The sequence below is a fragment of the Prosthecobacter sp. GW821-HT29F12 genome (genome assembly GCF_058803405.1).
In genome coordinates this window covers 2816013-2929934 of the sequence record NZ_CM179517.1, presented here as the reverse complement: position 1 = coordinate 2929934, position 113922 = coordinate 2816013, and the positions used below count along the sequence as shown (strand labels likewise).

General features: G+C 60.3%; 103 protein-coding genes. 53 read left to right on the top strand and 50 right to left on the bottom strand.

The features are described 5' to 3' along the window. Positions 1–120 precede the first annotated feature (120 nt). The 3 genes from nspC to AC3RLQ_RS12105 all read left to right on the top strand — a co-directional run bounded on the left by nspC (position 121) and on the right by AC3RLQ_RS12105 (position 6140). Positions 121–1317: a carboxynorspermidine decarboxylase gene (gene nspC / locus AC3RLQ_RS12115; protein ID WP_493037393.1), complete on the top strand. Its 1197-nt coding sequence runs from the start codon at positions 121–123 to the stop codon at positions 1315–1317. Positions 1318–1825: 508 nt separating this feature from the next. Continuing rightward, a complete protein-coding gene (locus AC3RLQ_RS12110) occupies positions 1826–2644 on the top strand; it encodes a 3-keto-disaccharide hydrolase (protein WP_493037391.1) in 819 nt (272 codons plus the stop codon). A 145-nt stretch (positions 2645–2789) separates the two neighbouring features. Next, complete coding sequence (locus AC3RLQ_RS12105; protein WP_493037389.1) at positions 2790–6140, top strand: PVC-type heme-binding CxxCH protein; 3351 nt, start codon at positions 2790–2792, stop codon at positions 6138–6140. A 608-nt stretch (positions 6141–6748) separates the two neighbouring features. On the opposite strand, the gene AC3RLQ_RS12100 is transcribed toward AC3RLQ_RS12105, so the two are convergent. Together AC3RLQ_RS12100 and AC3RLQ_RS12095 are read right to left on the bottom strand one after the other, a co-directional pair. Next, positions 6749–7225: a glycine cleavage system H family protein gene (locus tag AC3RLQ_RS12100; RefSeq protein WP_493037387.1), complete on the bottom strand. Its 477-nt coding sequence runs from the start codon at positions 7223–7225 to the stop codon at positions 6749–6751. Positions 7226–7761: 536 nt separating this feature from the next. Further along, complete coding sequence (locus AC3RLQ_RS12095) at positions 7762–9537, bottom strand: ATP-binding cassette domain-containing protein (RefSeq protein ID WP_493037385.1); 1776 nt, start codon at positions 9535–9537, stop codon at positions 7762–7764. 88 nt (positions 9538–9625) lie between these two features. On the opposite strand from AC3RLQ_RS12095, the gene AC3RLQ_RS12090 reads away from it, so the two are divergent. Continuing rightward, positions 9626–11275 (top strand): UxaA family hydrolase, encoded by a 1650-nt coding sequence (locus tag AC3RLQ_RS12090; protein ID WP_493037383.1) that lies wholly within the window; start codon positions 9626–9628, stop codon positions 11273–11275. Between the two features lie 9 nt (positions 11276–11284). On the opposite strand, the gene AC3RLQ_RS12085 is transcribed toward AC3RLQ_RS12090, so the two are convergent. The 3 genes from AC3RLQ_RS12085 to AC3RLQ_RS12075 all read right to left on the bottom strand — a co-directional run bounded on the left by AC3RLQ_RS12085 (position 11285) and on the right by AC3RLQ_RS12075 (position 13050). Further along, the gene (locus AC3RLQ_RS12085) at positions 11285–11800 is read right to left on the bottom strand and encodes a hypothetical protein (protein ID WP_493037381.1); all 516 of its coding nucleotides are present in this window, start codon (positions 11798–11800) and stop codon (positions 11285–11287) included. A gap of 177 nt (positions 11801–11977) precedes the next feature. After that, positions 11978–12349: a VOC family protein gene (locus tag AC3RLQ_RS12080; protein WP_493037379.1), complete on the bottom strand. Its 372-nt coding sequence runs from the start codon at positions 12347–12349 to the stop codon at positions 11978–11980. Between the two features lie 26 nt (positions 12350–12375). Next, positions 12376–13050: a hypothetical protein gene (locus AC3RLQ_RS12075; protein ID WP_493037377.1), complete on the bottom strand. Its 675-nt coding sequence runs from the start codon at positions 13048–13050 to the stop codon at positions 12376–12378. Positions 13051–13252: 202 nt separating this feature from the next. On the opposite strand from AC3RLQ_RS12075, the gene AC3RLQ_RS12070 reads away from it, so the two are divergent. Continuing rightward, the gene (locus AC3RLQ_RS12070; RefSeq protein ID WP_493037375.1) at positions 13253–14476 is read left to right on the top strand and encodes a polysaccharide lyase 6 family protein; all 1224 of its coding nucleotides are present in this window, start codon (positions 13253–13255) and stop codon (positions 14474–14476) included. Between the two features lie 47 nt (positions 14477–14523). Here AC3RLQ_RS12070 and AC3RLQ_RS12065 read toward each other — a convergent pair whose 3' ends face one another. Beyond that, positions 14524–14976: a hypothetical protein gene (locus AC3RLQ_RS12065; RefSeq protein WP_493037373.1), complete on the bottom strand. Its 453-nt coding sequence runs from the start codon at positions 14974–14976 to the stop codon at positions 14524–14526. 120 nt (positions 14977–15096) lie between these two features. Between AC3RLQ_RS12065 and AC3RLQ_RS12060 the strand changes: the two genes are divergently transcribed. Continuing rightward, the gene (locus tag AC3RLQ_RS12060; RefSeq protein ID WP_493037371.1) at positions 15097–15477 is read left to right on the top strand and encodes a DUF2237 family protein; all 381 of its coding nucleotides are present in this window, start codon (positions 15097–15099) and stop codon (positions 15475–15477) included. Positions 15478–15741: 264 nt separating this feature from the next. Here AC3RLQ_RS12060 and AC3RLQ_RS12055 read toward each other — a convergent pair whose 3' ends face one another. Next, positions 15742–15927 (bottom strand): hypothetical protein, encoded by a 186-nt coding sequence (locus tag AC3RLQ_RS12055; protein ID WP_493037369.1) that lies wholly within the window; start codon positions 15925–15927, stop codon positions 15742–15744. A 91-nt stretch (positions 15928–16018) separates the two neighbouring features. On the opposite strand from AC3RLQ_RS12055, the gene AC3RLQ_RS12050 reads away from it, so the two are divergent. After that, positions 16019–16759, top strand: a complete 741-nt coding sequence (locus tag AC3RLQ_RS12050) for an IS5 family transposase (RefSeq protein WP_493037367.1) — start codon at positions 16019–16021, stop codon at positions 16757–16759. Between the two features lie 6 nt (positions 16760–16765). On the opposite strand, the gene AC3RLQ_RS12045 is transcribed toward AC3RLQ_RS12050, so the two are convergent. The 5 genes from AC3RLQ_RS12045 to AC3RLQ_RS12025 all read right to left on the bottom strand — a co-directional run bounded on the left by AC3RLQ_RS12045 (position 16766) and on the right by AC3RLQ_RS12025 (position 22511). Next, positions 16766–17164 (bottom strand): hypothetical protein, encoded by a 399-nt coding sequence (locus tag AC3RLQ_RS12045; protein ID WP_493037365.1) that lies wholly within the window; start codon positions 17162–17164, stop codon positions 16766–16768. Positions 17165–17168: 4 nt separating this feature from the next. Further along, the gene (locus tag AC3RLQ_RS12040) at positions 17169–17810 is read right to left on the bottom strand and encodes a DUF4126 domain-containing protein (RefSeq protein ID WP_493037363.1); all 642 of its coding nucleotides are present in this window, start codon (positions 17808–17810) and stop codon (positions 17169–17171) included. Positions 17811–18016: 206 nt separating this feature from the next. Continuing rightward, the gene (locus tag AC3RLQ_RS12035) at positions 18017–19588 is read right to left on the bottom strand and encodes an excinuclease ABC subunit UvrC (protein WP_493037361.1); all 1572 of its coding nucleotides are present in this window, start codon (positions 19586–19588) and stop codon (positions 18017–18019) included. Between the two features lie 449 nt (positions 19589–20037). After that, positions 20038–21999: an adenylate/guanylate cyclase domain-containing protein gene (locus AC3RLQ_RS12030; RefSeq protein ID WP_493037359.1), complete on the bottom strand. Its 1962-nt coding sequence runs from the start codon at positions 21997–21999 to the stop codon at positions 20038–20040. 56 nt (positions 22000–22055) lie between these two features. Beyond that, on the bottom strand, positions 22056–22511 hold the full coding sequence (locus AC3RLQ_RS12025; RefSeq protein ID WP_493037357.1) for a hypothetical protein: 456 nt from the start codon (positions 22509–22511) through the stop codon (positions 22056–22058). Positions 22512–22764: 253 nt separating this feature from the next. Here AC3RLQ_RS12025 and AC3RLQ_RS12020 point away from each other — a divergent pair, with 253 nt between their 5' ends. The 10 genes from AC3RLQ_RS12020 (at position 22765) to AC3RLQ_RS11975 (ending at position 32728) form a co-directional block, all read left to right on the top strand. Continuing rightward, complete coding sequence (locus AC3RLQ_RS12020) at positions 22765–23379, top strand: superoxide dismutase (protein ID WP_493037355.1); 615 nt, start codon at positions 22765–22767, stop codon at positions 23377–23379. A 265-nt stretch (positions 23380–23644) separates the two neighbouring features. Then, on the top strand, positions 23645–23956 hold the full coding sequence (locus tag AC3RLQ_RS12015) for a hypothetical protein (protein WP_493037353.1): 312 nt from the start codon (positions 23645–23647) through the stop codon (positions 23954–23956). A gap of 517 nt (positions 23957–24473) precedes the next feature. Beyond that, entirely contained in the window at positions 24474–25379 is a 906-nt protein-coding gene (locus tag AC3RLQ_RS12010; RefSeq protein WP_493037351.1) for a thiamine-phosphate kinase, read from the top strand. 4 nt (positions 25380–25383) lie between these two features. Continuing rightward, complete coding sequence (locus AC3RLQ_RS12005) at positions 25384–25677, top strand: hypothetical protein (protein ID WP_493037349.1); 294 nt, start codon at positions 25384–25386, stop codon at positions 25675–25677. Continuing rightward, complete coding sequence (tsaE, locus tag AC3RLQ_RS12000) at positions 25674–26087, top strand: tRNA (adenosine(37)-N6)-threonylcarbamoyltransferase complex ATPase subunit type 1 TsaE (RefSeq protein WP_493037347.1); 414 nt, start codon at positions 25674–25676, stop codon at positions 26085–26087. Before AC3RLQ_RS12005 ends, tsaE begins: the two co-directional genes overlap by 4 nt. A 133-nt stretch (positions 26088–26220) precedes the next feature. After that, positions 26221–26853 (top strand): tRNA (adenosine(37)-N6)-threonylcarbamoyltransferase complex dimerization subunit type 1 TsaB, encoded by a 633-nt coding sequence (gene tsaB / locus AC3RLQ_RS11995; RefSeq protein ID WP_493037345.1) that lies wholly within the window; start codon positions 26221–26223, stop codon positions 26851–26853. Next, positions 26850–27698: an SMP-30/gluconolactonase/LRE family protein gene (locus AC3RLQ_RS11990; protein ID WP_493037343.1), complete on the top strand. Its 849-nt coding sequence runs from the start codon at positions 26850–26852 to the stop codon at positions 27696–27698. Before tsaB ends, AC3RLQ_RS11990 begins: the two co-directional genes overlap by 4 nt. A gap of 147 nt (positions 27699–27845) precedes the next feature. Continuing rightward, the gene (locus AC3RLQ_RS11985; protein ID WP_493037341.1) at positions 27846–30686 is read left to right on the top strand and encodes a beta strand repeat-containing protein; all 2841 of its coding nucleotides are present in this window, start codon (positions 27846–27848) and stop codon (positions 30684–30686) included. A gap of 11 nt (positions 30687–30697) precedes the next feature. Next, positions 30698–30859, top strand: a complete 162-nt coding sequence (locus AC3RLQ_RS11980; RefSeq protein WP_493037339.1) for a hypothetical protein — start codon at positions 30698–30700, stop codon at positions 30857–30859. Between the two features lie 42 nt (positions 30860–30901). Beyond that, entirely contained in the window at positions 30902–32728 is a 1827-nt protein-coding gene (locus AC3RLQ_RS11975; protein WP_493037337.1) for an FAD-dependent oxidoreductase, read from the top strand. On the opposite strand, the gene AC3RLQ_RS11970 is transcribed toward AC3RLQ_RS11975, so the two are convergent. Beyond that, positions 32706–33728, bottom strand: a complete 1023-nt coding sequence (locus AC3RLQ_RS11970; protein ID WP_493037335.1) for a phosphodiester glycosidase family protein — start codon at positions 33726–33728, stop codon at positions 32706–32708. The genes AC3RLQ_RS11975 and AC3RLQ_RS11970 overlap by 23 nt on opposite strands. 103 nt (positions 33729–33831) lie before the next feature. On the opposite strand from AC3RLQ_RS11970, the gene AC3RLQ_RS11965 reads away from it, so the two are divergent. The 3 genes from AC3RLQ_RS11965 to AC3RLQ_RS11955 all read left to right on the top strand — a co-directional run bounded on the left by AC3RLQ_RS11965 (position 33832) and on the right by AC3RLQ_RS11955 (position 38159). After that, on the top strand, positions 33832–35127 hold the full coding sequence (locus tag AC3RLQ_RS11965) for an acetylxylan esterase (RefSeq protein WP_493037333.1): 1296 nt from the start codon (positions 33832–33834) through the stop codon (positions 35125–35127). Between the two features lie 119 nt (positions 35128–35246). After that, a complete protein-coding gene (locus AC3RLQ_RS11960) occupies positions 35247–36548 on the top strand; it encodes a hypothetical protein (RefSeq protein ID WP_493037331.1) in 1302 nt (433 codons plus the stop codon). A gap of 381 nt (positions 36549–36929) precedes the next feature. After that, positions 36930–38159 carry an IS481 family transposase gene (locus AC3RLQ_RS11955; RefSeq protein WP_493035225.1) on the top strand — a complete coding sequence of 410 codons (1230 nt, stop codon included), beginning with the start codon at positions 36930–36932 and terminating at the stop codon, positions 38157–38159. A gap of 252 nt (positions 38160–38411) precedes the next feature. On the opposite strand, the gene ygfZ is transcribed toward AC3RLQ_RS11955, so the two are convergent. After that, positions 38412–39281 carry a CAF17-like 4Fe-4S cluster assembly/insertion protein YgfZ gene (ygfZ, locus tag AC3RLQ_RS11950; protein ID WP_493037330.1) on the bottom strand — a complete coding sequence of 290 codons (870 nt, stop codon included), beginning with the start codon at positions 39279–39281 and terminating at the stop codon, positions 38412–38414. Positions 39282–39379: 98 nt separating this feature from the next. On the opposite strand from ygfZ, the gene AC3RLQ_RS11945 reads away from it, so the two are divergent. After that, positions 39380–40480 (top strand): transporter substrate-binding domain-containing protein, encoded by a 1101-nt coding sequence (locus AC3RLQ_RS11945; protein WP_493037328.1) that lies wholly within the window; start codon positions 39380–39382, stop codon positions 40478–40480. Positions 40481–40613: 133 nt separating this feature from the next. Next, complete coding sequence (locus AC3RLQ_RS11940; protein ID WP_493037327.1) at positions 40614–41315, top strand: hypothetical protein; 702 nt, start codon at positions 40614–40616, stop codon at positions 41313–41315. 352 nt (positions 41316–41667) lie between these two features. On the opposite strand, the gene AC3RLQ_RS11935 is transcribed toward AC3RLQ_RS11940, so the two are convergent. The 3 genes from AC3RLQ_RS11935 to AC3RLQ_RS11925 are packed head-to-tail and all read right to left on the bottom strand — an operon-like array spanning position 41668 to position 42973. Next, the gene (locus tag AC3RLQ_RS11935; RefSeq protein ID WP_493037325.1) at positions 41668–42354 is read right to left on the bottom strand and encodes an HPP family protein; all 687 of its coding nucleotides are present in this window, start codon (positions 42352–42354) and stop codon (positions 41668–41670) included. Between the two features lie 14 nt (positions 42355–42368). After that, the gene (locus AC3RLQ_RS11930) at positions 42369–42566 is read right to left on the bottom strand and encodes a hypothetical protein (RefSeq protein WP_493037323.1); all 198 of its coding nucleotides are present in this window, start codon (positions 42564–42566) and stop codon (positions 42369–42371) included. Continuing rightward, positions 42563–42973, bottom strand: coding sequence for a hypothetical protein (locus AC3RLQ_RS11925; protein ID WP_493037321.1), 411 nt, complete (start codon positions 42971–42973; stop codon positions 42563–42565). The genes AC3RLQ_RS11930 and AC3RLQ_RS11925 overlap by 4 nt, the downstream gene beginning before the upstream one ends. Between AC3RLQ_RS11925 and AC3RLQ_RS11920 the strand changes: the two genes are divergently transcribed. Then, entirely contained in the window at positions 42972–43094 is a 123-nt protein-coding gene (locus tag AC3RLQ_RS11920) for a hypothetical protein (RefSeq protein ID WP_493037319.1), read from the top strand. The genes AC3RLQ_RS11925 and AC3RLQ_RS11920 overlap by 2 nt on opposite strands. On the opposite strand, the gene AC3RLQ_RS11915 is transcribed toward AC3RLQ_RS11920, so the two are convergent. Further along, entirely contained in the window at positions 43079–44872 is a 1794-nt protein-coding gene (locus AC3RLQ_RS11915) for a chloride channel protein (protein ID WP_493037317.1), read from the bottom strand. The genes AC3RLQ_RS11920 and AC3RLQ_RS11915 overlap by 16 nt on opposite strands. Before the next feature lie 70 nt (positions 44873–44942). Between AC3RLQ_RS11915 and AC3RLQ_RS11910 the strand changes: the two genes are divergently transcribed. From AC3RLQ_RS11910 to AC3RLQ_RS11880, 7 genes are all read left to right on the top strand, one after another. Then, complete coding sequence (locus tag AC3RLQ_RS11910) at positions 44943–45374, top strand: MarR family winged helix-turn-helix transcriptional regulator (protein ID WP_493037315.1); 432 nt, start codon at positions 44943–44945, stop codon at positions 45372–45374. 73 nt (positions 45375–45447) lie between these two features. After that, positions 45448–45840, top strand: coding sequence for a hypothetical protein (locus tag AC3RLQ_RS11905; protein ID WP_493037313.1), 393 nt, complete (start codon positions 45448–45450; stop codon positions 45838–45840). 394 nt (positions 45841–46234) lie between these two features. Beyond that, a complete protein-coding gene (locus AC3RLQ_RS11900) occupies positions 46235–46822 on the top strand; it encodes a hypothetical protein (protein ID WP_493037311.1) in 588 nt (195 codons plus the stop codon). A gap of 39 nt (positions 46823–46861) precedes the next feature. Continuing rightward, positions 46862–47203, top strand: a complete 342-nt coding sequence (locus AC3RLQ_RS11895; protein WP_493037309.1) for a helix-turn-helix transcriptional regulator — start codon at positions 46862–46864, stop codon at positions 47201–47203. Between the two features lie 51 nt (positions 47204–47254). After that, positions 47255–47839, top strand: a complete 585-nt coding sequence (locus tag AC3RLQ_RS11890) for a DUF417 family protein (protein WP_493037307.1) — start codon at positions 47255–47257, stop codon at positions 47837–47839. A 429-nt stretch (positions 47840–48268) separates the two neighbouring features. Next, positions 48269–48490, top strand: a complete 222-nt coding sequence (locus AC3RLQ_RS11885) for a hypothetical protein (RefSeq protein ID WP_493037305.1) — start codon at positions 48269–48271, stop codon at positions 48488–48490. Positions 48491–48524: 34 nt separating this feature from the next. Beyond that, positions 48525–48695 (top strand): HNH endonuclease, encoded by a 171-nt coding sequence (locus AC3RLQ_RS11880; protein ID WP_493037303.1) that lies wholly within the window; start codon positions 48525–48527, stop codon positions 48693–48695. A gap of 237 nt (positions 48696–48932) precedes the next feature. Here AC3RLQ_RS11880 and cobA read toward each other — a convergent pair whose 3' ends face one another. Continuing rightward, the gene (gene cobA / locus AC3RLQ_RS11875; protein WP_493037301.1) at positions 48933–50459 is read right to left on the bottom strand and encodes a uroporphyrinogen-III C-methyltransferase; all 1527 of its coding nucleotides are present in this window, start codon (positions 50457–50459) and stop codon (positions 48933–48935) included. Positions 50460–50560: 101 nt separating this feature from the next. Here cobA and tilS point away from each other — a divergent pair, with 101 nt between their 5' ends. Next, entirely contained in the window at positions 50561–51532 is a 972-nt protein-coding gene (gene tilS, locus AC3RLQ_RS11870; RefSeq protein ID WP_493037299.1) for a tRNA lysidine(34) synthetase TilS, read from the top strand. Positions 51533–51733: 201 nt separating this feature from the next. Here tilS and AC3RLQ_RS11865 read toward each other — a convergent pair whose 3' ends face one another. Next, entirely contained in the window at positions 51734–52969 is a 1236-nt protein-coding gene (locus AC3RLQ_RS11865; protein ID WP_493037297.1) for a DUF1015 domain-containing protein, read from the bottom strand. Positions 52970–53092: 123 nt separating this feature from the next. Here AC3RLQ_RS11865 and AC3RLQ_RS11860 point away from each other — a divergent pair, with 123 nt between their 5' ends. After that, on the top strand, positions 53093–53440 hold the full coding sequence (locus tag AC3RLQ_RS11860) for a hypothetical protein (RefSeq protein WP_493037295.1): 348 nt from the start codon (positions 53093–53095) through the stop codon (positions 53438–53440). 27 nt (positions 53441–53467) lie between these two features. Here the strand turns inward: AC3RLQ_RS11860 and AC3RLQ_RS11855 are convergent, their stop codons facing one another. Next, a complete protein-coding gene (locus AC3RLQ_RS11855; protein WP_493037293.1) occupies positions 53468–54943 on the bottom strand; it encodes a CbiX/SirB N-terminal domain-containing protein in 1476 nt (491 codons plus the stop codon). Positions 54944–55186: 243 nt separating this feature from the next. Beyond that, positions 55187–55564 (bottom strand): DciA family protein, encoded by a 378-nt coding sequence (locus tag AC3RLQ_RS11850; protein WP_493037291.1) that lies wholly within the window; start codon positions 55562–55564, stop codon positions 55187–55189. A gap of 105 nt (positions 55565–55669) precedes the next feature. Between AC3RLQ_RS11850 and AC3RLQ_RS11845 the strand changes: the two genes are divergently transcribed. After that, complete coding sequence (locus AC3RLQ_RS11845) at positions 55670–56797, top strand: Lrp/AsnC family transcriptional regulator (protein ID WP_493037289.1); 1128 nt, start codon at positions 55670–55672, stop codon at positions 56795–56797. Between the two features lie 451 nt (positions 56798–57248). Here AC3RLQ_RS11845 and AC3RLQ_RS11840 read toward each other — a convergent pair whose 3' ends face one another. The 9 genes from AC3RLQ_RS11840 to AC3RLQ_RS11800 all read right to left on the bottom strand — a co-directional run bounded on the left by AC3RLQ_RS11840 (position 57249) and on the right by AC3RLQ_RS11800 (position 63721). Beyond that, positions 57249–57809: a GrpB family protein gene (locus AC3RLQ_RS11840; RefSeq protein ID WP_493037287.1), complete on the bottom strand. Its 561-nt coding sequence runs from the start codon at positions 57807–57809 to the stop codon at positions 57249–57251. Positions 57810–57831: 22 nt separating this feature from the next. Continuing rightward, positions 57832–58143 carry a hypothetical protein gene (locus AC3RLQ_RS11835; protein WP_493037285.1) on the bottom strand — a complete coding sequence of 104 codons (312 nt, stop codon included), beginning with the start codon at positions 58141–58143 and terminating at the stop codon, positions 57832–57834. A 20-nt stretch (positions 58144–58163) separates the two neighbouring features. After that, complete coding sequence (locus AC3RLQ_RS11830) at positions 58164–58853, bottom strand: hypothetical protein (protein WP_493037283.1); 690 nt, start codon at positions 58851–58853, stop codon at positions 58164–58166. An 18-nt stretch (positions 58854–58871) separates the two neighbouring features. Continuing rightward, positions 58872–59354 carry a hypothetical protein gene (locus AC3RLQ_RS11825; protein ID WP_493037281.1) on the bottom strand — a complete coding sequence of 161 codons (483 nt, stop codon included), beginning with the start codon at positions 59352–59354 and terminating at the stop codon, positions 58872–58874. A gap of 83 nt (positions 59355–59437) precedes the next feature. Then, complete coding sequence (locus AC3RLQ_RS11820; protein ID WP_493037279.1) at positions 59438–59860, bottom strand: hypothetical protein; 423 nt, start codon at positions 59858–59860, stop codon at positions 59438–59440. Between the two features lie 183 nt (positions 59861–60043). Next, a complete protein-coding gene (locus tag AC3RLQ_RS11815) occupies positions 60044–60802 on the bottom strand; it encodes a COG4705 family protein (protein ID WP_493037277.1) in 759 nt (252 codons plus the stop codon). A 706-nt stretch (positions 60803–61508) separates the two neighbouring features. Then, positions 61509–61886 (bottom strand): hypothetical protein, encoded by a 378-nt coding sequence (locus AC3RLQ_RS11810; RefSeq protein WP_493037275.1) that lies wholly within the window; start codon positions 61884–61886, stop codon positions 61509–61511. A gap of 123 nt (positions 61887–62009) precedes the next feature. Further along, a complete protein-coding gene (locus AC3RLQ_RS11805; RefSeq protein ID WP_422321318.1) occupies positions 62010–62873 on the bottom strand; it encodes a sugar phosphate isomerase/epimerase family protein in 864 nt (287 codons plus the stop codon). Between the two features lie 224 nt (positions 62874–63097). After that, entirely contained in the window at positions 63098–63721 is a 624-nt protein-coding gene (locus tag AC3RLQ_RS11800; protein ID WP_493037273.1) for a hypothetical protein, read from the bottom strand. Positions 63722–63846: 125 nt separating this feature from the next. Between AC3RLQ_RS11800 and AC3RLQ_RS11795 the strand changes: the two genes are divergently transcribed. The 5 genes from AC3RLQ_RS11795 (at position 63847) to AC3RLQ_RS11775 (ending at position 67878) form a co-directional block, all read left to right on the top strand. Continuing rightward, positions 63847–64476, top strand: a complete 630-nt coding sequence (locus AC3RLQ_RS11795) for a PEP-CTERM sorting domain-containing protein (protein ID WP_493037271.1) — start codon at positions 63847–63849, stop codon at positions 64474–64476. A 43-nt stretch (positions 64477–64519) separates the two neighbouring features. Then, a complete protein-coding gene (locus AC3RLQ_RS11790; RefSeq protein ID WP_493037269.1) occupies positions 64520–66016 on the top strand; it encodes an NUDIX domain-containing protein in 1497 nt (498 codons plus the stop codon). A gap of 96 nt (positions 66017–66112) precedes the next feature. Then, positions 66113–66367 carry a hypothetical protein gene (locus AC3RLQ_RS11785; RefSeq protein WP_493037267.1) on the top strand — a complete coding sequence of 85 codons (255 nt, stop codon included), beginning with the start codon at positions 66113–66115 and terminating at the stop codon, positions 66365–66367. Between the two features lie 208 nt (positions 66368–66575). Continuing rightward, positions 66576–66887, top strand: a complete 312-nt coding sequence (locus AC3RLQ_RS11780) for a hypothetical protein (RefSeq protein ID WP_493037265.1) — start codon at positions 66576–66578, stop codon at positions 66885–66887. A 46-nt stretch (positions 66888–66933) separates the two neighbouring features. Beyond that, on the top strand, positions 66934–67878 hold the full coding sequence (locus AC3RLQ_RS11775; protein WP_493037263.1) for a peptidylprolyl isomerase: 945 nt from the start codon (positions 66934–66936) through the stop codon (positions 67876–67878). A 370-nt stretch (positions 67879–68248) separates the two neighbouring features. Here the strand turns inward: AC3RLQ_RS11775 and AC3RLQ_RS11770 are convergent, their stop codons facing one another. Beyond that, positions 68249–69778 carry a PQQ-binding-like beta-propeller repeat protein gene (locus tag AC3RLQ_RS11770; RefSeq protein ID WP_493037261.1) on the bottom strand — a complete coding sequence of 510 codons (1530 nt, stop codon included), beginning with the start codon at positions 69776–69778 and terminating at the stop codon, positions 68249–68251. A 101-nt stretch (positions 69779–69879) separates the two neighbouring features. Between AC3RLQ_RS11770 and AC3RLQ_RS11765 the strand changes: the two genes are divergently transcribed. Continuing rightward, positions 69880–70878: a hypothetical protein gene (locus AC3RLQ_RS11765; RefSeq protein WP_493037259.1), complete on the top strand. Its 999-nt coding sequence runs from the start codon at positions 69880–69882 to the stop codon at positions 70876–70878. A gap of 85 nt (positions 70879–70963) precedes the next feature. Here the strand turns inward: AC3RLQ_RS11765 and AC3RLQ_RS11760 are convergent, their stop codons facing one another. The 6 genes from AC3RLQ_RS11760 to AC3RLQ_RS11735 form a co-directional block, all read right to left on the bottom strand. Further along, positions 70964–71740, bottom strand: coding sequence for a transporter substrate-binding domain-containing protein (locus tag AC3RLQ_RS11760; protein WP_493037257.1), 777 nt, complete (start codon positions 71738–71740; stop codon positions 70964–70966). Positions 71741–71748: 8 nt separating this feature from the next. Beyond that, positions 71749–73701 carry an NAD(+) synthase gene (locus AC3RLQ_RS11755; protein WP_493037255.1) on the bottom strand — a complete coding sequence of 651 codons (1953 nt, stop codon included), beginning with the start codon at positions 73699–73701 and terminating at the stop codon, positions 71749–71751. A gap of 214 nt (positions 73702–73915) precedes the next feature. Further along, on the bottom strand, positions 73916–74332 hold the full coding sequence (locus AC3RLQ_RS11750) for a thiol-disulfide oxidoreductase DCC family protein (RefSeq protein WP_493037253.1): 417 nt from the start codon (positions 74330–74332) through the stop codon (positions 73916–73918). A 2-nt stretch (positions 74333–74334) separates the two neighbouring features. Beyond that, on the bottom strand, positions 74335–75009 hold the full coding sequence (locus AC3RLQ_RS11745) for a DUF1361 domain-containing protein (protein ID WP_493037251.1): 675 nt from the start codon (positions 75007–75009) through the stop codon (positions 74335–74337). Between the two features lie 84 nt (positions 75010–75093). Continuing rightward, complete coding sequence (gene rlmN, locus AC3RLQ_RS11740; protein WP_493037249.1) at positions 75094–76167, bottom strand: dual-specificity RNA methyltransferase RlmN; 1074 nt, start codon at positions 76165–76167, stop codon at positions 75094–75096. After that, positions 76167–76784 (bottom strand): MBL fold metallo-hydrolase, encoded by a 618-nt coding sequence (locus tag AC3RLQ_RS11735; RefSeq protein WP_493037247.1) that lies wholly within the window; start codon positions 76782–76784, stop codon positions 76167–76169. The genes rlmN and AC3RLQ_RS11735 overlap by 1 nt, the downstream gene beginning before the upstream one ends. Before the next feature lie 107 nt (positions 76785–76891). Between AC3RLQ_RS11735 and AC3RLQ_RS11730 the strand changes: the two genes are divergently transcribed. The 3 genes from AC3RLQ_RS11730 (at position 76892) to AC3RLQ_RS11720 (ending at position 81435) form a co-directional block, all read left to right on the top strand. Continuing rightward, on the top strand, positions 76892–79264 hold the full coding sequence (locus tag AC3RLQ_RS11730) for a carboxy terminal-processing peptidase (RefSeq protein ID WP_493037245.1): 2373 nt from the start codon (positions 76892–76894) through the stop codon (positions 79262–79264). Positions 79265–79318: 54 nt separating this feature from the next. Continuing rightward, positions 79319–79795 (top strand): MogA/MoaB family molybdenum cofactor biosynthesis protein, encoded by a 477-nt coding sequence (locus AC3RLQ_RS11725; RefSeq protein WP_493037243.1) that lies wholly within the window; start codon positions 79319–79321, stop codon positions 79793–79795. A gap of 260 nt (positions 79796–80055) precedes the next feature. Further along, positions 80056–81435 carry a Gfo/Idh/MocA family protein gene (locus AC3RLQ_RS11720; protein WP_493037241.1) on the top strand — a complete coding sequence of 460 codons (1380 nt, stop codon included), beginning with the start codon at positions 80056–80058 and terminating at the stop codon, positions 81433–81435. A gap of 159 nt (positions 81436–81594) precedes the next feature. On the opposite strand, the gene AC3RLQ_RS11715 is transcribed toward AC3RLQ_RS11720, so the two are convergent. From AC3RLQ_RS11715 to AC3RLQ_RS11695, 5 genes are read right to left on the bottom strand one after another with little or no spacing between them, the layout of a single operon-like run. Beyond that, positions 81595–82998 (bottom strand): DUF1501 domain-containing protein, encoded by a 1404-nt coding sequence (locus tag AC3RLQ_RS11715; protein WP_493037239.1) that lies wholly within the window; start codon positions 82996–82998, stop codon positions 81595–81597. After that, complete coding sequence (locus AC3RLQ_RS11710) at positions 82998–84416, bottom strand: DUF1501 domain-containing protein (RefSeq protein ID WP_493037237.1); 1419 nt, start codon at positions 84414–84416, stop codon at positions 82998–83000. Before AC3RLQ_RS11710 ends, AC3RLQ_RS11715 begins: the two co-directional genes overlap by 1 nt. Further along, positions 84413–84979 (bottom strand): hypothetical protein, encoded by a 567-nt coding sequence (locus AC3RLQ_RS11705; protein WP_422320968.1) that lies wholly within the window; start codon positions 84977–84979, stop codon positions 84413–84415. The genes AC3RLQ_RS11710 and AC3RLQ_RS11705 overlap by 4 nt, the downstream gene beginning before the upstream one ends. A 3-nt stretch (positions 84980–84982) precedes the next feature. After that, positions 84983–88687, bottom strand: coding sequence for a DUF1553 domain-containing protein (locus tag AC3RLQ_RS11700; protein WP_493037235.1), 3705 nt, complete (start codon positions 88685–88687; stop codon positions 84983–84985). Continuing rightward, the gene (locus AC3RLQ_RS11695; RefSeq protein WP_493037233.1) at positions 88684–89469 is read right to left on the bottom strand and encodes an IclR family transcriptional regulator; all 786 of its coding nucleotides are present in this window, start codon (positions 89467–89469) and stop codon (positions 88684–88686) included. The genes AC3RLQ_RS11700 and AC3RLQ_RS11695 overlap by 4 nt, the downstream gene beginning before the upstream one ends. 103 nt (positions 89470–89572) lie before the next feature. Here AC3RLQ_RS11695 and queF point away from each other — a divergent pair, with 103 nt between their 5' ends. Both queF and queC read left to right on the top strand, forming a co-directional pair. Then, positions 89573–90004 (top strand): preQ(1) synthase, encoded by a 432-nt coding sequence (gene queF, locus AC3RLQ_RS11690; RefSeq protein ID WP_395733107.1) that lies wholly within the window; start codon positions 89573–89575, stop codon positions 90002–90004. Further along, a complete protein-coding gene (queC, locus tag AC3RLQ_RS11685; RefSeq protein WP_493037231.1) occupies positions 90001–90663 on the top strand; it encodes a 7-cyano-7-deazaguanine synthase QueC in 663 nt (220 codons plus the stop codon). Before queF ends, queC begins: the two co-directional genes overlap by 4 nt. Here queC and AC3RLQ_RS11680 read toward each other — a convergent pair. Then, entirely contained in the window at positions 90645–92117 is a 1473-nt protein-coding gene (locus AC3RLQ_RS11680; RefSeq protein ID WP_493037229.1) for a sigma-54-dependent transcriptional regulator, read from the bottom strand. The genes queC and AC3RLQ_RS11680 overlap by 19 nt on opposite strands. A gap of 118 nt (positions 92118–92235) precedes the next feature. Between AC3RLQ_RS11680 and AC3RLQ_RS11675 the strand changes: the two genes are divergently transcribed. From AC3RLQ_RS11675 to AC3RLQ_RS11660, 4 genes are all read left to right on the top strand, one after another. Beyond that, complete coding sequence (locus tag AC3RLQ_RS11675) at positions 92236–92832, top strand: TetR/AcrR family transcriptional regulator (RefSeq protein ID WP_493037227.1); 597 nt, start codon at positions 92236–92238, stop codon at positions 92830–92832. 69 nt (positions 92833–92901) lie between these two features. Next, complete coding sequence (locus AC3RLQ_RS11670; protein ID WP_487689428.1) at positions 92902–94056, top strand: efflux RND transporter periplasmic adaptor subunit; 1155 nt, start codon at positions 92902–92904, stop codon at positions 94054–94056. Positions 94057–94087: 31 nt separating this feature from the next. Then, positions 94088–97273, top strand: coding sequence for an efflux RND transporter permease subunit (locus tag AC3RLQ_RS11665; RefSeq protein WP_493037225.1), 3186 nt, complete (start codon positions 94088–94090; stop codon positions 97271–97273). Positions 97274–97281: 8 nt separating this feature from the next. Then, positions 97282–98793 carry an efflux transporter outer membrane subunit gene (locus AC3RLQ_RS11660; protein ID WP_493037223.1) on the top strand — a complete coding sequence of 504 codons (1512 nt, stop codon included), beginning with the start codon at positions 97282–97284 and terminating at the stop codon, positions 98791–98793. An 85-nt stretch (positions 98794–98878) separates the two neighbouring features. Here the strand turns inward: AC3RLQ_RS11660 and AC3RLQ_RS11655 are convergent, their stop codons facing one another. From AC3RLQ_RS11655 to AC3RLQ_RS11635, 5 genes are all read right to left on the bottom strand, one after another. Then, on the bottom strand, positions 98879–100714 hold the full coding sequence (locus AC3RLQ_RS11655; protein WP_493037221.1) for a DUF4340 domain-containing protein: 1836 nt from the start codon (positions 100712–100714) through the stop codon (positions 98879–98881). A 16-nt stretch (positions 100715–100730) separates the two neighbouring features. Further along, a complete protein-coding gene (locus tag AC3RLQ_RS11650; protein ID WP_493037219.1) occupies positions 100731–102227 on the bottom strand; it encodes a DUF7088 domain-containing protein in 1497 nt (498 codons plus the stop codon). Positions 102228–102245: 18 nt separating this feature from the next. Beyond that, positions 102246–103004, bottom strand: a complete 759-nt coding sequence (locus AC3RLQ_RS11645; protein WP_422320979.1) for an ABC transporter permease — start codon at positions 103002–103004, stop codon at positions 102246–102248. Next, a complete protein-coding gene (locus AC3RLQ_RS11640) occupies positions 103001–103966 on the bottom strand; it encodes an ABC transporter ATP-binding protein (protein WP_493037216.1) in 966 nt (321 codons plus the stop codon). Before AC3RLQ_RS11640 ends, AC3RLQ_RS11645 begins: the two co-directional genes overlap by 4 nt. Before the next feature lie 153 nt (positions 103967–104119). After that, positions 104120–105547, bottom strand: a complete 1428-nt coding sequence (locus tag AC3RLQ_RS11635) for a sulfatase family protein (protein ID WP_493037214.1) — start codon at positions 105545–105547, stop codon at positions 104120–104122. Between the two features lie 208 nt (positions 105548–105755). On the opposite strand from AC3RLQ_RS11635, the gene nusA reads away from it, so the two are divergent. From nusA to rbfA, 3 genes are all read left to right on the top strand, one after another. After that, a complete protein-coding gene (gene nusA, locus AC3RLQ_RS11630) occupies positions 105756–107021 on the top strand; it encodes a transcription termination factor NusA (protein WP_493037212.1) in 1266 nt (421 codons plus the stop codon). Between the two features lie 92 nt (positions 107022–107113). Beyond that, positions 107114–109360, top strand: coding sequence for a translation initiation factor IF-2 (infB, locus tag AC3RLQ_RS11625; RefSeq protein WP_493037210.1), 2247 nt, complete (start codon positions 107114–107116; stop codon positions 109358–109360). Positions 109361–109449: 89 nt separating this feature from the next. After that, complete coding sequence (gene rbfA, locus AC3RLQ_RS11620; RefSeq protein WP_461527710.1) at positions 109450–109857, top strand: 30S ribosome-binding factor RbfA; 408 nt, start codon at positions 109450–109452, stop codon at positions 109855–109857. A gap of 901 nt (positions 109858–110758) precedes the next feature. Here rbfA and AC3RLQ_RS11615 read toward each other — a convergent pair. Then, entirely contained in the window at positions 110759–111724 is a 966-nt protein-coding gene (locus AC3RLQ_RS11615; protein WP_493037208.1) for a hypothetical protein, read from the bottom strand. A 210-nt stretch (positions 111725–111934) separates the two neighbouring features. Between AC3RLQ_RS11615 and AC3RLQ_RS11610 the strand changes: the two genes are divergently transcribed. Beyond that, the gene (locus AC3RLQ_RS11610; RefSeq protein ID WP_493037206.1) at positions 111935–112375 is read left to right on the top strand and encodes a hypothetical protein; all 441 of its coding nucleotides are present in this window, start codon (positions 111935–111937) and stop codon (positions 112373–112375) included. A 188-nt stretch (positions 112376–112563) separates the two neighbouring features. Further along, positions 112564–113676: a hypothetical protein gene (locus tag AC3RLQ_RS11605; protein ID WP_493037204.1), complete on the top strand. Its 1113-nt coding sequence runs from the start codon at positions 112564–112566 to the stop codon at positions 113674–113676. Positions 113677–113922: the final 246 nt, after the last annotated feature.

Below are 113922 nucleotides of genomic sequence, written 5' to 3'. Positions count from 1 at the left end.
CAGCTAGGCCCCCTCCTTGACCAAGTCCCAGTCATTCATTCGTCATTCGTCATTCGTCATTTTCGTCCCTTGCTACCTCCTTCCATCGTTCCCTATTCCTCGCCCCAGCTCCTTCCCTGAATGGCCTCCACTTCCTTCACTCCTCCCCACGTTTACGAGCAGCCTTTTCCGGCCTTCGATATCAACGCCATCGAAACACCCGCCTACGTGGTGGACGTCGCGCTGCTGCGGAAGAACATGGAAAAGCTCGCCCATGTGCAGAGTGAATCCGGTGCTCGCGTGCTCCTCGCGCTGAAGGGGTTTTCCATGTTCAGCGTGTTCCCCATCATGCGGGAATACCTCAGCGGCTGCTGCGCCAGCGGCTTGAATGAAGCGCTGCTCGCCCAGGAATTCGGCAAGGAAGTCCACGTCTATTCCCCCGCCTTCAAACCGCAGGAGATGCAGCAGATCATTCCCATCTCGCATCACCTCAGCTTCAATTCCCTCGCACAGTTTCGGAAGTTCAAGCCCATGCTGGATGCCGCCAAAGCCGCCACCGGCCACGCGCCCAGCCCCGGCATCCGTGTGAACCCCGAGCACTCCGAAGTCGAAGTCTCCCTCTACGATCCCTGCTCCCCCGGCTGCCGCCTCGGCATCCGTTCCGACCTCCTCGAAGACGAAGATCTCACCGGCATCGAAGGCCTCCACTTCCACGCCCTCTGCGAACAGGACAGCGATGTCCTCGAGCGCACCGTCGCCGCCGTCGAACAACGCTTCCCTAAACTGCTCAAACAGGTGCAGTGGGTCAACATGGGCGGCGGCCACCACATCACTCGCAAAGACTACGATGTGGACCTCCTCATCCGCGTGCTCCGCACCTTCCGGGAGAAATGGGGCAAGGACGTTTACATCGAGCCCGGCGAAGCCGCAGGCCTCAACACCGGCTACCTCATCGCCGAAGTGCAGGACATCATCGAAGCCCCCACACCCACCGCCATCCTCGACATCTCCGCCACCGCCCACATGCCGGACACGCTCGAGATGCCCTACCGCCCCCACATCTTCGGCGCCGGCCTCCCCGGAGAGCACCCCTACGAGTACAAAATGGGCGGCACCTCCTGCCTCGCCGGAGACGTCCTCAGCGGCTTCTCCTTCCCCGAGCCCCTCCGTATCGGCCAGCGCCTCGTCTTTGCAGACATGGCACATTATACCATGGTGAAAACCACCACCTTCAACGGCGTCCCCCATCCCGACATCGCCATCTACGATCCCGCCACTCAAGAGTACCGCGTCGTCCGCAAATTCGGCTACCCCGACTTCCGCAACAAGCTCTCGTAGAGCTGGATAAAAGTACTGCCGAGCCTTTAGCTCGCTCTGGAAACGCCGCACCTCCATCGCTCCGCAATCCACAGCACACGTATTGTAGTTCCGGCTTTAGCCGGTCTGGTCGCGTTACCCAGCGCCTGCTGAAGCAGGTGCTGTAAATTCTTCCGAAACTCATTCTCGGAAAGCGCGCGAGGAGATGCTCTCCAGCATGTCGTTTGGAAGGCAATGTAACATTCCATTGGCCGCAGAGGAGCAGGGTGACAAAGGGAGTAGAAAGTAAATTCCGTCTCTGCCACCTTTGCCCCTCTGCGGCAAACCGAATGTCCCCAGGCTCGACCATGCCGGAATGAGTTTGGCGATGCGCTATGATAACGCCCGCTGGGCAGCGAACCAAATTCAACCAAGAACAAAGAACTAGGAACTCCTTCCCGTCACAAAAGCACCAAGTTTGGCCTCAATCGTGTCTGCATAACACTGCATCACGCCGTAATGATACGCTCACCCCCGCCGTACTCACTTCATGCGCCTCCTTTCACTCCTCTCCGTGCTTTCGATCTGTTCCGCCGGCCTTCTGCCTGCCATCGAACCCGTCAAAGCAAAGATCAACCTGCTCGACGTCATCAAATCCGGCAACGTCGAGTACCACGTCAATCCCAAGGCCGATTTCCACGACGCCCCCAAGGACATCTGGACCTTCGACAAAGACGGCACCTTCCACATCAGCGGCCGCGGCTACGGCTACGTCGCCACTAAGGAAAACTTCCGCGACTACCACCTCGTCCTCGAATTCAAATGGGGCACCAAAACCTGGGGCAAGCGCGAGAAAGCCGCCAAGGACAACGGTATCCTCCTCCACGCCTACGGCCCTCACGGCGCTTACTCCGACACTTGGATGGCCAGCATCGAGGCCCAGATCATCGAAGGCGGCGTCGGCGACATCCTCGTCCTCTCCCCCAAACTCGCCGACGGCACCCAGCTCACCACCTCCCTCTCCGCCGAGTACGCGCTCGATCGCGACAAGGAAAAAATCTGGAAGAAAGGCGAGCCTCGTCAAACCGTCACCGCAGGCCGCATCAATTGGAAACACCGCGATGTGGACTGGGCGGACAAAGTCGGCTTCCGCGGCCGCGAAGATGTCGAGTCCCCCTCCGGCGAATGGAACCGCCTCGAAGTCATCGCCAAAGGCGACACCCTCCAGTACTTCGTCAACGGCACAATGGTCAACGAAGCCTTCGACTGCAAACCCGCCGAAGGTAAAATCCTCCTGCAGACCGAAGGCGCGGAAATGCTCGTGCGCCGCTACGAACTCTACCCTCTCGGCGAGTTCAAAGGAAAGTAACTATTCGGGAGCTTCAGCTCCCTCTGGAACGCCCTGAGCCTCCGCTTCGCCTCGCATCACAAAAGCACCAAGTTTCCCCTCAATCATGTCTGCATCATGTGGCCTCCGGCCGTAATGATACTCTCACCCTCGTCGTAATCACCTCATGCGCATCTTCTCACTCCTCCCTGTGTTTTTCGTGTGTTCCGCCGGCTTTCTATCTGCCATCGAACCCGTCAAAGCGAAGATCAACCTCCTCGACGTCATCAAATCCGGCAACGTTGACTACCACGTCAATCCCAAGGCCGATTTCCACGACGCCCCCAAGGACATCTGGACCTTCGACAAGGATGGCACCTTCCACATCAGCGGCCGCGGCTATGGCTACGTCGCCACCAAGGAAAACTTCCGCGACTACCACCTCGTCCTCGAATTCAAGTGGGGCACCAAAACCTGGGGCAAGCGCGAGAAAGCCGCCAAGGACAACGGTATCCTCCTCCATAGCTACGGTCCCCACGGCACCGTCGGCGACACCTGGATGGCCAGCATCGAAGCCCAGATCATCGAGGGCGGCGTCGGCGATATCCTCGTCCTCTCCCCCAAACTCGCCGACGGCACCCAGCTGACGACCTCCCTTTCCGCCGAGTACACGCTCGATCGCGACAAGGAAAAAATCTGGAAGAAAGGCGAGCCCCGCCAGACCGTCACCGCAGGCCGCATCAATTGGAAACACCGCGATGTGGACTGGGCCGATAAAGTCGGCTTCCGCGGCCGCGAAGATGTCGAGTCCCCCTCCGGCGAATGGAACCGCCTCGAAGTCATCGCCAAAGGCGACACGCTGCAATACTTCGTCAACGGCGCGATGGTGAATGAAGCCTTCGACTGCAAGCCCGCCGAAGGCAAAATCCTCCTGCAAACCGAAGGCGCAGAAATGCTCGTGCGCCGTTACGAACTCTACCCTCTCGGCGAGTTCAAAGAAAAGTGGAGCGCCATCCAGGCCAGCGGCGGCAGCGACATCGGCGCCGTGCGCGATGGCCAGTCCAAAGCCCTCTCCCCCGAAGAATCCCTCAAGCGCATCCAGCTCGATGGCGACTACGAAGTGCAGCTCGTCGCCGCCGAACCCCTCGTCCTCGATCCCGTCGAATGCACATGGGACTCCAAAGGCCGCATGTATGTCGCAGACATGCGCGACTACCCCCTCGGCCCGCCAAACCCCGGTGATCCCTGGCTCTCCCGCATCCAGCTCCTCACCGATGAAGATGGCGACGGCCGCATGGACAAGGCCGTCACCTTTGCCGATCACATGGACAACGTGCAGGGCCTCCTCCCCTACAACGGCGGCCTCATCGCCACCACGCGCTCGCAGATTCTTTTCCTCAAAGACACCGATGGCGATGGCAAGGCCGACGAGATCAAATCCCTCATCAAAGGCTTCAATCCCAAGCACGCCCAGCTTCAGGTCAGCGCACCCCGCTGGGGCCTCGACGGCTGCATTCATTTCAACAACGGCCTCGATGCCCGCGAGATCTATCCCGCCGACAATCCCACCGATGTCGTGAACATCCCCGGCAGCAATTTCAAGTGGGACCCTCGCACCGACAAGATCACCCCCACCGGCGGCAAAGGCCAGTACGGCGGCGCCTTCGATGACTACGGCCACCACTTCTACTGCTCCAATCGCAATCCCCTCATGTTCACCGTCATGCCTTACGAGGCCATGCTGCACAATCCCCACGCAGGCATCACGCAGAACTTCGAGGACATCGCCCCCTTCGGCGCGGACACCCGCGTCTTCCCGCTGCAGATCACCCACACCACTGCAGACGCGCATGCTGGCACAAACACCGCTTGTTCCGGTCTGGGAGTCTATCGTGGCCAGCTCATGCCCGAGCTCAAAAACAACGTCTTCGTCCCAGATCCCACCGGCCAGCTCGTCACCCGTTACAAGATCACCCCCAACGGCGCTTCCCTCAAAGCCACCCGTGTTGGCGACCGCACGGAATTCTTCCGCAGCAGCGATGAGTGGTCCCGCCCCGTGAACTTCACCACCGGCCCCGATGGCGCCATCTACATCTGCGACATCTACCGCCGCTGGATCGACCACGCCCGCTTCTTCCCTGAGGAGTTCGTCAAAACCCACGACATGCGCCAGGGCGAAAACGAAGGCCGCATCTGGCGCGTCGTTCCAAAGGGCACGAAAAAACTCGTCACCAAAACTCCCGGCAAATACCACGCCATTCCCGAAGTCGGCTGGGGCGATGTCCCGCCTGAACACGCCGAGCGCGTGGCCTTCCTCAAAGCTCAGACCATCACCGATGCCAAGGAACTCAGCGCTCTCATCGCGAAGTATCCCGAAGACCCATGGATGGCCAGGATGGTCGCCTCCTCCGCCAGCAAGCAGATGGGCCGCATCCTCAGTTCCCTTGGCGATGACTTCTTCAAAACCTTCTCCGAAATCCGCAGCACCACCATCCGCACCTTTACCTTGGGTGCCATCGCCGATGCTGAAGCCGAAGACATCACCGCTCTCCTCTCCCTCCTCCAAAAAGAGCCCGGCAAACTCCTCTGGTGGAAACCCGCCTTGCTGCAAGGCCTCGCCAAGCTTCCCAAAGGCCACGAAGACGCCGCCAAAGAAATCGCCACCCTGCAGTCCGAGATCGACGCAATCATCGCCGACAACAAATCCCCTCTCGACCAGCGCCTCGCCGTCATGCCGCTGCTCGGCCAGCGCAAATGGGATGCCGTCCAGCCCGTCGTGAAGACCCTCCTCACCACCAGCCAGCCGCCGGAGCTCTCTCTCTCCGCGCTCGCCTTGCTGCGGAAATACCCCGCCACCACCACCGCTCCGCTCATCTATGAACTCCTGCCCAAAGCCGGACCCGCATTGAAGCGCGACCTCGTCCCTGTCCTCACCGCCAACGCCACCACCGCGCTCGATTTGTTCAAGCGCATGGAGAAGGGCGAATTCCCCACCGCCTGGGTCGATGTCGAAACCCGCTGGCGCTACCAGCGCGGCACCGGCGAGATGCCCGAGCTTGCCAAGAAACTCTTCGGCGAAGCCAGCAGCGATCGCGCGAAAGTGGTCCAGGACTACATGGTTGCCACCACCATGAAAGGGAACGCCAAAAAAGGTCAGCAGGTCTTCGCCACCATCTGCATCACCTGCCACAAGCACGGCTCCCTCGGCGTCGATGTCGGCCCTCCTCTCTCCGACGTCAAAGTGAAGCCCCCCGAAGGCCTCCTCTCAGACATCCTCGATCCCAATCGCATGTTCGAAGCCCGCTGGAGTGCCTACACCGTCGAAACCAAAGACGGCCGCACCCTCTCCGGCCTCATCCAAAGCGAAACCGGCGATGGCATCGTCCTCGCCATGATGGGCGGTGCCAAAGAAACCATCGCCCGCACCGCCATCAAGGAAATGAAATCCCTCGACCACACCCTCATGCCCGTCGGCCTCGAAGCCGCCATCACCAAAGAGCAAATGGCCGACCTTCTCGCCTTCTTGCTGGGGAAGTAACACAGCACAAACAGTCAGCCTTCCAAGCCACTCGGCGTGAAGTGGTCCGCACTCTCCGAGTGCGGTCTGGAGCCGGCGATCAGATCTAGCGCATCAAACGCATCCAGAGCGGCGTGGTCCGCACATTCCATGTGCGATTTGGACGGGTTCAGCATCAAGCCTTGGATCGCCCCATGGCGTATTGCCAATCTCATTTCCTGAACATGCACCGGCTCTCAAGCCCGTAGGGCTGGCATAATGGTAGCCGTGGGCGCCAGCCCACGGAATCGCATCGTCCCTTCATGTGTCATCCGGCGGAACCGCGTAGCGGTGACACAAACCGTGGTCTGCATTCAACGCTGACGATAACTCCACCCGCGCCCGGCCAGACCATTTTTTCATTCTTAGTTCTGCCATTTGCAGTTCTTCCATCCCGCATCAGCGACAACACAGTTTTTCAAACACGTCTGATAATGGTCGGAGCCGAGCGCACCCCTGGATCACGCCCCCACCGCTCTCTCACGCGCGCATGCCGGAGGCATGCCCGCACCATCCGTGTCACCGCAAACCTGCGCGAACGACAAATCCCGGGTCTCATTGTCTCCCCATCTGATTGTCCCACTTCTTCCTCAGGCTTCTTCCGCCCCTTCTTCCCCATGCCCCTCCTCCGCCATCCTCTGAATTGTCCCGCTTAGCAGCTCAATATACCCATTCACATCCATGCTCTCCGCCTCCGGTTCGCCACGCACGCTGTAAAGCCACCCCTGCTCATACGGATCACTGCGCACAATGCACGCATCCACCTTCAGCTCCGGATTCCCACCCGCAAACGCGCCGTTCATCACGCAATAAACATCCGAAGCCGCCTTGAAGCCCTCCACCCAGCCAATGTTGTCGCCAGGGGCCACAGGACCGCCTTCAGCAGGCTTCCACTCACAGTCCACCAGCTCACCCAGCATCCGCGTCGCAAACTTCGTGAACCCCACCCGCCACAGATTCGTCTCTCCCTCCACCGGCGCCATCCAGTAGTGCGAGCGCGAGTATCGAAAAGTATCAGGGAAACGGGCGGAAAACCGGGCGTGCTTGAAGCGAACAAAATTAAGCATGAAGAAAAGGGGAGGGGAGTAAGAATCGGAGGTCAGGATGGCCGCGCCGTCAAGCTTGCTGCGCAATCAAGCGGTCAAAGCACGTCGCCGAAGTGAAATCGTCCTCGTCCTCCTACTCGAACTCGTCCTCGATTCTTGCACCTCGCCACACCCAGGACACGCACGTCAAGTCAGTCATGTATTGGAGTCCCGCCTCTAGGCAGTCCGGTCGACACCACCAGAATTCGGCTGCTGCATAGCCGCGAAGCGAAATTGGTATTACCGAAAGGACTGACCGACTCGGAAACCTTGTCCTTTCGCAGTCAAGCCAGAGCGTTTTCAATAATTACGTGTCCGCTAAATCAAGGGCCGCCAAAGCGGGACTCCCTCTCCCCGCCCCTGTCTCACGACGACACCGAACTCTTTTCTTCGGGGAGAGGGTTGGGGTGAGGGGGCTTTGTGTCAGCACGATGGTTGGAGTCGAGAGGGCTATGAAATAATTTAGACTGCTTTGCGAGGTATCAATCACCCTTGACGATGAAGCACCTTAGTTCCCCTCACGCCCTCCGCTTCAGCCCCACATACGCCAGCACCACGCCCACGAGGAAATGCACCCCGAGCATGCTCATCGCAATGTCCGGTGTCGCAAACCAGGTCTTCACCAGTTTGTCGATGGGCTCAAAGTAGGCCGTCTTCTCCAGCGAATCGACGATGCCCGACCACCCGTAATGCGCCGTGATAAACGGATGCACCACATGCCCCAGAATTTTCGGGAAGCCCAGCAGCGCACCGCAGAGCAGGACGTTCGCGCAGAGCAGCGTGAGCGAGACACTGTGCGCACGCTCCTTGCTGCCGGAGTTGGCGGAGATACCCAGACAAAGGGCGGCAAATGCAGCACCCGAGAGGACGGGCAGCATCAGCTTGGCCATCCCCGTGCCCGGCAGCACGCCGGAGCCGGAAACGATGTCCAGAAACATCTCCATCCAGATGCTTTGCACCAGAATGATGGGCAGCATGAAGAGCAGGGAACCGATCAGCCATGCGGAAGGTGCCACACCGCCGATGCGCTCGCGTTCATAAATCGCACGTCGTCCGGCGATCTCGCGTGCGCCGAGGCGCAACGCCATGAACATCACCAGCAGGATCTGAATAAGGACAATCATCGACACCGCATGCGCCGCCGGCCAGACCACTTCAATCGAGGTGCTGCCAGCACGCATTTCCTTGAGACCTTTCAAATTGGGCAGCAGCAGCAGGGCTGCAATCGCCGGCGCACCCACCAGCAGCGAGGCGTGCACGATCCACTCGCGTGGGCTGCGACGCAGCAGCGACCAGCGGCGTTTCACCAAATGCTGCGCCTGGCTGAGAATGCCCGGCAGCGGAATGATCGGCCTCACCTCGGCTTCGGCGGGCTTTTTGACCTCGTCCTCGTCTTCGTCCCTGCCGCCCTTCTGCTTCATGATGATCGTGCGGTCCTCATCGCCCGGATCTTCCTCGGCTGCGGAAAGTTTGTCCGCCACGCCTCCACCCAGCTTGAAGGCCGCATAGTACGCATCGCGGTGCTTCATCCAGGAGTCACCCCAGCGCTGCGCGGGGCGCTTCGCCAGACGTGCATAAACTTCATCATAGGTCGGCACCGTGAAGTAGTGCGGCACGGCGCGTGCAGGACCGTGGAAAGCCACATAGCCCTCATGCATCACCACCACCGTGTCATACGCCCCCAGATTCGCCAGCGAGTCCGTCGCGTGAATCACGATGCGGTCAGGCCGGTCCGTGGCCACCAGTCTCAGCAGCGCCTCAAACTCACGCTCGCTGCGCACATCCATCCCCACCGTGAAATCATCACACAGCACGATCACCGGGTCCGCCACCAGCGCCAGCCCCAGTTTCAGCCGCCGCCGCTGCGGCAGCGCCAGCGCCGAGGTGCGCTCCGTCGCGATGTTCTCCAGCCCCACCGTCACCAGCACATGCGAGACTCGGGAGAGCACCTCATCCCGATTCCGTCCCGCCCCGCGCAGCATCGCCGCGCTGATCAGATTTTCACGCACCGTCAGGTGCTCGATCAAGTTGTCGTCTCCCGCTGGCACCCAGCCCAGCTGATTCGCATACAGCGGCTGCTTGATGAGATCACGCTTACCGAAGGTGATCGTCCCTGCCTCAGGCTCCGTCAGTCCCGCGAGAATTCGCAGCAGCGTCGTCTTCCCACTGCCCGATGGCCCGATCAGCGCCAGCACATGCCCGCCCGGAGCCATGAAACTGACCTGTTCCAGCACGCGGAGAGGGTCTTTGCCTTTTCCGGGAACAACATGGGAGAGATTGTTGATTTCGAGCATAATCCCGATCTAACCCGGTCTGGCAGAAAGAGCAAAGTTCAAAATTCTGCCTTCCCTTCGTCCGCCAACGCTTTATTCCTCCGCAACCATGGCCTCCATCCTCCAAGTCCACCCTGCCGACGATGCCATCGTCGCCCTTTCTGATCTCTCCGCCGGCACCGCCCTCTCCCTCAACGGCCGCTCCTGGACCCTCCGCGAAAACATCCCCGCCAAGCAGAAATTCGCCGCCCATGATTTCGCCGTCGGCGACATCGTCACCATGTACGGCGTCACCGTCGGCAAAGCCACCCAGCCCATCGCCACCGGCGCCCTCATCCACACCCACAACGTGGTCCACGCCACCTCCGCCTTCAGCGGCAAGCAGCGCGACTACACCTGGACGCCCCCGGACGTCTCCAAATGGAAGACCCGCACCTTCAACGGCTTCAAGCGCTCCGTTGGCCCCGCCGGCACCGCCAACTACTGGCTCGTCATCCCCCTCGTCTTCTGTGAAAACCGCAACCTCGCCTTCATGCGCGAGGCCCTCACCCGCAGCCTCGGCTACGGCAAAACCTCCCCCTACGAGCGCTTCGCCCAGCGCCTCGTCGATCTCCATCGCTCCGGTGCCTCACGCGCTCAAATCGAAGCCGCCACCCTCGAAGCCGAAACCTCCGCCACCGCCGCCCGCGTCTTCAAAAACATCGACGGCGTCAAGTTCCTCGAGCACGGCCTCGGCTGCGGCGGCACCCGCCAGGATGCCCAGGCCCTCTGCCGCCTCCTCGCCGGTTACATCCACAGCTCCAACGTCGCCGGTGCCACCATCCTCAGCCTCGGCTGCCAGCACGCCCAGGTCAGCCTCTTGGAAAGCGAGATGGCCGCCCTCTACCCCAAACTCGAAAAACCGCTCCTCATCTACGAACAGCAGAAGAGCAAATCCGAGCGCGACATGATGGCCGGCGCCATCCGCGACACCTTCCTCCACCTCGCCACCGCCAACGAACAAACCCGCGAGCCCTGCTCCCTCAGCAATCTCATCATGGCCGTCGAATGCGGTGGCAGTGATGGCTTCTCCGGCATCTCCGCCAATCCCGCCATCGGCCACACCGCCGATCTCCTCGCCGCCCTCGGCGGCGCACCCGTCCTCAGCGAATTCCCCGAACTCTGCGGCGTCGAGCAAAGCCTCAGCGACCGCTGCGTCACCTCCGCCCTTGCCGACAAATTCGTCGGCCTCATGCGCGCCTACGAAGCCACCGCCCAGGCCTGCGGCTCCGGCTTCGACGCCAACCCCAGCCCCGGAAACATCCGCGACGGCCTTGTTACCGACGGCATTAAATCCGCCGGCGCCGCCAAGAAAGGTGGCACCAGCCCCATCGTCGATGTCCTCGACTACGCCGAGCCCATCCGCCAGCACGGCGGCCTCACCCTCTACTGCACCCCCGGCAACGACGTCGAAAGCACCACCGCCCTCGCCGGCGGCGGCTGCAACATGATGCTCTTCACCACCGGCCTCGGCACCCCCACCGGCAACCCCGTCTGCCCCACCCTCAAAATCTCCACCAACAGCGACCTCGCCCGTCGCATGCCCGACCTCATCGACTTCGACACCGGCCCCATCATCTCCGGCCAAAAAACCGTCGAACAAATGGGCGAAGACATGCTCGAACTCGTCATCGCCACCGCCAGCGGCACCTACACCCCCAAAGCCGTCTCCCTCGGCCAGGACGACTTCCTCCCCTGGAAACGCGGCGTGTCGCTGTGATATTTACAGCTAGTTTTCATGGTAGTATTTCCGTCGAACGTCAGCCTGCCATTTCAGGAAAACATCTTTAACTGGTTGGAGAAAGGAGCCGGCAGGGCTTGGGGTTGGCATGGGGTGAATAAAAACATCGGACACCCCATTATCAAAGATCCCTCCTGAAACACCATCTTCTCGAAAAACCAATAGTGGAAGTCCGAGTGAAAACAGAATACCTCCTTCAAGGTTATTCCATGGCGAAGGGTAACTTACATTCTCCGCTTTTACACTGCCATTGGGAGGAGGAAGACCACGGCGGATCTGTATTTCTGAAGCAAACTGTTGTTCGAATCCTAAAATCATACCTCCTGCGCAGTGCTTCGCTATCGTAACAATCTCACGCAGTGGTAATCGCGTTGGGTAATCAGACTGACCCAAAGCACGTGGTTCTAAGCCATACTCGTCCAATGTTGCAAAAATCTTAACCCTAATCAGTTCTTGAGCATCATTCAATTTCGTTGGGCTCGAGACAAATACCGGTATCTTCATAACGTTTTGGGTTTGGGCTATCTATTGGATGGGCGACACGTTTTGAAAACGCGCTTTAAAGTTAGGAAAAGCAAGCTGACTAAATCATAATCGGTTTACGCTTCATTACATTATTTGATCCATTCGGGACAATTAAAACATTTATAGAGGTGCATCAATGACTATCAAATGGATGCCTCACCCCTCCGTCTCCGCATGCAGCGCAATGCAGTTCCCCTCCGAATCCAGCACCTCCGCACGAAATCCATACTCACCAATCGAGTGCACATCCTGCTGCACCGTGCCTCCATTCGCTCTCACCGCTGCCACCGCCTCCTTCAGCCGCCCATTCACATCAAAGTAAATCATGATCCCATCCGCTGAAGGTTTGAAATCCTTCACCACCACCACGCACCCCTGCTGCCCCCCATCCGCCGTCGGCAGCATCGCCGTGGGCACCCCACCAAAGTTTTCCTCCTTCATCTCCCGCCCGAGCACCGCCGAATAAAAACGAATGGCGCGGTCAAGATCGACCGCCGGAATGTCAAACCACACAAGGTTGGGTTTCATGGATATGGGAATTGCTTGTGTTGGTTTTATTGCGCCCGAGTTGTCTTGGATATGTATCTTTGTATGCCATACCAAAGAGAGGACGAAATTCTTATTTCCTCACGACATTTGGTTTCGAGCTGATCTATCGCAATTGCGACTTCCTTATCAATCGCATCGTTATCATCGTATCCCTTGTATAGGACTCCATCATGACGCTCTCGTCTCTTGAAGTCTGAGGGAGATTGTTTGTCGGCATCAGGACCGTAATACTCGCGATCCTCACTTTCTCTCGCTTTAAAGCCTGCTGTTATCATGATGCGATTGACTACGCCGACAAAGGTCTGAAATGGTGTGCTCCATTCAGTTCCGTAAATAGCCATGAATCGATATCTGAGCCCATTCAACGCTGTAAATGGTTCGCGTCTCTTGTCGAATCGTTCGTAATACACATGAGCCTCTTCGGCGCGCTTGCGTTGCTTTTCTGTTTCGCCTTCAACTTTTGGGCGGGATGAACCCTCACCACCAAACACAAGAGGATCTCTGATCGCATCAATGGCATCTCGAATTTCATAGATGCGGGTAAGGACGTCTTCACAGAGTTCTATACGCCTCTTAGCAAAAAGCTCAGCTCGCCATTTCCAGAATCCAAATATTGCAACACCGATACCGACAATCACAGACATGCTGTTTAGCAGTTTTAAAATATCGTCGAAAGACATTGGATTTTTTGGGGCCTAATGGAGGATGATGGGCGCAATATGGAGATGTCGGCGGGTTTATGTCAATGCTGCGGAAGAAGTTCCTGCATGCGCGCGGGACTTCCTGGCTCGCGCTGAAGCCGATGCGTGCCAGTCGCGCCACAGCCGCATGCAGGAAAACCACCTTGCCGTCAAGCCCCCTACCGTCTCTCATAGGCCACCCATGCGCCTCACCCTCTTCGCCTTAGCCCTCGCCATTCCCGCTCTGGCCAAAGACATCCCCATCGCAGATCCTGCAGCATTCGCCGCCGCCGCTCAAACCATAAACGCAGGCGACACCCTGATCCTCAACGACGGCACCTGGGCCGATGCCCAGCTCAAACTCCACGCCGAAGGCACCGAAGCAAAACCCGTCACCATCAAAGCCCAAACCCCCGGCAAAGTCATCTTCACCGGCACCTCACGCATCTCCGTCGGTGGCTCTCACATCATCGTCGACGGCCTCTGGTTTCAAAACCCTACCGCCGAGCAAGTCATCGAACTCCGCAAAGATTCCAAGCAGCTCGCCAGCGACTCCCGCATCACCAACTGCGCCGTCACCAACGACACCCAGCTCACCTCCACAGCCTCCTCCCAGTTCGTCTCCATCTACGGCGCACGCAATCGCGTGGACCACTGCTACATCGCCGGCAAGACCACCCAGGGCACCACCCTCGTCGTCTGGCTCTCCAACGAATCCACAGACCAGGGCAAACACCAGATCGACCACAATCACTTCGGCCCCCGCCAGAAGCTCGGCAAGAACGGCGGCGAAACCATCCGCCTTGGCGACAGCAAGACCTCCATGCAAACCGCCTCCTGCATCGTCGAGCACAACCTCTTCGAGAAATGCGATGGCGAAGCCGAGTGCATCTCCAACAAATCCTGCGGCAACCTCTACCGCCACAACACCTTCAAAGGCGTCTCCGGCACCCTCACCCTCCGCCACGGCAACGGCTGCACCGTGGAGCACAACACCTTCATCGGCGACGGAGCCAAAGGCGCCGGCGGCGTCCGCATCATCGGCGAAGACCACGTCGTCACCGGCAACCGCTTTGAAAACCTCACCGGAGACAACGAACGCAGCGCCATGTGCTTCATGCTCGGCATCCCCGATTCCGTGCCCAATGGCTACTTCCAGGTCAAGCGCGCCAAAGTCACAGGCAACACCTTCATCAACTGCAAGCACAACATCCTCATCGGCATGAGCGGCGACAAAAAAGCCATTCTCCCACCACTCGAAACCGAGATCATCGGCAATCACATCCAGACCAGCAAAGCCGAAGCCTTTGAAATCAAATGCGCAGCAGAAGGCGTGACCATGAAGGACAACAAGACTGGCGCAGAGGCTGTTAACTCTCTTGCTCCAGCTTCGGCGGCAGAGGTGGGGCCGGGGTGGAGGAAGTAGCAGGCATGTTTCGTCGTGCGCGGGCTGGCTAATCGGAGACGAACACCTTAAACGTCCTGCTTTTTGGCCTTCCATTGCCACCACGTATAATGGTAGTCCAGTTCCTCCACTTCATAGGCGGTATTGCATTCATTGCAGGACACCTGATAGGTCCTCCTCTCAAGCTGGAACTCGTTGATGGTGACGTGCCCTCTCTCCTGCAAGCGCTCTGGATTATCAAACATGTCGCACACGCGGCAAAAGCATCCGTCATTGCTCCTGGCGTATTCCATCCGTTTAATCGCATCATGGAGATGCACGGCGTTGTTGATGAGCATTCCTCCCCACTCAATGCCTTCGGTGGTGGCCTTGATCTCCGGAATGTGAACGGCAAGCTTCGAGAGCGCCTCTCGGTCCCAGGAAGCACGAACTTCCGCACAGGCACCGCGTATTCGTGATACATCCCGCGAGGAAAAGTCGGCCAGCATGAGGGGAATGTCCATTGTGAGGAGTGCTGCCATTTCCTTCCGCTGACTGCAAGCACAACGTCCTCATTGGCATGAGGCTGTCGGTGTTGCGCAGAAGCAAGACTGCTTCGATCAGACTTTGCTTTGGCATGGGTATTGGGTATGGCTTGAACGATGCGTACCAACGTCCTCCGCAAACCACTCACCTGCTGCTGCCGCACACCCATGACTGGCTTCTACCGCGACGGCTACTGCCGCACCGGCCCCGGAGACGTCGGCCTGCACACCGTCTGCATTGAGGCCACCGAGGAGTTTCTGAACTTCTCCTATCTCAGTGGCAACGACCTCTCCACCCCTGCTCCCCAGTGGGACTTCCCCGGCCTCAAGCCCGGCGATCGCTGGTGCCTCTGCGTCACCCGCTGGAAAGAAGCCCTCGATGCCGGCTGCGCTCCGCCCGTCTCCCTCTCCGCCACCCACGAATCCGCCCTCGAATGGGTCGACCTCGAAGACCTCAAAGCCCACGCCCTCGACGATCCCGGCGAAGAGTTCGAATGATTGAGTTTCGTCCTCCTACTCCTACTCCTACTCGTCCTCGTCCTCGTCCTCGTCCTCGTCCTCGATCCTTCCGCTCCGCTCTCGCACTGAGTTCCGAATGCCGAGCACGGCACCGATAATCTCTGCTCCTCGCTTCACACCCGCATAGCGCTCCGCAGTCCCGAGACGATGTATTGTAGTCCCGCCTTCAGGCGGTTCCGGTCTCGCACCATCACCGCCCAGCATCTCGCGATCAAACAACCGCGAGATCTCAGCGCGCCGCCTTCACTTCACAGCCACCGTCGCCGGCACCTGGCATCCCTTGCCTTTGCTCCGCTCCAGCCGCAGCAGTTGCGTATAGGATCGGTACTGGTGCCACGCCAGCAAAGCCCCCGCCATCGGCAGCGCCGCAGCACCCAGGGACCATCGGGCAGGAATGAACTTCAGACCACTCATGAGGTGATGCTCCATTCCCAGCACTAGGCGGTGTTTGAAAACCCTCAATTGCCCGAGGAGAGCGTTTGTGGCATGAGAGAAAACCGATGAGAACACAACGCTTTGCATGGTGGGAGCCGATCAAAAAGCGGCTCAAAAAAATGGTGCCTTGAACATTGGCGGCAGGCCGCGAGCGTCGCTGGATCTTGTCCTTGAGGGCTTGTTTTACCGGCTGCGCAACGCAGGTCCCTGGCGTGACCTGCCCGAATGCTTTGGTCCCTGGCGCACCATCTATGGCTGGCATCGGCAGTGGGCACGTGAAGGTCTCTGGAAGCGCATGCTCACCATGGTCTCCCGCAAAACCAGAAACCGCATCAGGCTTGTGGATGGCACGCACGTGGTGGTTCATCAGTGTGCCGCCAATCCTGCAGGTGGCGCAGACAAGCAGGCCATGGGCAAAACGCGCGGAGGCCGCAACACCAAGATCATGGCTCTTACCGATGGGAGGGGGCTTGCAGTGAACCTGCTGCTCATCGCAGGACAGGCCTATGAAGGACACCATGTTCTGCCACTGCTTGGAAATCCTACGGGGCTCTGCGTGGTTGGCGACAAAGGCTTCGACAGTGACAAGCTGCGCCAGCAGCTTCAACTGCTCGGAGCAACCCATTGCATTCCACGCAGAGCCAGATGTGGAATCCAGCGCAAGGTCAGCCGTAAGCTTTACCGGCAGCGCTATCGCATTGAGAACTACTTCTGCCGTCTGAAGCGCTGGGCTTGTGCCAGCACTCGGCGAGATAAGCTCGCCGCACATTTCCTCTCACTTATCCAGTTTGCTGCCGTCATCGACTGGCTCCAATACGGCCGTTGAGGGTTTTCAAACACCGCCTAGAAAAAAGAACAAGGCGGCCGCCGTTTGCAGCAGGATCGCGCCCGCCAGCATCCAGATTCTTTGCGCAGTGATCTGCCACAAGGCCGCCGCCACCATGGAAGAAGCTGCCACCCCCAGCGTCAGCCAGTTGAAAAATCTGGATACCTCGGCGGACTGGAGAAGTGAAAACACCGCTTGCGCCACCAGCATCAGCAGCGCCGTTCCTTCCATCGTGACGGCAGACTGTTTGCGCAGCCGACCGAGCGCCTCCCGGGCCCTGCGCTCGTGCTCCTGAAGTTGTGCATGCGTCAGCAGGGGGCCTCGGCATAGCGGGCAGCGCCTGAGGTTGATCAGTTCCCCTTCAGCAAAGTCTTTGTGGCATGGACGACAGCGATACGTGGTCACAGGCTCAAGGACAAAGGGGTTGCTCCATGGGTTTCCTCTGCATCACCGCCCGCCACTTCCCCCGCACAATCTCAAACGATCTCCGGATCACCCGAAACATCCGCGGCAGCACCAGCCACAGCACGATGATCACCGCGGTAAAAACACACAGCGCCAGCACCGGCTTCAGCAGCATGATGAGCGTCCCCGCCACCACCGTGATGTCTTCCGCGATGCTCAGCACCACATTGGAAACCGGCTCCGGCGAATGATTCGCCAGCAGCCTCGTGCCCGCCTTCGCGCTGTGCGTCGTCAGCGCCGCACCACCCGCCAGCAGCGCGCCGATCACCTCCACATGCGGCGGCAAGTCTCCCAGCGCCTGCATCGCCAGGATCGTTCCACCCACCGGGCGGATCAGCGTATGCACACTGTCCCACAGCGAATCCAGCCACGGCACCTTGTCCGCCACAAACTCAATCGCATACAGCACTCCTGCGGCAATCAGCACCCATTCATGCCCCAGCACTTCCAGGGATTGATACTTCGCCGCCAGATGCAGCGCATCAAACCTCACCAGCATTCCCGTGAGAAACACCGTCAGGTAAAGATTCAGCCCCGCCAGCGAAGCCAGACCCAGCGCGAGCCCCAATTGTTCGAGGATGTGCATGCGTCCTCCTATACCACATTTCATCCATCCCGCGACAAACAAGATTCCCCCCATTTTGGAATCCTGCCTCCGGCAGTTTGAAGTACGACAGACCCTCCTGTCTGTCGGCCAGCGCCCACTCAAACTCCCTCACCCTCAAACCACCCGAAACATCCGATCATCAAACTCACAAACCACTCAAAAAATCCCCCCAGCATCCAGCCCCCTCACCGGCTCTCCAAAAACTCCTTCACCCCCTGCGCCAGCACCTTGCTGATCCCCGGCACCTCCGCCATCTCCTCCACCGTCGCCTTCCGCAGTCGCGTCACCGAGCCAAACGCCTTCAGCAGCGCCGCCTTGCGCGCCTCGCTGATCCCCGGGCAGTCATCCAGCAGACTCTCCGCCACACGCTTCCCCAGCAGCAGCTGATGATACCCATTCGCCCACCGATGCGCCTCATCACGAATGCGTTGCAGCAGCTTCAAAGCCCCGCGTTCATGCGGAATGATCACCGGATGGCTTTCTCCCGGCCGGTACACCTCCTCATGCTCCTTCGCCAGGCCAATGATCGGCAGCGTATGCAGCCCAAGTTTTTGAAGCTCCGCCACCGCCACCCCCAGCTGTCCTTTGCCACCATCCACGATCACCAGATCCGGCAGCGTCACAAATTTCGTGTTCGTTGCCGCCACGCGCTCCAGCGCCTCAGCGGGCTCTTCTTGTGAAAACTCCGCCACATCAGCCGCCACCTTTCGGCCCTCCAGCAGGATGCGCGAAAAGCGTCGGCGGATCACCTCCGCCATGCTGATGAAATCATTCTGCCCCGTCACCGATTTGATCCGGTACCGTCGGTAGTTCGAATTGTCCGGCACCCCGTTTTTAAAGCGCACCATGCTCGCCACGCAGTGTGCCGTGCCAATGTTCGCGATGTCAAAGCACTCCATCACCAGCGGCGCCTTTTCCAGATGCAGCAGTTCCTTCAGCTCCTGCACATCCGCCATCGGGTCGATGCTCCGGATCACCCGCGCCCGCGCCCCGCGCTCAAACGTCCGCGTGGGGATCAGCGTCTTCTTAAAATCCTCCACCATGTCCCGCAGCTCCGCCGCCTTTTCAAAGTCCATCCGCGCCGCCGCATGCAGCATCTCCTCTTCCAGCGCCGTCACCAGATCCTTCGACTTCCCATCCAGAAACTCACAGGCCTGCTCCACCCGCTTCTTGTAGTCCTCCAGCGAAATGCGCAGGATGCACGGTGCTGAGCAGTTCTTGATGATGTCGTTGGAGCAGTGCTTGTAGTCCGCCTCACCCGGCTTCAGCGGGCGGCACACCCGCAGGCCGAATTTCTTGTTCAGCCAGTTCAGCGTCGTGCGCAGCGCCATCCCATGCGGAAAGGGGCCAAAGTAGCGCGCCCCGTCCTCCTTCCGCAGCCGCGTGGTGGAAAGCCGCGGGATCGCATCACCAAAGTGCACCCGCACCAGGTAGTAGCGTTTGTCATCGCGAAAACTCACGTTGTAGCGTGGGCGGAATTCCTTGATCAGCTTGCCCTCCAGCACCAGCGCCTCCGTTTCATTGCGCACCTCATGCAGGTCAAAATCCCAGATGCTCGCGATTAGCGCCCGCGTCTTCCGGTCCGCCAGTTTTGAGCGCGCCGGCGTGAAGTAATTCGCCAGCCGTTTGCGCAGATCCCGCGCCTTGCCCACATAGATCACATTATTGATCCGGTCCCGCATGATGTACACCCCCGGCACATGCGGCACATCACGCAGCTTGGCGACGAGATCAGGTTTCTGGCGGGCGTTGGACATGAAAGCGGTGGGAGAAAGAAGCAGGAAAGGAGGAGGTCAAAGCCGCGCCGTCAAGAGCTCAGGAAAGCGTCAAGGTGGGTCAGGGGCCCAACACTCAGCCACCCCGACCCACCCCGATCACTGAACCGCAACAACCGCTATCAACCACACACCTATTCATACGCTTTCATCCGCTCCCGAAGCCGAAAAAAGTTGCCCCGCCGCGCATCCATATCCCCCAAATTTCCCACGACATCGAAAGCCCCAGCACGCCGTGCTCCGCACTCTACGAGTGCAGTTTGGAAACCCCGTGCCCACCATCACCCCATCATTAATTCGCTGCGCTCATCCTCCGGGCTCACTTCGTTTGTCTACCTCGCTTCGCTAGGAGCCACCACTCCACTAATCCTGAAATTCTGAGATCCTGTTAATCCTGTCCATCTAAACCGCCTCGCACACCATCACTCGATCTACCCCACCACCCGCCACGGATGCACCGCCTCCGAAATCCCCTTCAGCTGCATCGGCGGCATCGGCGCCGCCTTGATAAACGACTTCGCATCCGCATACGTCTCATCATCCATGATGATCTCCCCCGCCTGCGCGATGCTGCACAGCCTTGACGCCAGGTTCACCCGGTGGCCCAGCACCGTGTAGCTCAGCCGCTGGTCCGAGCCCATGCACCCCGCCACCACCGACCCCGTCGCCAGGCCGATCCCCACCTCCAGCGAGTGCTTGGAGACCTCGTTCAGCTCACGCCGCACCCGCAGCATCTCCAGCGCGCACTGCACCGCACGTACCGCGTCCTCACCCGTGCTCTGCGGCGCACCAAACAGCACCATGATCAAATCCCCCACAAATTTATCCACAATGCCCCCGTGCTGGTAGGCCACCTCCGTCAGCGCCGTCATGTGCTCATTCAGCAGGTCGATCACATCCGCTGGCGGCATGTTCTCCGTGATCGCCGTGAATCCACGGATGTCGCAGAAAAGCATCGTCACATGCCGCAGTTCACCACCCAGTGTTCCGCTTTGCGTGATCAGCTGCTCCGCCACGGATCGGTCCGCCACAGCATTCAGCACGCTGCGGTACTTCTCCTGCAGCGCCAGTCCCGCCGCCATCTCGTTGAAGGACGCCGCCAGCTTGCCCAGCTCGTTGTCACCCCGCACCGGCACCCGCACATCAAAGTTCCCATGCTCAATCTGGTGCGTCCCGCTGACAATCTCACTGATCGGCCCCGAGAGCCCGCGTGAAATGTACAGCACCGCCACCAGGGCGATCAGCAAAGACACCACCCCCAGCACACCCACATCCCGCCGCAGTTCCGCCAGTTCATGGTCCATCGCCGCCAGCGGGTACAGATTCACCTGCGCCGCCAGCGGGAAAGGGGAGCCCGGATTCAGCACCCGGTAGTAGATCTGATGACGCACCCCGTGGATCAGCACCGCCATGCCGCGCTGCGTCTTGTGCGTGTGGCGGATCGAGTCCGCAATGTGCGCCGCCACGATCTCCCGCTCCTCCTTGGGAATCGTCGTGCTCACCAGCCCCTCCTCCACCCACACACCGCTCATGATCTCGCCCAGGTCCGAATGCTTCGTCTGCTCATACAGCACCTTCTCCGCCAGCACCTGCAGCGGCAGGCCGAAAAGAATGGCTCCAAGAAACTGGCCGGACTGCGGCTCACGCAGCGGGGTGATGAACACCTCACGCACCTGCTCATTTCGGCTGTCATCGCCATACTCCACCCGCAGGTAGCCCACCTCCTGCTCTTTGAGAATGTCCTCCAGCTTGCGGCCTCCCAGCCACTGCATTTTGCCGGACTTGCGCCGAAACTCCGCGCTGTTGGGGCTCTCCTTCGGCCGCAGCGGTGGCAAAAGATCCCGCACGCCCGAGACGCTTTTCTTCGGTGACACCATGAAGTTCCCTTCAGGGTCGATGAGGGCGATGTACGGCATCTGCGAGAGCGGCAGTCGCGCACCCGGGCGCTCCTTGTCATTATCGCGGTCCTTGTCTTTGCCCTTCTCTTTGTCACCGCCGTTCATGCGTCCCGCTGGCACCAGAGGTATTATCGGTGGCAGTCCTCCTGCGGGCCGCAGTGCGCCCGGCAGATCACTCAGGATCCGGTCATTGGTCAGCATCTCCAGCTGCGAACGCAGGAGCTGCCCGGCCTCACCAAAATCCTTCTTGCCGATCGCCGCCAGCAGCTCCGGCTGCTTGGCGATTCTGTCCAGCACCTTGGACAGCGCCTCGCTGCGCTTTTTCTTCGCCGAGGAGTAGTTGCCGATCTGCGAGTCAAACTGCTCCTCAAACAGCTTGCGGTAGGACTCCATGAACTTCCATTCCGCCAGCACCAGCGTGGCGATCGTGATCCCCGCCACGACGGGAAACACAGTCAGGATGAGTTTGGCGCGAAAGCTGTGAAACCACTTCATGGAGGAATGTCACGAAAGTGACGTGGGTGGAACCCCGCGTACGGTCGCTTGGTTGCTCAGCGCACGCGTTTCATCGTGTAAGTTCCCTTGTCCATCGAGCACTGGTAGCACGCCTTGAACTCATCCCTCTTGATCGTCCCCTCATAATGGTATAGGCCGCCAGCCCAGTTGGGCATCTTGTGCTCGCCTTTGAAGGTGTAAGTGCCGTCCTTCTGCTTCTTCACCATGTGTTCGGCCTTGTAGCTGCCGCTGAGGATCTTCTTCCACGTGGCATGGTAAAAGAATTCGTGGGACGTGGTTTTCGTGGTTTGGGGATTGGGTGCTGAGATAACGCAGCGCAGGGTGCCTGTGTGTCCTGTGGCATCACTGAGCCAGGTGCCTTCCCATTTGCCCTCCACTCCGGAAGTGACCGGTGCCTTTTTCCATGCCGATCGAAACGCAAACCCGCAGGAAGGCAGGACGGATGTCAAAATCAGGCCAAGAGCAAGGCGGAGGAGCAGGGCACGTTTCATGGGGAGGTTGGTGGCATAGGAACGTCTGTCCATCCCCGCCTATTTCGTCCTTCCTCGAAGTGCCGGCCAATTTGCAATTCTCAGTTTTCAGTTCCCAGTTTACAATCCCCACCGCTTGCCCTTCGTAGCACTGCATGATGAATGGTTCCCGTTCTCCCTGGCTCGCAGTGCGAACTAGGCACAACCTTCCTCTTGCCCGCGCCCGTATTCACGATACTAACCCGCTAGAACCATCAACCCCACCCACCCTACCATGGCCCACACCCTCCCCCCCCTGCCGTATCCCACCAACGCGCTCGAACCCCACATCGACCAGCAGACGATGGAGATCCATCACGGCAAGCATCACAACGCTTACGTCACCAATCTGAACAACGCTCTTGCCGGCAAGGCCGACCTCGAAGCGCTGTCCATCGAAGACCTCTGCAAAAACATCTCCAAGATTCCAGCAGACATCCAGGCCCCCATCCGCAACAACGGCGGCGGTCACTTCAACCACACCCTCTTCTGGAACATCATGGGCCCGAACGCCGGTGGCGCTCCTACCGGTGCCCTCGGTGACGCCATCACCTCCACCTTCGGCAGCTTTGACGCGTTCAAGGAAGCCTTCGGCAAGGCTGGTGTCACCCGCTTCGGCTCCGGCTGGGCCTGGCTCATCGTGAAGGACGGCAAGCTCGCCATCACCTCCACCCCAAATCAGGACAACCCCCTCATGGACGGCAGCGGCACCCCCATCCTCGGCTGCGATGTCTGGGAGCACGCCTACTACCTCAAGTATCAGAACAAGCGCCCCGATTACATCGCCGCCTGGTGGAACACCGTGAACTGGAGCGCCGTCGCTGCCAACTACACCGCCGCCCTCGGCTGATTCCCGCTTCCTGACTCCCCCAGTCTTCCCACAAAGCGCGGAACGGCCCAGCCCGTCCCGCGCTTTGTCGCTTTAAACTCGGGATTAAAACGCGAATTCAGAAAAGATGACCGCGAATGGGCGCGAATCAGACTCAAGGGCCGTTCGTGGGCCTTCTCAGTCCTTCGCATTGAACCCAGCGCCGTTCGCCCCTTAGTCTTCCTCACAGCAGGCACTTCCGACATTCGTCATTCCGCATTCGACATTCGTCATTCCCCCCATGTCCATGGTCCTCCATCGCCTCCGCTCCGGCCTGATCTACTCGCAGGCTTTCGCTGAGTTTCTGGAGTCCAAGCACAATATCGAGAGCATCGGCCACCCGGGGGATGTGCTGCATCTCGACTACGTGCGCTGCTCTCAGGGAGACCTCAGCGGCCAGGAATGGTGCCAGCTCACCTGGATCAGCGGCGCACAGGCCCCCACCGATCACCGCCATCAAATCGGCGGCACCGAGGTTTACATCCACAAGCAGGCCATCCGCGGCCTCAAAAACCGTCTCCTTCATTTTGACGGCACCAATGTCGTGGTAAAACAATGACGAATGACGAATGCAAAATGACGAATGAAGCCCGAATGACCAAAGTGCCATTCGCAGCCTCTCGCGTTCACTTCCATCCATTCGTCATTCATCATTCTCCCCTGCTGCCGACACTTGCCGACATCGGAGAAAGCAGCCTCATCCGCAAACTTCGGCAGTCTCCTGGCCAGGCCCCGGCAGCTCCCTGCCAAAACACCCCTCACATTCGCCATATCGTGCCGCCGCACACCAGCCCCAACGGGGCTGCGGAATATAGCCCAGGGGTGCCGAGCCTTGGCGAGTGCTCCCCTGGGTACAGCCGCCACAACCGGGAAGCAAACCCAGCACTCCGCCACACCCCACGCCCACCAGCAGCGTCCTCCACACGCCCCGCCACACCTCTGCCGCGCCCGATAACACTCCAACCGACCAATCCACGCTCAGCCCGCTTCACCGCGCACCACTCCTGCGCCCCTGTCGTTTCGCGCCCTCGGATGTCATTCGCCATTCGTCATTCCTCATTCGTCATTCCCCGCTGATGCCCACCCTAGCCGACATCGGAGAAGACAACCTCATCCGCAAACTCATGCGCGGTGTGAAGCTCGACAGCGATGTCATCGCCGGGGCAGGGGATGACTGCGCCGTCGTCCGCAGTACCAAGGACGAACACACCCTGCTCAAAACCGACGCCCTTGTGCAGGACGTCCACTTCACTCTCGAAACTCCGCCCAAGCTCATCGGCCGCAAGGCCATTGCCCGCGTCGTCAGCGACTTCGCTGCCATGGGTGGCACGCCGCGTCATGCCATGATCACCCTCGTGGCTCCGCCCAGCATGCAGGTTGAGTTCCTCTCCGAGATCTATCGCGGCATGCGCGCCATCGCCAAGGAGTACGGCATCAACATCGTCGGCGGCGAAACCTCGCGCGGCCTCGTGCTCATGCTCTCCATCTCCATGAGCGGCACCGTCCCCTCCAAACGCTGGCTCTCCCGCAGCGAAGGCAAGGCTGGCGATGTCATCCTCGTCACCGGCCGCCTCGGCGGCTCCATCAACGGCAAGCACCTCAAATTCCAGCCCCGCCTCGAAGAAGGCCGTTGGCTCTCCGAAAACGCCCATCCGCACGCCATGATGGACATCAGCGACGGCCTCGCCAAAGACCTCCCCCGTCTCGCCCTCGCCAGCGGCACCCATTATCAGGTCAATGTCGCCTCTCTCCCCTGCAATCCCGGCTGCACCTTCGATCAGGCCTGGGGCGATGGCGAAGACTACGAGCTCCTCCTCGCCGTCAATCCACGTTCAGTGCGGTCACTCCAGGCCAAATGGAGTGCCGCCTTCCCCAAACTCCCCCTCACCATCATCGGCAAACTCGTCCCCCCCGGCGAAGGCCGCCCCCCCGACTTCGAAAGCACCGGCTGGGATCACTTCGCCCTGAGTGCTGACGCATGATGCAATGAAGCAAGAGAATCATGCATCGCAGCTATCGGTCAGTTTGATTCTTCAAGTCTTCGTTTTGGTAATGGGGGCTGCGTCTTTTGGTGTCAGAGATTACTACTCCCTCCAACAAAACCTTCTTGTTGCCCTATTGCTTGGTTTAAGCCTATTGCCAGTCATCGCAGCATTCCGCCGTGGTCCTATGGCTGCGAAAGCATGTGGATTATTGCTGGCCCTCCTGCCCATAGTTTATGCTTATGGATTGATCTCGTTTAACTGGCCAATCATTGTTCATGAATGGTTGAAATTATGACCACCCTACACACCGCCGACGACGCCCTCGCCTGGGGCACCCAGCTCGCGCCGACACTCGTTGCAGGCGATGTCATCGCTCTCTGCGGCACCCTCGGCGCAGGCAAAACACAGATCACCCGCGGCATCGTCGCCGGCATGAACTCCCACGCCGCCGTCACCAGCCCCACCTTCACCCTCGTTCACGAGTACCTCGACGGCCGCCTGCCCATTTTCCATTTCGACTTCTACCGCATGGACTCCGCCGCCGAAGTCATCGGCATCGGCTGGGACGAGTTCCTCACCGAGCCCGGCGTCATCATCGTCGAATGGGCCGACATGTTCCCCGACCTCCTCCCACCCCACACCCGCTGGTTCCAAATCGAACCCCAGCCAGATAGCTCACGCATCGTGACTGAGCGTGCCTTGTGAACATGAGGCTGATTCTGACAGGATTTGGTCGTCGTGATTTGAAATCTCGGCATTGAATGAATGTGAGTGAATCCCTTTGAGAAAATCCTGTGAATTCTGCCATCCTGTTAATCCTGTCCAAATCGGACCTTTGATGCCCACCACACTCCTAGCCCTCGACCTCTCCACCGCCCACGGCAGCATCGCCGTCGTGCGGGGCGATGACGTGCTCTTTCGCTCCACCTTCCAGTCCGAACGTTCCCACAACGCCCAGGTCTTCGCCCCGCTCCGCGAAGCCCTCGCTGCTGCTGGCGATCAACTCACCGGCATCGTGATCGGCAACGGCCCCGGTTCCTACACCGGCGTCCGCATCGCCATCGCCGCCGCTCAGGGCATTGCCCTATCCCGCAATGTCTGGTGCGTCGGCTGGTCCTCCCTCACCGCGCCGGACCTGGATGCTCCCGCCAGTTACAACATCATCGGCGATGCCCGCCGCCAGAGCTTCTACCTCGCCCGCGTCGAAAACGGCCGCCTGCTGCCCGATCTCGAAATCGTCTCCGCCGAAATCGCCCGAGAAAAAACCGCCGATTGCGAAATAGTGTACACGTTCGACGCAAAGTGTCCGCTCGGCCTGTCCCTCCGTTCCGCCAAGCCAGACGCCGCCAAGCTCGCCAAAATCGTCCAATCCTTGCCCGCCGACGAACTCGCCGCCCTCATCGCCCAGCCTCTCATCCCCCATTACCTCGCCGAAGCTTTCATCACCCTTCCCAAGCGCCCCACACCATGACTCCCGAACTCATCTCCAACCACGTTTCCGAATGGGGCGAAGGCCCGATCTGGCACGGCGACCGCCTGTTGTACGTTGATATTGAAACTTATAAGATAATTGCCCTCACCCCATCGACAGGTGAAGAAAAGATCTGGGACGTCGGCCAGCGCGTCGGCACCGTCGTTCCACGCGCTAGCGGCGGACTCGTCTGGGCAGGGGACAACGGCTTCTTCTTCCTCGATGAAGCCACCGGCATCAGCACCCCCATCGCCGATCCCGAGCCCAACCTCCCTGACAACCGCTTCAACGACGGCAAGTGCGACCCCGCCGGCCGCCTCTGGGCTGGCACCATTTGCCTCCAGAAGCGCCCTGATGCATCGCTTTACTGCCTGCATACCGATCTGCGCGTCGAAAAGAAATTCGGCCCGGTCACCAATTCCAACGGCATCATTTGGAACCGTGCTGCAAACACGATGTACTACATCGACACGCCCAGCAAAAAAGTGCGCGCCTTCGACTACGACAACGCCACCAGCGCCATCACCAACGAGCGCGTCGTCTGGGACACCAGCGCCGATCCCTCCTCACCCGATGGCATGACCATCGACAGCGAAGACCGTCTCTGGATCGCCTTCTGCCACGGTGCCAAGGTGGTCTGCTTCAATCCCGCCACCCAGAAGGAGGAGATGCAGATCGACTTCCCTTGCGTCGAAACGACCGCCTGTGCCTTTGGTGGCCCTGATTTGCGCGATCTCTACATCACCACCGGCAAGAAGCCCGGCTTCGTCGAGCCCCTCGCTGGTCGTCTCTTCGTCTGCCGACCCGGTGCACAGGGAGTGCCGTCCAGCGCGTTTGGCGGGTGAACCGACAGGTGAGGAAGCCTTGCTCTATTCTCTGAGGTTTACGGTTGGTAGGTGTTCAGCCTATTGATGTGCTCATTCTCAGTTATTGCAAATCAGTGGACAAGGTGCAGAATGAGCCACCCTTTGTGCGTCAACAGAGCACTTATTATGAAACGAACTTATTGGTGTGTTTCAAGGACGATCCCAAAATTCGTCGTTTTTTCTTTGGCTGCCTGCCTGCTATCTCACTCACAACTGTTCGGTGCGCTGACGGTTTCTCCCACCACCATTGACAACAGCTATGTGGGGCCCTGTGATCTCACCATCACTGGCTTGGACAGCGCAGGGCAGACGGTGCTGGTGCAGGAATACATCGACAAGGACAACAGCGGCACCGTCACCAGCGGAGATACGCTGGTCCGCCAGTTTAAAGTGACCGATGGTGCAGTGACCACCATTGGTGGACAGCGCAACCGTAATGTGCCGGGAGATGAGGACGGAGCCGCCAACGGTCAGGCTCTGGCCCGCGTGGTGTTCCGCGGTACGATTGACACGGGTCTGATTGATGGAGTGCATATCTTTCAAGTTTCTCCGGTTGGCGGAGGGTTCACACCCTTTGCCGCCAACCTGACAGTGAACCAAAAAGACTATGGCGGCAGCGGCATATCGGGAACGGCCAGCCAGCCACACGCGTTTGTGGCTTTTCTGGCCGGTGGATTTCAGGGGGACTTTGCAGGCGTGACCCGTTGCGACGCAGCAGGCAACTACAGCATGAAACTGCCTCCAGGCAGTTACCTGCCGCTGGCGACCAAGCAGGGCTATGTCTTCAACGCCGGAGCTCTTTCGCAAGTGGTGGTGTCTGCAGGGGCGTTCGCCAGCCAGAATCTGCCCCTGATTACCTCCTCTCGGACGATCTCGGGGACGGTGCGGGACGCGAGCAACACGGCCAATGGGATTCCTGCGCTTTTCATGCATGGCGTCACCGACACCGGATTTGCCTCACTGACATTCACCGACACCAATGGCAATTATCAGATTGATGCTCCGGCGACAGCCTGCAATCTGGGGTTTGGCGAGTGGCCCGTAGCACAGCACGGGTTCTTTCCATTGGACAGCACCGAGGGCAGCACCACCACGGTGACCGGCTTCAACATCAACCTTTCCCCAGTCACGGCGCTCGTTTACGGCAGCCTGAAAACCCCCGTCAGCGCGGCTGTTCCTTTTGCCGGGATTGATGGCATGCAGTTTGGTGGTTCCGGCGGGACAAGCCATGCGCTTACAGATGCCAATGGCAATTTCTCCATGGGGGTGACGACAGGAAGCTGGCATCTGACCTCCTCACCTGCGGGTTATCTGGTCCAGTCGCAGACTCCGGTCGTCAACACTGATGGCAGCGCCGTGCTGCAAAATCTGGTGGCCGTGCCGGTGACCGCCCATCTGACCGGGCAGGTCAGGGACAGCTCCAATGCACTGGTGCCCAATCTCCAGATCATTGCGCGTGATCCCAACGCCAGCAGCGGCAACGAGATTAATGCCTTCGCCACCACGGATGCCAGTGGCAATTTCGATCTGGGTGTGTATGGCGGCGGCGGTTCGACCACCAAGGCCTGGCAATTGCAGGTTTTGATCACGAACGGTCCACCTTTATATATTTCCACTACGCCTCAGTTCGATGTACAAGACAGCGTGAACATCACTGGCATCACCTACCAGGTTTACAATGTGACCGCCCATGTCACCGGGCAGGTGCAGGATGAAACCAATTCCCCCATTCCCAACATCACCGCCTATGCCAGCCACTCCACTCTCAACGGGGTTCTCAGCGGCAGCAATGTGGACGGCTCGGGCAATTTCGACATTCCTCTGTTTGGCGGCACCTGGAATCTCGGGCTCAGCAACATCGACGGCCTCGGGCTCATCGTGCAGGACAGCCAGGTGGCGGTGACTGACGGGGTGGACCAGAGCAATGTCATCATCCACGCGTATCACTCCACCACGACCATTGTCGGCACCGTCAAGGACAACAACAACCAGCCGGTGTCTGGCGTTCATGTGGTGGGCACGGCCACCATCAGCGGCCAGACCTACCCCTCCTCCGCTGTCACGGACGCAGGCGGGAACTACTCGCTGGCCGTGTTTTCGGAGAACTGGAGCGTGACGGTCAACGCCACGGATCTCGCCGGCCAGGGCTTCCAGGCGCCGTCGGCTCAAAACGTCTTCGTCAATACCAGCCAGGTGACGCAGAATTTCGTCGTGCAGCCTTCCGTCGGCGGCATGACGCCGCTTATTTCGTTGGAACAGCCTGTGAGCAGCCCTGTGGCAGACGGGGGCAGCAAGTCCTTTGGCGGTCTGAAACTTGGCACCAGCACCAGTCTGACCTTCACCATCAAAAATCCCGGCACAGCCGACCTGACCAGCCTGGTGGTGACCAAGGATGGTGCCAATACTCCGGACTTCATCGTGAACACCACCAGCATGAGCACCACGGTTGCCGCATCAGGCAGCACCACGTTCATGGTAACCTTCACCCCGGGGGGCAGCACCAGCAGCAACCGAACGGCGGCGCTGCACATCGCCAGCAACGTCAGCGGTTCCACGAATCCCTATGACATCAACCTCTCCGGTCTGGGCCTTTCCGCCACCACCGACACCGACGCTGACGGCCTTACCGACTGGGCGGAGTTCCAGTATGTCCCGCTGGGCTTTGACTGGCAGAGCTCACAGACTGCACTGGTGGCCATCCTCAACAATGGGTCCAACGCCGCCGGGCTTTTCAGCCCGTCCCAGGTGCAGGCGCTCAATGTCGGCACTCCGTTGATTCAGAAGAACGCCGGCACCGGCGCATTCAAGCTCACCATTGGCGTGTTGAAGAGCACCAATCTCACCAACTTCCAGCCCTTCTCCTTGAGCTCCGCAGGTGCGACGACAACGATCAACGGCTCCGGCAATCTGGAGTTCAATTTCACCGTGCCTGACAACGCCGCCTTTTTCCGCCTGCAATCGCAGTGATCCTGCCGTCGATGAACAATCAATGTCCAAACTGTCAGCGGCTGCTCTATGACCGGCGTTTGACCCACTGCGGCTACTGCGGAGTTCCGATTCCCATGAGCATGTGGTTCACGACTGAACGCATTGCCGAGATCGACCAGGAGATGGGTGAGGAACATCGGATTGCTGCATGACAGACTCACAAGCTGTGGCCAGGTAGCAGAATGAGACATCCTATGCTTTTCTTCGCGGTCCTGCTGCTGACTGTCCAGTCCGCGCGTGCTGAAGTGACTCCGCAAAAAGTGGATGTGTGCGTCTATGGGGCCACGCCCGCAGGCATCGTGGCTGCTGTGACGGCCAGGCAGGAGGGGTGTTCAGTCCTTATCGTTGAGCCCAGCCGTTGGGTCGGGGGCATTCTCGGTGCGGGGATCAAGCCGATGCAGGACTGCGCGGCTCCGCAGGCGGTGGGCGGACTGACAACGAGCCGTGTTTTCAAGCTGGGGAAACAGCCACCTGCCATCCGCCAGGCCTTCGCGGCGTGGTTGGAGGAGGAGAAGATTTCGGTGCTCTTTGAGCATCGCGTGCAGAAGGTGGAAAGGACCGGAAAAGCGATCACGAAACTGGTGCTGGAACTGGCACAGCCGGACAAGAATGGTGTGCCTGCGCCAAAGGCCACGCAATCTGATGCGGCGGTGGTCGAAGCGAAGGTGTTCATTGATGCCAGCTATGAGGGAGATGTCATGGCGGCGGCTGCGGTGCCGTATGCGGTGGGGCGCGAAGCCAAGGAGGTCTTTAATGAGGAACTGGCAGGTGTGGGGCCGACGACGAACTGGACACCCATCGATCCCTACGTGGTGCAAGGTGATGCCAAGAGCGGCCTGCTGCCGTTGGTGGATGCAGATCATGGATTGCCAAAGGGCGCTGCGGATGATTACACGCAGGCCTACAACTACCGCTTCTACGTGACCCGTGATGCGGCGAAGCGCATCGCGTTTGAAAAACCGGCGGGTTATGACGCGAAGGATTTTGAAGTGGTCGGGCGCTATGTGGAGTACCTGGTGCGCAGCATTGAGGACGAAGGAAAGCTGCTTAAAAAACTGAGGGACATCTTTCCCGGCTGGCTCAACAGCGGCGAGTATAACTACAAGCGTGATTCCTTGGTCACCATCTCTCCGCTGGGAGTGAGCCGTTACTACCAAGATGGGAATTGGGAAGCAAAGTCGCGCATCTGGCGGCAGCACAAGGACTACCTCAGCGGTCTGCATCACTTCCTGAGCACGGACTCACGGGTGCCGGAGAAGTTTCGCGCCGAGACTGCGGCGCTCGGCTTGGATAAAACGATGCATGCTGACACCGAGGGCTGGCCCAATCAGCTCTATGTCAGAATCTCGCGACGCATGCAGGGGCCTTATGTGCTGACGCTGGCGGATGTGTGGAACAAAACGCAGGTAGAGGACAGCATTGGGCTGGCGCTCTACGGTGTGGACATCTATCCGGTGCGTCGCTACGCCGTGGCAGATCCTGACACCGGGAAGATGGGCGTGGCAACGGAAGGCAACATGTTCGTCGGCGGCTCGCAGGGCACGGGGCATCCTTATCCCATTCCGTATCGGGCGATCACGCCGAAGGCGGAGGACTGCAGCAATCTGCTCGTGCCCGTCTGCTTCTCAGCCAGTTACATCGCGTATGCGTCTGCGCGCATGGAGCCGGTGTTTTGTGTGCTGGGTGAGTCGGCTGGCGTCGCTGCCGCGCAGGCGATTCATGCCGGGGTGCCGGTGCAGCAAATTGATGCCAAGAAGCTGCGCAGTCGTCTCCTTGAGCGGGGGCAGATTCTGGCTTGGACAGGCCCGACGCTGCGGCATGAACCGGGCACTATAGAGGCGGGAGAGTGGGACTCGAAGGAGGCTTGGAGCGAGGCCAAACCAGGGTGGGAATGGCTGTTTCCGTTCATTGACACGGACAAGGATGGGAAGATTTCAACGGCAGAGCATGCTGCGTTTCAGGCCTACAAGAAGCAGCACCCGGACTGGGTGAGGAAGCTCAAGGCGGAGAAAGCAGACTAGAAGCACCCTCAATAATTACCGGAGCCTTGCGCCGCACACCGATGTAAACGGGGGAGCGCTGGCGTTCGAGCCACTTGTGCTGGAAGGGGAGTTCGGTGTTGAAGGCGTGGAAGTGCCAGGGGCCGTCGTCGGTGCGGATGGAGTATTGAAGGGCACGGCCGCCGTCGAGGAGGGTGGCGTGCTGGACATTGAGCTTGCGGGCGATCTCAGTGACTTCTCTGACGTTCATGACGCCGCCGTCGCCAGAGAGGACGAAGACGATGGTGCCGTCACTGCGCATGCCGACGAGGGAGCGGTAGCTGATTTTGGAGCCATCAAAAAACTCGTCGGGCTTGAGGTCCACATAGGCGAAGGTGGTGTGGTTCTTCATCACGGAGGGATAGACCTGGCAGCCTTCCTGGATGAGACCGGGGACTTCATTGAGGAGCGACTTGGGCCCGCACCAGGGGCGGCCGTCTTTGACGAAGAAGCAGCCGCTCCAGTCGCCGAAGGGAGGATTGACCTGACGGCCTTCATGGTAGACCCAGCCCATGGGGCGGCCCTTGGGGTCGCGGAAATTGGCGGTGATGGCGAACCAGAGATTGCCATCCTCCATGCGCTCACGGGCGGTGGTGAGGGCAAACTTGGGCTGGAAGGTGGTCATGAAATCGAAGCGATCGGCGGAGAGGGTGACGACCTGGACCTCCGCGCCGAAAACACGCTGGGCGATGCTGGCCAGGGTGCCGCCTGCGCGCCGGACCTTGAGCGTGGCCCAGCGCATGCCGGTCTCGCGATGGCGCTCGATGAGAGCGGCGTCGAGATCTCCGGCGGTCAGAGCGACGGCGGGTTTCCATTCGCCGCGCTTGGTGAGAATTTGGAGCGGCGCTTTGGATTCACGCACGCTGACGGCGACTAGATTGCTGTTCAGATTGAAAAAGACCTCGCCGGCAAGCCAGGACAGCAGCGCGCCGGCAAGGGCGAGCAGCAGAAGCAGCTTGAGGCATCCGCGTTTTCTAATCATGGGGGTGTGGCAGCATGGAGAACAGTGAGTAACGATCAAGAGCCGATGTCATGCCGATGAATGAAGATTGATTCGGGCCCGGCCCTGTTCGAACTTTAAAAGCATGAAATTGAAACTGTTCTCCGCATTGTGGCTTCTCATTTCCTTCAGTCTGCAGGCGCAGACACCCGCTCCGGCACTGACGCTTAAGGCCAGCACAGATCATCCCGACGCCTTGTACAAGGTTGGCGAGACAGCCACCTTCACGATCGAGGCTCTGCGTGACGGCAAGCCGCTGGCGGATGGCAAGGTGGTTTGCGTGCTTTCCAAGGATGGGGTGCAGCACCAGCCGCCGCAGACGCTGAATGTGAAGGACGGCAAGGCGACGGTCATCGGCAAGCTGGACGAGCCCGGCTTCCTGCAACTGCGTGTCACGAGCGACAAGGTCTCGACCATGGCGGCTGCGGGCTATGATCCGCTGCTGCTCAAGCCCAGCATGCCGGTGCCTGAGGATTTTGATGCGTTCTGGGATGCCCAGAAGGCGGCGCTGGCGCAGGTGCCGGCAAAGGCGACGCTTACACCCGTGACAACCGGTGTGCCGAAGGGCGTGGAGGCCTTTGATGTGCAGATCGACTGCCTGGGGAAGCCGGTGAGCGGTTATTTTGGCAAGCCACTGCAGGCCAAGGCAAAGTCTCTTCCGGCGATCCTGCATGTGCACGGGGCTGGCGTGCGCAGCTCGACTCTTGGCAGCGTCTCCTGGGCACTGAACGAAGGAGGGATGCTCTCGATGGACATTAATGCACACGGTCTGCCCAACGGGAAGCCGAAGGAGTTTTACGAGGCGCTGGTGGCGGGTGAACTGAAGGGCTATCCGAACGCGAACCCGCAGGATCGCGAGAAGATCTACTTCAAAGGCATGTTCCTGCGCCTGATTCGTGCGATCGACTTCCTCACGGCACAGCCGGAGTGGGATGGGAAGACGCTGATTGTGTATGGGTCCAGCCAGGGGGGCTTCCAGGCGTTTGCGGCAGCGGGGCTGGATCAACGGGTCTCATTCATTTGTGCAGGGGTGCCGGCGGGTTGTGACCACACCGGCAGCCAGGCCAACCGCATCAGCGGCTGGCCCAAAATCGTGCCCAAAGATGCGGAGGGCAAACCAAACGCCGCCGCGCTGCAGGCGTCGCGTTATTTTGACAACGTCAACTTTGCCATCCGTGCGAAGTGCCAGGGCGCGGTGGTGACCGTGGGCTTTATCGACACGACCTGCCCGCCGACCAGCGTGTATGCGGCCTACAACGCCCTGACGGTTCCCAAGGAAATTCACAATGACATTCTCGCAGGGCATACCAACACACCAGCGGCCAGCAAGTTCATGCAGGCGGCGGCTCTGAAGCATGTGCGGGAGAATCGGCTTAAGTGATTAAGTGGTGCTTGCCGCCACGCATTCGCTAAATGTGCGTTTCTAAGCACGGGATTCTTTCAAAAAACGCAAAAAACGGTGTCATAAAGACTTGGCTAGCATAGTGTTATGCTTCGCCTATGACATCCCGACTCCCACTATTTAAATCCATCGCGTTTATCGCCAGTCTCAGCCTGCTGGGCGTTTCTGGTCTGCCACTTCAGGGCCAGGAGGCCAAAGCCAAGGGCAAGCCTGCCCAAAACAAGAAAGGTGCTCCGCCCACGGCCGCCTCTCTGGTAAAAGACATGAAGGCCTCCGTCGCCTTCATCGCCAAGAATTCCAAGGACATCAATCCGAAGTCCAAGCAGGCAGTGCCATTTTACGCTGCCCTGAAGTCCACCGCGAAGGGGCTCGATCAGCTTGAAAAAGGCATTGCAGACAAGAGCCCTGAGATGCTCAAAGGCCTGGACACCACAGGTGAGGGCGTGACACAGCTTTCCACCACCTGGGCCATCATCCGCGGTGCACATCCGAAGTCCCAGGTGGGCCGCGGTGTGAAATCCCTCGATGCCGCTTATGAAATGTACCTCAGCCATTTCGGTCCTTCCGTTGCCATTCTGAAAAAAGGCGGCAAAAAGGGCAAGCTCACGGACGCTGAACTCGCTGAAATTCAGGCTGCGGGCCCGAAGATGGAAGAGCTGATCGGCAACCTGAAGCAGGCTGCCTCATCCGCGAAACCCAAGTCCTATCAGTCCCGCATGATTGCGGACTTGATCAACCTTGCCACGAAGATTCTGGGCATTCAGGGCACCGACCGTGGCACCTATGCGAAGTATCAGTACCAGACCAGCCGCCTGAGAAACTCGATGGGCGCTTATGGCAACATCTCCCGGTCCTACTACCCGGACTACTACCAGTCCTCATGGGGCAAGCTCACTCCTTTCGTCAATGTGCTGACTTCCATCTTTGGTGGATCGGCTTGGACCTACTATGATGGCTGGAACTACTACGACTCGAGCATCTCCAACTACGGCAGCTACTACGAAAGCACCTCCATCAGCACCTCCATCAGCGTGACTGAAGTCTCCTCCTATGAGGAGTCCGTGGAAAGCTACGAGGAAGAAATCGCTACGGAAGAAGACACCGAAGACGAAGAAGAGATCGACGAAGAGCAGGAAGAAGACGAAGAAGACGACCAGTCCCTCGCTGACGAAGCTGCTGACTGCGAAGACGACGACGACGGCGACGGCATCTCCGACGAAGAAGATGACGATGACGACAACGACGGCATCAGCGACGAAGAAGACACCGACGACGACGGCGACGGCGAGTCCGACGAAGAAGACGCTGACGAGGATGAAGAAGAGGAAGAAGAAGACGACGGCGACGACGACGACTGCGACGGCGCTGCCGATTGCGACGACGGCTGCTGCGAAGAGTAGCCTCCCATAGTGAGAGTTTCTTCCTGAAACAATTCCCAGCGCATGGTCTCCGGACCATGCGCTTTTTTATGCGTGCTGCATGCTGGAGCCATGAGCCTAACAGTCGATCTCAATCAGCGCTGTCTCGGAGCATTTTTAATAATGAGGCATGCGACCAATCCAGAACGGCGAAAGCGGTTCTCCCTCTCCCCGCCCCTGACACACGACATCAAAAAGTATTTTTCTTCGGGGGAGAGGGCTGGGGTGAGGGGCGACAGGCATCCTTCGCCAACTTGGGCTACCCCTCACCCGACCTCTCCCCAAAAGGATGTCCTGGGCTTTGGTATGTTCCGGGCACGTTGGTGACGCTTTCTCCCGGGGACATGGGTGACAGGGTGACTGATGCCCTGGAACCAAACAGACGAGATGAAGGAACGGTTGAAGATGATCGGCGAGTATTTGAGCGGCGGCTATGGGCCAGCGGAGCTGGCCCGGCGATACGGCGTGAGCCGTAAGTCCGTCTACAAGTGGATCGCTCGCTACGAGCAGGCAGGAGCGGAGGGATTGCAGGAGCGATCCAGCGCACCGCATCACCATCCCAACGCCACGGAGTTGGAGGTCGTCGAGCATATCCTGCGGCTCAAGGCTCGCTGGCCACACTGGGGCGCGCCAAAGCTTCTGGCACGGCTGCAGCGCGAGTCTGAAGTGGGGCCGCATCCTGCGGAGAGCACGGTCAGCGACATCTTGCGCAGGCATGGGCTGTCCAATTCGATCAAGCGACGCGCGCATGCCAGCGCAGTGCCCAGCAGCCAGCCGCTGGGGCATGCACGTGCACCCAACGAGGTGTGGTGCGTGGACTTCAAGGGATGGTTCCGCACGGGCGATGGCAGCAAGTGCAGTCCACTGACGCTCACCGATGCCAGCAGCCGTTACCTTCTGCGCTGCCAGTGCCTGGGCAGCAAGACCGGAGGGCCGCTGGTGCAGCCCATCATGATCAGCGCGTTCCGGGAACATGGGATGCCGTGCGCGATACGCTCGGACAACGGGCCGCCCTTTGCCAGCCGCACGCTCGGCGGGCTCAGCGCACTGAGCGTGTGGTGGTTGCGGCTGGGCATCAGGTTGGAACGCATCGAGCCGGGCAAGCCGCAGCAAAACGGACGGCACGAGCGCTTTCATCGCACGCTGGAACAGCACACCGCATCACCGCCAGCACGAACGCTCAAGGCGCAGCAGCGCTGCTTTGACGAGTTCCGCCGCGAGTACAACCACGAGCGCCCGCACGAGGCGCTGGGCCAGACCACACCTGCGGAACACTACAGGCCATCGAGCCTTGAGTATCCTCAGCGACTGCCTGATGCACGGGAGTTCCCTGAGGAGTGGCACCGGCGCAAAGTGAAGCCAGGAGGCACGATCAAGTGGAGCGGCCATGAGGTGCATCTCACACAGGTGCTCAGCGGCGAAGATGTGGGGCTGGAGCCGGTGGGAGACGGGCGCTGGGCAGTGTGGTTCCAAGATCTTGAACTGGGCGTTTTTGATGAGCGCACCATGAAGGTCAAAGGGCATAAAAATCTGCCAAAACAGGCTGGTGCCAAGCCACGTGAAGCCGAGGATGGGAGGGGCGGTGTTTTGTGAGCCTGCGCTACGGGCGTCTCCCGGCTCGGCTGAGGCCTCGCTCGGAAAGCCACCCTGCGCGCAGGCTCACAAAAACAAGGTGCTGCATGCGCTTGGATGAGCCGCCCCAGCCATAAAAAAGTGTCACCTATGTGCCCGGGAGAAAATGTAACCCTTGTGCCCGAGTGCACAGCTTTTGTTCTGTCTTCGGTGGGGAGAGGTGATTCGCTTGATTTTCGCGCGAGGTTATGAGCGAGAAAAGCCACGCCATTATTAAAAATGGTAGAGTATTGCTCCTGAACTGCCACCGACGCGCAGGCCCTGATGTGGCGTTCCTTGCCGGATCATTGCCAGTCCGATGGTCTGGCCTGTGGTGGGATGCTTTGTCACGCTGGTGACTTTGCCGACGGCCTTTTCAATCCAGAGCTCGTCTCCTGCGTTCACTGCCACGTCGGATTCGAAGGCGATCATCTCGCGTGGCATTTTGCCGGTGGTTTTGATGCGTGAGAGCACCTCCTGACCGATGTAGCAGCCTTTGGTGAAGTTCATGGCCCTAGCTTCGAGGCCTGCTTCCGGCGGAAACGTTTCGGTGTTCAGTTCGTGCGGCCAGCGGGGGATTTTTTGCAGGATGCGCCAGGTTTCGAGGTCGGCGTCGGTCAAAATGGGGAGGGCATCGAAGGTGGGAGGGGTGGCGGAGGCAGGGAGCCAGATATCCAGGCCAGGTGTGCCGAAGCGGGATGAGCGCAGGGAGTGATGAGAGAATTCATTTGAGGCATGAACGCTATCCGTGCCACCCCAGACATGCCAGAGCTGCCACTCCTCGGTGACATCGGTGAGTTCCACGTCATCGGCCACGATGTAGCGCTCCAGTCGCATGCCCAGCGTCTCGCGAAGATCGGGTTCGGCGTCCAGCAGCAGGGAATCGCCTTCGGCATGCACAAATACATCTGCAGCGATGCGGCCCTTCACATCCGTCACGCAGGCGTAGAGAGTTTCATCGGATTTGACATGGCGCATGTCGTTGGTGACCTGGCCGTTCAGATAGCGAATGCGATCAGCACCGGTGAGCTTGAACTTGGCGCGTGAGGAAAGATTTACGGCGGCTCCGTGGGTGGTGATCTGCTGGAAGAAACTGGCGGTCATGCCTTATGAATGAGCAGACTGTGCGGCCTCGCAAGCTGGCAAAGTCGAGGGATTGTATTGACTCAACTCGGTGGTGAGGCAGTGTCAGCACTCCTCTCATGCGTACCCTTTTACTGCTCCTTTCTGCTGTTTCCATTTTCAGTTTTGTCCCGGGAGCCGCCGCGCAGGCTCCCGCTGCTGCACCAACGGAAGGAAAGATCCGCGTTGTCACCCGCAATCTGGAGCCATTCTCTTTCGACAAGGACGGCCGCCGTCTGGGCTATGCAGCGGAGTTGTGGGACCAGCTGGCACGTGAGACGAAGCTGGACTACGAGGTCAAGGTGGTGAACACCGCGGCTGAAATCATCGAGGAGCTGAAGAACAAAACGGCGGATGTGGGCGTGGGTGCGATCAGCGTCACGGCCAAGCGCGAAGAAGTCATCGACTTTACGCAGCCCTTCTATGAGTCAGGCCTGCAGGTGCTGGTCAATGGCGGCAGTGGCAGCTTTGCGGACAGCATCTTCTCCCTCATCGGGAATCTCTTTAACGTCGAGCTCATCGGTGCTTTCGCCCTGCTCATGGTGACGATGCTCATCATCTCCCACCTTGTCTGGCGCTTTGAGCATCCGTTGAACGGCGACCAATGGCCGGAAGATTACAAGAAGGGCATGTTGGAGTCCTTCTGGTGGACGATCAGCACGCTGCTCGTCGGTGGCGCTGACAACAAAGGCCCCGTTGGCCTTGGTGGTCGTATCGTGGCCATCGTTTGGATGCTGCTGAGCATCGTGCTGGTCTCCTTGCTCACCGCTTCCTTCACCACGACCCTGACCGTCAACACTCTCAAGGGCGACATCAATGGCCCTGGGGATTTGCCTGGCCGCAAAGTGGCCACCGTCAAGGGCAGTACCGCCGAAACCTGGCTCTCCACCAAGGGGGCCAAAGTGGTGCCCTATGCCACCGTCACCGAATGCGTGGCCGCCTTGAAGAGCAAGGATGTGGACGCCGTCGTTTACGATGCACCCGTGCTGCAATACGAAGCCGGCAAACTGAATGACGAAAAACTGCAGATGGTCGGCCCTGTGTTTGAGCGTCAGAACTACTCCTTCGCGCTGCAGCAGGACAGCACACTGCGTGAGAAGCTGAACCAAGGCCTCTTGAAACTCACCGAACAAGGCGTCGGCAACGAGCTGCGCAAAAAGTACTTCGGCGAGGACAAGTAAGGTCTGATCCTTTGGAATTCACGAAAGAGCGACGGCCACAAGCTGTTGCTCTTTTGCTGGGCGCTGATCAGGCTGTGTGATCAAGCAGCTTGCCATCTCCGGCTTCCTCAGACATGAAACAGGGACGCGCCACATGCCTGCCTCTCCCCCATCCTCTCCTGGTATCTTTGCCACCATCGTGGCGGTGTTTCGGCAGAATCGTGTGCCATGCCTGGTGCTGAATGCGTTCGCCGTGGCTCTGGTGGTCAGCTATTATCAGGTGCCGGCGCTGGCGGGTTTTTGGGAGTCGCTGGGCGCGTTCAAGACGCACTGGTCCTTCGCTTTTTCCTGTGTCTCCACCATGTTTGCCGCGGCACTCATGCCCACGGGCATTCAGCGGATCATGGGCACGCTGCCGAAGGAGGGGGGAGGAAAGCGTCTGCTGCTGCTCATGCTGTTCTGGGGGTATCGGGGCATGGAGATCGATCTGTTTTATCACTTCCAGACCTGGATGTTTGGGGATGCGCATGATGCCGGCACGCTGGTGAAGAAGGTGCTGGTGGATCAGTTCATCATGAGCCCGGTCTGGTTTGTGCCCACGTATGTGATCGCCCTGCGCTGGGTGGAGCTGGGCGGCTCCTGGGCACGCACGCGCCCGACCCTGAACCGCGAATTCTGGACGCGCACCTGCCCGACGGTGCTCATCACGAACTGGCTGGTGTGGATCCCTGCGCTGGCCCTTGTTTACAGCCTGCCTGCGGCGCTGCAGTTTCCGCTGTTTTCTGTGGTGATGTGCTTCTTCATTCTGGTGGTGACGGTGATGACGCAGAGGCGGATTGATACTACGCTCAGTTGAAAACGAGTCCTGAAGGCAAGCCGCCCTTTTCGCGAGATGGGATGGGTATGACAGCGTAGGACGGTCGTGGCGAAGCCCGCCCGTCTATGAGCGTTTTGCAAACAGCCCGGCGTGGGAACGTCCTCGCAGTCGGGCGGTTTGGCGCAGGAGGCGGCAGGCGATGGACACGCGCTCGACGCCAAACACGACCGACCTACGCCCGGAGCGCTGGTCTCGCAACGGTTTGAGAAAACCTCTCCGCCGGGCCCAGCACACAGACCTGGTTTTAATGGCTCGTGGTATGAGACTGAAAGTTGACCAAGGAAGACGCTGAACACACAGAGGCCGGAAGTTGAGGGATGGTTCTGTGCCTTCAGGGGTTTGAATGCGACTTCAGCAGTTCGAGCAGCCGGAGGAGATCGTCTTCGCTGATGTCCACGAAGGAGTCGAGGGCGCGGATGGCGGCGATGATTTCCTCGTGAGTGGGAAGGGATTCATCTGTGGGAGAGCTGGGCTTCTGCGCGGGATGGTGGAAGGCGTTGGGGTAGCGGCGCCAGTGGAAGGTGTAGTTGATGAGTACGGCGAGCAGCACCATGACGAGGGCATTGGTGAGGACGGGGAAGAGCACGAAGCTGAAGCCTAGCTGGTGGATGGCGCTGCCCCCCATGACGGCGGTGAAGGCGGTGGCCCCGCCGGGCGGATGGATGCATTTGAGCTGCTGCATGGCCCCGATGGCGAAGCCCACGGCGCAGGCTGCGGCGATGGCGGGATGAGGGATGCACTGCGCACAGGCGACGCCAATGAACGCGGATATACCATGCCCTGCTATGACCGGCCATGGCTGGGAAAGCTGGCCGTGAGGCACGCCAAAGAGCAGCACGGCGCTGGCGCCCATGGAGGTGATGAGGGCGGCCGCGCCCTCTGTTGGGAGGGCGTAAGTGGAAATGGCAATCAGCGCCAGAATGGCGAGTCCGCCGCCGAGGGTGGAGACGGCTTTTTCAGTGATGCTGACTTCGATGAGCTCGATGCCGAGCCATTGGCGCAATTTGGGAGTGGACACTGACGAGGGCGTTTTTATTGGGCGGTTTCGTCAGCGAAGTCCGTGTCGGAAAATTGGGCGAGATAACACGGCGGGCTGGCATAGCTCGCAGGCTCGTCTTCGATTTCTTGCTCCTTCGCAAGACGGGCTAGCTGGGAGAGCAAGGCATCGGCGACGGGGCCCTCTGGCGCATGCTTTGGAGGCATCACATGGTTGGGTGAAGGTGGTTTCATCGGGAAGGAGTGAGCGGGGTGTTGAGGCCCATGCGGATGGCTGCGAGCCAGCGGTGGCGGTTCCACCACAAGCCGGCGATGAGGGCACCGAGGGCGTATGCGGCCACATCGGCGGGATCTCCTGATGCGTGGGTGAGTTTGGGAATGATCCATTCGAAGAGCAGTGACCAGAACACGAGGTGTCCTGCGATCTCGCCCGGCTGCGGCGGCCCATCCTGCGCACGCAGCCCCAGACGGTGGTGCAGCCAGAGCACGGGCGGCAGCGCGCAGGGGATGAGCCAGAGGTCATTGAAGTGAAACATCATGAAGCCCGGAAGTGCGTGGGGCTTGATGAAGCAGCGATTGATGCCGTAGGCCATGCAGGCGGTCTGGAACAAGGCATCACGGAAGTAGTGGAAACGAGGCATGTCAGCAGAGGGCATAGATGACACCTGCCGCACCGGCAGCGATGAAGAGCTTGATCAGCAGGGTTTTGATGATGAACAGCATGGTGGGAAAGGGGCGGCGGTGTGTCAGCTTTTGGGATGAACGGTTTCCTCATGGTGAAGCCGCTGGCGGGCTGAGAGAATGGCGGCGCGGCCCAGGTAGCCGAGCACTTGGGTCGGCGTGGCGGGATCGACGACGGGAAGGCGGCCGATGTCGTGATCGAGCATCTTGGCGAGAGCGGCGTGCAGAGGTTCGGCGGGATAGGTGACAATGAGATGTCGCGTGCCTGCATCTGCCACCGTATGGCTCTCTGCCTCCGGATGCTGCAGGGCGCGGATGACATCGCCACGGGTGATGATGCCGGTCAGGCGGTGCTGGTCATCGAGCAGGAGCGTGGCCTGCCGTTTGCTCAGCGGATCGTCACTCCTGGCGATGCGTGCGGCGTACTCCTGCAGCGGCAGATGAGCGGGGATGGTGGGGGCTTCGCGGTCCATGACGTCTTGCACGCGGGTGAATTCAAAGGGATCAATGCTGTATTCGCAGGTGATGTGCTGGCCGCGCCGGGATAATTTTTCGGTGAGGATGGAGCGCTTCATCAGGAGCACGTTGACGCCGAAGGAAGTCACGGAGCCCAGCATCAGGGCGGGGAGGAGGTGGTAGTCGGAAGTGAGCTCGGCCGCAAAGATCATGGCGGTGAAGGGGCAGCGCATGGAGCCGCTCATCATTGCCGTCATTCCCACCAGCGCCCACAGGCTGGCATCGCCCACGGGAAGCCACGGGGCCAGCGCGGCACCGAGGGAACTGCCGATGAGGAGGAGCGGGGCCAGCACGCCGCCGGAGGTGCCGGAGCCTAGGGCCGCAGACCAGACGAAGGCCTTGGCCAGCAGCAGGCCGAGCACGGCGGAGCCCATGATCTCGCCTCGCAGGAGGGTATGAATGGCTTCATAACCGACACCGAGCACACGGGGTTCGATCACCCCGCCGATGCCAACGATCAATGCGCCGATGGCCGGCCACCACATCCAGTGGAGGGGCAGTTTTTGAAAGAGATCCTCGAAGCCATACACGAGGAGGGTCAGCAGACCGGCACCGAAACCCACCAGAAGGCCCACCAGCGCCGCGCAGGCCATCTCTGTGCCTGACGCCGGAGCGTGAGCGAGGATGGAGAAAACCGGGTCGCTCCCCAGCAAAACAACGCGAAACACGGCGGCGACACTGACGGCAGTGACGACGGGGATGAAGCTGCGGGGTTTCCATTCAAAGAGCAGCAGCTCCACGGCCAGCAGCACGGCGGCGACGGGGGTGGCGAAGATGGCCGTCATGCCCGCTGCCGCGCCTGCGACGAGCAGTGTTTTGCGCTCGGCCGGGCTGAGAGAAAAGCGCTGCGCAAAGAGGGATCCCAAGGCCCCGCCTGTCATGATGATGGGCCCCTCCGCGCCGAACGGGCCGCCCGTGCCGATGGAGATGGCTGCGGAGAGCGGTTTCAGCAGGGCGACTTTAAGCTGGATGAAGCTGCGCCCGAGCAGGATGGCCTCAAGGGCTTCGGGGATGCCATGGCCGCGAATTTTTTCGGAACCAAAGCGTGCCATGAGGCCGATGATCAGCGCGCCGATCACTGGGACCATGATGACCCACCAGCCGAGATGATGGCCCTGCGGCGTGGCTGGCAGGGACGACAAGCGCTGGTAGAAGGCCAGATTGGTGATCACAGAAATCAGCCAGGACAAGGCATAGGCCGCCAGCGTGCTGATGGCACCCACCACCAGGGCCGCCGCAGAAATGAGAAACACGCGCGGGCAGGTGGTGAAATCGGCCAGCCTGACGTTTGTGTCCGGGCTCGGGGGCACAATATCGGCTGTCAGGCTTGGTTGGACTGGCATTTCGTGAATTAGTATCGTAATGCGATATATGTCAAACAAGGATGGCCCCGAAAATGCTGCACACGAAGGCATGCCCAGACGCAAACCGATCTCCAAATCTCAGTATGAAAACCTAGCGGCGTTTCGATTCGCGCTGAGGAAGTTCCTTCGTTTCAGTGAAGATGCCGCAGGAGGGGCGGGGCTGACGCCGCAGCAGCATCAGGCGCTGCTGGCGATCAAAGGGTATCCTGGCCGGGACCGGGTCACGGTGGGGGAGCTGGCGGAGCGGCTGCAGATCAAGCATCATAGCGCCGTCGGGTTGATCGACCGGCTGGTGCTGGAGAATCTGGTGGAGCGCGATGCCTCAGCCAAGGACCGGCGGCAGGTGTACATTCACCTCACCCCGCGTGGGGAGGGCATGCTGGAGGAGCTGGCGGCCATGCACCGGGAGCAGCTGCGGCTGATTGGGCCGGAATTGAGCAGCCTGCTGCAGAGGCTGGGGCAGGGGGATGCGGGGGCTTAGGCTGCATGGAAGAATGCTGCTGACAATGCCGCGAAATTGTGATGGGATGTGCAAGCGAACGTCGCACGCCCTCATGAAAGTACTGCTCCTCGCCAGTCTGTACATTTTGTCTCCTATGTTCGTGCGTGCGGGAGATGCGGAGCAAAAAAGCGAGCCCTTGCTTCAGCATATTCGTGCCACACTGTCGAAAGGCTGGACGGTCAAATATAAAAAGGATACTTCCTGTCTGACCGTTGAGCGTGATGAACCTGTTTCAGGAGGCTTGGGTCTTCCAAACATGCCTGCTCCTTCCATGGAGAGAGTCAGTCAAATGTATGTTATGCGACCAATGAATAGGTATTCCTTTTCCTTTCGCGTCATGGACTTCGTCACTCCTGCCCAGTATCAACGATGGGTGGCCGAGAACGCTGAAGTGGAAAAAAAGGCACGTGTCATTTATGATGACTTTGAAAAAAGAAGGTTGTGAGGCAAAGGGGGGAGGCTTGAGCCACGCACCGATGAGGATAAAGCGGCTGCGGCACGGCACAAGGAGCTCACGGCCTCGGAGCACGCTCTTCCTGACTTCTATTTTCAAAAGCTCAGCGTCCGGTGGGTGTGGGGGGCGCCTGCGGCTGAAAACAATGGCTGGGTCTCTTTCTACGTGGATGATGACCGCATTCGTGGCGAGTGCGACCAAGTCAGAGAGAAGGTATTAAAGCTGTTCTCAAAATACCAAGATCTGTAACCATGCACTTCCAGAGGCCGGCTGAGATGCTGATTTTTAAATCGGCATTCGGCCCAACTTCCAAAACTTCTCCACGGCTGCGACGAGGCCGGGGGATGTTGTTTTCTTTGGCTTCGACATCGACCTTGAGAGTTCAATGCCGGAGAATTCATCTAGACTAAAGCCGTGGACCAGCTTCTCGTCCGACCAGTTCCACCGCATGAATGATCACAGGCCAGCAAATGGTATTCCTCTACGTTTGTTCGATCCGCGACAGGGCGGCGCGGCGTTCAAGCTGGAGGGGATCCGCGCTGGGTCGGAGTTTTTGCAGCCTCAGCGCTGCAATTATTTCACGGTTCTATGGATTCGGAATGGCAGTGGACGATTCCACGCGGACCTCGCCAGCCACGATTTTCGTGGGCCGGCGCTGTTGTTCTTCAATCCCTATCAGACGTTCTTTTTAGAGCCGGCGTCGGCGCTCGATGGCGTGAGCCTGCAGTTTCATGCCAATTTTTTCTGCATCGAGACTTATCATGAAGCGGTCGGCTGCAATGGAATTTTGTTCAATGACATCCATGGCCGGCCTCTCGTCAGCCTGGACGCGGGCCTCGTGCCGGAAGTAGAGCATCTCCTGTCTCAGATGACGCTGGAACTCCGCACCACCGGCCTGGCTCACGCGGAGATTCTGGTTTCCTATTTGAAAGTCTTCTTGATCAAAGCGACGCGGCTCAAGCTGGAGCAGTAGCAGCTCGAATCCAGCGGAGCATCCCAGAGCCGTCCGCCTGTGCTGGTGCGCCTCACGCAGCTTATTGAAGAGCATTATCAAACGAAGCGGAGTCCCCACGAATATGCAGCGCTCCTGCACATCAGTGCGAAGGCGCTTGGAAGGCAGGTTAAAACGCAGTGGGGCAGGACGCTTACGGAACTCATTCGTGAGCGGTTGCTGAAGCATGCCAAGTGGCAGCTGCTGCACACGCTGCGTCCGGTCAAGGAGGTCGCGTGGGAGGCTGGCTTTGCCGATGAGTTCTATTTCAGCCGGCTGTTCAAAAAAGCCACGGGCATGTCTCCCACCGCCTTCCGGGAGTTTGAGACGACCATTCGAGGCGGGCGCAATCTGTCCATGTAGTGACGCCTTCCGTCCATTGTGCCGGCCCTGGGGTGACTTTAAGTCTCAGGCATGAATACCATTGCCAAACTTCTTCAACTTGCCGCACGGGCCGAACATCTGGGGGTGATCGTTACGCGGATCGGATTGATGGTTGTGCTGCTTTGGATCGGGGGGCTGAAGGCATTCAAGTATGAGGCGGATGGCATCGTGCCCTTCGTCGCAAACAGCCCGCTGATGGGCTTCTTTTACAAGTACCCGGCGCCGGAGTACAAAGGGCACATGAACGCCGAAGGTCAGCTGGTCCCGGCCAATCGGGAGTGGCATCGTGAGAACCGCACCTACCTCTTTGCTTATGGCCTCGGTGCGGTCATCGTCCTCTATGGGTTGATGCTCGGTCTTCATCCGTGGCGGCCGGAGATCGCCGCGCTGGGTGGCTTTCTGGTGGCGATCATGTCCCTCACAACGCTCAGCTTTCTCATCACGACGCCTGAGAACTGGGTGCCTGCTTTAGGAGACACCGAGCATGGCTTTCCCTATCTCAGCGGGCGCGGGCGTCTGGTCATCAAGGACATCATCATGCTGGGGGCCGGAATGGTGGTGATGGCGGACTCCGCACGAGCTTATCTTCGAAAAAAAGGACTCGCATATGAGTAATAAACCACGCGGCCAGTATGAGGTCATCGGCGGCGGGAAGACGCTGGCAGCCTAAACCGGGCCCAAAGGCGTCAAGACTGCCCTGATTGAGCGCAGCGCGGAGATGATTGGCGGCAGCTGCATCAATGTCGCGTGGCCGGCTCGCACCTCCTCATGGCCGTCGGTCAGCCCGAATACGGAAGAGCTGGATCTCGCCGCTGCGGGCTTCGAGACGAATGGGCAGGGATACATCACCGAGAACGCACGCTTGGAGACTTCGCCATGGGCGCGGCTTTGATCTGGGCTCTCCGCTCTACTTCCAAAACTTCTCAATCGCAGCGACGAGGCCGGGGATCGACATCGACCTTGAGACCGCGGGCCTTGATGGCGGCGCCGACTCGCTCACGAAAGCATTGCGAGATGATGCACATGCTTTAATATGTCCTCATCATGAGCCGAACTGTTCAACTCACGGTGCCGATGCCGACCAAGCTGGCCAAGCTGCGTTTTCCCAAGGCGCTGGATGCACGGCTGCAGTTTTTACTCGGTGAGCAAGGTCGAAAAGGCAGGCTCACCACTGGTGAGAAAAAGGAGGCCGAGGGGTTGGTGCAGATGGCCACGACCTTGTCGATTTTGAAACTGGGTGCTCAGGTTAAAGCGTTGAAGGACTGAGCGAACGTCCATCCCTGTCAGCCTGCGCAAGCGTGTGGCCCGCAGGGCAAAGCATCGCTGTGAATACTGCGGATTGTCGCAAATTGGTCAGGCGGCCACGTTTCATGTCGATCATGTAATACCGCAAGTGGCAGGAGGGATGTCCAACATGGAGAATCTTGCGCTGGCCTGCATCCACTGCTCATTGCGGAAAGGAGCGCGGTAGAATGCCCGTGATCCCCACAGCGGGCGCTCTGCGCGACTGTTTCATCCCCGTGAGCATTCCTGGAATCATCATTTTCGCTGGATGGGATTCCGCTTGAACGGCATAACGGCTATTGGCAGGGCTACAGTCGAGGCTTTGAATCTGAACAGCGACGAGCATCAGATCATTCGTACGTTCGAAAAAAGGCTGCGGAGACATCCGCCGCCTGGGCACCTGTGAAATTACCGAAAATCCGCCCTATTTCCAAAACTTCTCAATTGCTGCGACGAGGCCGGGGATGCTGTTTTCCTTGGCTTCGACATCGACCTTGAGGCCGCGGGCTTTGATGGCGGCGCTGGTGACGGGGCCGATGCTGGCGATCTTGATGCCTTCGGGGAGGGCGACTTTGAGATTGAGGAAATGCTCGACGGTGGAGGCGCTGGTGAAGGTGATCATGTCGGCGCCTTCTTCTTTGAGGCGGGCGAGGGCTTCGAGGTTGTCCTCGGTCTCGGCGACGGTGCGGTAGGCTTCGCATTCATCGACGATGGCGCCCATGCCGCTGAGTTCGTTGGCGATGACTTCGCGCGCTTCCTGGGCGCGGACCCAGAGCACCTTCACGTTGTCCATGTCCTGGTGGTCTTTGAAGGCTTTGACGAGGCCTTCGGCGACGTAGTTGCCTTTGTCGGGCATGAGATCGACGGCGAGGTGGCGGGCCTTCACCTTTTCGGCGGTGCCGGGTCCGATGCAGGCGATGCGCACGCCGCCGATGCTGCGGGCGTCGTTGTAGAGCTTGTCGAACATGGTGAAGAAGGCGTCCACGCCGTTCGGGCTGCTGAAGATGATCCAGTCGTAAGTGTGGCAGTCCTGCACGAGTTCGCCGAAGGAGAGCTGATCTTCCACGGGAGCGATGCGGATCGTGGGGATTTCGATGACGTTGGCTCCAAGGACGGAGAGCTGCTTGGTCAGCACGCTGGCCTGAGCGCGGGTGCGGGTGACGACGATCCTTTTGCCGAAGAGCGGACGGTCTTCAAACCAGTTCAGCTGCGGGCGCTCGGTGACGACGTCGCCGACGACGGCCACGGCGGGGGCTTTGAAGCCTGCGGCCTTCACCTTGGCGGCGATGTCGCTCAGGGTACCGACGAGGGTCTGCTGGTGGCTGTGCGTGGCCCAGCGCACGAGGGCGACGGGGGTTTCCGGATTGGCGCCGTGCTTGAGGAACTCGCGGGTGATTTCTTCGATGCGCTCCACGCCCATGAGGAAGACCTTGGTGCCGTCTGCCTGGGCGATCTTGGCGTAATTGAGAGATGTGTCCGGCTTCGTCGGGTCTTCGTGGCCGGTGAAGATGGTGAGCTGGGAGGCGTGGGAGCGATGCGTGACCGGGATGCCAGCGTAGGCAGGGCCAGCGATGGCGGAGGTGATGCCGGGGACGATTTCAAACTTCACGCCGGCTTCATGGAGCTCGGCAGCTTCTTCAGCCCCACGGCCAAAGAGTACGGGATCGCCGCCCTTGAGGCGCGTGACGGTCTTGCCTTCGGTGGTGAGCTTGACGATGAGTTTGTTGATTTCCTCCTGCGAAAGCGTGTGGTCGCCGGCCTTCTTGCCGACGTAGATGCTTGCGGCACCGTCCTTGGCGTAGCGCAGGTGCTCGGGGTTGCAGAGGTAGTCGTAAACGAGGACGTCAGCGGCCTCGATGCATTCCTTTCCCTTGAGCGTGAGAAGTCCGGGATCGCCGGGACCGGCGCCGACGAGGTAACAGATGCCAGGGGTGGTTTTCTTGGTGGCCATGGTGGGAAAGGGGCATGCAAGGTGTCGAAACCACGGCTTACTGCAAGGATGGATGACGGATTCCCATTTACTGAATGGTGGATGAGGTTAAATCGTTAAGGATGCCAACCGTGCCTGCCATCCTCTTAAATCTGCCTGCTGCCTGTGATCCTGCTGAACCGGTGCTGCTGGCTATTTCGGGCGGGAGGGACTCGGTGGCGCTGCTGCACCTGCTGCGGGAGGCGGGGTTCACCCAGCTGATTCTCTGCCATTTGAACCATGGTCTGCGCGGCAAGGAATCGATCGACGATGCGGCATTTGTGCGGCGTCAGGCGAAGAAACTGGGGCTGAAGTGCGAGATCGAGACGGAGGATGTGGCGGCGCTGGCGGAGAAAAGCCGTGTTTCGACGGAGACGGCGGCGCGTGAGGCACGGCATGCGTTTCTGCTGCGCATGGCGGAGAAATATGACGTGTGGGTCGCGCTGCTGGCACATCATGCGGAAGATCAGGCGGAGACGATTTTGGCGAATCTTTGCCGTGGCACGGGGCTGGCGGGGCTGGCGGGCATTCATGCGGTGCAGCGGCTGGACTCGGGCCTGCATCTGGTGCGCCCGCTGCTGCAAGCACGGCGCAGCGAGATCGATGCGTATCTGAAATCCAAGCGCTTCAAGTATCGGGAAGATTCGAGCAACACCTCCCCGAAGCATCGCCGGAACAGGGTGAGGCATGAGGCGCTGCCGCTGCTGAACGATATTTTTGCCCGTGACGTGGTGCCGCAGGTGCTACGGCTGGGCTCGCTGGCGGAGCAGGATGATGATGCGCTGCAGCGTCAGGCCCTGGCATTTCTGATGGCGGACGGGCAGGTGAAGGAGGATCGCTCGCTGGTGATCACGCCGGAGCTGCTGGCGCTGCATCCGGCGGTGTCGTCACGGGTGTTTGCCCTGTGGCTGCGGGAGGCGTGGGAGCTGCCGGGCATCGAGCATGATGTCATTGATGCAGCGATGGGCATGCTGGCGCCGGACGGTGCGGCGAAGATCAATCTGCCGGGGGACAGGCACCTGCGGCGCAAGGCGAAGCGGATGTGGGTGGAGTAGAGGCGTGGCTTTGAAGGAAAGCGTGCTTTCTCGGACGTAGGCTGGGTGTGTTTGGCGGGCAGAGTGCTCGTCATCAAACCAACTTTCCTCAGCCAAACCGCCCGGCTGCGAGGAAGTTCGTAAGCCATGGTGGTTGCGGCACGCTGTTGGACGGGCGGGCTGTCGCCACACCCATCCTACGAATGGCGTCGCGTCTGCGGCTCAGCCTTCCAGCGTGTGGACGAACAGGCCGCTGCGGAGCTTGGGCTCAAACCAGGTGCTCTTGGGGGGCATGATCTGGCCGACATCGGAGATGGCCATGAGCTGATCGACGGTGGTGGGGAACATGGAGAAGGCGACGGTGTGCTCCTTGGCGTTCACGAGTTTTTCCAGTTCAGCAGTGCCACGGATGCCGCCGATGAAGTCGATGCGCTTACTGGTGCGAGGGTCGTCGATGCCGAGGATGGGCTTGAGGAGGCGGTCCTGCAGGATGCTGACGTCAAGCTGGTCGATGGGGCTGGCGTCTTTGGCGGCCTCCCAGTTGAGCTCATACCACTGGTCCTTGAGGTACATGCAGCACTGGCCGGGCTTGGTGGGGGACTTGAGGGTGGTGGGCTTGATCGTGAAGACTTCACCGACCTTCTTGAGGAACTCCTCGCGGTCGTTGCAGTTGAGGTCTTTGACGGCGCGGTTGTAGGGCAGGATTTTGAGTTCGTTGCCGGGGAAGAGGACGCTGAGGAACCAGTTGTAGTTTTCCTCGCCGGTGTGGTTCGGATTGGCCTCGCGGCGGAGCTTGCTGACGCGGAAGGCGCTGGCGGCGCGGTGGTGGCCGTCTGCCACGTAGGCGCAGGGGACCTGGCTATCAAAGAGGCCGGTGAGGGACACGCAAAGGCCCAGGGAGAGGCGCCAGAGCTGATGACGCACGCCATCGGGGGCGGTGAAGTCGTTGATGGGCTTCTCGTCCTTCATGAAGCTTTCAATCAGGGCGCTGATGCCGGGACGCTGGCGGTAGGTGAGGAAAATGGGGCCGGTGTTGGCGTTGAGGGCATCGACGAGGTTGGTGCGGTCGTCCTCCTTGTCCTGGCGGGTCTTTTCGTGCTTCTTGATGATGTCTTTCTCGTAGTCCTCGGTGTGGCAGACGGTCACAAGGCCGGTCTGGCTGTGGCCGGCGATGACCTGACGGTAGAGGTACATGCAGGGCTTGGCCTCGCGCACCAGGATGCCGTCCTTCTGCAGGCGGTCGAAGTTCTCGCGGGCCTTGGCGTAAACAGGGGCGGAATAGGGGTCGATTTCGGGATCGAGATCGATTTCGGCGCGGTCCACATGCAGGAGGCTGAAGGGCTTGCCCTTGGCCAGGGCGGCGGCTTCCTCACGGTTTACCACGTCGTAAGGAACGGCGGCGACTTCGGGGGCGTTTTTCTGGGTGGGGACGAGACCTTTGAATGAGCGGATGCGCATGGGGCGGGATAGAGCGAGGGGGGGCGGTTGTCAATCCACACTCTTGGGTGGAATTGCTTCAAGATTCCAAACAATGGCAGACAAACAGGGGCCGTGTCTCAAGGGACTGGAAAAAGAACCTAGATGAGCTATGAATGGGCTGTGGACGAAGACCTGATGCTTTCAGATTCCGAAAAGCCGCGCTACCTGCTGCCGGAAGGCTGCAAGGACCTGAATGACGTGATTCGGCGGCAGGAGAAGCCTGCTTCTGTGACTGCTGCTGAGTCCATGCTGCCGGTCTGTGTTACGATCTCAGATTTTGTGACGGTGGGGGCTCTTGCCCACCTGCTGCAGGTGAAGCCGTACCGGCTGATTTGCGCATTGATCAAGTTCAAGAAATTCGCCTGTGCCACCTCCATCATCAGCTTTGCCACCGCTGCCAAAGTTTGTGCGTACTACGGTGTCGCGGTGCACAAGGCTGAGAATTTGTGAGCCGATGATTCGGGGATGTGCGCAGGTTCACACTGCACTCTTCGCTGCATTCGCCTCATGATTCTCCCGCGCCACTTTGCGTGCCGCTGACACCACGTGCGTGCAGGCTTCGATGCAGAGCAGGGGCATGGCGTTGGGGACGTGATTGGGCTGGGTTTTGGCGGCGGCGGCTCCGGCCATGGGCTGGGTGGCGGTGAGGGGCCAGAGGATGCGGCGGAGGCATTTGGTATTCGCGCAGGTCTTGCCGATGAGCGCGTGGGCCTGATCATCGGTGATGGTGTTGACGAAGCGGTACATGCCGGTCTGACGGCCAAGGAGATCGCGCAGGGGGACGGCGGTGAGTTTTTCCTGCTCAAGCGCACGCGCCATGCCGATGGCGGCGGGGTAGAAGAAATCGAGCGCTAGGCGCAGTTCGTCGAGGTCGGTGAGATCGAGACGCCACCCGCGATTCAAGGTTGGCGCGGAGTGCAGCGGGCGGAAGGTGCCGCATGCATCGTTCCGGGCGATGAAGAGGGCATCGTGCGCTTCGTGATGGACTTGCAGATCGTCTTTGCCGCGATCTGCGATGTGGCAGAGCGAGTAGGTGCCGTCGGGGTTGGTGGTGATGAGGATCTCGCCGATCTCATCGAGGCCGGAATTCAACCAGTAGGCGAGGGAGGATTTCACCTCGTCGTTGGGCATGCCCTTTTTGTTCTGCACCTGGTGCTTGGCGTCGAAGTCGTGCACCTGATCGAGGATGACGTCTGCCATGAGCGGCTCTATGCCGATGGCGCCGCTGTAGTAGATCTGGCGGCCCTGGAGCTGGTGCGGGTTTTGATGGAAGACACCGCTCTCGCTCAGCGCCTCGCCGACGTCCTCGCGCATGCCGAGGAGGACGGGGATGTCTTGAAAGCTGTGCAGGCCGTCGGCGATGAAGAAGGGGACGACGACGACATTCGGCGCGGTGGTGAGCGTGGCCCAGTCCTTCACAAAGGGGGCCTCCTCCATATACGCGTCGATGACTTCGGCGAAGCCGTAGTGGCCGCCGCGAATGAGGGCGACCTGATCCTGAATGGCCTTGGTGGAGTTTTCGTTCAGGCTGGTGCCGTGGCCGACGATGACGAGGCTGGTCTGATCACGCGGCACATGGGGGGCGACTTCATCGGCGCGCTGAATGAGCAGGCGCGTCATGTTCGGGTGGATGCCCACGGGATCGCAGTAGTGGATCGTTTTGCCGTCTCGCTGCGTGGTGGGGCCGTCGAGCCGCAGCTCACGCGGGAGGACCTGCTGGCAGAAGTAGCCTTCGCTGATGAAATTCGGGACGATGTAGATGACCTCGCTGTCCACCATCTCATACACCTCGCGCATATTCGGCTCCTCTTTCCAGAAGCAGCAGGCGACTTCACGGAAGAGGCTGCGGCGGCGGATGGAGTCGGCGTGCAGATGCGTCGGGGAGCTGGAGTCCGGGTTCGTGGTGGAACCGTGACCGACGATGATGAGGGCGGCGTGAGAGTAAGAGTTCAAGAAGAGATGAAGTGGTGTGTCTGGTTCGTCCTCGTCCTCCTACTCGAACTCGTCCTCGATCCTAAAGTACACGTAGGGTGAGGCGAGGCGGAGAAACTGAAAACTGGGAACTGAGAATTGAAAACTGAAAATTGAAGAGGGGATACGCGGAGTGATGGAGTGGTGCGATGCGAATGGCCCGTGATTACGTCACGGGAGGCGCGGTTGGAAACAATTCGTCATGCGAGTTTCCTCATTTCTCATTCACCCGTGGCGGAAGCGCAGGTCTTTGATCTTCGCATCGGGCAGCTTCTCCTGAAGGCGTTTGAGAATTTTCACTTTCTCCTGCATCAGCGCATGGTGGGCCGTGGGCTGGATGAGGCGGACGCTGAGGATGCCGCGCTCAAAGGTGTCCGGGCGGGTGAGTTTGAACAGGAACGCGCCGACGATCTCCTGCCATGCGGCGAGGATGTCCTCCAGCTTCACGCGGTTGGCCATGCCGGCCTTGGCCATGATCTGCGTGGCCAGGTCTCCCACTCTGAGCGTGGGCAGGTCCATCAGCGGCCCGTCCTCCACGCCGCGCCACGCCGTGATGAGGTTGTGGCGCCTGCGCATGGCGGCGGTGGGCTTGCGTTTGTCCATGGGCGCACCCTAGACGGCAATTGGCGGGTGCTAAATCGCAAATTTCAAATCTCGCATTTCCGGCGGGCCGCCGCTAAAGATGCCCTCCCCCCCCGACCAAACGCCATGTCCGCCGCCACTCTCCCCACCGACCATACCGACCCGATCAACGCGCAGATTCTCGCCGTGAGCGAGGACCGCATCAAGGGCTTCACCCCCACGCCGTTTCAGGACATTGCACAGCTGTGCGGCCTGCCGCTGGAGACGGTGGTGGAGCGCATCCAGGCGATGCTGAAGGCCGGGGTGATCCGCCGCGTGCGTCAGACCCTGCTGGCGAACAAGCTGGCCGAAGGCGCGCTGGTGGCCTGGAAGGTGCCCACGGAAAAGCTGGACGCCGCCTTTGAATTCCTCTTCAAGCAGGACCCCTTCAGCGGCCACGTGGTGCTGCGCTCCACGGACCGCGAGGTCAGCGGCAGCGACTACCGCCTGTGGACCACGCTGAAAGTGCCGCAGGGCTATGACATCAACCAGCATTGCGATGTGCTGGCGAGGCTGATCGGTGCGGAAAGCTACTACACCATGGAAGCGCACGGCATCTTCGCCCTGGGCGTTGGCCATGTGCGCCGCAAGACGCTGGAGCCCGGCGAGCGCGCCGAAGTGCCTGCCGTGATGATGACCACCAACATCGCTGAATTGGATGAGGAAGAGTGGAATGTGCTGCTGCATCTCAAGGGAGATCTGAGCGTGGACGAAGTGGGTCCCAATCCCTGGGAAGGCCGCGCCAAGGCTGCGGGTGTCTCGTTTGAGAAATTCTGTGAAGTCGCCAAGCAGCTCGACAAAAAAGGCGTCATCGGCCGCTTCTCCACCTTCCTGGAGCATGTGAAGCCCAGCTCCACCGGCGTGCGCGTCACGCGCTTCAATGCGCTCTTCCACTGGAAGGTGCCGAAGGGCATGGAAGAACGTGCAGGCGGCGAAGTGGGCCGCCACACCATCATGACCCACGCCTACTGGCGTGAAGGAGGTGAACGCTTTGCCAACGTGAACATCATGGGCGTCATCCACGGCACGGACAAGGAGATGGTGCTCGCTCACAAGGCCGCCATCGACAAGCACCTGGCTGAAGAAGGCATCCCGCTGGAATACACGAACGTGTTCTGGGGCGGCCGTAGCGAAATCAAGCCCAGCGAGATCTCACCGATCGTGTTCAAAGAATGGCACGCGAAGTGGAAGGATGTGGCGGGGCCGGTGGTGTGAGGCAGACTCACAGCCGCTGTTTGTTCATGCTCGCTTTCCTTTCTGGAATGGCGGGTACGAACTGATGGAGCCTTACTGTCAGACTTAATCTGGAAAGGTCAGTATCAGCCAAGCCATTCCGAGCGCGAAAACAGTGGTCATAAGGTTGATCACCACCGCAAACCCCAGAGTCCACGTTCTTGGTGGGGCAACCATTCGCATTCCAGAGATCAATAAACTCAGCAGAAGCAGGCAGGGGAGCACGAGCAGGAGAAGTGGGCCTATGAATTGATCACTGAAAAAGGAAAAGACCGTCTGCAGACTGAATAGGATCCAATAAAGCCCTGGTGCCGCCAAGAATATCACAGTGGGAATCAAGGTGATGTTAGCAGGTTGAGATTTCTTCGTGAGGGGCATTTGATGCTGGCTGATTGGATCAAGGAAGGGCTATGGGAAAGCTTCTCGATCTCGTTTACTCAATAGAAACGCCAGGTGCGGCTCGCGTGAGGATTTCCTCCACCACGGCGATCTTGGAGTTTGCATACGCGTTCATGTCCGGCCAGTCCTGCTGCGCGAGCCTGCGTTTGGCGGACTCGTAGAGCTGCCGGTCTTTGGAGTGGGTGCGCAGCCAGTCGCGAAACATTACATGTCGGGTGTGCTCCACGCAGCCGAGGGTGAAGACATGAATGTGAACGTCCAGGTCCGGCGTGCGGAGCATGCGGTGCTCATGCCAGTCCGGCTCACGCACGCGGAGGACGTAGCCTGCGGCCACCAGGGAATCCAGATAGGCGGCTTCGTTGGCGGAATCTGCGACGAGCACGTCGATGTCGATGATCGGTTTGGCGGCCAGTCCGGGAACGGAGGTGGAGCCCACATGGTCGATGATGAGCGCCTTGGAGCCCAGGGCCTGGGAGATGCACGCGGCATGATGGTCAAACTTCGCCGTCCAGCACGGGTCGTGATCCACGATCACGATCTCGCGCTTTTCGGAACCGCCGATCAGGACTTTGGCGCTTTCAGTATCGGTGGTCATTGGGAGTGCGTTGGTGGTCTGTTCAGTTCGGCTGTGGGAACGCCACTAACATCCATGTGAAGCTGAGCGCTAAAACGGTGGTCACAAGGTTGAGCATCACCGCGAAACCCAGAGTCCACGTCCTGGGAGGTGCCGCAATCAGTCGCATAACTGAGATCAATAAACTCAGGAGAAGCAGGCAGGGCAGCACCAGGAAGACAACTTCGGACAAGAATAGCTCTCCGAAGCCAGGGAAGACTGCCTGAAGACCCAATGCGATCCCATAGAGTACCGGTGCCGCAAAGAAGGCTGCGGTGGGAATCACGGTAATGCCAGCGGGTTGGGTGTTCTGCATCTGTGCTTAAATGGGTGAGTTCATTGATGTAGATCCTTCACCCAGATCAGGCCATACGTGAAGCCAAGTCCAAAGCTTTTCTCAACCAGGAAGACGTCGTAGTCGAGGCTTCCGACTCGGCCGGTGGCAAAGGAGCGTAGCATGCCCGAAACCCCGTAAAACTGTCCGAGGGTGCTGCGAGGCAGCTTGTGGCCTGCTTGGGGATGGGCCAGGACATCGAGTGCGGCATCCATATTGTCAGCGCATTGGAGGAGCCGGCGGCTGAGGGCGACGGAGATGGCAAAGGTGGTGCCATCACGAGCGCCGGCGGCATCGCGCTCGCGCTGATAGTCCGGCAGTGCGGTGCGCATTTCCGCCCAGGTCTGGGCCCGCACATTGAAGGCTGGCTGGTAGGCCGGGTCGAGTCCGGCATCACTCAAGGCGGCGGGCAGTGAGGGCGTCTTGAGCACGGCGCCGGCCGCCACGCGCTCCGGGTCGGCCAAGCCATTGAACGCTGCGACGAAGCCGCTGAAATCCCCGCACCCGTAGGCGGTGGTCGCCACCTCGCGCAGGTTTGATCCGCGCGGAATCGCGACGCTCACGCTGGCCGGGGCGGGGACGTCTTCCATTCTCACGGCAGGCAGCGGTGGGACGACGGCCTTGGGTGGCTTGGGGTTGCAACCGGGAGCCAGCAGGAGAAGCGAGAGGATGGGGAGCAGGAGGCGACGCATAACGTTCCGTGGCATTTTTCAGGAAGGAGGCCCCACATACTTGCCGCTGAATGAGATGCTGACACGACCGTCACGAGAGACAGTCGCTGAGATGGTGGCTGTATCGGAATGCTGATCGTATGTGAGGCTCCTGGCCGTACGAATTTCGCGTGCATGTCCATCCACCTCGGCCGCTGCCGAAATAACGTCTGGCTCGAATGTGTGAGTGGGTTCTCCGAGAGTGTTCCGCAGTTCGGTTTCGTTCGTGATGTTTTTCGTGAGCTGGTGAAGGCGGATGGCCTCCTGTGAAGAAATCACTGCGAACATTTGAGATCGAAGTGACTCGGGTGCGCGACCGGAGCAAAATGGACAGTGATAAATCCGCCACGAACTGCCATCTGCGGACTTCAGGTTGTACTCGTTGAGCTTCGGGTCGAACTCGATCGGGCAATGCTCGTCATGCGCGGCTCTTTCAAGCCAACGGCACTCGCAGAACGGCAGGTCATCGCGGGGCATGCTCATGTCTGCATGGATTTAGAGGAGGGTGTTTTATGACACCATGCGGCAGCTGCCAGTGAGAACACCGATGGGTGAAGTGGGATTGCTCACTTCTTCGGCTGCCTGGGAATGGCGATGGTGGCGGAGTAGTGCCCGGCGCCGTTGGGGGAATCGGCCAGATAGAGAATGAAGCCGCGAGTGGTGGGCTCCAGGGCCACGACGTCGCGGCCCTTGCGCTGGACGATGGTGGCATGGGGGAGGTCCAGGCTGGCAAACTCGGCCCACTGGGCCGGTGTCTTGCGCGGGTTGTTCCAGGGCTTGCCCTTGAAGGTCATGTCATCGGGCTCGGACCAGTGGAGGTGCGTCCATTTCACACCGTCTTGGGTGAAGGTGAACTTTTCGCTGCCGTCGATCTGTCCGGAGATCGTCAGGTATTCATAGGGATCCACCGGGGGCTTGGGGGCGGAGGAGCAACTGCTGAGGATGACGAGAAGGAACAGGGCAGAAGCAACAGCGGGCAGGGACTTCATGGGATGGGCGGAATCGTGCAGGGAGTGCTCTCCGAAGCTATCTTAAACAAGGTTGGGGTGTCCAACCTTTTTGGAACGCGATGGCAAAAGTGACTTTCATGCAGGGCTGCTTGGAAGTTCGACGGGACGTTTGATCAGGGGTGTCTTCTTGCTCCAAAAGCCGCTTGGTCGAGGTCAGTGTCCTCAATGGGACCGCTTCGCAGCTCTGTTTGGAAGGCAGACGATCAACACGACTGCCAGCCCGAGCAAGGCCGCAGAAGCGGAATAGCGGCTCAAGGCCAGGCCACCGTGATCGAGCGGTTTGTCGAGGAAGTCGCCGACGACTGCGCCCAAGGGGCGCGTGAGAATGAAAGCCGCCCAAAACAAGGCCGTGCGTGAGATCTTCGTCCACACATAGGCTGCAGCGACAAGGGCCAGCATCGTGCCAAACACGAGCGCGGCACCCGCGTAGCCGAGGTCAGCGGTGTCTGCCGTCCAATCTCCCAGCGCCGTGCCCAGAGTCTGGGAGAACATGATCGTCACCCAGTAAAACACTTCGGCTTTGGGCGAGCTCACAGTGTCCACGGCCACGGAACCCAGGGCGCGATGCCAGAGCCACAGGGACGCCATCAGCAGCGCCAACAGGATCAAGCTGCCACCGGCATACCCGATGCCGAGGGAGCGTGTGGAGAAATCTGCCAGCGTGGTGCCCACGGTGGTGGTGGCGATGATGGTGGCCCAGTAAAGCAACGGATGGAATTTCCTGGCGCGTATCTGGGCGAACACTGCAATCAGGAACAGGACGGCAAAGATGCCTGTGCTGAGGAAGTAGCCGAGATTCATCGACATCGAAACGGCATCTCCACCTGTCTCACCCAGCGTGGTGGCGAGGATTTTGATGATCCAGAAGACGAGGGTGACTTCCGGCACCTTGCTGAGAACGGTTGGTTTGTCTAAGATCATGGCCGGGATGCGTCTGCGCAAAGCCATCGGCTGCGGCAGGGCGCATGGTTGGGCCGTTTGTGAGTTGATGTTACGGCCTCAAGGAGCTTAGCCTCCAGCCGGAGGTGGTGGCCGCAGTTTGGCTCCAGTTTAAAACCGAGCGCCGGGGGGGCGGTGGTGTGAGCAGGCTGGCCGCCGCGCTCGCAGCGTCGCTCCAGCCTCACGCATAGGAGTGAGATGCCGGGGGGCGTCCTGTTTCATCCATCGCAGGCTGGGCTGGCAAATTCGGTTCCATGAGAACGTTCATGAGGAGGTCGCCGTCCTCAGCCGTGAGCCTGAGCTCCGATGGGAGCTTGCGCATCACTTGCATCGCTTCCTCAAGCAATCCCAGATCCACGTATCCCTCCATCATGTCACATTTCTGTTGGAGTTCCCCGAGAGTTATGGGGGTGGAGGGACCGGTGCTTTGCTGGTTGGGGCTGATCATGTCTTTTCCTTCGGATCACGCGCAAACAATGGACGTTTTATTTAGATTCAGCGGGAACTAAATTATTATAAAGGATCCATAAAGATCGGAGCATCGCTGCTAGAGCGCTTTTACGAGACAGTATGTCAGCAACTCGTGGTTGATCATGCAGTGAGAAGAGCGGAGGCGGGGCAGGGAGCCAATGCCCCCGGCCCGCGCCCCCGCTTTCATTCATTGCAGGCATTTTAGCTATGGAGGGTGTTATTTCTCAGACAGTTTGGCCAACTCGATCTCGATCTCTTTCTCCTTGATGAGATGATAAAGAAGATGGGCTCGGGATGCCAGGCCTGATGACTGGGGGGTAAGTTCGCCGCACTTCTGCCTGTAGTCTGCCAAGATCGCCCGCACTTCTTCGGTTTTTCCCTGGCTCAGGAGATTATCGCATTTTCTGATGAACTCGTCGAGACGCGCACTTTGTGCTCCTGTAGACGCAAACATTTCCAAGACTCGATACGCGAAGATGATCCCTGGAATGGCTAAGATGGCGAAAATCACTCTAAGGCGTCGCGAATGCGGAAGCGTCGGTAGGATAACCAGCAGTGTCAGAGCCAGGAAGAAGAGAGCGATGACAATTTCCATGTGCTTGTTCTGCTTGGGCTCTTGTTCCTATCGAATCAGGAAAGCCTTCGCGGATCAATCAAAAACGCCTTCCCCCTTTCAGGGGAAGGCGTCGAGTGAATCGAAAGATTCGTGTGGCCTAGCTTACGCCACGATCGGCTGCAGGTTGGCTTTGCACCATTCGCCGTTCTGCTTGGTCACGCCATCGGGGTCATCGACGGCGACGTGGGCTTCGTCTTCGCAGATGATCCAGCCGGAGTAATTGCGGGAGACGAGCCACTCGGTGATCTTGTGGAAGTCGAGCTTGCCGGTGCCCATCTGGGCCCAGGGCTCGGCGCCGTTGCCGGAGAAGTCCTTGTAATGGATGTGGTTCACCAGGTGCTGCCACTTGTTGAGGGTGGCGATGACGTCCATGCCGCCGCGGATGATGTGGCCCACGTCAGGGGTCCAGCCGGTGACTTTGGGGTCGAGGCTGCTGAGGACGACATCATAGTCTTCCTGGGTGCGTACGAGGGAGGCGGGCGGGGAGTTCGGGTGGTAAGAGGCCTTGATGCCGAGATCAGCGGCGCGCTGGGAGACGCGGTTGACGTTCTTGGCGATGTTGAGGCGGCGATTTTGCAGGTTGTCTTTGCGACCGCTTGGCAGAGTCACCGTGCCGAGCATGGAGCCGGGGAAGTGTTTGAGGAAATTGAGGGTGAAGTCGGCGGCTTCCTTTTCGTTCGGCGCTTCGGTTTCACCGTCCCAGGCGCAGACGAGGGCGAGGCCGGCGAGCTGCACGTTGTACTTCTGCAGCACGTCCTTGAGCTTGATGGGGTCGATGAAGTCACCGAGCCAGTACTTGGAGCAGCCGAGGGCGCTCTGGGAGATCTCCAGCACCATCGGCTCGATGCCGGTGAAGCCTGCTTCTGAGGCGACCTTGATCATGTGGTCGAGCTTGTTGTCGTAGCCTTTGCCGGTGCCCTGCATGAACCAGGTGTAGACTTCGGAACCGAATTGGATTTTGCCCATGGTGTGAGTGTGGTTGTGGGTTTGCTGTGGAGAAATCACGACGGTCAGTGCGACCGGTGGAGCGGCATTGGAGCGAACGAGCGTGAACTGTAAAGCGGCAAAATGCTGTGGGAGTCTACAGATCAGATCAACACCGCAGAGATGGGAACGCCGCAGAGTTCTTCTGAAACAACCTCTGCGGCGTTCCAGCCTCTGCGGTGTAAATCTCAATGTTTTCCAGGGAGCTACGGCTTCTCCGGGGGTGGGGGCAGGCCGGCGGGAATGGTGGGCTTGTCGCGGTCGCGGATGTCATGGGCGATTTCGGCGATGACGTTGGTGCTTTCACGGCGCTTCGTTTTGGTGAGCTTGAGCGGGATGCGCAGGCTGCCGCGTGAGAGGCCACTGCGGCGGCTGACGACGACTTCGGCATCCAGGACGATGTCGTGCTGCTTCTTGGCATCGAGGCTGACGTAGGGGCCGAGGAGGAGGCTGGCGCGGGTAGAGCCGGGGGGGTGGATGGGCTGGAATTCGGCCCGGCCGGCAAAGCCACGGGGCTCCATGGGGGCATTGAAGCCGTCCGCAGCGCTGAGGCGCATGCTTTTGACTTCAAACCACTGCTGATCCCCAGGCTGACCAAAGGCGTGCAGGCGCATCTGGTAGGGGCCGACTTCCGACACCAAGGCCCCGCCGACGACCATGGCGCTGAGGGCCACGCCGGATTCCGTGGCCTTGGGAATGAACTCCACCCGGAAGGCGCTGCCGCCTGCCGTGGGCGCCGGGGCGCTGGACTGGTAGTCGTAATGCGTGGTGAAGACGTGGACACAGGAGGGCAGCCAGAGGAGGGCCAGCAAGGAGAGCAGGGGACGCATGCGGGCCAAAATGCAGGGGCCGGAGGTGAGAAGCGAGCCTGAAGTGGGAAGAGCAGAAACTTCAGTTTAGGAAAACAATCACTACAATTGACAATATTAACAACGTTTAATATAATTACAATAACATGCCGGTTTCTCGCATTCTCGCCCTCCTCGCTGCTCTTGCCCTGCCTTTCGGCTCGGTGCAGGCGCTGACTTGGGACGAGACGATCAATGGGGACCTGTCTGGCGACGGCAATGCGCCGACGCTCATTGGCACCCTGGACTCGGGGGTCAATTTGTTTTCCGGCACCATGGGTTCGCTGGGGGGCACCGGGCCGCTGGATGCGGATGTGTGGAATTTCACCATCGCCGCAGGCTATTACCTGACGGGGATCAATCTGGTGGATTACTCGGCCCAGAGCGGCAGCCTGACGAACAACTCCTTCATGGCGATCGCCAATGGCGGATCGATCAACATGAGCGATCCCTCCAACCACCTGAGCAATGCGCTTTGGGGCTACGGACAGGATGGCTTTGGGAATACCTACGTCGATCTGCTGTCGCTGCTGGATCTCGGGCCGGAGTTTGGCGGTATCGGCTTTGACGGGCCGCTGCCTTCGGGAAACTACACGTTCTGGATTCAGGAGGGGGAAGACCAGATCAACTACGGCATTGAATTTGTGACCTCACCCGTGCCGGTGCCGGAGCCGGGCAGCCTGCTGCTGCTGGGGGTGGCGGGGCTGTGGTCGCTGCGTCGTCGTCGGCAGCGGTGAAAGGTTTGCAAAGCGGCGCGGCCGCAGCTAAGGCGGGCGGCACATGATTCGGAATCTCTTGTTCGACTGGTCCGGGACGCTGGTGGATGACCTGCCCGGCGTGGTGGGTGCTGTGAATGGCATGCTGCGTGCCGCCGGTGCCGCGGAAATGACGCGGGAGGAGTTCAAGGGGCGCTTTCGCCTGCCGTACACCGAGTTTTTCGCGGAGGTGCTGCCCGGCCTGGCGGTGGAGCGCCTGCAGGAGCTCTACCTGGAGCATTTTACCCATGCGCATGCGGACATCGAGATCCTGCCTCATGCGCGGGAGTTCATCCAGTTCGCGGCCGCCACGGGCCGGCGCCTAGTGGTGCTGAGCAGTGCGCCGCTGCCGCATGTGATGGCCCAGGCGGAGGCGCTGGGCGTGCGGGAAGCCTTTGAAGTCATGCGCTGCGGTGTCATCGACAAACGCACGGAAATCCACACGCTGTTGGCGGAACTGGACATGGCGGCTGCTGAGACCGCCTTCATCGGCGACATGCGGCATGACATTGAGGCGGGCCACGCTGCGGGGGTGGTGACCATCGCCACGTGCACGGGGTATGAGAGCGCCGAGACGCTCATGACCGCCGCGCCGGACATGCTGGTGCCGGATCTCTCACGGCTGCCCGCCCTGCTGGGGGCTCTGACGGGGGGAGATGGCGCCTACCCGGTGTCCACGGTGGGCGCTCTCATTTTGAATTCGAAAGGGGAGATGCTGCTCATCCGCACGCACAAATGGAGCCACCGCTGGGGCATCCCGGGGGGCAAGATCAAACGCGGTGAGTCATGCGAGGAGGCGCTGGTGCGCGAGATCCTGGAGGAAACGGCGCTCACGTTACAAGGCATTGAATTCGTCATGGTGCAGGACTGCATCGAGCCCGTGGAGTTTCAGCGTTCCGCGCACTTCCTGCTGCTGAACTACATCGCCCGCTGTGCAGAGGCGGAGCCGCAGGTGGTGCTGAACGAGGAGGCGCAGGCCTTTCAATGGCTGCCGCTGGCCGAGGCCCTGCAGATGGACCTGAACATTCCCACCCGCATCCTGCTGGATGAGTGCCTGCGCAAGGGGCTGTTGGGTGGAGCGACGAAGGAAGTGCCCAAGACTCCGACACCTGCGGGGACTTCCGCATTGTCAGATCCCAAGCCCCGGCTAAAAACTCCCCACCTCATGCTTCCCCCTGACGAAATCCGCATTGCCGCCCTGCGACTGACCACGCACATCGGTGTTCCCGAAGTGGAGCGGGCTGAGGCGCAGGTGCTGGTGGCGGACGTGACCCTGCGCATCCGCAGGCGGTTCGAAGCGATGAACGATGAAATCACTTCCACGATCGACTACGCCGCCGTCGCCGCACGACTGCAGGCCCTGGCGGCGGAGCGGCCACGAAGGTTGATCGAAACCCTCGCTGCGGAGATGGCTGCCTGCGTGCTGGAGGAGTTTCAGGCGATTGGGGTGACCCTGGAATTGCGCAAACGCATCCTGCCCGACACCGATCATGTGGCCGTGCGTCTGGTGCGTGGCGAGTGAACGAAATGGCGGGGACGGCGTCCAAGACTCCCGATCTCGCCGGTCAGGGCCAGCCTGCCTGTGCACGTGCTCTAAAGCATTCCATCCTGCCAACTCATGAAATCTCTGCGCCTCCTCGTTGCCGCTCTGCTTGCCACCACGCTGCTTAGCTCCTGTAGTTTTGAGCATGCTGATTCACGTCAGCCCACGGTTTCCCAGCAGGATGCCAATGATGTGAGCTGGGGCCTGGCACCACGCAAAGCACGGGGGAACCCGAAGATGCGCTACCAATACAATGCCCGTGCCGAGCAGTCCGCCGCGACCCTGAGCGTGGATCCGGCGGCAACTGCGGCATCGGCCGACAGGGGCTAGTCACGGAGAACATGGAAATCATTGCGGCCACGAAGGCTGTGAGCGGACCGCGCCAACACATCTGCACGGCATGGATCTGTGGGGGCGGGAGATGTGCGCCTGGAGACTGAACGAAAGGTAGGGGGGCTGCGTCTAAGACTTCGATCTTGCCAGCTAGAGACAGCCCGCCTAGTATCGGATCTCGTTAAGAATTCAATTTTGCCAAACAATGACATCTCTGCGCTTCATCTTTGCCGCTCTGCTTGCCTCCACTTTCCTCGTCTCTTGCGGTTCCTTTGAGCATATCGACTCCCGCCATCCCACGGTGGCGCAGCAGGATGCCTTCGATGTGAGCTGGGGGCTGCCTCCCCGCAAATCGCGTGGCAACCCGAAGATGCGCTACCAAGCCCGGGCCGAACAGCCCGCCGCGCCCATGAGTCTTGAGCCTGCAGCACCTGCACCTGCACCGGCACTGCCCCCCGCGCCTGCGCCAAGCCGCGCCGCACCTGCCAGCCCTGCGGTTCCTTCCACTCTTCGCTAGTCGCGGCATGGCAATTGCTTTTTCCTGTTTCAAATCCGCACGACACGTGAAGACCCCGCTTCTGACCTTCCTCCTGGCCTTTGGTTGCCACGCCGCATTGACCGCCCAGCAGATCAAGGCCCCCGAATCCCTCCGGTCCAACACGATCCCCGTGGTGCCGGCCCCGGCCAAGACTCCCTCCACCGAGGAGATCGACAAGCTGGCTGAGGAAGCCCAGAAGGCGCTCTTCAAGTCTGTGGACAAGTCTGGCGGCGCAGCCACCGCCCCCCCCGGCAAAACGGACGTCACCCAGTACACTCCTTACGCAACCACCACCCCAACGCGTCTTCCTGCCCAGAAGCTGGAAGACCCTGCGCTGTGGGCCAAAGATTCGGTGCGGAAGATCGCCGTCATGGAAGTGTCTTTCGGCGGCACACGTGAAACGGTCATGATCGAGCTGTTTCCAAACGACGCGCCGCAGACGGTGAACAATTTCATCGACCACTGCGACAGTGGCATCTACAACGGCCTGGCATTCCACCGTGCCATCGAAGGCTTCCTGGTGCAGACCGGTGATCCGCTGACTTCAGATGAGTCCGCACGTGCCAAATGGGGCACGGGTGGCGAGGACAAAACGATTCCTGCCGAGATCAAACGGCCGCACCGTGTCGGAGCCGTGGCGATGGCCCGTCGCTCTGACAAGGTCAATCCTGAGCGCCGTTCGAATGGCTCGCAGTTCTACGTGACCCTGGGCAATTACGGCGTGCTGGAAGGCAAATACACCGTCTTTGGCCAGGTGGTGTCCGGCTTGGAGACCCTCAAGCGCATCTCCCTCATGCCGGTGGATGCCAACGACTGCCCGGTGGCCCGAATTGAGATCAAATCCATGAAGGTCATCACGCAAAAGGGCCCCATGCAGGTGCCGGCCATCGCTTCGGGTGAAGGCACTCGCTACGTCAAGCCGGATGCGGCGCGCGGCATGGTGAGCCGTTTCTTCCACCGCGTGTGGTGAGAGCTGGGTGGTGTTTTTGATGTGCAGGGGGCGGGCTGCCTGTTTGGAACGTCTCGATGTGAGGAGCGGGAACTGCTCTGCCTGCGGATAGCGGTGGCTGTTCTTCGTGCCTACGAGGGACTATGGCTTTTTAGATTATGCTATGTCTTCGATGGCTCAAAACAGTGTGCGGAGACAAAGGTAATCACCTCACCCCAGCCCTCTCCCCGAAGCAAAAATTCGCTGTCGTCCTTTGTCAGGGGCGGGGAGAGGGAGAACCCGCTTTGGCTACGCTGGATGATATGAAGAAAGGGCTGTTTCTCGCTGCGCGACCGCAGTTCAAAACAGCTCGCATTCCGACGGCAGCGTTCTGACGAATCAAGCTCCCGTTCTACTTCGCAGGCAGCTCAAAGCAGACCGCTTCACGGTCGTTGCGCAGCAGCAGCCAGCGGCCTGCCAGGGTCGGTGGGTTCCAGGTCTTGGCGTTCAGGGCCTCCAGGCGTGACACTTCCTCCAGCTTGGCAGGGTTGGCTTTGACCAGGGCGATGAAGCCCTTCTCCGCCTGCACGAGCATGAGGCTCTCACCCAGGCGAATCTGCTGGCCGAAGCCGTAGCGCCCCTCGCGCCAGCCGCGCTCACCGGTGGACAGATCCACGCAGCAGAAGGTGCCTTCATCCAGCGCGTAGGCATGGGTGCCGAACACGCTGGCGCTGCTGAACTTCGTGCGCGGCGCGCTGGCGGCCCAGATGGATGACACGGTGAGCTTGCCATCGGCTGCGGGCTTGATCTCAAGCAGGTTGCTCTTCAGGCCGTAGCTGGTGGTGACCAGGATGCGCTCCGGCGTCACCTGCACGGGCTGGCAGACTTTGGGAAAAAAGCCCGGCCAGTCAAACTTCCACAGCACCGCGCCGCTGGCGGGATCATGCCCGGTCACGGAGTTGCTGTTTACGCTGGCGATCTGCTCGCGTCCGGCCAGCGTCATCAGCACCGGGGAGCTGTAGCTGCCGCCGTCATCTCCGGCCTTCCATGCCAATTGTCCGTCCTTGCTTTTGTAAGCAATGAGCGTGGCACCGTTGTCGCCGCCGCTGCAGACGATGGTGTCTCCGACGATCAAGGGCGCGGCACTCTTGCCCCACTCCGGGTTTTTGGTGGTGCCACCGTCCTTCAGGACGTCTTGGCTCCAGCGGACTTTCCCGGTGGTGAGGTCCAGACAGTTGAGCAAGCCCTTGGAGCCCATGGTGAAGACCGAGTTTTGCGCCGCATCCACGGTGGGGGTGGAGCGCGGGCCAATGCCGCCCATCGGCTCATCGAAACGTGTCTTGTCGGCATGCGCCCAGAGCAGCTTGCCGGTGGCGAGGTCATAGCAGGTCACGTATTCTTCTTCCCCCCGCTGCTCCTGCGTCAGGGCGCGGCCGCCTGCCACGGAAAAGCCCGCCCAGCCGTCTCCCACCTTGATGCGCCAGACTTCGCGCGGCGGGTGCGCTTTCCAATCGGTCTGCCAGTCCGGCTCAGGCAGTATGCCATCGCCTTTGGCACCAAGGAAGCGCGGCATGTCCGCCACGCCCGCGGGTGTGGCTGAGGGAACCGCCGCAGCGTCTGCACCGCTGTGAAGTTCCGGCAGCACCTCCGCCTTCTGCCAGCGCCAGGCGAGACTCGGAAAAGCAGAGCCGTCGGCAGAGCCATCGTAGCGAATCAGATACTTAAACGCGGCGATGACGGCCATGACTCCCAGGATGAACACACCCAGCCGCTTCAGCCGCACTCCGCGCAGATGCAGCGCCCACCACAGGCCGAAGAGGATCAGCCACAGAGGGATGAGAATCATGAGGCCGCCTGAACGAAAGACGTGATCCGTGGCCCAGAGCCAGGCCAGCAGTCCGCCAAAGAGGAGGGTGAGAAAAAGAGGGAATTTAGGAATCATGGGAGTGAGAGTCGCGTCATTCTACGTCTGGCGCAGGTCATTGGAAATGGCTGGCGTTATTTGGCGTATGTCTCATCCTTCGCCAGTTCCAACCCACTCTCATGAAACAGTTTCTCCTCTCTTTGCTTGCCGCTTCCAGCCTGATGGCCGCAGATCACGTCGTCTATGAACCCGCCGGTGCGGCGAAAGGAAAGCACATCGTGCTCCTTTCCGGCGACGAGGAATACCGCAGTGAGGAGTCCATGCCCATGCTCGGCAAGATCCTCAGCCAGCGCCACGGTTTCAAATGCACGGTGCTCTTCAGCCTTGGCGAGGACGGCACGATCGTCCCCACCAACGGCGCCAGCCTGAGTCATCCTGAGGCGCTGGATTCCGCTGATGCCATTGTCATGCTGTTGCGTTTCCGCCACTGGGATGAGGCCACCAGCAAGAAGTTCGAAGCTGCCGTGAACCGTGGCGTGCCGATCATCGCCCTGCGCACCAGCACCCATGCCTTCAGCGGCTATGCCAAGGACAGCCCCTTTGCCGCGTGGAACTGGAACAATGCCACGGGCGGCTGGGGCAAAAAATTCCTCGGCGAGACCTGGGTGAGTCACTGGGGCAAGCACAAGTTTGAAGCCACCAAGGGCATCATCGAAGCCGCGAACGCGAACCACCCGGTGCTGCGCGGTGTGAGCGATCTTTTTGGCAACACCGACGTCTATGAAGCCGCCCCGCCTGCCGATGCCGTCATTCTCGCCCGTGGTCAGATCCTGCAGGGCATGACCGCCGACACGCCACCGGCCAGCTACAAGAAGGCCACCGCCGCCAAGGTGGAGCAGGACGTGAACTCGCCCATGATGCCCGTGGCCTGGCTGCGCGTGGTGAAGAACGATGCAGGCACGGAAAACAAAATTCTCGCCACCACCATGGGCGCCGCTACCGACCTCACCAACGAAGGACTGCGCCGCCTCGTCGTGAACGGCGTCTTCTGGGGTCTTGGACAGGAAGTGCCGGAGAAGGCGGATGTGAGCATCGTCGGTGACTACCAGCCCACGATGTATGGCTTCGGTGGATTTAAAAAGGGACTGAAGCCGGAGGGCTTTGAGCTGGCGAAGTAGGTGGGCAAAGTACTCGCGAGCTTTAGCTCGCTTTGGAAACCTCGCACAATCTCCAGAGTGAGCTAAAGCTCATGAGTACTCTTTTTCATTTCAGCTCAAACACAAACGGCAGGCCCTGCGCGTTCATCATGGCTTTTTCCTTGGCCATGAAGCGCTCGGCGAGTTTGGCAAAGCTGCCGTCGCTGCGCATGCGGGCGAGGACTGCGTTGACCTTGGTCTTCAGTTCTTCATTGCCCTTCTTCAGACCCACGGCCCAGACTTCCTCACGCAGCGGAGAGAGCAATGCGCGCGTGGTTTCAGGGTGCTTGGCGTGATGGTTCATGATGGAGAGCTGATCGTAGATCCACGCATCGACGCTCGCGTTCACCACTTCCATCACGCAGGACACATCCGCATCGAGGGCGATGATTTTGGCGTCCTTGAGATTTTCCCGCGCCCAGGTCTCACCGGTGGTGCCGAGGCGGACGACGATCTTGCGGCCCGGGGTTTTCAGATCGGCGGCGCTTTGCACTGTGGAACCCTTGGCGACAAGAATCGCCAGGCCTGTCTTCACATACGGCTCGGAGAAATCGATGGACTGGCGTCGCTCCGGCGTGGCGGTCATGGATGAAAGCACGAGGTCGACGGAGCCGGTGCGCAGCGCGGTGATGAGGCCGTCGAAGTTGATGTTGCGAAACTCCACCTCCTTGCCCAAGGCCTTGCCGATCTCGCGCCCCACCTCGATGTCCACGCCGCTGATCTGGCCTGATGAATCGACGAACTCAAAAGGCGGATAGGTGGCGTCTGTGGCGATGATGAGCTTGTTGCTGCGCGTGCAGGCGCACAGGGTGAGAAGCAGGCTGAAGGCGAAGTAGCGAAGCATGGGATCAATCAGGAGTTTAAATCACCGGCATAATCGCTCGGCATGCGCCAGTCGCCACGCGGAGAGAGGGCCACGGAGCCGACCTTGGGGCCGTCCGGAACGCTGGAGCGTTTGAACTGGTTTTGCGCGAAACGTTTGAAGAAGATCGCGAGCCATTTGGCGATGGTTCCGTCATCGTATTTGCCCGCAAAGGCCTGGGCTGCCAGCCAGCGGATTTTTTCCGCGTTGCTGCCATGCCGAACGAAGTGAAACAGGAAGAAGTCATGCAGCTCATACGGCCCGACGGTGTCCTCGGTCTTCTGCTGCAGCGATTCATCCTCCGCGAGCGGCAGCAGCTCGGGGGAGATCGGTGTGTCGGCGACGTCGAGCAGGATGGCGCCTGCTTTCTCGGCAAAGGGGCCGGCGGCGCACCACTCGATGAGGTAACGAACCAGCGTCTTCGGCACGCCTGAGTTCACGTGATACATGGACATGTGGTCGCCATTGAAGGTGCACCAGCCCAGTGCGGCTTCGGAGAGATCTCCCGTGCCGACGACGATGCCGCCGGTCTTGTTGGCGAGGTCCATGAGGATTTGAGTGCGCTCGCGGGCCTGCGAGTTCTCGTAAGTCGCGTCGTGCTGGGTGGCCGAATGACCGATGTCGGCGAAGTGCTGATGCACGGCGTCGTTGATCGAAATGGTGCGCAGTTCGATGTTCAGCGCCTCGGCGAGTTGCTCGGCATTGCCCTTCGTTCGAGTGGTGGTGCCAAAGCCGGGCATCGTGACCGTCAGTGCGGCAGTCGTCGGCATGCCCGCGCGTTTCAGCGCTTCCAGCATGACCAGCAGCGCGAGTGTGGAATCGAGTCCGCCTGAGAGTCCGAGCACGGCGGTTTTGGCGCGTACTTGTTTCAACCGGCGGGCGAGGCCTGTGGCCTGAATGGCGAAAATTTCCTCGCACACTGCTGCACGATCAACCTTGGCCGAGGGCACGAAGGGATGCGCCGAGATGGGACGAAGAAGTCTGTCATCGCCACCAAGGGCTGCGCCGAGACTGAACGTCACGCGGCGGAAGCCGATGCTGCCGGCTTCATCGCGGAAGGCGGAACTCTTAAGGCGGTCGTGCGCCAGATGCTGCAGATCGACATCCGTGACAATGGCGCGCGTCTCGAAGGAGAAGCGTTCTGTTTCTCCGAGGAGAACACCGTTTTCAGCCACGATGCCGTGACCCGAATAGACAACGTCCGTGGTCGATTCACCTGCGCCTGCTCCGGCATAGACATACGCCGCCAGACAGCGTGCCGCCTGCTGCGCCACGAGGTGACGGCGGTAGGGGGCCTTGCCGAGAACTTCGGTGCTGGCGGAGGGATTGGCCAGCAGCGTGGCTCCGGCGAGCGCCAGAGGGCCCGAGGGTGGACTCACCGTCCACAAGTCCTCGCAGATTTCGATGCCGAGGACGAAGCCCGGCACATCCAGCACCTCAAACAGCAGTTTCGTGCCGATGGCCACTTCCTCGTCATTCAAGCGCAGCGTGGAAACATTCAGCGTGTGCGCAGGTGAGAACCAGCGGCGCTCGTAGAACTCGGACGAATTGGGCAGGAAGGTCTTGGGAACGAGTCCGAGGAGTCGGCCTTTGGCCAGCACTGCGGTCATGTTGTAAAGGCGGTCCTGCACGCGGAGTGGCAGGCCCACGACCAGTACGCAGGGCAGATCCAGCGTGGCGTGAACCAGTTCGGCGAGGCCCTTCACGCTCGCATCCAGCAGGGCGTTGGTGTGAAACAGATCCGCGCAGGAGTAGCCGGTGAGGCTCAGCTCAGGAAAGACGGAGAGACGGCAGCCGCGCTGCGCCAGCGTGCGTGCTTCGCGGGCGATGATCGCGACGTTCTTCGCCACATCTCCCAGCACCAGTTCCGGGGACACGGCGGCGACACGCACAAAGCCAAGACGTTCGCGGGTGGTGATCGGGGTAGGGGATGCTTGCGGCATGGGGGAACCTAGCACGGAGGGTTTGGGGTGTGCGAGGAGTAAGTACGACGGACACTCTTGTCTGTCGGTGCCCAGCGCTTCGCTGAAATCCATCGGTTGCAAGTTGCCCTGACGTGTCGCTCCAGCAGGCTGACGCTTTCGTCGATAGATTTCGATTGGGTGCAGGCCTGGGGGATTGCAGAGCGCTGGGCGACAGGCAAGAGTGCCTGTCGTACTACACCAGCATGCGCGCCTTCAGCTCTGGTGTGGGCATCATGCAGGACTCGTCTTTGCCGAACCAGCGGTAGCGGTGGCGGGCGATGAAGTAGTAGGCGGCATCGCGCAGGGCACGTGGCAGGAGTTTGAAAATGAGCGCGACCTTCCACAGGCCGCCGAGAGTGCGGGCGATTTCGAGGGCGGCGTCGCTGGCTTTGAAGGCACCGCGCGGGGTGAGGAAAAGCATGGCATTGGGCGCAGCGGGATCGAGGCCGTGCTGGGTGTAGAGTTGGCTGCCGAGGGGGCTTTGGATTGGGGCAAACTTGATTTTGCCATGAGGATCGCGCTTCAAGATGAACTGGACGCTGGCATCGCAGAGATGGCAGATGCCATCAAAGAGCAGGAGGTGGTCGCGGCTGGGATCGTAGTGGGGCACGGCTAGTCGAGCTTACGACTGTCTGCGGTCGTTGGCACTGAGGAAAACCAAAAGAGGTAGGAGAGGATAAGCAGGGTGCCGAAGCCGAGAGTGAAGCCCCAGGTGCGGGTGTGGGCCATGGGATGAAGAATGTAGGCGGCGATGCGGCTGAGCAGTGAGACGGGGCGGTGAACGAGGTCCCAGCTGTTCCAGCGGTCAAAGCGGCCCAGGTAAACGCCGAAGCCGCTCAGGCCAAGCGATCCCACGGTGACGCACCAGGCGGTGGCGTGGGAAAACTTCCGCGCAAACCAATGCTGGACGATGTGCAGGGACTGAAAACCGAACCAGAGCGCGACGAAGGCAAAGGAGAGCAGCATGAGGAGATCGAGCCACTTGGGGACATGGGCGTTGTGCTCATTGAGATGCATCAGGTCGGTGAGGACGTAGGGCGCATTGGGAAAGAACAGCAGCCAAACCGCGAGCAGCGGCACTGCCAGCACGAGGCGATTGATCTGGCGCAGGCCAAGGCTGAGGCCGAGCGGGATGGCGGCCAGAAAGAGATTCCACAGCATGAAAGCGTAGTAGCTATGTCCAGCAAGGTGCATGCGCACGTTCAGCAGAATGCAGCACCACAGGCAGGCGAGGAGGTTCAGCAGAAAGACGCGGTTGGACATGGCTGGCACAACGATACGCTTCATTGCGCAATCACGGCAAGTGGCGTGCGATTTATGAAGACGAATTCACGTGGGGTTCACGGGAAGTTCATGGAGCGCACCCCATTCTCAAACTGCTGCCTTACGCCGGTTCTTCTCCGCCTTGAGCTGGCCGCAGCCTGCGGCGACATCGATGCCACGACGCTGGCGGATGGTGCAGGGGAATCCGGCTTCCTGAAGAATGCGGTGGAAGGTGTCGGCTGAGCTGTCGCTGCTTTCGCTGCCGGCGTAGCCGTCGGTGTGATTGAGGGGGATGAGATTGATGTGGGCGTCCAGGCCGTGGAGCAGCTCGGCGATGCGGCGTGCGTGCTCAGGCGTGTCGTTGACTCCTTCGATCAAGGTCCAGGCGAAGAAGATGCGGCGGCCGGTCTGGGCATTGTAGCTGCGGCAGGCGGCGATGAGATCTGCCAGTGGCCAGCGCTGGTTGGCGGGGATCAGCTTGGCACGCTCCTCCTCGGTGGCGGCGTGCAGGCTGACGGCGAGATTGTAGGGCCGGTTTTCCGCCGCCATGCGCAGGATGCCGGGCACCACGCCCACGGTGGACACGCTGATCTTGCTGGGGCCGATGTTCAGGCCACGGGTGTCGCAGATGATGTCGAGGGCGGTCATCACGGCATCGTAGTTGTGCAGGGGCTCGCCCATGCCCATGAAGACGAGGTTGCGCAGGCCTTTCTTCTCTCCTTTGGCGCGCACGGCGCGCTGCGCATGCAGCACTTGGGCCACGATCTCGCCGGGGCGCAGATGGCGAACGAAACCCATCTGGCCGGTGGCGCAGAAGACGCAGCCCATGGCGCAGCCTGCCTGGGTGCTGACGCAGGCGGTGTGGCGGCCGGGGTAGCCCATGATGACGGTCTCGATCTCCTGCGCATCGGCCATGCGAAGGAGGAATTTGTGCGTCAAGCCATCGCTGCTGGGAGTGTCCAAAGTGGCGGGGGGCACGTCGAGCGTCCACGAGCCGTCGTTGAGCACCTGAGTGAGCCATTTGCGCAGGGGCGGGAGGAGATCCTCACGGGAGAGGGGATTCGCCATCGCCTTGAAGTGGAGGGTGTTCCAAAGCGTGCCTGCATGCGCCGGACGCAGACCTGCGGCCACGATCACCTCACGGAGCTGGTCAAAGGTCAGGTCATGGAATGATTGTGGCATCAGGTGAGGTAGGGGTTTTCGCGTTTCTCACGGCCGATGGTGGTGTCATCGCCATGGCCGGGGTAGACGCGGGTGGCATCTGGCAGGACGAAGAGCTTCTTAATGATGCCGCTGAGCAGAAGAGATCCGGAGCCATTGGGGAAATCGGTGCGACCGACGCTGTCCAGAAAGAGCACATCACCACCGAAAAGCAGGTTTTGGGAGGGGAGGTGGAAGCAGAGGCTGTCCGGAGAATGGCCGGGGACGTGGTAGAGATTCCAGGTCTCGTCGAGGACTTCGATCTGGCTTTGTCCTTCGAGGACTTCATCCACCGCAAATGGGGGGACTGAGAAGGAACTGCCCGTCACGGCGCCGTAGAGAATCTCCAGCGTCAGTTCGCGCGAATAAGGGGCAAAGGAGTAAACCTTGCAGCCGTGCTCCGCCTTCACAGCGGCGGCATCCAGCACGTGATCGAAGTGCTGATGCGTGAGGAAGAGGACATCCACCTTCACTTTTTGCTGCTTAAGCCATGCGCCTATTCCATCCGGTGCATCCACAAGAATGGTGCCGCCGGGCAGGGTGAGCAGATGGCCGTTCGTGGAGGCGATGCCGCCGGTGTAGGTGATGATTTCAGACATGGAGATGGCGAAAGACGGGAAAGAGGTGGACATTTCAACCCAGAAAAGGCAAAATCTGAACGCAAAACGCACCGCGAGGTTCGTTATAGATCTGGACGACCCCCACCATGACTCGCTTTTTACTCACCCCCGTCGCAGCTGCGGCTACTGCCCTCGCGCTCCTCATTCCCTCGGCGCAAGCGGAGACCAATTTTGGCCAGGTGGCCATGCATGTGGCCTACATGCTGCAAAACCACCACTACTCGAAGCAGGACTTCGACGACAAGGTGTCCGGCGAGATGCTTCACAACTACCTGAACATGCTCGACTTCAAGCACATCTTCTTCACCGAGCAGGATGTGGCGAGCTTCAAGGACAAGTATGAGACCACGCTGGATGACCATGTGCTGATGCGCAATATCAGCCCCGCCATCGAGATCTATGACATCTACAAGGAGCGCGTGAAGGAGCGCGTGGACTTCCTCAAGAAGGCGCTGGAGACCAACAAGTTCACCTTTGACTCGAAGCGGACCATTGAGATCAAGCGCGACAAGGCGCCATGGCCGAAGGACAAGGCCGCCCAGGACAAGCTGTGGCTCGACATCATCGAGGACAACCTGCTGGCCGAGCGCATCGCCGATGAAACGCGTGAGCGTGATGAAAAGAAAAAGGCGGAAAAGGCCGCCGCCAAGAAAGCCGCTACAACTGAGGCCAAGACCGAAGCTGCACCTGAGGCTGGCAAAGTGCCCCCTCCTGAGAAGCCTTCTCCAGATGCTCCCAAAGTTGCCGCCAAGAAGGACAAGGATGACAAGGACCTGACTCCCAAGGAGCGCGTGCTCAAGGATTACACCCGTCTACTTGAGAGCATCGACGAGAACGACACCAAGGACGTGGTGAACTTCTTCCTCTCCAGCCTGGCCACCGCCTATGACCCGCACACCGAGTACATGAGCACGGATGAGAGCGACAACTTCAAGATCCACATGCAGCACAAGCTCGTCGGCATCGGCGCGCTGCTGGGCCAGAAGGATGACGGCGCAGAGATTCAGGGCATCGTCGTCGGTGGTCCGGCTGACAAGCAGGGCCAGCTCAAGCTGAACGACCGCATCATCGCCGTCGCCCAGGGTGATGACGAATTCGTCGACGTGAAGTACCTCAAACTGCAGAAGATCGTCGACATGATCCGCGGTGAGAAGAACACCACCGTCCGCATCAAGATCGTCCCCGCTGATGATCCCTCCGGCAACCGCATCATCGCCATCGTGCGTGATGAAGTGCCGCTGAAGGAGAAACTCGCCAATGCCGAGCTCCTCGTCACGCCTCCGGATCTCGGCAAGACCCTCAAGGTCGGCTGGATCAACCTTTCCAATTTCTATGCGGACATGGAAAACAACACGGTCAGCACCAGTGTGGACGTGGAGCGCCTGCTGCGCCGTCTGATGAAGGAAAAGATCGACGGCCTTGTGCTCGACCTGCGCGACAACGGCGGCGGTTCCTTGGACGAAGCCATCAAGCTCACCGGTCTCTTCATTCCTGCCGGCCCTGTAGTGCAGGCCAAGGACTGGCGCGGCAGCATCACCTGGCGCGACTGCGAAAACGAAAAGCCCGTCTATGACGGCCCCATGATCGTCCTCATCAACAAGGCCAGCGCTTCTGCCTCCGAGATTTTGGCGGCGGCTTTGCAGGACTACCGTCGTGCGCTCATCGTGGGGGACAAGTCCTCCTTCGGCAAGGGCACCGTGCAGACCATCCTCCCCGTGGAGCGTTACATGCCTTTCTTCAGCGACAAAAAAGGCGCTGGCGACCTCAAGGTGACGATCCAGAAGTTCTATCGCATCGCCGGTGGTTCCACCCAGCTCAAAGGTGTTGAATCCGACATCCCTCTGCCTTCGATCCGCGACGTGCTGGACATCGGCGAATCCTCCGCTGAAAACCCGCTGCCCTACGACACCATCCCGCCGCGCAAGTACCCCCTCTTCCGCAAGGATCCGTTCCCGATCGAAGAGATCAACGCACGTGTGAAGAGCCGTGTGGCCGCCAGCCCTGAGTTCCAAAACGTGGTCGAGGAGTCCACGCGTTTGAAGGAAAAAATCGACCGCAACACGGTTTCTCTGAATCTGCAGGAGCGTGAAAAGGAGCGTCTCGACACCGAGGCACGTCGTGACAAGCAGACCGATGAGCGTGCCAAGCGCACCAAGGAAGTGGCTGAGCGCATCAAAGACAACGGCTTCAAGACTTATCACCTCACGCTGGACAACGTGGACAAGCCTGACCTGGTGCCCGAGTCAGCCTTCAGCAAGGAAATGAACTCCGGCATGCGCACAGCCTCCAAGGATGACGACAGCGGCAATGACGAGGCCAAGTTCCCCTACGGCGTCGAGCCTGTGAAACTGGAAACCATCCACATCCTGCGTGACCTCCTTGAGCTTGATCACAAGCCCACCACGGCGGCCAAGGCTGAAGACAAGGCACAGGTCGGCACCAAGCCTCAGGCTCAGTAATGATCATCCTGTCGTCCGGGTTCTTTACCACATTCCACTGGCAGCACGCACCGCATGCAGGTTGGTATCATCACTGTCTCTGACCGTGCCAGTCAGGGTGTCTATGAGGATCTTGGTGGTCCGGCCCTGAGGCAGGCGGCGGAAGGTTACGGCTGGACGGTCGCTGCTGAAGCGATCGTCCCGGATGACCTTCTGCGCATACAGGAGGCGATTCGTTCCTTCTCAGCCCAGGGCTGCGCGCTCATCCTTACCACGGGCGGAACGGGCATCGCCGAACGTGATGTCACCCCCGAGGCCATTCGCGGAATCATGCGCGTGGAGATCCCCGGCTTTGGGGAGCTGATGCGCATGAAGTCCCTCGAACTGACCCCTAACGCCATCCTCTCCCGCAGCCTCGCGGCGGTGGTGGATCGCAGCCTCGTCATCGCGCTGCCCGGGAAACCGCAAGGGGCTGTCGATTGCCTCAGCTTTGTGCTTGGGGCTATTCCGCATACGGTGAAGCTGGCGCAGCGGGTGCCGACGAGTTGCTAAAGTACGACAGACACTCTTGTCTGTCGACCAGCGCACTCGCTAGGAAACATAGCGTGCAAGCCATCTGTCATGCCTTTCCAGCAGGCTGACGCATTCCTCGGACGCTTTGAACTCAGGTGCGCATCAGGGGGTAGAGGGAGCGCTGACCGACAGACAAGAGTGTCTGTCGTACCAAAGCTGTCTCGCGCCGACTCCGCATTTGCGGCTGGACTTGCAGGCGGAGTCTCGATTACAACTCTGTAGTCAGCCAATCCACTCCCATGAAACGCATACCTGTTTCCTCCCGCCGCCAGTTCCTCACGAAGTCTGCCGCTGCCATCGGCTTTCCCACCATCATTCCGGCCAGTGTCATTGGACAGAATGCACCTTCCAGCAAGATCACCATGGCTGTCTTCGGCTGGGGCATGATGGGCCCGAGCAACACTGCCAAATTCCTGCAGGAGCAGGACTGCCAGATCGTGGCCGCGTGTGACATCGACAAACGCAATCTGCAGAAGGCGCTGGACACCATCAACGGCGCTTACAAGAACCAGGACTGCAAGCCCTACCACGACTACCGCGAGGTCATGGCCCGCAAGGACATCGACACCGTGATGCTGGCACTGCCTGACAACTGGCATGCGCTCACCGCCATTGAAGCGGCAAAGAATGGCAAGGACATCTACGGTGAGAAGCCGCTGGCGCGCACCATCGCCGAGCAGCAGGCCATCGTGAAGGCGGTGCAGAAGCACGGGCGCATCTGGCAGACGGGCTCCTGGCAGCGCAGCGAGGACAATTTCCGCATCGGTGCTGAGATCGTGCGCAACGGCCTGATTGGAAAGCTGAAGGAAGTGCATGTGGGCCTTCCAAGCGGGCACAACGACTTTGCCGGCACCAAGGACAAACGCAGCGTCACGCCTCCGCCACCCGAACTCGATTACGAGATGTGGATCGGCCCTGCGACGATGCAGGACTACATCGAGTGCCGCATTCACAAAAACTGGCGCTGGGATTACAACATCGGCGGCGGTCAGTTGCTCGACTGGATCGGCCACCATTGTGACATCGCCCACTGGGGCATGGACATGGACCGCAGCGGTCCAAATGAAGTAAGCCCCATCCAGGTGGACATGCCGCCGCGCACCGACATCTGGAATACCGCAACGAAATACCGCGCCGAAGCCAAGTATGCTGGCGACATCACGATGACCATTGCGGGAGGACACGACGACATCAAGATGGGCACCAAGTGGATCGGACCAGACGGCTGGGTCTATGTGAATCGCGGCGGTGCGTATGACTGCTCAAACCCGGCGCTCAAACAGCTCGTCAAAAAGCGGAAGGACGAGAAGGATCCGAAGAGCGAGATCATCGAAGTGGCGAAGGCACCGAAGCTGGGTGACGACATCATCAAGACACGTCTCTACGAAACCAAGGGACACCATCGCAATTTCCTCGACTGCGTGAAGAGCCGCCAGCCTACGGTGACGCCCGTGGAAACCGCGCACCGCAGCGCGAGCCCGGGCCACCTTGCGCTCATTTCCTTCCTCACCAACCGTGCCATCAAATGGGATCCCGTGAAGGAAGAGATCATCGGCGATGCGGATGCCAGCAAGCTTCTTGGCCGTGAGTATCGCGGTCCTTGGAAGCTGGAGGTGTAGGCGAGTCTTTTCGTAGGTGGGGTGTGTTTGGCGCGCTGCGGTTATTATCGGCCACAGCTCACTTCGCCAAACCGCCCGACTTCGAGGACGCTCATTCGCCGGTGTGTTTGCGGAACGCTCACAGACGGGCGGGCTTTCGCCACGCCCGTCCTACTCCAACTACGCGATCACATCGCGCAGCACGTTGCCGTGCACATCGGTGAGGCGCAGGTCGCGGCCGCTGAAGCGGTAGGTGAGTTGTTCGTGATCGATGCCCATGAGGTGCAGCACGGTGGCCCACATGTCGTAGACGGTGCAGGCGTTTTCGATGGCGTGGTAGCCGAAGTCGTCCGTGGCACCGTAGATGTGGCCGGGTTTGACGCCGCCGCCGGCCATCCAGAGGGTGAAGCCGTAGGGATTGTGATCGCGGCCATCGGTGCCTTGCGCGAAGGGCGTTCGGCCAAATTCACCGGCCCAGATGACGAGGGTGCTGTCCAGCAGGCCGCGTGATTTGAGGTCTTTGACCAGCGCGGCGATGGGCTGGTCCACCTGATGCGCCATGTTGCCGTGGCCTTTTTTGATTTCTCCGTGCTGATCCCATGGATTCGCTGCCTGGCCGCCGCCGAGCTTTTGAGGCAGGCAGCTTAGCTCCACAAAGCGCACACCACGCTCCACCAGACGGCGCGCCAGCAGGCATTGCCGCGCATAGGCGGTGCGGGGTGAGTCGGGCCCGTCCATGCCGTAGAGTTGCTTCGTGGCTTCGGTCTCGCCGGAGATGTCGCACAGTTCCGGTACGGCGGACTGCATGCGCCAGGCCATCTCGTAGTTTGCAATGGCCGCGTCCACATGCACGTCATGTTGGGAGGTGCTGGCGAAGCGTTGGTCCATCGCGCCAATGAAATCGAGCTGCTTGCGCTGCATGTTGCGAGGCTGTCGAGAATGGATGTTTCGCACGGCTTCTTCCACATCCGCCTGAACGATGCTGGCCTGATGTTGCGCAGGGAGGAAGCCGTTGCTGAAGACACCCACGCCGCCATGCGGCACGGTGGCACCACCGCTTTGCAGCACGATGTAGCCGGGCAGATCTCGCGACTCGGTGCCGAGACCGTAGCTGGCCCATGCGCCTGCGCTCGGATAGCCAAGGAAGGGGAAGCCGCTGTGCATGAAGAAATTTCCCTGGGCATGCTCGCTGAACTTCGCCGTCATGCTGCGGATGACGCAGAGCTCATCGGCGACTGTGGCCATGTATGGAAAGAGCTCGCTCACCGGCATTCCGCTCTGGCCGCGCTGACGAAACTCCCAATGGGCGGGCTGCACGGTGCCGTTGTTGTTGAACTGCGTTTTCTTTACCTCCACCGGCATGGGCTGCCCTGCGTATTTTTCCAGCAGTGGCTTCGGATCGAAGGAATCAAGATGCGACACGCCACCGCTCATGTAGCAGAAGATCACGCTGCGTGCCTTGGGGGCAAAACGCTTCGCGCGATTCACCGGCGACTCCGCCTGCATCAGGCCTGCCAAGGCGGCCATGCCAAAGCCGGTGGAGGCATTGGCAAGAAGCTGGCGGCGTGAAAAGGGGGCATTCATCAGGCGATGATGTCTTTGAGTACATTTCCGTGTACGTCGGTGAGGCGCAGATCCCGGCCACTGAAGCGGTAGGTGAGCTGTTCGTGATCAATGCCCATCAAATGCAATACGGTGGCCCACATGTCATAGACGCTGGTGATGTTCTCGACGGCGTTGTAGCCGAAGTCGTCGGTGGCACCGTACACATGACCTCCTTTGACACCGCCGCCGGCCATCCAGACGGTGAAGCCGTAGGGGTTGTGGTCGCGGCCATTGGAACCCTGCGCGAAGGGCGTGCGGCCAAATTCACCGCCCCAGACGACGAGGGTGCTGTCGAGCAAACCGCGTGAGCGAAGATCTTTGATGAGTGCAGCGATGGGCTGGTCGATCTGATTCGCCATCTTGCCATGGCCTTCAACGATGGCGCTGTGGTGATCCCAGGGATTGGCGCCGTTGCCGCCACCGACGTTGTAAGCGAGGGTGCTGAGCTCGATGAAGCGTACGCCGCGTTCGACGAGACGGCGCGCGAGCAGGCACTGGCGCGCGTAGGCAGCTTTTTTGGGTTCGGGGTCATCGAGGCCATAGAGTTTTTTCGTTGCCTCGGTTTCGCCGCTGATGTCGCAGAGATCGGGCACAGCAGACTGCATGCGCCAGGCCATCTCGTAGTTGGAGATGGCGGCCTCCACGTGCATGTCGTGCTGCGTGGTGCTGACGAAGCGGCGGTCCATCGCGCCGATGAAATCGAGCTGCTTGCGCTGCATGTCCTGCGACTGGCGCGGGCGGATGTTGACGACGGCTTCGGCTTCATCCGCCTTCACAATGCTGGCCTGATGCTGCGCAGGCAGGAAGCCGTTGCTGAACAAGCCCACGCCACCATGCGGAGTGGAAGCGCCCCCGCTTTGCAGCACGATGTAGCCGGGAAGATCGCGTGACTCGGTGCCGAGGCCGTAGCTCGTCCATGCACCCGCGCTGGGGAACCCGAGGAAGGGAAAGCCGGTGTGCATGAAGAAGTTTCCCTGCGCATGCTCGCTGAACTTCGCCGTCATGCTGCGGATCATGCAGAGTTCATCCGCCACGCCGCCTACTTGAGGAAACAGATCGCTCACTTCCAGGCCCGACTGTCCACGACGTTTGAACTCCCAGTGCGAGGGCTGCACGGTGCCGTTGTTGTTGAACTGCGTCTTCTTCACTGCGCCAGGCATTGGCTGGCCGGCGAACTTTGTCAGCATCGGCTTGTGATCGAAGGAATCGACATGCGACACGCCGCCGCTCATGTAGAGAAAGATCACGCTGCGTGCCTTTGGTGCGAACTTCTTCGCGCGATGTACAAGCGGCATGTCTGCGATCGCCTGCTCCTGCATGAGACCTGCAAGAGCAGCCATGCCGAAGCCGGTGGAGGCGCGGGAGAGGAGCTGGCGGCGGGAAAGGGGGGAGTTCATTTTGTATCGGTTGGTTGAAGGCGCAGGCGGACTTCGGAAGTGATGTCTTTGTCTATCAAGCCCATCCCGAAAGATGTCACTTTATCCAAAGTGGATTGAGGTCGTTCGACGAAGTCAAATAGCGGTTGGCCAGCGATCTCCGAAGGCCAGATGGCTCGGCTGCCGAAATCAGTGCTGAATGTCAAATCACCGTACAAGGACTCTACTCCCCAGTATTTGGCTAGGTAATCACGCACTTTGTTGCACCCGGCACAGTAGTTGGATGCTTCCACCCAATTAAAATCTCTGGTCACGAACACCATGAACCAGTCATCAATCCAGGGTCCATTGTCAGTGGTGTATTCACCAAAAGCCACAATTTCGCTAATTGGAATCTGCCAGTTGCCGTAGTCTGGTGAGGCATAGATGAGCGTCGAGTCTTCGATGCTTAGTACGCCAGATTTTGGGTTGGGTGTGGTCTTCGGAATCGGCTTTCCAGCACGAGCGTCTTCCATCAGGCGATCAATATCCCTGAAGGTTGAGCGAAACAGCGTTCGCGAAAGAAGGTCCGTGAGAAAGCCCATGTGTTACTGGAGGTAAATGAACTCCTTCAGATTGATGAGTGACTGCGCGAGGCTGGTCCAGGCTTGGAGCTCGGGATCGTCGCTGGCGGTGGCGCGGAGGGATTCGAGCTGGGTGGACTGCTGCTTGCGCTTGGTGTTGAGCTTGGAGAGTTGAACGCGTTGCTCGGCAGTGAGTGTGGCGATGATGTCGGCCTCCGTGATGTTGCTGGCTTCGATGCGGGCGGTTTGGGCGATTTCTTCGGGACTCAGTGCGCGATCATAAAGGCGGGCACGGAAGATGCGGCCGGTGAGGCCTTTGTTGCCAGCAGGAGAACCGTGACGGCAGCCGAGGAGTACCTGGGATGCCTCGGCTTCAAAGAGTGCTGCGGGAGCTTTGCGGTAGGTGCGGCCGTAGGGTTTGCCATCGCGGTAGCCGCTGATGGTGCCATCGGGCTGATACACGACGGCGACATGCACAGGGCGACTTGTTGCCTCGGTTTCAGCGGTGCCCTCAAAGAGTTCGCTGCGGTCAAAGAAATTGCTGCCTGCCACCCAGTGCTGCGGGGTCTTTTCGGCAAAGACGATGGAGTCAAACTGTCCGCCGTCTTTGTGCTGCAGGGTGACGACACCGCCGCCGCGCTGGGCGAGGTTGTCCAGCATGACCCAGGCTTCGAGGGTCTTGGTGGTGAGCTTTTTCGGCAGAGAGCCGGATTTGGCCATCGACTTGCCATCGAGAACGAGCGCGCCTTTTTCGATGTGGGCGGTACCGACGAGTTCGAGATTCATGCGGCCCTTGGTGTCTTTGGCATCTTTGTCAAAAGTCCACTCGGCGAGAGGCTCGGGTGTGTTGAGTGGGGCGGCGGGGAGTTTGCGCTCGGCTTGCAGCTTGATGCGTGCGGGATCAAGGATGGCCGTGATCTGCCGGTTCAAGGTGGCGAGCTCCTGCTCTTGAACGGCAAGCTCCTGGGAGCGTGCGTTGTTTTCCTGCTGCAAGGACGTGAGGTAGGCGAGGCTCTGCTTGACTTCATCCGCCGTGGCTTCACGGGCGAAGGCTTCATGGAACATCTGTTTCACGCGCTGTTCGGCATCGACCTTGCTGGAGCGCAGCGCCCATTCACGGGACCAACGGATGACGTTGTTGTCATTGAGCAGGGTGAGTGACTGCGCGGGGACGTTGGTGGTGTCGCGCTTGCCACGGGTGCTGAAGGGCACGGGCGAATCGAAGGTGGTCAGGAAGGGGTCGAGGGAGTTGCGGATGACTTTGACGTAGATGCTGCGGCGCGGCGTGTTGTTGGCGGTCGATTCGCCGTAGAGTTCGGGTTCGAGCTTGCCGGTCAGAGTGAGGATGGAATCGCGAATGGCCTCGGCTTCGAGACGGTGGATGCTCCAGTGGCTGAGCAGCTTGTTCTCGGGGGCTTTCTGCAAGGCGATGTCTGAAGCCTGCGCGCTGCGCTGGAAGGCCTTGGAACTCACTATGAGTTTCAGCATGGCTTTGATGGAGCCGCCGCTGTCGATGAAACGCTGGGCGAGGAAGTCGAGCAACTCGGGATGCGTGGGCAGGTCGCCGAGCTTGCCGAAGTTATCGACACTGGCGACGATGCCGCGACCGAAGACGTGATGCCAGAGCCGGTTGACGATGACGCGCGCGGTGAGCGGGTTGTTCTTCATGTCCGCCATGTGCTCGGCGAGTTGTAGGCGACCGCTGCCCTTGGTGTTGAAGGGCGTGGGATCGAGGGCGTCGAGGAAACGGCGCGGAATGACTTCTGCGGGTTGTTTGTGATCGCCACGGACAAAGAGCGGAGCGTCCTTGGCATCGGCTTCGATGACGCCGGGCACGCGTGTTGGCATGGGCAGTTTGGCTTCGACTTCGCGGTAGCGGGTCACCAGCTTGGCGGCTTCAGGAATGTCCTTCAGCTGGTTCGGCAGCAGGCCTGCCTGAACAAGACGGTTGAGCGCCTCGGCCTGGCTGTTGCTGAGCGTATTTTTCTGCCATGCCTGGATGACTTCACCGGCGGAGAGCTGCGTGCGCACTTCGGCTGTGGGAGGATTTTTGTCCTTCGTGATGACGACATCGGTGAGGCCAAACCATGAGCGCGCGTCCTTGTTGTATTCGGCCGGCATGTCGGCGGCGGTGGTGATCTGAATGAATATCTCGTCGCCCTTCCAGAATTCGAGATCAAGCGAACGCCAGCCGAGCTTCTCGTCGCGGGGCTCGCTCAGAATCACCGCCTTGTGAATCGTGCCTGTACGCGGGTAGTTTTCCACGACGTACTTGGCCTTCACACCGCCATTGCCAGCGACGCGGAACCACAGCGTGCCGCCTTCGCATTTGAAGCGGTTGGAAAACACGACGGCGCGCTCCTTGGTGGTGAGCAGGTTGCTGAAATAACCACCGGGATAGATCTGCGAGACAATGCCCGTGCCTTCAAGCGCGACGGAAAACTCGCCCGCCTTGGTGAGGCTGACGCCGTTGGTGAACCACTGGTATTTGTCGAGGCCGGGATGCGCGGAGTCGGAGGTGTCGTAGGATACAGTCTTCGGCGCCACCTTCAGCCAGTGCGCTGCCACGGCGTCTTTGATCTGCTGCTTGAGCTTCGCGAGTTCTTCACGCTCCGCTTTGCCTGTGCCGGGTGCATTGACGTCGATGACGGCAGGGTGGGTGCTGGTGAAGATGCCGTAGAGGGAATAGAAGTCGGCCTGAGAGATGGCGTCGAACTTGTGATTGTGGCAGCGGGCGCAGCTTACAGTGAGGGACTGGAAGGCTTTGGTGACCGTGTCGATTTGATTGTCCGTGAAGGTCACCATTTCATCGAGCGAATCGACCGGTGAGAAGCCGTGCAGCACCATGCGCAGCTGAGCTATGCCGATGGCGCTTTCGTTGATGCCGTTCTTGATGCGTGGCTTCGCAAGAAGATCTCCGGCGATGGCTTCCTTTAGGAGTTGCGGATAGGGCACATCATTATTGAAAGCGCGGATGAGGTAGTCGCGATACTGAAAGGCGTAGGGGATGGCGGGGTCGCCTTCGGAGCCGTAGCTTTCAGCGTAGCGCACCCAGTCCATGAAGTGACGGGCCCATTGCTCGCCGAAGTGCGGGGACGCAAGCAGGGCATCGATGGTTTGCTCACCTGAAGGAGGAAGGCCGGTGAGGACGTAACTCATGCGGCGGCGCAGCGTCTGTGCATCTGCAGGCGGCGCTGCGGGAATGCCCTGCTTGGTGAGTTCGGCGTCGATGTAGTCATCGATGGTTTTGTTCGCAGGCTGCTTGGAGACGGGCACAAAAGCCCACCACTGCTTGCGGCGTTCGATGATGCTTTTCCAGTCAGTCTCTTTGGCGATCTCTGCTTTGGAGGGGGCGGTGTCGCGAGGATCAGCGGCGCCCTCACGAATCCATTGATCGAAGTCGGCGATGACTTTGTCGTCGAGCTTGGCCCCAGCCTTCGGCATCTTGAGCTCTTCGTGCTGGTGCTTGATGGTTTGCACCAGCAGAGAGCCTTCGGGATCGCCGGGCTTGATGACATCGCCGGATTCACCACCGGCCTGCCAGCCGGGGCGGGAGTCGAGCACGAGGCCGCCTTTTTTCTTCGTGCCGGTGCTGTGGCATTCATAGCACTCCTGCGCGAGGATGGGGCGGATCTTCGCTTCGAAGAATTCGATCTGCGCAGGCGTGGGCGCTGCGAGAAGCCTGCCACCCAGAAGCACGGCGGCGGAGATGAGGAGAGACTTGTTCATGCCAGGAGCCTCCGGGTGATGTCGGCTGCGGCTTCGAGGCAGAGCTTGCCGGCCTTGTCGAACTGGTCGCGTTTCAGGCGGAAGGAAGGGGACATGACGGTGATGGCGGCAACTGGGTAATGGTACTCGTCCAGGATGGCTGCGGCGACACAATGGATGCCTTCGAGTCCCTCGGCGATGTCCGTGGCAAAGCCTCGCTTGCGTGTTTTGGCGAGGTCGGTTTCGAGTGACTCAGGGGTGGCGAGCGTGGTGGGCGTGTACTGTTTGAGCTGCACGGCGGCGAAGAATTTCTCCAGCTCCGCCGGTGGAAGGTGTGCGAGCACCGCCTTGCCCGGAGCGCAGGAGTACATGGGCACCTGCAGACCGACGGTGCTGCTGACCTTGATCGGCTGCGAGGAGATGCACTGCTCCAGCACGGTCATCTTGTGATTCACGCTGGCGAGAATTTGAGTGGTCTCGCCGGTTTCATCGCGCAGCCATTTGAGGGATTCCAAGGCGCAGACGACGAGGCTTTTCTCGCGCACCACGGGACGGGAGAGGTCGAAGAGCTTGTTGGTGAGAACGAAGCGCTTGTCGTCCTCGCGACGCTGCAGGTAGCCGCGGCTGTGCAGTGTGCCGGTGATGCGGAAGACAGAATTAACTGGCAGATCGAGCTCGCGGGCGATCTCCGTGAGACTGAGTCCGGCGCGGTGGCGGCCGAGGAGTTCGAGGATGGCGAGCGTGCGCTCCGTGCCAGGGGCAAGCGTGTCGTCAGTGAGTGGGATGGCGGCTTCTTTGAGCATTCTGAATTTAGAAACGCTCCCACATTTGGAAAACTATCGGCCAATCTTGATCCGATGTTCATCGCGATTGCATTCTCCGCGCTCTCCCGCATTCTGCGGGGACATGAGTCAGGAAAAAGACCTCACATTGCTCGGACGTTCTGAAAACCGCCTCCCCGCTTCGCCGGATGTGGCTGTGCTGGAAACGTTTCCCAATCGCACGCCGGGACGGAACTACCGCATTCACCTTAGCGCGCCGGAATTCAGCTCGATTTGTCCCGTGACCGGGCAGCCGGACTCGGCGCATCTGGAGATTTTGTACATCCCGGATGCGACCTGTGTGGAGACGAAGTCGCTGAAATTCTATCTGGCCTCCTACCGCAATCATGCGTCCTTCAATGAGGCGATCGTGAACCGCGTGCTGGACGACATCGTCAAAGCCTGTGCTCCGAAGCAGGTGGTGGTGCGTGGCAAGTTTGGCGCGCGGGGTGGCATCCAGCTCACCTGCGAGGCGCGCTATCCGGATCTGGAAGAAACCCTGAGGCTGCCGGAATGAAAACGGTCGTGCTGCTCTCTGGCGGGATGGATTCGGTGACGGCCCTTTACTGGGCGCGTCATGAGAATGAGGTCGTGGGAGCGGTGAGTTTTGACTACGGTGCCAAGCACAACCACCGCGAGATTCCGCTGGCTGCCTGGCACTGTGCCCAGATGGGTGTAAAGCACGACATCATCGACCTCGGGTTCATGAACCAGCACTTTGCGTCCGACTTGCTGAAGTCTGGCGGATCGATCCCCGAGGGGCACTATGCGGACGAGAACATGAAGAAGACCGTGGTGCCCTTTCGCAATGGCATCATGCTTTCCATCGCCTGCGGGCTGGCGGAAAGCTGCGGTGCCGAGGCGCTCGTTATTGCCGCGCATGCGGGGGATCACATGATCTATCCTGATTGCCGCGAGGACTTCATGCAGGGCATGGCCACGGCGATGCGTGAGGGAACCTATGCGCGGATCGAACTGCTGCGACCCTTTATTCATCGCGACAAAGCGGGCATTGCCAAGCTCGGTGAAACTCTGGGTGTGGACTACGGCAAGACGTGGTCCTGCTACAAGGGCGGAGATTTGCACTGCGGAAAGTGCGGCACGTGTGTGGAGCGCATCGAGGCCTTTGTTCTCGCCGGCCTCCATGACCCGACGGTTTACGAGTCGGACGTCTGAGCCGGCGTGGTGACGCGGCGGCGGTGCGTACGGACCATGTTGAGGTCCTTGAGCTTGCGCTGCAGGGTGCGGCGGCTCATGCCGAGCATCTCGGCGGCCACGGTGCGGTTGTTGCCGCTGCGCTGAAGGGCAGTGAGGATGAGATGGTGCTCAGCCTCGGTGATGTCGAGATCGCTCTTCGGCTTGACCGTGGGATCAGTGCTGGCGCCAGCGGGTGCGGTGGCGGCGTCTTTGGCGGCGATCAATGACGGGGCACGCAAGCCGATGCCCAGACCATGCGGATTGAGCAGGTAGGAGGGCAGGTGCTTGAGCATGACGCGGTTGCTGTTGCTCATGACCACGCCGTGCTCGATGGCGGCGCGGAGTTCGCGGATGTTGCCGGGCCAGTCGTAATTCATCATGGCCGGCAGGGCGTCTTCGCCGAGCGGCTTGTAGGTCTTGCCATTGGCCTTGGCGAGTTCCTTGAGGAAGTGATCCGCCAGCACGGAGATGTCGCTCTTGCGGGCGCGCAGCGGGGGGAGCTGGATGGTGACCACGCGCAGGCGCCAGTAGAGATCCTCACGGAATTTGCCTTCCTCCACCATCTTGGCGAGGTCGCGGTTCGTGGCGGCAATGACACGTACATCAATGGAGATGGGTTTGCTGCTGCCGACGCGCTCGATGGTCTGCTCGCCGAGGGCGCGCAGGAGCTTCACCTGGGTGCTGGCGTCGATCTCGCCGATTTCATCCAGAAAGAGCGTGCCGCCATTGGCCTGCTCAAAGCGGCCGATGCGGCGCTCCTGGGCACCGGTGAAGGCGCCCTTCTCATGGCCGAAGAGTTCGCTTTCGAGGATCTGCGGGGACAGCGCCGCGCAGTGCACGGAGACGATGTTCGCCTTGGGGCGGCCGCTGAGATTGTGAATGGCACGGGCGACAAGTTCCTTGCCGGTGCCGCTCTCACCTTCGATCAAGACCGTGGCGCGGGAAGGGGCCACCTGCTGGATGGTGTCGATGATGGGCTTCATCACCTCCGCCTGGCCGAGGATGCCTTCGATGGAGAACTTGCGCTCCACCTGCTGCTTCAGCGCGACGTTTTCATGCTCCAGCGAGCGGCTGTGGAGGGCGCGCTTGATGAGGATCTCCACCTCATCGAGGTTCAGCGGCTTGGTGACGAAATGGTAGGCGCCCCGGCGCATGGCCTCCACGGCGGTGTCCACGCTGCCATAGGCGGTCATCATGATGCAGACCGGCGGCTTGGGCAGGGCCAGGGCGGCATCCAGAAGCTTCATGCCGTCGTCCTCGCCGAGGCGGAGGTCGGTGAGCATGACGTCGATGTGGTCATTGCGGAGGTATTCCATCGCCTCGGCGGCGTTTGAGGCCACGTAGCAGTCGAAGTCATCCTCCAGCGAGAGGCGCAGGCCATCGCGGGTATGCTTTTCGTCATCGACGATCAGAACTGTGGCTTGGTCGTTCATGAGTGAAGGAATGGCACACTATGGAAGGTGAAGGCAGTGGCGGCAATCAGGGAGGTGGAAAAATTGTTGACTGACCGTCTAGTCTGTTTTAAGCCTCGCCACCTTACTCAAAATTGCCATGGGACGTACCTCCACCGCCAAAGACCGCCTGATTGATGCGATGATCGAACTGATCTGGGCGGGCAGCTATGGCAGCACTTCGGTGGATCACATTTGCGAAAGGGCAGGGGTGAAGAAGGGCAGCTTTTACCACTTCTTTGAGTCCAAAACTGAGCTGGCCCTGGCCGCGATCGACCACGGCTGGACCGAGCACCGCAAGGAGCTGGACCAGATCTTTTCCCCCGTGGTGCCGCCGGTGGAGCGCATCATGCACTGCTTCCGCAATTTCCGCCAGGAGCAGGAGGAGTTGTTTGAAAAGCATGGCCGCGTGCTGGGCTGCCCCATCCATTCCTTGGGGGCGGAGGTCAGCACTGTGGACGAGAAGTTGCGTGACAAACTGCAGGAAATACTGAGCCAGTTCATCCGCTACTACGAGAGCGCCATCCGTGACGCGCAGGCGCAGGGCAGCATTGTTACGCATGATGCGATGGCTTTGGCACGGATCGTGTTTGCCTACAGCGAGGGGCTGCTGCTGCACGCCCGCATGTGGAATGACCTCGGCCGCCTGGATGAATTCGAGTCCGGGGCCAAGATCATTCTCGGCGTCAAAGGCTGATGTTATGCCTTTTTTTTGCTTTCAAATTAACCAACTGGTCAACTTCCCACCCCAAAACCAACGCGCCCCGTGAAACTCCAAACCCTCCTCCCATTCGTCCTGCTCCTCGCTGCCTGTGGCAAACCGCCTGCGGGCGGCCACGGCGGCGGTCAGATGCCTCCGGCCCCGGTGACGCTCGCACCGGTTGAGCAGAAAGAACTCGTCGAGTGGGAGGAGTTCACGGGGCGCGTCGAGCCGGTGGAGACGGTGGACCTGAAGCCCCGCGTGTCCGGCTACATCACCGAAGTCCACTTCCAGGCCGGGGCCTTGGTCAAGAAAGGGGATGTGCTCTTCACCATCGACCAGCGTCCGTTTGAGACGCGGCTGCGTGCCACGGGGGCCGAGGTGGCGCGGGCGGAGGCGAATGCCATGGCGATGAAGCGGGAGTTTGACCGCGTGCAGACCCTGCTGGCGGCGAAAGCCATCGCCCCAGAGCAGGCGGAGGCGCGTGAGTCGATGAACCTGCAGGCGAAAGCCGGGCTGGAGGCCGCCAAGGCAGCACAGCACAGCGCGGAGATCGAATTCGAACACAGCTCGGTCAAAGCACCGATCAGCGGTCGCATCAGCCGTGCGATCACCACCACGGGCAATTTCGTCACGGCGGGCACGACGCTGCTCACGACCATCGTCACCGTGGACCCTGTCTATGTGTATGCGGATATCGACGAAAACAGCCTGCTGAAGCTGCAAGAGATGCAACGCAGCAAGACGACCTTCACCAACGGCGACGGTCGTGTGCCGGTGGAGCTCCAGCTTTCCAATGAGAAGGACTTCCCGCACAAAGGGCACATTGAGTCCTATGACAACCGCCTGGATGCAGGCACGGGCAGCATGGTGCTGCGCGCTGAGTTTTCGAACACCGACAACATTCTCACCCCCGGTTTGTTTGCGCGCATCCGCATCCCGATGACGGGCAAGTACAAGGCGCTGCTGGTGGATGAAAAAAGCATCCTCACCGATCAGGCCAACAAGTTTGTGCTGGGGATCGATCAATCCAAAACGCCTGCGCTGTCGGTTTACAAGCCGATCGTGCTAGGGCCGAACATCGACGGCAAGCGCATCATTCGCAGCGGCCTGGTGGCAGGGGACAAGATCATCGTCAACGGGCAGGCGCGTCTGCCTCAGCCCGGCATGCCGGTGCAGCCCACGGAGGCCGCCCCAGCCAAGGAAACGGCGGCCAAGTAACCGCGAAGCGCCACAACCCCACCACGCTTCCATGAACATTTCCCGTTTCTTCATCACGCGCCCCATTTTTGCGGGCGTGCTGTCGCTGCTGATCTTCATCCTCGGCACCATCTCCCTGTTTCAACTGCCGATTTCCGAGTACCCCGAAGTCGCGCCGCCCACGGTCATCGTGACGGCGACGTACCCGGGTGCGAATCCGAAGACGATCGCCGAAACCGTGGCTTCGCCGCTGGAGCAGACGATCAACGGCATCGAAAACATGCTCTACATGTCGTCGCAAAGCACGGCGAACGGCGTGATGACGCTGACCGTGACTTTCAAGATCGGCACGGAGCTGGACCTGGCGCAGATGCAGGTGCAAAACCGCGTGGCCCAGGTGCTGCCCAAGCTGCCGGAGGAAGTGCGCCGCTTTGGGGTGACCACGGTGAAGTCGTCACCCAACATGACGCTGGTGGTGCATCTGCTCTCCCCCAACGAACGCTATGACGAGATCTACCTGCGCAACTACGCGACGCTCAATGTGAAGGATGAGCTCACGCGTCTTTCGGGCGTCGGCCAGGTGAACATCTTCGGCGGTGGCGACTATGCGATGCGCGTGTGGATTGATCCTGACAAGGCGGCGGCGCGCGGCCTGACCTCCGGCGACATCGTGAATGCGATCCGCGAACAAAACATCCAGGTGGCGGCAGGCACCATCGGCCAGCAGCCGACCAAAGAAGCCTCGTTTGAACTGACGGTGAATGCCAAGGGGCGTCTCATCAGCGAGGAGGAGTTTGACCAGATCATTGTCAAAATCGGGCCGAATGGCGAAAAGCTCCGCCTGCGTGATGTGGCACGTGCTGAGATGGGATCGGGAGACTACTCGCTGCGCGCCCTGCTCAACAATAAGCGTGCCGTCGGCATGGGGGTGTTCCAGCTTCCCGGTGCGAATGCGCTGGCTGTCTCACAGGCGGTGCGTTCCTGCATGACGGAGCTGAAGAAGAAAATGCCCGAGGGCGTGGATTATGCGATCGCCTATGACCCCACCGTGTTCGTGGAGAAATCCATCGATGCGGTCATTCACACGCTCATCGAGGCACTGCTGCTTGTCGTGCTCGTGGTGGTGCTCTTCCTGCAGACCTGGCGTGCTTCGATCATTCCGCTGGCAGCGGTGCCGGTGTCCCTCGTGGGCACCTTTGCGGTCATGCACGCGCTCGGCTTTTCCATCAACAACCTGTCGCTCTTCGGCCTGGTGCTGGCGATTGGGATCGTGGTGGATGATGCGATCGTGGTTGTCGAAAACGTGGAGCGCAACATCAGCAACGGCCTCAAGCCGCTGGCGGCAACGCAGCAGGCCATGACGGAGGTGACCGGGCCCATCATCGCCACGGCGCTGGTGCTGTGCGCGGTGTTCATTCCCACCGCCTTCATCAGCGGGCTGACCGGACAGTTCTACAAGCAGTTTGCCGTCACCATTGCCATCTCCACGGTGATCTCGGCCATCAATTCGCTCACGCTTTCCCCTGCGCTGTCCGCCTTGCTGCTGAAAGGCCATGGCGACAAACGGGACATTCTCACGAAGATTATTGACGGGCTGTTTGGCTGGTTCTTCCGGCCGTTCAACCGCTTCTTCGAGTGGTCGTCCAACATGTATGTCGGCATGGTGAAGCGCATCATCCGTTTCAGCGTCATCGCCGTCATCATCTACGGCGGGCTGGTGTGGGCGACGTGGAAAGGCTTTGAAATCGTGCCTGAGGGCTTCGTGCCCGGACAGGACAAGCAGTACCTCGTCGGCTTTGCGCAGCTGCCAGATGGCGCTTCGCTGGACCGCACCGACGACGTCATGCGCCGCATGTCCCAGATCGCCATGGACGAGCCGGGTGTGAAGGACGCCATCGCCTTCCCAGGATTGTCGATTCAAGGTTTCACCATCAGCCCGAATGCCGGCATCGTGTTCGTCGGTCTCGACAATTTCGAAGACCGCACCAAGCCTGAACTGAGCGGCGCTGCGATTGCCAACACTCTCAATGGCAAATTCATGGCCATTCAGGATGCGATGGTGATGATGTTTCCGCCACCGCCGGTCAACGGCATCGGCACCACGGGCGGATTCAAGCTCATGGTGGAAGACCGTGGCAACCAGGGCTACGCGGCGCTTTATCAGGCCACGCAGAAGCTCGTCGGCGCCTCCTACGGCACCCAGAAGCTCACGCAGGTTTACTCCGGCTACACCGTCAACGTGCCGCAGATCGAGGCGGATGTGGATCGTGAGAAAGCGAAGATTCAGGGGGTGCCGCTCGCGAATCTCTTTGAGACCCTGCAGATCAATCTGGGCAGCCTGTATGTGAACGATTTCAATCGCTTTGGCCGCACCTATCAGGTGGTCGCGCAGGCGGAGCAGCAGTTCCGCGACAATCCCAGCGACATCACGCGGCTCAAGACTCGCAACATGGCGGGAGAGATGGTTTCCGTGGGCTCGCTGGTGAAAGTGAAGGAGGGCTTCGGGCCGGATCGCGTCACGCATTACAACGGCTACCTTGCCGCAGATCTGAACGGAGCACCGCTGCCGCCGCTGAGTTCCGGCCAGGCCGAGGAGCTGATCTCCCAGCTGGCCAAAGACGGCCTGCCGGGAGGATTTGAATTTGAGTGGACCGATCTCACCTACCAAAAGATCATCGCAGGCAACACGGCCATCTACATTTACCCGCTCTGCATCCTGCTGGTGTTCATGGTGCTGGCCGCTCAGTATGAAAGCCTGCGCCTGCCGCTGGCCATCATTCTGATCGTGCCGCTGTGCCTGCTGTTTGCGCTGGCAGGTGTGATGATCACCGGCGGTGACAACAACATCTTCACACAGATCGGCTTCATCGTGCTGATCGGCCTCGCGTGCAAAAATGCCATTCTGATCGTGGAGTTTGCGAAGGAGAAATTCGATCATGGCCTGAGCCCCCTGGAGGCGGCCATTGAGTCCTGCCGTCTGCGTCTGCGTCTGCGTCCGATTTTGATGACGTCCATCGCTTTCATCGCGGGTGTGTATCCGCTGGTTGTTTCCACGGGGGCGGGTGCTGAAATGCGCCGCGCCATGGGCACTGCGGTGTTTGCCGGCATGATCGGGGTGACCTTTCTCGGTCTGTTCTTCACACCGGTGTTCTATGTGCTGGTGATGATGGGGCACAAGAAAAAGACTGCCGCTCCTGCCGCTGAGATTCCTGCCGACGCCCTTCCTGTTCCTCATTGATCCCTGTTATGCGCATCCTCCTTTCATTCCTCCTCGCGACCAGTGCCATCGCTCAAATCGGGCCGGACTACGAACGTCCTGAAACGGTGACACCACCGAACTACAAATCCGCCATCCGCTGGCGGGAAACGCGTCCGCTGGACTCACTGCCCAAAGGCGACTGGTGGCGCGTGTTTGGTGATGCCCGGCTGAACGATCTCATGGCGCGCGCCACGGCGCACAACCAGACGCTGAAGGCCGCAGTCGCACGCTTTGACCAGGCGCGTGCCGGCACCGGCATCGCCCGTGCCGCGTTCTTTCCGAGTGCGGACATCAACTCGGTTTTCACCACGCAGCGCACCTCGCCGAACATGCCGAGCGCCTTTCCGCTGAACGGCCTGCATTACGTGGGGCCGAGCTACAATGTGCCGCTCGACTTCACCTGGGAGCTGGATCTGTGGGGCAAGATCCGCCGGCAGGTGGAAAGCGCGCGTGCAGATGCTTCCGCCGCCGCCAGCATGATGCAGAATGTGCTGCTCGGAATGCATGCGGATGTCGCCACCAATTACTTCCGCATCCGCGCTCTTGATGGCGAACTGCAGACCGTGCGTGCCGCCGTCGGCTGGCGCAGGCAGGCGCTGGACATCGCCCGTGCCCGAGTGAAAGCCGGTGCAGGCAGCGAACTGGAACAGGCGCAGGCGGAGACGGAAGTGGCCACCGCCGAGGCGGAGGTGAGTGCGCTGCAGAATCAGCGCGATCAGCTTGAAAACGGCATCGCCCTGCTGACCGGCACGAATCCCAGCGCCTTCAAGCTCGGGGGCAATGCCAGCCTGCTGCCCACACCTCCGGGCATTCCTGTGGGCGTGCCCACCGACCTGCTGGAGCGCCGCCCCGATGTGGCAGCCGCAGAACGCACGCTCGCCTCTGCCACGGCGCAGATTGGTGTGGTGAAAGGGAACTTCTTTCCCAGCATCAAGCTGATCGGTCACGGTGGCTATCTCAGTGGTGATTCGGCCAAGCTTTTCGAGCTCAGCAGCCTCAACTGGAATGTGGGGCCCAGCATCAGCGTGCCATTGCTGGCGGGTGGCAAGAACCGGGCGGCCGCTGAACGCAGCCGTGCTGCGCACGATGAGGCCCTGGCGAACTACCGGCAGGCCGTGCTTGTCTCCTTCAGCGACGTGGAAAACGCGCTCGCTGCGCTGCGCAACCTCAGCACTCAAGCCGAGGCTCAGCACCGTGCGCGTGACAGCGCTCAAAAAGCCGCTGAGATCGCGCATGCACGCTATGAAGCGGGCACGAGCCCCTACCTGGATGTGATCGAGGCAAACCGCTCGCTGCTTGCCACCCAGCGTGCCTGCGCCACGCTCGCCGGACAGCGCTTGATCGCCAGCGTCAGCTTGATCAAGGCGCTCGGCGGCGGCTGGGATCAAAGCCTGCCTGTTACTGTTCCCGTCGCCACGGCAGACCCTGCGGCACGTGGTTCAACCGCCGAGAAGAAAGGCTTCTTCACGAAGGTGAAGGGGTGGTTCAAGAAGGATTGAACCTTGGTTCGAAAGCGCCGATTTCGATTCATACGGAGCACTCGTCCACCTCACTTGGTGGGCTGAGTGCTCTTTCACTTTTTAACTACTTCGCCTGCTTGGGCTTGAAGATGTTGATGCCGGCGATTTGCAGCAGGGCGTTGTTGGTGATGTAGAAAATGTCGGGATCGTTTTTGATCTGGCCAAAGTAGAAGGCCGTGCTGGCATTCGGCTGGGTCGGGGAGAAGAGGATTTCGATCTCACGCAGGGGGCCGTCGAGGCGGCCGGGCTCGCCGAGGACGATCTGAATGGTGAGGAAGGGGGTTTTCAAGGCCTGCAGCGCATCGCTGCGGTCGGCGGCCCAGTCCTGCACTGTGAAGCGTGAGAGGCTGGCGGCGAGCTGGTCGGCTTTGACGCGGTCGAGTTCGGCGGTGATGTCATGGCCGCCGCGTGAGGCTTTCCATTCGGCGGAGACGGGGTTGTAGTCGAGGATCGTGGGGGCAAAGGCACCTTGAGCCATGGTGATTTTACGCAGGGCGAAGGTGGTGAAGCGGAGGGCTCCGAGGCCTTTCCATTTGATGCCGTCGGTGGGCAGGGATGGCAGCAGGGAGGCGTCAATGCGGTAGATGAAGGGCTCGCTGTCGTATTTGGCAAAGAACTGGGTGCTTTCCGCATTGTGGCCAAACATGAGCTTCACCGGCTTTTCACGCTGCGGGGTCCAGGTGACGGTCTGGAAGGGATCGTCCAGGCCAAAGGGAGTCAGGTCTGCGGCGGAATCTGCGGCGAACTGGAGGATTTCATAGCTGTTGAGCGCGTCCAGGCAGCGTGAGACACGTTCGCCGTTGGCGGGGTCCCATTTGCCATGGCGCTGCAGGTACCAGGAGCCGCCTTCGTTGCGCAGATTGATCTCCGGGTGGGTCTTGCTGGTGATGGTGATGAAGTCCAGGTGCTCCCCGTCGATCTGCGCCAGCAGGTGGTCGCGCAGGGCATTTGGACCGACCCAGAGGCCGAGGAGGTTTTTGGCGACGACCGTGAAGGCAGGTTTGCGATAGGCGGTGGTGGCGGTGGTGACCGCCTGTTTCTCATCGGCAGGTTTCTTGACGGTGAACTCGTAGGATTTGCCGCGTGTCTTGGACTCCACGGTGACTTTGATTTCATCGGCATGGGCGGTCTGCGCGTCTTCCTTGGCCGTGGCGGTGACGTCCTTGGCCTCGGTGATTTCGATGTTCAGAATGGTGGAGAGCAGTTCGGTGATGCGCTCTTTGCTGCCGCGTGTTTTGAGCGGTTTTTCGAGCAGCCATGGCGCATGCTCATTTTCACGGCTGAGGACGATCTGCCCTGAGGGCTGGCTCAGGGTGATGCTGGTGATGACTTCGGCCGGCAGACGCAGAAGCTTGGGATCGCGCCAGGAGGCGGCGGGAATCTGCAGGACCATCGGCGCTTCACTTTTGGCGAGGTACCACGCAATGTCTTTGTGGGCGGCATTTGGAATGCCGATGTAAAGGCTGTTTTCGACGGCCGCAGGGGAGCCGAACCAGCATTCGTAAAGCGGTGCATCTCCGGCGAGGAGGCGTACTTTGAAGCGGGGTTTGTCCAGGCCGGTTTTCTGCCACTCAGCGCCGTCAAACTGCTCCGGGTGAATGCGCTCGATCCATTCGACGCCATGCAGGGTGAGAATGAGTGCGGCGACTTTCTGCGGATCTGCCAGATCGTCATAGGGAGCCTCGACTCTCCATGCGTTGCCGTCACGCACGAGGGTGAGCGGCACGTTTTCAGCGGTGAGGATTTCGATGCGGGTGACTTTCTCCCGTTCGAAGCGGGTGGGGCCACGCCGGACCTCACGGTCCTCGATGACAGAGGGGAAGTAACGCTCGATGCCAAGGATGATCGCGCCCATGGCGGCCACGAGCAGAAAGAGAAGGAGAGTGGTGCGTGCGCTCATGCGTCAAAGTCGGTGCTCATGCGGCCCGCCTGCTGGCCCAGACCATGAAACCGAAGCCGAGCACGGCGCCCGGCAGGGTGATGGAGGTGATCCAGAAGATCAGCTCATGCTGCTTGTTGGTGAGCTGAATGCGGTAGGAGTGTTTGGATTTGGCGGGGATGCCGATGAAGCTTTCGCGGTTCATCAGCCAGTTCAGGCCGGCGGCGGCGAAGTCACGGCTGACGGCGAGCATGGTCTGCTTGTCCAGCAGGGTGGCGTTTGAAACCACCACCATGCGCGAGGTGTCCGCGCGCTGGGTTTCGTCTCCCACGGCGCCACGCTCGATGCTGGCAGCCACGTAGATGGGCGGCAGCGTGTCCTCTTCGTCGGCGACGGGCAGTTCCTCCAGAAACTGCTTTTCACCCCAGTAGCGCGGTGCGGCCTGGATCAGCGGCTTGACGCTGATGGACTGCTCCTTGAGCGAGATGTTCTCCGGGATGATTTCCAGGGATTCCGTCTGCCCGGCCAGTGTGATGGCGGAAGAGGTCAGATGGCGGATGAAGGGGACCTCCTTGGCGAATTCTCCCAGCACGGTGAATTCCTTCTTGGGGCCGGTGCTGGTGCTCTCCGCCATCAAGACGCGGTCGCCACGGGGATGCAGGCCGTTGGCGGTGAGGAAGGCGTTGAGGCGTGCGGTTTCACCGCCGGGATCGAGCATGATGAAAATGCCGGCCCGCTTGGACTGCCAGTAATTGTTGAGCATGACGATCTCACGTTCGGAAAAGTCATAGCGTGAGCCCAGGATCATCAGGCCGTCGGCGTCCGTGGGAATGTGGGCGACTTCGGAGAGATTCACCTGAATGACTTCGAAGTTCTGCTGCCTGCCAAGATCAATGGCGGCGTTGTAGGAGTCGCTCTGACCCAGACCGGAGCGGCTGCCTTTGCCGACGACGTAGTAGAACTTGCGCACGCGGCCTTCCACGACGGAGATGAGGGCGGATGAGATGGCGTCTTCACCGCGAAATTCGATGATCTGCTTGTTGGTGCTGGTGCCCTTTTCACGGACCACGAGCTCCTCTTCGGTGATGAAGCGCTTGTTGGCGCCGCAGCGGATGAGCACGCCGTTTTGAGCCAGCGAGAGGCCGGTGTCTGCCTTGAGCTGCTCGGCGCGCTCGATGTCGCGCACGGGATCAATGGAGCGCACCTTGATGCGCTGCCTGCCGTGCAGGTGGTATTCCTCCAGGAGGGACTGCACTTCGCCATACACCTTGGAATCACGGCCAAAGACGATGTTGATCTGCACATCGCGCGTCAGGCTGTCGAGGTATTTGAGGGTGGCGGGGCTGAGGGTGTAGTCCTGGCTGGGGCTGAGATCCCAGCGCCAGTAGTGGTAGTAGTTGAGGCGGTTGACACCCGCAAACAGCGCCAGTGCCAGAAGGACTTGCATGGCGACATTCAGGCCGATGCCGTAACGCTTCGGCATGGGTTTGGCGGCGGCGCTGGCTGGCGGGTTGTTCTGTTCGGAATCCGGCATGGTGTTGGATTTATCGGCTCACGGGCGCCAGCGGCGGAACTCAACCACGTGGTGGGTGAAGGAGAGGAAAAGCAGCGACATGCTGAGGTAGTAAATGATGGGACGGCTGTCGATGAGGCCGGCGGTGAAGATGCGGATGTGCTCCGTGGCGGCGAAGTAATTGACGATGTCCACGATGGTGTCGGAAATCTTGCGGCCCACGACCATGATGAAGATGCCCAGCAGGAAATGCATCAGGCTCAGGGTGAAGGAGATGATGGCGGCGACGATCTGATTGGCAGTCAGCGACGAGGCGAAGCAGCCGACGGCGAGATTGAACATGCCCATCACCACCAGAATGAGATAGGCGCCGGCCATGGCTCCCGAAGGCAGCTCCACCTGTCCGGCGGAGATCCAGTGGGCAAACTTGAAATTGAACAGGCTGGGCAGCCACAGCACGCAGTAGACGATGACGGCGGCGAGGTATTTGGAGCCGACCACCTGCCACGCACGCACCGGCGCGGTGAACAGAGTCTCCAGCGTGCCCAGCTTTTTCTCCTCGGCAAAGAGGCGCATGGTCAGCAGCGGGAAGATGAAGAAATAGGACAGCCAGAACCACATGGCGTGAAAGGTCCAGCTGACGATGGAGCCTTCGCTGGGGGCATTTTCCAGCACGGAGAGGGCCGCGCGGAAGGCGAAACCATTCAGCACCATGACCAGCGCCAGCACCACGTAGGCGACGGGGGAGACAAAGAAGGAGTGCAGTTCTTTCTTGAGCAGAATCCAGAATATCCTCATAGGACGTGGGTGGGAATGTCGGTGGGGGTGCCCGCGTTCATGGAAAGTTCGACGAAGACATCCTCCAGGGTGGGGAGCTGGAGGTGCATTTCGCGGATGCGCCATTTTTCCTTCATGGCGAGTTCCATCACTTGCTCGCGCACGTCGTGATCGGGTTCCACCCGCAGGGTGAAGCGCCGCCAGGGTTGAACGAGCAGATCTTCCTCGTTGGCCTTGCGCACGGCGCTGATGGCGGAGAGTTTTTCCGCCAGATTGCCGGTGCCTTCGATTTCCAAATGCAGCAGCGTGGTGGAGCGCAGCTGGCGCGTGAGGTTCGCCGGCGTGTCATTGGCGCGGATGCGGCCCTGATGGATCATGATCACGCGGTCGCAGGTCTGCTCCACTTCATGCAGGATATGCGTGGAAAGCAGCACGGTGTGCTTGGCCTTCAGATTGCGCAGGAGGTCGCGCACATGGCGGATCTGCACGGGGTCGAGGCCGTTGGTGGGCTCGTCGAGGATGAGCAGCTTGGGCTTGTGCACCAGGGCATCTGCCAGCGCGACTCGCTGGCGGTAGCCTTTGGAGAGATTGCCGATGAGGCGCTTCCGCATGTCGGTGACGCCGGTGAGCTCCATGACCTCACCGATGCGGCGGCGCATGGTCAGGCCGGAGAGCCCTTTCAATTCGGCGCGGAATTTCAGGTACTCTTTGACCCGCATGTCCATGTAGAGCGGGGCATTTTCCGGCATGTAGCCCACGGACTGGCGCACCTGGATGGACTGGTGAAAGACGTCAAACCCTCCCACGGTGGCCCGCCCCGAGGTGGCCGGCATGTAGCCGCTGAGGATGCGCATCGTGGTGGATTTTCCAGCTCCGTTCGGGCCCAGAAAGCCCACGATCTCCCCCGGTTCCACATGGAAGGAGATGTTGTTCACCGCAGTGCGTCCGGCATACTGCTTGGTGAGTTCCTGAACATCAATCATGACTGGGAGGGAGAGGGGAGTGGCTGGGTTATGGTTAAGAGGGTAAATTTAAACCTATGCTCGCCTGAATGACAATTCGCAATGAGGCATTCGCAAAAATGAATGAGCAGAGGGGGATCAACTTGATCCTCCTCCTTCCTGGCAGTGTGCCTCCTACTTCCCCGCTTCGCGGGTGCCGGTGCCTTTGGGCTGCTTCATTAGGCTGTCTCCGAGTTCGGCGCGGATGGTCTCGGCGTGCTTCTGCAGGCGGGCCACTTCGTCCGGATTTTGGGCGGCGACGTTCTTGGATTCGCTGAGGTCGCCGTAGAGATCGTAGAGCTCGGGCTGCTCGATCTTCACCTGCTTGTAATTGACGGGTTTTCCGCCGGTGGCCTTGGGGATGTCTGTGGGCAGGCTGCGGTAGGTGTGGGGGAGCTGCAGCTTCCAGCGGCCGTCTCCGCTGCTGATGGCCTGGAGCTGATTTTGCTCGTAGTAGAAGGCGTAGAAATCGTGCGGGTTTTTGGCGTCAGGCACGCCGGAAACGATGGGCCAGCAGTTGAGGCCGTCGATCTTGTGCTCAGGCAGCTTCGCGTCAATGACGTGGGCGATGGTGGGCAGGAGATCAATGGTCATCATCATGGTGTCCGTGGTGGTGCCGGCGGGGATTTTCCCGGGCCATTTCATGATACCGCTCACACGTGTGCCGCCCTCCCAGCAGGTGCCTTTGCCCTCGCGCAGGGGGCCTGCGCTGCCGGCGTTGTCACCGTAGCTGAGCCAGGGGCCGTTGTCGGAGGTGAAGATGACCCAGGTGTTGTCTTCGAGGCCGTTTTTCTTCAGGGTTTCCACGATCTGGCCCACGGACCAGTCCACCTCCATCATGACATCTCCAAACAAGCCTTTGCCGGACTTGCCCTTGAATTTGTCGCTCACAAACAGGGGCACGTGGACCATACTGTGGGCGAGGTAGAGGAAGAAGGGTTTATTTTTGTTCTTCTCAATGAACTGCACGCCACGGGTGGTGTAGTCAGTGGTGAGGTGTGTTTGATCCTCGGGCGTGACATTTTCATCCACGACCTGGTTGTTTTCGATCATGGGCAGGTTGGGGTAGGCGCCCTTTTTGGCCTGGGGGTGGAAGGGCCACATGTCGTTCGAGTAGGGGATGCCGTAGTACTGGTCGAAGCCGTGCTGGGTGGGGAGAAACTGGGGCAGGGAGCCGAGGTGCCATTTGCCCACGGCGGCGGTGGCGTAGCCCTTTTGTTTCACCAGTTCGGCCAGGGTCGTTTCTTTAGCGCTGATGCCGTGCTTGGCATTCGGACCCAGGGCGCCGTGGATGCCCACGCGGTTCGGGTAGCAGCCGGTGAGCAGGGCGGTGCGGGAGGCGCTGCACACGGGCTGGGCGACGTGGAAATTGGTGAATTTGCGGCCATCGGCGGCCAGCTTGTCGATGTTCGGGGTCTGATAGCCCTGAGCGCCGAAGCAGCCGACATCGGCGTAGCCCATATCATCCATAAAAATAACAACGATATTGGGGGCGGAAGGTTCTGAAAATGCCACCAGAGGGGCGAGGACGAGGGCAAAAAGGGCGGAAAGCAGGGGGCGCATGGTTGAGAATGGTTGGGCGTGAAGGGGCGGTGTCACTCCGCCCTCATGAAAACGCCTGAGAAAACTGCGCACTTCCACACAATTTTTCTGCTTGCTGATTCCTAGCCCTCCTTTATGATCCGCGTCCTTCCCGGACAGAATTAGCGTTTTCACGGCGAGAGTGGGGTCCTCCCCGCTCTTTTTTGTCTGGTGAAAACACGAATTTCATATGATCAGCGAACTCAAAGCCCTCTTCGACTATTACGAGAAAGAGAAAGGAATCGACCGAACCAAAATGGTCGAGGCCCTGTCACAGGCATTGCTCGCCGCCTCCAAGAAAAGCATCGGTCCCGCCCGGGAACTGCGCATCGACATTGACCCTGACAAGGGAACCATCAAAGCCTTCGCCAAACTGATCGCGGTGGAGACTGTCACCAACCGCTGGGAGGAGCTCCCGCTCGAAACGGCCAAGCGCTTCAAGAAGAGCGCCGTGCTGGGGGATGAGATCGAAGTCGAAGTCACGCCCAACAACATGGGCCGTATCGCCGCGCAGACGGCCAAGCAGACGATGCTGCAGCGCCTCCGCATGGCGGAGAAAGAAAATCTGTACGAAGAATTCAAGGACCGCACCGGTGACGTCGTCAGCGGCGTGGTGCGCCGCTTTGAAAAGTCCGACGTGATCGTGGACCTCGGCAAGTTTGAAGGCGTGATGACCTCCAAGGAGCGTGTGTCCACCGAGGACTACACCCCCGGAGACCGCATGCGCTTCTATGTGAAAGCCGTGGAAAAGGACAGCGGCCGCGGCCCTGAGATCATCCTTTCCCGTGCGCATCCGAATTTCGTGCGCCGCCTGTTTGAATTTGAAGTCAGCGAAATCGGTGACCGCACCGTGGAGATCGCCAGCATCGCCCGTGAAGCCGGCTACCGCACCAAGGTGGCGGTGCACAGCGCCGACGAAAAGGTGGACCCCGTGGGTGCCTGCGTCGGTCTGCGTGGCGCACGCGTAAAGAATATTGTAAGAGAGCTGAACAACGAGAAGGTGGACATCATCCGCTGGAAGTCGGACCCCGCCGAGTTCGTGCGTGAAGCCCTCAAGCCGATCAAGGTCCTCTCCATCTCCGTGAACACGGACAAGAAGGAAGCGCGCCTGACCGTCAGCGACGAAGACCTCTCGAAGGCCATCGGTCGCCGCGGCCAGAATGCGCGCCTGACTTCCCGCCTCGTGGGCATGGATCTCGTCATCGAGAAGGATGAACACGCCGCCGAGGTCTTCGAAGGCCAGATGGGCAGCGCGGTGCATCATCTCGTGGACGCCCTTGGCATCACCGAGGATGTGGCCCGCCAGCTGACCCAAGGCGGCATGGGTGATCTCAAAACTCTGGCCACCGGGGTGGATGTCTCTGACATCGCCGAGGTGCTGGATGGCGACCAAGCCCTGGCCCAGCAGATTTTCGACAAAGCCGCAGCACATGCTTCCTCTCCTTCCAAGGAGTAGCCCCTGTGCCGCCATGACAACGATTTCAAACCAACCCCCAACTCACGACCAGCCAGCCTCCCACGCCGCTCGCCCGATCTTCTCATTCTCTCATGCCCAGCAAACCCTCCTCCGCCAAAAAGAGCAAGTCCCCCACCGACGAGGTCGTTGAGGCGGCTGTGCCTGCCGATAGCGCCACTCCCAAAAAAGAAGCCAAAGGGAAGGTGCTGTCGTTGATTGAGGAAAAGAAGCCCCGGAGCAGAGGGCCGGTCAGAGGGGGCAATGCCTTGCCGCCCCTGGGAGCCAAAAAAGTCGTGGAGCCTGTGCCTGAGCCACAGCCCGTCGTCCCCGCCAAGCCCACGCTGGACGAGCGCAAAGCCGCCGCGCTGAACCTCTTTGAGGATGATGAGAAGCCGAAGGTGCGCCGCCGCCCGGTGGACGAAAACGCCCAGCACAACGCGCTGCCGCCCATCTCCCTGCTGAACGACCCCACTCCGCCGAAGCCGATCGTCCCGATCGTGCATGCCCCTCCTGCCGAGGTGGTGGTGCCGGAGTTTGAGGTCAGTGAGAGCGGTGAAAAAATCATCCACCTGAAGCCGCCGATCGTGGTGAAGGATCTGGCGGACAAGATGGGCCTCAAGCCCTTCAAGATCATTTCCGAACTCATCGCGTTCAAGGTTTTCGCCAGCGCGGACAAGGCCATCGACATCGAGATCGCCGAGAAAATCTGTGAGAAGCACGGCTTCAAGCTGGAGCGCGACAAGCGCGAAAAAGGCGGCGGCGTCCACAAGGTGGAAGAAGTCATCGTCGAGCCTGTGGCCCAGGTCGTTGAAGAGGTGGAGGAGGACAAACTGGAGCTCCGCGCCCCGATCATCACCTTCATGGGTCACGTTGACCATGGCAAGACCTCCCTCCTGGATGCTCTGCGCAAGACGCAGGTCACCTCCGGTGAAGCCGGCGGCATCACGCAGCACATCGGCGCCTACTGCATCTGGCACAACGGCAAGCCCATCACCTTCATCGACACCCCCGGCCATGCCGCCTTCTCGGCCATGCGCGCCCGTGGTGCCAAAGTCACGGACATCGTGGTGCTCGTCATCGCTGCCGATGACGGCATCATGCCGCAGACCAAAGAAGCGCTCAGCCATGCGAAAGCCGCTGGCGTGCAGCTCATGGTCGCGCTGAACAAATGTGACCTTCCTACTGCCAACGTGCTGCGCGTAAAAAGCCAGCTGCAGGACATCGGACTCGCGCCGGTGGACTGGGGTGGTGAGATCGAAGTCATGGAAGTCTCCGCCAAGAGCGGGCTCGGACTCGACAACCTGCTCGAAACCATGTCCCTCCAGGCCGAAGTGCTGGAGCTCAAGGCGGACCCCAAGGCGTCCCCTCGTGCCACGGTCATCGAATCCTCCATGGTGGCCGGCAAAGGCCCTGTGGCCACGGTCATCGTCGGCCAGGGCACGCTCAAGGTCGGCCAGGCCTTCATCTGCGGCCCGCTCTGGGGCAAGGTCAAGGCGATCATCAACGACCGCGGCGAGTCCATCAAGGAAGTGCTTCCGGGCATGCCCTGCGAAGTCATCGGCTTCAGCGACATGCCGCATGTGGGCGACGAAGTCGTCGTCATGAACAGCGAGCGCGACGTGAAGAAGCTCAGCGAAGAGCGCCTGGAGGAGATCCGCCAGAAGAAGCTCAACGTGCCGCGCCGCTCCACCCTGGAGCATCTCTTTGCCAGCATCGAGGACAGCAACAAGAAGGCCCTCAAAATTGTCCTCAAGTGCGACGTGCAGGGCTCCGTGGAAGCGGTGGCCAAGTGCCTCACCGACATCAAGAGCGACAAGTGCAACCTCGACATCCTGCATCAGGAAGTCGGCGCCATCAACGAGTCCGACGTCCTCCTGGCCAGCGCCTCGGACGCCATCATCATCGGCTTCAACGTCAAGGTGGAGAACAAGGCCCTCACCGTGGCGAAGCGCGAGACGGTGCAGATCAAGCTCTACTCCATCATCTACGAACTCATCGATCAGGTGAAGGAAGCCATGGCCGGATTGCTCGATCCGATCACCCGCGAGAAGGTCATCGGCCACGCCCGCGTGAAGCAGGTCTTCAAGGTCAACAAGGGCTTCGTCGGCGGCTCCGTCGTCACCGACGGTGTCATGAACCGCAAGCAGCGCGCCCGCGTGCTGCGTGGCGGCCAGGCTGTGTATGACGGCGGCTTTGAAACGCTGCGCCGCTTCACGGACGAAGTCAACGAAGTCCGCAACGGCATGGAGTGCGGCATCAAGCTCTCCGGCTTCAGCGACTACGAAGAAAACGACGTCATCGAGTGCTACGAACTCGAAAAAATCGCCCAAACTCTCTGATCCAGCCCGTCGTATCAGGTTTCAGGTCATGAGCGTGCCATTCACGCTTCTGACCGGAACCTGAAATCTGCCCCCTTTCAACTGCCCCTATGTCCCTCCGAGTCGATAAAGTACGCGAGCTCATTCGTCGTGAGCTCAGCACCATCCTCGAGAAGGATTTCCGCAACGAAGGCTGTCTCGTGACCATTCATGACGTCAGCCCCACGCCGGACATGCGGCAGTGCTTTGTGTACGTGGGTGTCATCGGCAAGCCGCACCAGCAGGACGCCGCCCTGGCCAAGCTCGTGAAGGCCCGTGGCTTCATCCAGCGGGATCTCTACAAGCGCGTGAAACTGCGCAGCAGCCCCCAGCTCTTCTTCCGCCTCGACAAATCCGTCGAGCGTGGCGTGCCGCTGCTGAACATCATCGACAATCTCCCCCCGCCGCTGCCGGATCTTCCGGTGGAAGGTGAGGAAGAGAAGAAGGACGGTGCCGCAGAAGGCAAGGCCGGGGAGTAAGCAGGGAAGGGTATGGGCCGCGAAGCCGCGAAGTCCGTACCAGGAGCGCTGGTTTTTAACCGGCTCTGGAATGCGCTCCGCCACGAGGGCAAACGCCGCATCTCCGCCACCGCCTCCTTCCATGTCCAAGCACCACGGACGCTCGCTGCCTGCCAGTGAACATCTTCAAAATACGGACCAGGCAGTGGAACTCATGTGCCCGGTACAAGTGTCACCCATGTTCCTGTTCAAACCATAATGCCTGGCATGAATGGCACTCGGTTAAGAGCATGAATCGTGGGTTTTGAATGCTGGCGGGAATTGAGCCGCGCGGCGATCTGTACTGGGAGCGCCGGTTTTTAACCGGCTCTGGCTCCTGCCCCCTGAGGTAGAAACAACCCACCCATCTCACGTCAGCCTCATTCGCTTTCGAGGGCACAGGGACATTCGCCCAGAGCCGATAAAATATCGGCGCTCCCAGTGGGCGCTGTTCCCAGCGACGTGGCAGACCAGCGAAAATAACGATCACCCACCTTAACCGAGTGCCATTCATGCCCGGCATCTTTTGCCCTCTCCCCGCCGCTGCCGGATCTTCCGGTGGAAGGTGAGGAAGTGAAGAAGGACGGTGCCGCAGAAGGCAAGGCCGGGGAGTAGGCAGGGAAGGGATGGGCCGCGAAGTCCGTACTGGGAGCGCCGGTTTTTAACCGGCTCTGGCTCCTGCCCCCTGAGGTAGAAACAACCCACCCGTCTCACGTCAGCCTTATTCGCTTTCGAGGGCACAGGGACATTCGCCCAGAGCCGATAAAATATCGGCGCTCCCAGTGGGCGCTGTTCCCAGCGACGTGGCAGACCAGCGAAAATAACGATCACCCGCCTTAACCGAGTGCCATTCATGCCCGGCATCTTTTGCCCGCACTTCGATCTAGGGCGCGTGGCGTTTCCTGTGCCGACTCTGAATTTCCTCCAGCTGTTCCTGGCGGTCCTGATCGTCGAGAACGGGCAGGCCGGCAAGGATCTGGCCTGCCAGGGGATTGTCTGAACGGGCGAGTGCCGACAGCGCGGAGATGGCGTTGCTGTTCGCGGCGGTGCCCGGCTGCCGGAGGTATTGTGCCAGCAGGGCTGACTTGGCGGCTGTCCATTCCGGCAAATGGAAGAGCCAGGGATAACGCAGGCAGGTGCCCCTGAGGCTGTCAGTCTGCGCCCGGGTCAGGACGGCCCAGATTTCTTGGGTGAGGTGCGGGTCGATGCTCACGCGGTCCAGCATCTGCCTGAGGGTGGCATTGAGGGCCTCTTCCTCTTTCTCCTGCAGCGATCGGAGAAACGCCGCGCGGTCCAGCAGGAGCCCCTGGGCGAATTTGAGGGCCTCTGTGCGAGTGCGCTCCGACTTCGCCGTGCGCAGTTTTTCCAGGACGGGGATCAGGCGTGTTTTGACATCGTGGGTGACCACTCCGTGGACGGCCACCAGACGGCGCGTGCTGTCGGTGTCCTCGCCTGGATGCGGGCCGTTGATGGCTTGATGGGCGAGCTTCCGCAGCGCCCAAAAAGCCGCGTCGTCGGAGCCGCTTTGCATCGTTTCTTCGAGGAAGTCGATGGAGTACCACGCCTGGAGGGCTTGCAGGGCCGCTTCGAGGGTCGGATCGGTGTATCCGTGGCTGGAGCTGGTGCCCAGGCTGTCCAGCACCTCCGGCGGAAAGCTGGAGATCACCTGCTCAAGCGCCGCCACGCCCTTGCCGGTGGCCGTGAGAGTTCGAGTCGCCTCCTCCAGCACGCGTCGCGGCTCCCCTTCGAGGCCAGGACCGGCGATCAGATGCATCACGGAGGCATGGGCCGTGGCGGCCAAGAGCCCGGGGAGGCAAATCAGACAGAGCAGTTTCATGGGGCGGGGCATGTCAGGGATGGTTCAACGAGGATGGAAAATGAGCGAAAGGCGAGGGCTGAATGGCGTGCGCCTATTCCACGCACCAGAAGAGCGTGGTCTTGGGGGGAAATGTGTGCCTTCTCCCGACCCAGAGTTTTTCCCGATCCATCACCCGCCTGGGAAACAGCCCCCCGTGCGAAATCATTGACACCTCTTCCGCCGATCCCGTATAAGCGGGGCATGGCCAGCAGCATTCGCCTTCCATCCACGGGTGCTTCGTACCGCCTCACGGCGATGCTGTCGGGTTCGGGCGCGGGCTTCAGCATGGGCCTCATCCTGATCCTGTGCGGGGGCTTGATCGCGTGCTTTGCGGTGCTCAGCGCGCAGATGCGGCAGCCTGCGCCGGTGGTGGCTACCGACCCGCTGTCGGCTGCGGACAAGGCCTTCAACGCGCGGTATTATCCACTGGTCGATTGTCCTAGGTTTGGGTTTGGGACACTGCGGCAACGATTGGGGCTCGAGCGCGGCAACTGGCATAGATACATGGGCCCGCTGCCCTACCTGGACCCGCTTCCTGAAGACCTCCCCACGGGAGATCCTTGCCCCAAGACTCCGCTCTATCCCAAGACGCCCGCGGTCACTCCTGCGGCGGATGCCCAAGGTGCCGCTGAAGTCCGGTGACAGCGGAGTGGTTGTGCCGGGATTGCGTTTCATGCTGCGAGTATTGCGTTCTGCTGATTCATGAGGTCAAAGGGCAGTGGGTGATCCGCCATTTGGTATGACAGACGTGCACGGCTGCCTACGATCCTTCCCCCCTCCATCACCTTTCGACTCCCGTCTTTTTCACACTGCGCATGCCGGTTCCTCCCATGACTCATCCCGGGCTCGCCCGCTGGACCAATCTCTTCAGTCTGTTGGTGATCGGCATCGGGGGCGCGGCCATCGCCGGATGGATCTTTGATGTGTCTTTGCTCAAGCGCATCGTGCCGGGAAGCATCGCCATGAAGTTCAATGCGGCGCTGGTCTTCCTCCTTGCGGGGCTCTCCCTGCGCGGCGCGGCGGCCTGCCGCAGCCTGTGCTGCCGGCGGATGGGGCAGATCTGCGCGGGCCTCGTCATCCTGACCGGCGGGCTCACGCTGGTGGAGCACATCTCCGGGCTGGATCTTGGCATCGACAATCGGCTGATTCAGGAGCCGGCGCGTGCGACGAGCAAGTACACCCCGGGCCGCATGTCATCGCAGACGGCCGTGAGTTTTGTATTCTTTGGCGTGGCGCTCCTGCTTTCCGCCGGCCGCAGGCGTGGCTGGTGGAATGTGGTATCCCGTGCGCTGCTGGTCTGCGTGGCCTTCCTTGCCCTGGCGAATCTGGTGGGGCACCTCTTTGGCTTCGTGTTTCAGGTGGGCATCAGCCAGATCACCGGCATGGCCATTCATACCTCGCTGGGGTTTCTGCTGCTCTGCGCGGGCCTGTATTGCGCCATGCACGAGGCCGGGCAGGCGAAGGACCTTTTGTTCAGCGAGACCACGGGCGGCATCATGGCGCGGCGGCTGCTGCCGGCGGCCATCCTGCTGCCGCTGCTGCTCGGCTGGCTCAGGATGGGCGGGAGGAATGCTGGCCTGTATGATTCGCCCGCCGGGGCGGCGTTCTTCGTCGTCTGCACCCTGGTCTTCTTCACGGTGCTCGTCCTTGCCACGGCACGCCAGCTTCACCTTCAGGACCTCGCGCGGCGTGCGGCCGTGGAGGCGCGTGATCGCACGATCGCGGAGCTGCAGCAGGCGCTGGATGAAGTCCGCACCCTGCAGGGACTGCTGCCCATGTGCGCCTGGTGCAAAAAGGTGCGCGATGATCAGGGCTACTGGGACGATGTGGCCTCCTACATCGCCAAACACACCGAGGCCAGCGTGTCCCACGGCATCTGCCCCGAGTGCAGCAAGGAGCATTTTCCCACGACGCAGCCCGCCGTCACTTCACCGGATGCATGATGCCGGGCATGAATGGCACGAAGTGAAGCGCGATGATCGTGGATTTGGAAAGCGGGGGAAACTGGGACGCCAAGGCCGTCTGTACTGGGAGCGTCGACATTCTGTCGGCTCTGGGCGAACGTCCCTGATGCGTTGATCCATGAGGAAAGGGGGCCAGTCCGTGCATCAGGGGGCCCACGCCGGAGCCGACAAAATGTCGGCGCTCCCAGCAATGATTCCATCACTCGGCAACCTCACCACAATCCG

Excerpts from the sequence above, each read along its gene's own strand:
- AC3RLQ_RS11700 (WP_493037235.1), bottom strand. The coding sequence starts at position 88,687 with ATGAACAAGTCTCTCCTCATCTCCGCCGCCGTGCTTCTGGGTGGCAGG.
- AC3RLQ_RS12040 (WP_493037363.1), bottom strand. The coding sequence starts at position 17,810 with ATGCACATCCTCGAACAATTGGGGCTCGCGCTGGGTCTGGCTTCGCTG.
- AC3RLQ_RS12100 (WP_493037387.1), bottom strand. The coding sequence starts at position 7,225 with ATGCTTAATTTTGTTCGCTTCAAGCACGCCCGGTTTTCCGCCCGTTTC.
- AC3RLQ_RS11930 (WP_493037323.1), bottom strand. The coding sequence starts at position 42,566 with ATGAAACCACCTTCACCCAACCATGTGATGCCTCCAAAGCATGCGCCA.
- AC3RLQ_RS11610 (WP_493037206.1), top strand. The coding sequence starts at position 111,935 with ATGGCCAGCAGCATTCGCCTTCCATCCACGGGTGCTTCGTACCGCCTC.
- AC3RLQ_RS11830 (WP_493037283.1), bottom strand. The coding sequence starts at position 58,853 with ATGCGTCGCCTCCTGCTCCCCATCCTCTCGCTTCTCCTGCTGGCTCCC.
- AC3RLQ_RS11745 (WP_493037251.1), bottom strand. The coding sequence starts at position 75,009 with ATGAAGCGTATCGTTGTGCCAGCCATGTCCAACCGCGTCTTTCTGCTG.
- AC3RLQ_RS11865 (WP_493037297.1), bottom strand. The coding sequence starts at position 52,969 with ATGCGCATCCGCTCATTCAAAGGTCTCGTCCCCACCCAGAAAAACGCC.
- AC3RLQ_RS12015 (WP_493037353.1), top strand. The coding sequence starts at position 23,645 with ATGGTCCTCCATCGCCTCCGCTCCGGCCTGATCTACTCGCAGGCTTTC.
- AC3RLQ_RS11785 (WP_493037267.1), top strand. The coding sequence starts at position 66,113 with ATGAAATCTCTGCGCCTCCTCGTTGCCGCTCTGCTTGCCACCACGCTG.
- AC3RLQ_RS12050 (WP_493037367.1), top strand. The coding sequence starts at position 16,019 with ATGGTGGGAGCCGATCAAAAAGCGGCTCAAAAAAATGGTGCCTTGAAC.
- AC3RLQ_RS11790 (WP_493037269.1), top strand. The coding sequence starts at position 64,520 with ATGATTCGGAATCTCTTGTTCGACTGGTCCGGGACGCTGGTGGATGAC.
- AC3RLQ_RS11665 (WP_493037225.1), top strand. The coding sequence starts at position 94,088 with ATGAACATTTCCCGTTTCTTCATCACGCGCCCCATTTTTGCGGGCGTG.
- AC3RLQ_RS11840 (WP_493037287.1), bottom strand. The coding sequence starts at position 57,809 with ATGACCACCGATACTGAAAGCGCCAAAGTCCTGATCGGCGGTTCCGAA.
- AC3RLQ_RS11720 (WP_493037241.1), top strand. The coding sequence starts at position 80,056 with ATGAAACGCATACCTGTTTCCTCCCGCCGCCAGTTCCTCACGAAGTCT.
- ygfZ (WP_493037330.1), bottom strand. The coding sequence starts at position 39,281 with ATGACCGCCAGTTTCTTCCAGCAGATCACCACCCACGGAGCCGCCGTA.
- AC3RLQ_RS11780 (WP_493037265.1), top strand. The coding sequence starts at position 66,576 with ATGACATCTCTGCGCTTCATCTTTGCCGCTCTGCTTGCCTCCACTTTC.
- AC3RLQ_RS11615 (WP_493037208.1), bottom strand. The coding sequence starts at position 111,724 with ATGCCCCGCCCCATGAAACTGCTCTGTCTGATTTGCCTCCCCGGGCTC.
- AC3RLQ_RS11825 (WP_493037281.1), bottom strand. The coding sequence starts at position 59,354 with ATGAGCATGCCCCGCGATGACCTGCCGTTCTGCGAGTGCCGTTGGCTT.
- AC3RLQ_RS11980 (WP_493037339.1), top strand. The coding sequence starts at position 30,698 with ATGAACAATCAATGTCCAAACTGTCAGCGGCTGCTCTATGACCGGCGT.
- AC3RLQ_RS11860 (WP_493037295.1), top strand. The coding sequence starts at position 53,093 with ATGAGCTATGAATGGGCTGTGGACGAAGACCTGATGCTTTCAGATTCC.
- AC3RLQ_RS11760 (WP_493037257.1), bottom strand. The coding sequence starts at position 71,740 with ATGCTTCGCTACTTCGCCTTCAGCCTGCTTCTCACCCTGTGCGCCTGC.
- AC3RLQ_RS12105 (WP_493037389.1), top strand. The coding sequence starts at position 2,790 with ATGCGCATCTTCTCACTCCTCCCTGTGTTTTTCGTGTGTTCCGCCGGC.
- AC3RLQ_RS11900 (WP_493037311.1), top strand. The coding sequence starts at position 46,235 with ATGCCGGAGAATTCATCTAGACTAAAGCCGTGGACCAGCTTCTCGTCC.
- AC3RLQ_RS11680 (WP_493037229.1), bottom strand. The coding sequence starts at position 92,117 with ATGAACGACCAAGCCACAGTTCTGATCGTCGATGACGAAAAGCATACC.
- AC3RLQ_RS11675 (WP_493037227.1), top strand. The coding sequence starts at position 92,236 with ATGGGACGTACCTCCACCGCCAAAGACCGCCTGATTGATGCGATGATC.
- AC3RLQ_RS11695 (WP_493037233.1), bottom strand. The coding sequence starts at position 89,469 with ATGCTCAAAGAAGCCGCCATCCCACTCACTGACGACACGCTTGCCCCT.
- AC3RLQ_RS11725 (WP_493037243.1), top strand. The coding sequence starts at position 79,319 with ATGCAGGTTGGTATCATCACTGTCTCTGACCGTGCCAGTCAGGGTGTC.
- AC3RLQ_RS11985 (WP_493037341.1), top strand. The coding sequence starts at position 27,846 with ATGAAACGAACTTATTGGTGTGTTTCAAGGACGATCCCAAAATTCGTC.
- AC3RLQ_RS12020 (WP_493037355.1), top strand. The coding sequence starts at position 22,765 with ATGGCCCACACCCTCCCCCCCCTGCCGTATCCCACCAACGCGCTCGAA.
- AC3RLQ_RS11605 (WP_493037204.1), top strand. The coding sequence starts at position 112,564 with ATGACTCATCCCGGGCTCGCCCGCTGGACCAATCTCTTCAGTCTGTTG.
- AC3RLQ_RS11815 (WP_493037277.1), bottom strand. The coding sequence starts at position 60,802 with ATGATCTTAGACAAACCAACCGTTCTCAGCAAGGTGCCGGAAGTCACC.
- AC3RLQ_RS11770 (WP_493037261.1), bottom strand. The coding sequence starts at position 69,778 with ATGATTCCTAAATTCCCTCTTTTTCTCACCCTCCTCTTTGGCGGACTG.
- AC3RLQ_RS11925 (WP_493037321.1), bottom strand. The coding sequence starts at position 42,973 with ATGCCTCGTTTCCACTACTTCCGTGATGCCTTGTTCCAGACCGCCTGC.
- AC3RLQ_RS12070 (WP_493037375.1), top strand. The coding sequence starts at position 13,253 with ATGCGCCTCACCCTCTTCGCCTTAGCCCTCGCCATTCCCGCTCTGGCC.
- AC3RLQ_RS11965 (WP_493037333.1), top strand. The coding sequence starts at position 33,832 with ATGAAATTGAAACTGTTCTCCGCATTGTGGCTTCTCATTTCCTTCAGT.
- AC3RLQ_RS12005 (WP_493037349.1), top strand. The coding sequence starts at position 25,384 with ATGAAGCAAGAGAATCATGCATCGCAGCTATCGGTCAGTTTGATTCTT.
- AC3RLQ_RS11940 (WP_493037327.1), top strand. The coding sequence starts at position 40,614 with ATGCCTGCCTCTCCCCCATCCTCTCCTGGTATCTTTGCCACCATCGTG.
- AC3RLQ_RS12065 (WP_493037373.1), bottom strand. The coding sequence starts at position 14,976 with ATGGCAGCACTCCTCACAATGGACATTCCCCTCATGCTGGCCGACTTT.
- AC3RLQ_RS11915 (WP_493037317.1), bottom strand. The coding sequence starts at position 44,872 with ATGCCAGTCCAACCAAGCCTGACAGCCGATATTGTGCCCCCGAGCCCG.
- AC3RLQ_RS12055 (WP_493037369.1), bottom strand. The coding sequence starts at position 15,927 with ATGGAGCATCACCTCATGAGTGGTCTGAAGTTCATTCCTGCCCGATGG.
- AC3RLQ_RS11945 (WP_493037328.1), top strand. The coding sequence starts at position 39,380 with ATGCGTACCCTTTTACTGCTCCTTTCTGCTGTTTCCATTTTCAGTTTT.
- AC3RLQ_RS11640 (WP_493037216.1), bottom strand. The coding sequence starts at position 103,966 with ATGATTGATGTTCAGGAACTCACCAAGCAGTATGCCGGACGCACTGCG.
- AC3RLQ_RS11850 (WP_493037291.1), bottom strand. The coding sequence starts at position 55,564 with ATGGACAAACGCAAGCCCACCGCCGCCATGCGCAGGCGCCACAACCTC.
- rlmN (WP_493037249.1), bottom strand. The coding sequence starts at position 76,167 with ATGCCACAATCATTCCATGACCTGACCTTTGACCAGCTCCGTGAGGTG.
- AC3RLQ_RS11890 (WP_493037307.1), top strand. The coding sequence starts at position 47,255 with ATGAATACCATTGCCAAACTTCTTCAACTTGCCGCACGGGCCGAACAT.
- AC3RLQ_RS11990 (WP_493037343.1), top strand. The coding sequence starts at position 26,850 with ATGACTCCCGAACTCATCTCCAACCACGTTTCCGAATGGGGCGAAGGC.
- AC3RLQ_RS11975 (WP_493037337.1), top strand. The coding sequence starts at position 30,902 with ATGCTTTTCTTCGCGGTCCTGCTGCTGACTGTCCAGTCCGCGCGTGCT.
- AC3RLQ_RS11805 (WP_422321318.1), bottom strand. The coding sequence starts at position 62,873 with ATGGGCAAAATCCAATTCGGTTCCGAAGTCTACACCTGGTTCATGCAG.
- AC3RLQ_RS11655 (WP_493037221.1), bottom strand. The coding sequence starts at position 100,714 with ATGAGCGCACGCACCACTCTCCTTCTCTTTCTGCTCGTGGCCGCCATG.
- AC3RLQ_RS12035 (WP_493037361.1), bottom strand. The coding sequence starts at position 19,588 with ATGTCCAACGCCCGCCAGAAACCTGATCTCGTCGCCAAGCTGCGTGAT.
- AC3RLQ_RS11885 (WP_493037305.1), top strand. The coding sequence starts at position 48,269 with ATGAGCCGAACTGTTCAACTCACGGTGCCGATGCCGACCAAGCTGGCC.
- rbfA (WP_461527710.1), top strand. The coding sequence starts at position 109,450 with ATGTCCCTCCGAGTCGATAAAGTACGCGAGCTCATTCGTCGTGAGCTC.
- AC3RLQ_RS12110 (WP_493037391.1), top strand. The coding sequence starts at position 1,826 with ATGCGCCTCCTTTCACTCCTCTCCGTGCTTTCGATCTGTTCCGCCGGC.
- AC3RLQ_RS11960 (WP_493037331.1), top strand. The coding sequence starts at position 35,247 with ATGACATCCCGACTCCCACTATTTAAATCCATCGCGTTTATCGCCAGT.
- AC3RLQ_RS11800 (WP_493037273.1), bottom strand. The coding sequence starts at position 63,721 with ATGCGTCCCCTGCTCTCCTTGCTGGCCCTCCTCTGGCTGCCCTCCTGT.
- AC3RLQ_RS11635 (WP_493037214.1), bottom strand. The coding sequence starts at position 105,547 with ATGCGCCCCCTGCTTTCCGCCCTTTTTGCCCTCGTCCTCGCCCCTCTG.
- queF (WP_395733107.1), top strand. The coding sequence starts at position 89,573 with ATGAGTCAGGAAAAAGACCTCACATTGCTCGGACGTTCTGAAAACCGC.
- AC3RLQ_RS11645 (WP_422320979.1), bottom strand. The coding sequence starts at position 103,004 with ATGAGGATATTCTGGATTCTGCTCAAGAAAGAACTGCACTCCTTCTTT.
- AC3RLQ_RS12090 (WP_493037383.1), top strand. The coding sequence starts at position 9,626 with ATGGCCTCCATCCTCCAAGTCCACCCTGCCGACGATGCCATCGTCGCC.
- AC3RLQ_RS11715 (WP_493037239.1), bottom strand. The coding sequence starts at position 82,998 with ATGAATGCCCCCTTTTCACGCCGCCAGCTTCTTGCCAATGCCTCCACC.
- AC3RLQ_RS11650 (WP_493037219.1), bottom strand. The coding sequence starts at position 102,227 with ATGCCGGATTCCGAACAGAACAACCCGCCAGCCAGCGCCGCCGCCAAA.
- AC3RLQ_RS12010 (WP_493037351.1), top strand. The coding sequence starts at position 24,474 with ATGCCCACCCTAGCCGACATCGGAGAAGACAACCTCATCCGCAAACTC.
- AC3RLQ_RS12075 (WP_493037377.1), bottom strand. The coding sequence starts at position 13,050 with ATGTCTTTCGACGATATTTTAAAACTGCTAAACAGCATGTCTGTGATT.
- cobA (WP_493037301.1), bottom strand. The coding sequence starts at position 50,459 with ATGGCCACCAAGAAAACCACCCCTGGCATCTGTTACCTCGTCGGCGCC.
- AC3RLQ_RS11845 (WP_493037289.1), top strand. The coding sequence starts at position 55,670 with ATGTCCGCCGCCACTCTCCCCACCGACCATACCGACCCGATCAACGCG.
- AC3RLQ_RS11910 (WP_493037315.1), top strand. The coding sequence starts at position 44,943 with ATGCCCAGACGCAAACCGATCTCCAAATCTCAGTATGAAAACCTAGCG.
- AC3RLQ_RS11955 (WP_493035225.1), top strand. The coding sequence starts at position 36,930 with ATGCCCTGGAACCAAACAGACGAGATGAAGGAACGGTTGAAGATGATC.
- infB (WP_493037210.1), top strand. The coding sequence starts at position 107,114 with ATGCCCAGCAAACCCTCCTCCGCCAAAAAGAGCAAGTCCCCCACCGAC.
- AC3RLQ_RS11735 (WP_493037247.1), bottom strand. The coding sequence starts at position 76,784 with ATGTCTGAAATCATCACCTACACCGGCGGCATCGCCTCCACGAACGGC.
- AC3RLQ_RS11705 (WP_422320968.1), bottom strand. The coding sequence starts at position 84,979 with ATGGGCTTTCTCACGGACCTTCTTTCGCGAACGCTGTTTCGCTCAACC.
- AC3RLQ_RS11795 (WP_493037271.1), top strand. The coding sequence starts at position 63,847 with ATGCCGGTTTCTCGCATTCTCGCCCTCCTCGCTGCTCTTGCCCTGCCT.
- AC3RLQ_RS11730 (WP_493037245.1), top strand. The coding sequence starts at position 76,892 with ATGACTCGCTTTTTACTCACCCCCGTCGCAGCTGCGGCTACTGCCCTC.
- tsaB (WP_493037345.1), top strand. The coding sequence starts at position 26,221 with ATGCCCACCACACTCCTAGCCCTCGACCTCTCCACCGCCCACGGCAGC.
- AC3RLQ_RS12095 (WP_493037385.1), bottom strand. The coding sequence starts at position 9,537 with ATGCTCGAAATCAACAATCTCTCCCATGTTGTTCCCGGAAAAGGCAAA.
- AC3RLQ_RS11660 (WP_493037223.1), top strand. The coding sequence starts at position 97,282 with ATGCGCATCCTCCTTTCATTCCTCCTCGCGACCAGTGCCATCGCTCAA.
- AC3RLQ_RS12060 (WP_493037371.1), top strand. The coding sequence starts at position 15,097 with ATGCGTACCAACGTCCTCCGCAAACCACTCACCTGCTGCTGCCGCACA.
- AC3RLQ_RS12085 (WP_493037381.1), bottom strand. The coding sequence starts at position 11,800 with ATGAAGATACCGGTATTTGTCTCGAGCCCAACGAAATTGAATGATGCT.
- AC3RLQ_RS11920 (WP_493037319.1), top strand. The coding sequence starts at position 42,972 with ATGTCAGCAGAGGGCATAGATGACACCTGCCGCACCGGCAGCGATGAA.
- queC (WP_493037231.1), top strand. The coding sequence starts at position 90,001 with ATGAAAACGGTCGTGCTGCTCTCTGGCGGGATGGATTCGGTGACGGCC.
- AC3RLQ_RS11820 (WP_493037279.1), bottom strand. The coding sequence starts at position 59,860 with ATGAAGTCCCTGCCCGCTGTTGCTTCTGCCCTGTTCCTTCTCGTCATC.
- AC3RLQ_RS11810 (WP_493037275.1), bottom strand. The coding sequence starts at position 61,886 with ATGGAAATTGTCATCGCTCTCTTCTTCCTGGCTCTGACACTGCTGGTT.
- nusA (WP_493037212.1), top strand. The coding sequence starts at position 105,756 with ATGATCAGCGAACTCAAAGCCCTCTTCGACTATTACGAGAAAGAGAAA.
- AC3RLQ_RS11905 (WP_493037313.1), top strand. The coding sequence starts at position 45,448 with ATGAAAGTACTGCTCCTCGCCAGTCTGTACATTTTGTCTCCTATGTTC.
- AC3RLQ_RS11970 (WP_493037335.1), bottom strand. The coding sequence starts at position 33,728 with ATGATTAGAAAACGCGGATGCCTCAAGCTGCTTCTGCTGCTCGCCCTT.
- tilS (WP_493037299.1), top strand. The coding sequence starts at position 50,561 with ATGCCAACCGTGCCTGCCATCCTCTTAAATCTGCCTGCTGCCTGTGAT.
- AC3RLQ_RS12030 (WP_493037359.1), bottom strand. The coding sequence starts at position 21,999 with ATGAAGTGGTTTCACAGCTTTCGCGCCAAACTCATCCTGACTGTGTTT.
- AC3RLQ_RS11835 (WP_493037285.1), bottom strand. The coding sequence starts at position 58,143 with ATGCAGAACACCCAACCCGCTGGCATTACCGTGATTCCCACCGCAGCC.
- AC3RLQ_RS12025 (WP_493037357.1), bottom strand. The coding sequence starts at position 22,511 with ATGAAACGTGCCCTGCTCCTCCGCCTTGCTCTTGGCCTGATTTTGACA.
- nspC (WP_493037393.1), top strand. The coding sequence starts at position 121 with ATGGCCTCCACTTCCTTCACTCCTCCCCACGTTTACGAGCAGCCTTTT.
- AC3RLQ_RS11755 (WP_493037255.1), bottom strand. The coding sequence starts at position 73,701 with ATGCCGCAAGCATCCCCTACCCCGATCACCACCCGCGAACGTCTTGGC.
- AC3RLQ_RS11710 (WP_493037237.1), bottom strand. The coding sequence starts at position 84,416 with ATGAACTCCCCCCTTTCCCGCCGCCAGCTCCTCTCCCGCGCCTCCACC.
- AC3RLQ_RS11765 (WP_493037259.1), top strand. The coding sequence starts at position 69,880 with ATGAAACAGTTTCTCCTCTCTTTGCTTGCCGCTTCCAGCCTGATGGCC.
- tsaE (WP_493037347.1), top strand. The coding sequence starts at position 25,674 with ATGACCACCCTACACACCGCCGACGACGCCCTCGCCTGGGGCACCCAG.
- AC3RLQ_RS12080 (WP_493037379.1), bottom strand. The coding sequence starts at position 12,349 with ATGAAACCCAACCTTGTGTGGTTTGACATTCCGGCGGTCGATCTTGAC.